The sequence below is a fragment of the Lacipirellulaceae bacterium genome (assembly GCA_040218535.1).
Taxonomy (GTDB): domain Bacteria; phylum Planctomycetota; class Planctomycetia; order Pirellulales; family Lacipirellulaceae; genus Adhaeretor.
The window spans coordinates 980,416-1,095,758 of sequence record JAVJRG010000012.1; the positions used below are offsets into that span (position 1 = coordinate 980,416).

Genomic DNA, 115,343 nt, shown 5'->3' on the forward strand with positions numbered 1-115,343 from the left:
CGCGACCGCTATGATCAGCTTCAGTCAGAAATTTCACTGCTGAGCATTCAGCTCAATGAGGCGGAAGCTCGGCTTGAGGTCGTTCAGAAAGTTGTTGAGCAACAGAACAGAGACGGTGCCAGCGACCTTGAACGACTGGTCGTCATTGACGAAAAGAACGCCGAGCGAGTCGGAATCCTGCTTGCTGTCCAGAAGGGCGAAGTCGAAACGGCTGAATTTCAATCGATGCAACCTGAGCGGATGGAAAACGCTCGCAGCGAGTATCAGTCGCTTTTGAGCCTGAAAATGAAGCAAAATGAGTTGCTTCAGGAATTCGGCCCCAAGCACCCCGCCGTCGAAGCGATTCGCGATCAAATTGCTCTGGCAGAACAGTTTCTCGGCAATAAGGACAACGCTCTGGGAATCGCCGGGACCGACTCGTCACTCGATCCCGCAGATCTTCAGGCCGCCTACGTGAAGCTGCTTGCCCGCGACCGAGATACGCTCGTGCAGCGGATGGCCGAGCTGCAACTGCTCGCGAGCAAAGAGGAAGAGCTTGCCAAAACGCTTGTCAAGTATGAACTCGAAGGCGAGACGCTTCGTGACTTGGTAGACCGCAAACAAAAGGTCTATGACGAAGTCGTGGATCGTCTTCGCGAAATTAACCTCGCTAAAGACTACGGTGGGGTGATTAACGAAGTGATCGCCTCGGCTGAAACGGGCCTCGAAGTATGGCCCAATTTGCCGATCTGCTTGGCTTTGGGAACGATGCTTGGCATTGTGTGCGGTGGTGGCGGGGCGCTGTTTGCCGAGTCACGTGATCGCTCGTTCACGACCCCCGATGATGTGAAAGACTCACTCGGCATGGCACTGCTCGCACAAGTTCCTGCCATCGATTACGAACACGAGCAGCAAGCAATTGCTGCTTCGCAAGAAAGTGGTTCAGTGATTGATGCTTCGCTGGGAGCACTGCACGTGCCACGTTCCCGTCAGGCGGAAGTCTATCGCGGTCTGCGCACGTCGTTGTTCTTCCGTGCTAAGGAAGACGACATCAAAACGCTGATGGTCACCAGCCCGCATCAGGGCGACGGAAAGACCACCGTGCTGGCCAATCTCGCTGTGAGCATTGCTCAATCGGGTCGTAGTGTCCTGCTGGTCGACGCGGATATGCGACGACCGCGAGTTGAGAAAGTCCTCGGGCTGAAAAAAGCTGCAGGCCTTTCGCAAATCGTTGGCAGCAATGAAGAGCCTTGGGACTTGATTCAAGAGACCGAAGTTCCCAAGCTGTATGCCCTGCCTTGCGGTGAAGCTCCAGAGAGTCCCGCCGAATTGTTGAGTTCGGATCGTTTCCGCGAATTCATCGCACACGCCCGCGAGCGTTATGATTTCGTGCTAGTGGATTGCCCGCCAGTGCTGGCAGTCTCTGATCCGTGCATCGTGGCTCCCGTAACTGATGCGGCAATGCTTGTGCTGCAAATGTCGAAAGATAGTCGCCCGCAGGCAGTTCATGCGAAAGAAATGCTTGACGAAGCTGGCGCCGAAATGCTTGGAGCGGTTGTGAATCGTTGTGATCCACGACGTTCTTCGACCGTCGGTAGCTATGCGTATCGATATGAAAAGAGTTACGGACAGAGTTGAGTTTGTCCCTCCGCTGCAACAACGTATGAGGCAGCGGCAACGAAATAATTATTTGAGAAGCCAACATCGACAAGGAAGTTAGGCTCCTACCTGTATTGGCCTAGTGGGCGTAGCCATGAGAGTTACGCCGCTGTCGACGCCCGTCGGCGGTTTGCGATGTTGTTAGCTGAAAGTCACTCGGACTGGCGTGATAAGCGTGCGCTTCGAGTGCTGTGTCGTTACGGAACGGGAAGAAGAGCATTTTTTGCAACTAAGGATTTGCTAGAAGAAGGGGAAATGGGCACATGGACCAAGGCCATGGCGTAGCGGAAGCTACCCAAACAACGATTGAGCAGTTGTACGACTCTGCTGTTACTGAGTCGCACCAGAGATTCGAAGAAGCTTCGCCAGCACGACCAAAATCAAAAGGTTGGCGTTATATTTCGCAAACTGCCAGCACAGCAGCACCTCTGCTTGCAGCGGACTTGCTCGCCGTGGCAGGCGCATTTCTGACGGCATTGTTGGCAGTCAGCTTTTTTCTCCCCGAATTCCCTTTGTTATTCTTGGGACGGCAAACAGCGGCTCTCTCGGCAATCGTCTTGTTAGTTTTTCCTTTGTTCGGGCTGTACCCGGGGGCTGGATTAAATCCGATCGTTGAGTTTCGACAATCGATCATGGCAGCGACGATGACCTTTGGGCTCGTTGTTGTTGCAAACTCGACGCTTGGAATGTGGCGGCCGTTTGAGTTCTGGACTTTAGGGCTCGCTTGGACATTCTCATTGGCTCTCGTTCCGCTGGCACGCATGGCGGCTCGGCGATTGGTTTGCAAGAAGAAATGGTGGCCACAGCCGTTATTGATTATCGGTGATGGTCCGGCTGCCGAAGGTGCGTTGCGTAGCTATCTGAACCAACCGACTTTGGGGCTGAAGCCCGTCGGAATTATCGGTAGCTATCAAGAGCACTGGGACGAATCCGGGGACAGCAGCAAATGGTATTTGGGTCCCCCCGACGACCTTGAGGGCCTCGTCAAAGAACATAATGTGCTGTGGGCCATCTTGGTCATGGATTTCGTCTCGCGGGGAACCATCAACGTGGTGACCTCTGCAGTGCCGAATGTCGTCGTATTGAATTCCTTTGATGGTTTACCAAGCCTTTGGAATCGTACGCAAGAATGTTTGGGGCGTCCCGGTATCCAGGTCCAGGAACGGCTGCTGCTTCCCCTTCCACGGGTACTCAAACGATCGATGGACCTAGTCCTTGGCATCGGAGGCGGGTTGTTGATCTCGCCGCTGTTGCTCACTTTTTGTGTCTTGATCAAACTCACCTCTCCAGGGCCAATTTTCTATAAGCAGCGTCGATTCGGTCGCGATGGTGAAGTTTTTTGGATGTGGAAATTCCGCAGCATGGTTTCTAATGCTGACGAGGTGCTTCAGGACTATCTCGATCGGCACCCAGAACTACGAGAAGAGTGGGATCGTGATCATAAGTTGAAGAATGATCCCCGGGTGACTTGGCTTGGTCGAATCCTGCGAAAGACGAGCCTCGACGAACTACCGCAACTTTGGAACGTGATCCGCGGGGACATGAGCTTCGTTGGTCCGCGACCGATTGTTGATAATGAAGAGGGACGCCCTTACCTGGAGGAGCATCCCGAAGGCTACCAACAGTACACGCGAGTCGTTCCTGGAATTACTGGCATGTGGCAGATATCTGGCCGAAACCTCACCACTTATGGCGAGCGTATTCGCTTGGATAGCTATTACATTCGCAACTGGTCACCTTGGCTGGACCTGTACATCCTCGTGCGAACCATTCGAGTCGTGTTGCGAGGTGAAGGGGCTTATTAGATGGCGGAGGCGCAGGCGGTTAGTGACACGAAAGTCAGCGTGCTGAAGCGAGTGGGCGGAAACACCCTCTGGGTCGCTGCTGGCCGGTTTGCAGACATGCTCGCGGTTGTGCTGACGAACATGGTTCTCGCACGATGGCTTTCTCGCGAAGACTTCAAGACGTTTTTCGTTGTCTTCAACGTTGTCTCGCTGTTAAGTATTTGCGGCACGCTTGGCCTCAATCGCTCGATCGTCAAGTTTATTTCCGAGGGGCTGGCGGCGAAAAGTCCTGAGAGGGCAGCAAGTACGCTTCGTTGGGCAATCGGTGCGACGCTGCTGGGTTCGCTCCTGTTCGCTGGTGTGATGACGGCAGTGACAATACGCTTCTTTTACGAGGAGCCCTCCGCATGGCTTGCGGTCGGACTGGCAGCGTCGGTCGTCTTTCGGGCACTTCAACGCGTCGTTACCGAAGCGTTAAGAGGTTATCACGAAATCCGTGGAGCTTCGCTCTTTGCAGGCCAAAATGCGGGACAAGCCGCCGGGCCGGTTGCTGACTTCGTGTTTCTCCTATTCGTCGTTGCAGCCTGGCTGCTGGGCTTCGTCGATCCGAGCCTGTCTGCCGTGGTCGTGCTTAATCTCATGTCGGTTGTTGCAACCCTACCGTTGAGTGTCTGGGTGCTGCATCGTGTGCGCGAATCGAGCTTCGCAGCCAACGAAACAACTGAGGGTGAGCCCAAATCTCTTGGAGCAGAACCGACTTCGTACGCTGCGAGTTCGAGTTGGAAAGACCTGCTCAGGGTCTCATTCGGGATCCTTGTGACCCAGTTCTTCATCTTCCTCATTTGGAATTCTGATGTCTGGCTTTCCGAATACCTCGACGAGAAGTCGGCGGCTGACTTTGTGGCAGCTCGTGGCTTGCTGATGATGGTGATGTTGCCATTGAGTTTGATCAACATGGCGGTGTTGTCTTCGATTCCCGAATTGTTCAGCCAAAAGAAGTTCGAGCAACTTGAGAAAGTACTACGGACTGGTTCATTCCTCGCGGGGATTCCAGCGTTGGCAGTCATTCTGTTTGTTTTCTTTTTTGCACAACCAATCCTCACGCTGTACTACGGACCGAAGTACCCCGAGGGTGGTGGCCTGCTCTCGATTCTTGTTCTGGGCCGAATCCTTAACGCTTTTGCCGGTGTTGCTAGTTTTGCGCTCATGATGACCGGCTTCCAACGTATCCATTCGGTGATCAGTGCGGTTGCATCAGCCGTACTTTGGCTTGCAGGCCCCTACGCGGCGGTACATTATGGAGCAGAAGGGCTGGCGATCGTCTCTGCGGCGGTGTTTACCCTGCACCACGCAGCGATTTGGCTTGCCGTGAAGAAATACGTAGGTGTCTGGTCGCATCTACAGATACCCGGCCGTTTGCGTCAAAGGATTGGCTTACACAAGGTTGCGAATAGCGAACCCGCATGATTCCTCATCCCGTAAAACTGATACGCTACGGGTCGATTTTTCTGCTGGTAGCTGCTCACCTGCAAGCGGTGATGCCGATGTTGGCGCCGATCTCGATGGTGCTGTTCGTCGTTGTTCACGCCCCCGCCTTGAGGTTCTACCGACAGATCCCCGCGGCAGTCCAAGTAGCAGCGATATTCGTTGTCTACACGTTCGGTTTGCTATTCCTGCACAACATGCTTGGTGACTACAGAGTGTTGGATTTTCTGCGGGCTAACGGGCGAGTTGTTTATATGCTGTGCCTGTTCCTGTTCGTCAGTCACCTGAAGCCTTCGGTCGACATCGAACGCCCCCTCTTCTATTCGCTGATTATCGTGACCGCGGGAATCGCCGCTTTGGCACTCTATAGCCGATTCGTAAGCGTGATAACCGTTGGCGAGATGCCACTGAGTACCAAACGCTCGATCACCGGGTTCTTTGAAAACCACAACACGATGTCTGGGTTGTTAGGCGCTGTACTTGCTCTAGGCGGGGCGAGCTGGCTCCATCGCTTGGAGGGCCGGACCCCGAATTTTATCAATCGATTCTCGTTGGCCATTGGCTTCTTCTTGCTGATCGCTTTTGCTTCTTCGCTCTCGCGTAGTTACACGCTGGGACTGTTGGCTACGGGATTATTGCTCATTTGGCGAGTTCCTGACCCGCGGGTTCGCAAGAACTGCCTGATCGGTGGCGGGTTTGCGGGGGTGATTCTGGCCGGCTACGTCTTAGTGAATCGAAGTGAGCAGATCGATAGCGACAACATCAGTAATCGCGGCGTGCTTTACACCCGAGCGGTCGGTCTGATACGGCAGAGTCCCATCATTGGGATCGGCCCCGGAGGGTTTGAGGAAATCCACGCCGTTAGAAAGCCAATTGTGCCGGGTCTGATTACGCTGCGACACTCGGGGACCGCTTCCGAGGAGCGTTACCATCACAGCCGCGAAGGGATCTACGGAGCACACGTTCACAACACTTACTTGCAGTTATTGTGTGACGTTGGTTTTGTGGGGGCTTTTTTACTTGCTGCCGTATTTTGGCTAGCCTTTCGCGATTATCGGAGGCTCGCTTCTATCGACTCCGAAGAACCTTATGAAGAAGTTCCTGATGAAAGTGACGACCAAGTAGAGATCCCTCCTTGGTACCAGAGCTACGAACATGCGGCCTGGAATTCGAAAGCGACTTGGTCGACTTTAGCATTCTTAGCCGTCGCGGGTGTGTTTGTTAATTGGTGCTTCAGCTCCCCTCCCTATACCATAGGACTCTACATGTGTTTGGGGCGCCTCGTCGCACAGACGGCCGCCGTGAAGGCGATGATTTATGATGAGTACGAATCTCCCGAGTCGTTTGCTGAGCTTCAGTGTTTCGAAGCAGCGACGACTTAATCAGCAATCTTTCTTAGTTCTCTAGATCAACATGAGTGTTCGAGTTGCGATTCTTGGAGCAGGCCCTGGGGGCTTGTCGCTTGCGCGGAGACTTTCCGACTACGAAGGCGTTGATGTTGACCTCTACGAGAAAGAAGCAAACGTCGGAGGCATGCATAAGAGTCCTGAGTTCGATGGCCTCTTCTACGATGTGGGGACGTTCCTTTTTCACGAAGGGCACGGCCTGATCGAAACCTTTCCTGAGACTCGCGACCTGTACGTCGAAGCGGAGTACAAGCCGCTCTCGATTACGCCCAAGGGAGGCTACGACCGCTACCCGTTGAGCGTGGGCGGGTATCTGCGAGATAATGGTCCTTTGGTCGCCGTGATGTCGGGATTTGATCTGCTAGCGTCCAAGTTGCTGCACCGACGACGCGATACCGTCCCGGCTTACGCGAAGTATTATACAGGCGGCACGATTTACCGTCGCAGTGGATTGCAAGAATACGTCAATCGCTTGCACGACGCACCGGATACGGAGCTGGACGTGAAGTTCGCCCAGCGCCGGATGCACGTGCTCAGCCGGCAATCGTTGCGGAAGCTTGCGATGAAAGCTTTCTCGCGCGGCTATCGCAAGAAGGCGGCCAAATCGTTCCAACAACGCTTGGTTCGCCCGAAAGAGGGGATGGCGTTTCTTTACGAGAAGATGCTGGAGATCGTCGAGCGACAGGGCGTGCAGGTACTCACAAACTGCCAAGTGGAATCGGTTCGCCGTGAAGGGGAAGAATTCGTCCTCGTCCACTCAGGTGGGCAAGAGGAACGTTATGACCGCATCATCTCCACGATTCCCATGCCGGTGATGTCGCGGCTGATCGGACGTGAGCCGGAGACGAACATTGAGAATCGCGATCTTATTTCGCTGTTCTACCGCGGAAAGTTCGTCAATCAGGCGGCAGCTTTCTTTAATTTCACCTATTCTGGAAAATGGAAACGGATCACGGTTTTCTCGAAGTTTTATGGAATGGAAGAAGGCCAGGATTACTTCACCGTCGAGGTGACTGCCCAAGATGCTTCCTCGGGTGCCGTTGATGAGGCTCGCCGCGACTTTGAGGAACACGCGCGGAAGTTCAACCTTTTGGAAGGCGAACCGGAATATGTTGGTAGCGAGATCACGCCACGTGCCTACCCGATTTACCGTCGCGGCCAAATGCCAGCGATCGAGCGAGAGAAGCAGGCGCTCCGCGACTTTGGGATCGACCTTGTCGGGCGCCAAGGGAACTTCGAGTATGTGATCTCAGACGTGGTTGCACAAAGAGCGCACACGTTGGTAGATAAAATGGCCGGCGAACTGGAGCTGACCGCCGCTTCCTAGTCTGCGGCTAATATTGCTATGACGACAACTACAACAAGCGCTGAGCCCATCGTGACCGTCGGCGCCAGTCCGCAACTAAAGAAGCCCAACTTCTTTCTCATCGGCGCACCAAAGTGTGGGACGACTTCTTTGGCGTTGTACTTGTCGGGACATCCGAACTTGTTCTTCTGCGACCCGAAAGAACCCTTCTACTGGAATAGTGATTATCCCGAGTTGCGTCGCAAGGAGCATCTGCACACGCTTGCGGAATACGAGGCGTTATTCTCAGAAGTGTCAGAGCAAGAAACGATTGTTGCTGAAGGGTCGACGACTTACCTAAGTTCCCAAACGGCAGTTCGCGAGATCCTGGATTACAACCCGGACGCCCTTTTCTTAGCGATGCTTCGCAATCCGGTGGAAGCGATGCGGTCGTTCCATAGCGAGTTGGTCTATACGTCGAATGAAGAGGTTGAAGATTTCGAGGAGGCTTGGAATCTTCAATCCCGTCGTGCTGCAGGCGAGTCGATTCCTAAGCTTTGCCGCGAACCGACGTGGCTGCAATATCGCAAGATGGGTAGCTATGCGAGCCAGGTTCGGCGGTTCTTTGAGCTCGTCCCCGAAGCACAGAGACGCGTATTCCTGTTTGACGACTACTCCGTGGATACGCCAGGCACTTATCGGCAGGTCTTGGAGTTTCTTGGCTTGCCGGACGACAATCGGCAGACGTTTCCGCGTCTGAAACAGTCGCGTAAGAAGCGATTCGAGTTTGTGCATCGTTTCTTTCGCGTACCTCCCAAGCCGTTGGAACCAATCGCGATTCGCGTGCGTCGCTACGTTGCTAATCAGCACTCCGGCCCGGTTGGTGCTGCGAAGAAGCTGTTTGTTAAGTCTCACAAACGACCTCCTCTACGCGAAGAGTTTGTGGAATACCTCAAGAATGAGTTTCACGACGACGTCATGGAGTTGAGTGAACTGCTGGGACGCGATCTGTCGCACTGGGTAGACTAGTCCTGCGTCAAGCCAAAATTTTCGGGTTCGGTGCGACGGAATCGATTCAGGGAAAACGGTTTATGATGCACCGAACCCGAAAACATTTGTTTGACTAGCCACTAGGGCAGTTATGGCCTCCGTTGAGTCACAAACTGAAGATAAAATCGCTACATCAAGTGGCGAAGGTGTCCGGGGTCCAGATCCGCTGCGGACGATTCAAATCATTGAGTCCGCGAATGCGGGAGTGGCACGTCATACGCTCGATCTGTGCGAAGGACTGGCCGAGCGAGGTTGCGACGTTCATCTGATCTATTCCCCAGTGCGAACCGATCGACTGTTCGAACAAGGGCTTGCCCGCATCACCGCACACCCACAAGTGACGTCAGCGGAGTGCCCGATTCGGCGTTCCGTCCACCCGAGTGATTACGTCGCCGCGAATTATGTGCGGCGTTATGCCAAAAAGCATGGTCCGTTCGATGTGATTCACGGTCATAGCAGCAAAGCAGGGGCTGTGGGACGTCTGGCGGCATGGAGGCTCAAGATCCCCGCCATCTATACGCCACACGCGATTGGGACGATGAATCCGCTGATCAGTCGCAAGGCGCGATGGTTGATCGGGACTATCGAGCGGCAGCTCTCGCGAGTGCCGGGGAGACTAATCGCTCTTTCGCCTGAAGAGCATCACCATCTGTTGGGATTAGGGATCAAGGATTGTCACATCGAGGTGATCTCCAACGGCATCGCCGATACTGCGCTACCGAGCAAGGAGGAAGCGAGAAACACCCTAGGCTTGCCAGCGGACGCCCCGATCGTCGGATTCATCGGTAGACTCTCCAAGCAGAAAGCTGTCGATGTGTTGGTTGCTGGATTTGCCCAAGTTGTTTCTGAGAATGTGGACGCTCGACTGGCCATCATCGGCACGGGAGAGTTAGAGTCGCAGCTTCGTGAGCAGGCGGAAAGCTTGGGTGTTGCTGATCGCATTGATTGGCTAGGTCATCAAGATGGTTTTGCCAGCATGCCCGCGTTTGATGTGTTCGCACTTCCTAGCCGCTACGAGGGCTTACCTTACGTTCTGATGGAAGCCGTTTTTGCAGGCCTTCCGATTGTCGCCAGCGATCTGGCGAGTTCCAGCTTGCTACTTGAATCGGGTGAGAACGGTTGGGTGGTGCCTAGCGAAGATCCGGCGTCACTTGCCGAAGCGATCACCAAATTGCTCGCAAACCCCGAACAAAGAAAAGCGTTTGGCAAGGCGTCACGGCTGAGGGCTGCGGACTTTACCATCGACAAGATGGTGGACAAAACGCTCGCGCTCTATCGCCAACTTGCTATGCAATCGAGATGAACAGCTAGTATCTTATGCAAGAATCGAAGCCAAATTTCATGTTAATCGGTGCCGCCAGGAGTGGCACGACGGCGATCGCTCGATTCTTGGAACAACACCCTGAAGTGTTTGTCTGTGATCCGAAAGAGCCACACTTCTTGGCATTGGGAAAGAGCGACACTGAGTTCAAAGGTCCCGGCGATGAACTGATGATGAATCGTGTCCTCGTTCGGGACGTTGATGAATATAGCAAGCTTTTTCTACCGGATCGTCCTTGCAAAGCGATTGGTGAGGGGTCGGTCTCAACGCTCTATTACGCCCAAGAATCCATCCCGGCGATCAAGGAGCATGCCTCGTCCGCGAAGCTGATAGCCGTCCTGCGAAACCCGATTGACCGTGCCTACTCGAGCTTCATGTACACGACTTCACGTGGGTTCGAGCCGCTGGAGGATTTTGAACAGGCCCTTGATGAGGAACCCAATCGAATCGAGCAAGATTGGCACCACATCTGGCATTACACGCAAATGGGTTTTTACACTTCGCAGCTTGAAGCGTTTTTTGAGCAGTTTGACCGCCAGCAAATCAAGATCGTTCTGTTTGACGATTTCCAAGCGAAGCCGGCAGAGGTGCTATCCGACCTGTTTCAGTTTTTGGGAGTCGATTCCGCGTTTCAACCCGACGTGAATGCCGAGGTCAACCGATCAGGTGTGCCCCGGAACCGGATCATCGGCGGGGCGATCAACTTTGTTTACCGGCAGTGGTATCTGAAAAACATGCTCAAGGCAATCATTCCGCCTAGCATGCGTGACTCGATACGCAACGCAAGCCTGTCCCGCCCCGCCATGTCTTCGCGAGCTTACGCTCGGCTGTCGGAACTCTACTCCGAGGAGATAACCTCGCTCAGCAAGCTGCTCGACCGTGACCTGACAGCTTGGCTTGAGAACGAGACTGTGGCAGGCTAGTCCAGTTGTGTAGGAACGGCGGTGAGGTTCCAGTTAAACCAGTGGGTCAGAGTGTTGGCAAGCTGCTGGCCAGGTGTGTACTGCAGCATGACAAAGTCCTCGGGCAGAATTTTGAGCCGCTCGCGAGAATCGTGCAACGCTTTTCGCAGGTCAACTTGAATACGTAGCTGCTGACCATCGGCCAGCTTACGCAGGATGATGACGCGACTTGGTGGGATCGAAGTATTGCCAGGACCGGCACCGCGTTGCAAGAAGTTCTGGCTGCCGTTTCCACCTTGCAGAGGTGAAGCGACGCCGCCAGTGGCGATCGCGATCGCCTCCATAACGTCAATATCGCGATCTCGGGGTAGCGGAATCTCACCAGGAGGAAGCATGCCGCCGGTGTAGAAGAAATCGTTCACGCGAGGTTCGAGGAAGACGACATCCCCTTCGTTGAGGACCACATCGCTAGGAGCGAAAGGCAATGCTTGGCCTGGGCAGACACGCAGGGGAATTTTTGTACGCGTGTACTCAGGACTGAAGCTCGCGAGTACGACACCCGGGTCGGCCCCGCCGTCGATTTGCATCTGAGCTTCAGTAAAGGCTGTGGGATTCGGCTTATGGTTTCGTAGAATCCAAATGCAGTTGTGAGCATCCACACCCGGCAAACCCCCGGTGGTGGAAAGAGCGTGGAGCAGATCGTTCTGGAAAGCCGGCAGGTCGACCACGGCAGCGCTTCCCTGCTTGGAAAGCACTTGCTGCCCACGGAGTTTCAGCACAGGTTGGCCTGGGGTGTCGCCACGCATCACCAGGACGCGAACAACCCGCGGCTTGATAAGGGTGATCGTGACTCGCTCACGTCCCTTCTTCAGAAGCTGCTTATCGCCGTAGGCTTTGACCACGGCTTGTGCAGTCTGCTGGATCGTCAGTCCGGTTACGGGGATCGGATCGATCAGTGGAAGGTAGAGATTTCCATCCGCGGAAACTTCCACAGGCACGCCCGTCGAAGGGGAATCCGAAAGACCATTTGGCGGATAGTAGATATTCGATTGGAACCGTTCGGGGTGAATGATGGTCTGCTCATCATTGGGGGGCAACACGCCGAAAACGTAGATGCCTAAATGATCCCCTGCCCCCACAATATGTTGATCCGGCGGAGTCTGACGTAGGGCAGCCAGATTGATGGGTACCTTAGCGGTTTCTGATTCCCCCAACAGGTTGACCGGGACCCGACCTGCTGGAACCGCTTTGTTAGCGAATGTCGTGCAACCGACATGACAAGCAGTCAAGACAGCGAGCAGAGTTCCGATAAGTTTTTGCGTCGTGGCCATCCTTGGTACGCTCTTCGAATTTGGAGAATCTTGTGGGAGACAGCATCCGTGCTGTGTTTCAAGTCGCCCGTTCACTGAGTTCAGCGGGAATTTCTAGCGGAGGCGAATCGATGATCGACCGGACGAGATGCGATAGTTTCGCTTCACTCGATCTTGTTCGACGATCACTTCCTCGCGAATCGGTTCTGTCGTCGTTTTTCGCTTGACGATTCTCAATTGTGTTGGTGAATTGCTAACGATTTTTTCCACGGGCTCGTGACCCATCAGTACGAGTTTCGAGCGTCCGGCTGAAGTCGGTTGAAAAGTGGAGTTGCTCTCACCATGCCAACGGACAGGCGTTTGAGAGCGATTAGCCAAGGGGGCTTGCATCTCTTCCTTGGCAGGGATTGATTCGAGGCGGGCGACGGGCCGAGCCTCTTCCGCCGCCTTGACCGCGTGTTGCCATGCGTTCTGCCCTTGGCGAGTGACCGCTTCGAGCGATCGCCAAGCGACCGTGACTTCACGCTTCAACCCGGCTGTTTCTAAGCGGAACGGTTTGGTCGTACGCTTCTTCGCGACGACCTTTCTGGCTTTCTGTGGCCGGTTGATCTTTAACGTTGTCTTGCTGGGGTTAGGCAAGGCCTGAGCGAAGGTATTCTTCTTGGTTTCCGTAGTTGGTGACTCTAATTTGATTTGGCGAGTCTCAACTTTAGCGACGCGTACTTCCGCAGGCTTCACTACAGGTAAGCTCTGCTCGATTTTCGTTGAGGGTGCCGTCACCGACACGCTGGCGTCGCGATATTCGATCGGAGCATATTTGACGAACGCGGCTTCCAACTGATCGTTGATTTTCTGCATCGCTTGCTTATCTGTAACGGGAGCAGCCGGTTTCTTTGCAGCGACTTCTGGCGTGGGCTGACGGGCTTGGAAATTCTTGCTTACCGCGGGAAGTCGGTAGAGAGATTCCTGGTAGGGCTCGGGGTCGACGATGCTTGGTAACTGCTCGAGCACGAGCGACTGACGGTTGGGAATCTGTTCATTGGAAACTTTGGGCGCGGCAACTGGGCTTGCAGGAAGTTGCTCGACCTCGGGTGCTTGAGGAGCGGTCGGTTCGGCGGGCTCAGCCTTTGGATTGCCTGCGGGTACGGGCTCAGTAGTCTCCTGTGGAAGGACATTCTCTGGAGCCTGAGGAACGTAGGGAGCCACGCCAGGGTTCTGAGCAGGAGGATCCTGAACAGCATGGACGGTTGGTGGTTCGTGATAGACTCCAGCGCACTCTTGGCAAGGCTGGGTTGGCAGAGCGGCATTGCAGGAAGTTGGCACGGGATTCCATGTGTTCACGCACGTTGCTTGAGCAACCACGACACCCTCCTGATACCCTCGGTACCAGGTAGCGACTTGGTCGCGACCACCGGGCGTTTGGTATCTTGCTTTCCAGTATCGTTTTGGGGGAACTGGAGGAAGCTTCCCGCATCCGCCTGTTGCAACTGAGTAGTACCCCTCTTTCCAGCCATCTTTGTAGTGTGCCGGGTGGCAAGGGCTGGTTCCTCCGCTACATTTCCAGGCGCTATGCGTCTTGAAGTGCTTTGCAACTCGGTACTGGAGGTCATGGCACGTAGCACAACCGGCAAGCTGAACGCACACCAAAGCACAGAGGATACGGAGCTTATTCATAGGAGTCATCTAGTCGTTACGAGCAGTGATGGTGCCACTTCAGCCACAAGAGCTGCATGTCATAGCTTCGTATCGAAACGCGTGCAGGGAATTTTTATGAGAACACGATTGGTCCAAACAGACGGCATAATCGTCTTCAGCCGTCTCCATACAGAGCGGCTACGCACTAGGATCGGTTTCAGCCGAGCTGAATCACCGATAAATGCCAGACAGGCGGAGCGACCTGAGTATTCAGTCGAATCCCAGAAATCGGAAAAGTTTAACAGGGAGCCCATTCAGGTAGACTCAGGCACCGAATGGTGAAGTCTCCGCAACTGTTAAGGTCACGCGAACAGCATGCGTTGGTCGTGCGGCGTTGAGAATGCCGTTGTATCATGCGAAAAACCTAGTCATTCGCTTCATTATTCGAGACCTAAGTCCTGCCCACAAAAAAACTTGCGGTGCGAAGTGGCTGCTTCTAGGATGGCAGGAGAGGCCAAGGTCGGCTTTCCCCAGAAAATCCGTCTCGACTGCCACCTTTTTATGACTTCCATTGCTGGGAATCCGAATTCTGAAGGCCCGAGAGGCTCGAAGTCGCTAGCATCGCGAGGGCCTGAAGAAGCGCTCCGCTGCCTGATCGTGCAGCCACAGTTTTCTCAGCACAATTACTGGAACTACACAACCGTCGCCGAGGCTCTGGGAGCAAAAACACCCGCCGCCCCACTGGGTTTGCTCACGGTAGCGGCTCTCTTGCCGCAACATTGGACGTTCGAGCTCGTGGACCTTAACGTCTGCGAACTAACCGATGAGCAATGGGACGCGGCCGACTTGGTTTGCGTGGGGGGGATGCTCCCGCAGCAGGCAGGAATTCTAGAAATAATCCAGCGAGCGAACGACAGCGATAAGTTTCTGGCTGTCGGAGGTCCCGACCCTACCAGCCAGCCGGAGGTTTACCAGCATGCGGACGCCCAGATTATTGGAGAGGGGGAAAATGTCATCCCGCTGTGGCTTGAGTCTTGGCGAGCCGGGCAGCCCGCGGGGCTCTTCGAACATGCGGATCGCCCGGATGTTACGACCGCACCGATTCCACGATTCGATCTGATCGATTTTAAAGACTACGTTCACATCGGTGTGCAGTATTCGCGTGGTTGTCCGTTCAATTGCGAGTTCTGCGACATCATCGAACTTTACGGTCGAGTGCCTCGAAGTAAAACAAGCGAACAGTTCCTTGCGGAGATCAACCGTCTCTACGAGCTCGGCTACCGAGGTTGGGTGGATATCGTGGACGACAATTTCGTCGGCAATAAGCGAGTCGTGAAACCGATGCTGCGCGACTTGAAAGCGTGGCTTCAGGAACGCAAGCATCCGTTCTTTTTCTCGACCGAAGCGACAATGAACTTGGCCGACGATGAAGAGATGCTCAAGCTGATGAGCGATGTCGAGTTCCGCTATGTGTTCATGGGAATTGAGACGCCCGATCCCGAACTTCTGGCGTTGACCCAGAAACGGGTCAACGCGATGACGCCGATCGTCGATCGGGTGAACAAAGTCTATGATCATGGCATCGCGATCACCGCCGGTTTTATCCTTGGATTCGATAACGAAAAGACCGGCAATGGACGCATGCTTGCCAGTTGCATCGAAGAGACCGGCATCGTTTTAGCGATGGTGGGACTGTTGGTGGCGCTGCCCAATACGCAACTTGCTCGGCGCTTACAGAACGAGAAGCGTCTTCTCACGCCCGAGGCTGAACTAGCAGAAGGAGATGAACCCTACAGGCTCGTCACCGCAGGAACGAACGCGGAGGGCACTGATCAGTCGATGGGATTGAACTTTATCACAACCCGTGATCGAGTTGAGATCTACGAAGAGTATCGAGGGGTGATCGATACGGTCTACAATGCCAACGCTTACTTGGATCGCGTTCTCTCGACGGCTCAGCGGTTGAAGCCACGGCCCCACTATCGAACGGGCCCTCGCGAGACGCTGCGTGATCTTAAGGGGCTAGCTCGGCTCGCCTGGTGGATGACTCGAAACCGAGAGACACGTCTCCGTTACTGGCGGAATTCTTTCAAGACGGCGTTTATGGGGCGAGGCCGCTTTAAGTACGCCCAGGCGGCGATGATGATGTACATGCACTTCGCTCGCCAGTCCCAGCACGTCTTGCTGCAACTTGATGCGAGCATTCACTTCGCAAAGCACGAGGCGAATTACCCACGAAAACTTGAAGCAGAGAATTCGAAGATCGAACTACCGATCGCCGAACCTGTGGAATCGGCGTCTTAACGCGAGCTTGGAACCTTGGAGTCGATCAGGTCGTCAAGCAAAAGATTCAAGTTCTTCAGCGGTCCTCCCTCCCACGCTTGGTTTTCCGCGTAAGACTCTAAGGCAGCCATCGAATACACTGCCTTATCGTTGAACTGAGAATCGCGCGTTGCGGTTTCGCTCGGGTAAAGACCTGCGTGCGAATATTCGGTCACCTGAACCATCGTCTTGATGCTGCAGTCGTCGGTGTCATTGGGTCGCTCGTCAAGATTCAAGTGATGCAGCACCGTGCGATCATTGGTGGTGGCGAAAGTGTGCAACTCGAGCTTCTCTGGATCGAGTCGATCGCGTCTAGCTCGGATAAAGACAAATTCAAATTTTTCCCTTTCTACGCCTTGGTCATCTTTCTTCTCGCCGCGATGCAAGAGAACGAGCGTACGCAAGTTACTCGGCGTTGGGCGTTCGCCTTCGGGGAGGAACAGACCCAGGCTGCGGTAGTTTCCTAAAGAGGAGGCAATGCCTTGCGTCGGCTCCTGCGTTAGCCGCGTACCTTTATACTTAGCTACGCACGCGATTGGTCGATGATGCAAGAAGAGCTCTTCCGAAACAGGTTCCTTTTGGATACGCACCTGCAGGCAGATGTAATGGTTGTCCATATAGCTAACGATCTTTCTTCCGCTGAGCGTGGGGAGATCGCGCTTGTCGAGGCTATACATGTCGAGCCCGACCGAGAAGATGGGCCGGCGCGTGCTAAGTGCGGGGACATCCTCAGCGTACTCCCGATAGTCGCGCCGTGTGAGATAGGGTTGAAAGCCGCTGACCAGAACGGCTTCTCCAACAGGCAACGCTTCGCACGCATCCTTACGGGCCTGATCGTGTGCAGTTGCAAGCTCGAAGTCCTTATCAGGCAAGCTGGAAAGCGTCTTTACCCAGCGGACCGTTTCTCGTGTGGTGCTTTCTGGGATGGCCTCTGCAGATTTTTCGTTGGCAGCGCTGTCGCGTTTCTCCAGCGCGGCCTGTGCCGCTGCCTCAACTTCCGCTTCGGTTAGTTGTGTCTGCTCTTCAGAGGACTCAATGCCGTGCAAGTCGCCGCGCAGCTTTGGCAGCCAAACGGCCATCGCGATCAACAGCAGAACGAGAGGAACTGCAACAAGAGCCACCTTTGCACGAGGGTCTTTGCCAAGGGCACTTGTTGAGCCGCTGCCGGTATTCTTCGTCGTTTCGGACATGATCCTATCGATCGTGACTCGTCGGTCGCCCCGAGTCAAGTTTTGGGGCTTGGCGGCTTCGATTGAAGCTCCTCTCTAGTTGGGAGAAGTGTGGCACGTGAACTCTTCCCCAAAATAGAACTAGAAGCAATGCCAGAGGGGTTCGAGAAGAGCTCCCTATCGGAAATCCACAACGAACTTCACATCGTTTTGCTCTTTCGCTTCAACGGTGCAGGAGAGCTCGCTGGTCTCGGGTGAGGCGTGCTTGAGCGAAACCACGTCGATCCGCCCGCCGTGGGCTGCGTGTTCCTCACCTAGCTTGCGCACGTGCTCAGCACCGCGCGGTGGTAGCACTTGAATAACCACGACACGATAGTCGCCTGCTGGAGCGCCGTCGGCGTTTTCGTAAGTGCCAAGCTTGAACTTCCCCTCTGTGTCAGTCTTACCGCGGGGTGAAGGACCGGGGGATTCTGGAATGAATTCGACACTGGCTTGGCGAACGGGCTGGCCATCTCTGTAAGCGATGGTTCCGTGGACAGGATACAGAGCCGGTCGCCCGTCACCGCAACCCGTGCTGATAGATATTAGCCAGAGAACAACACAAAAATGGTGACTGACGATCTGCACATTAGAGGGAAATCGAGCTCTCATCCGATGCATTGCTAGACCCGTCAACTACCGAGTCGATCACCTATTGTTGTCTTCGGTGGGCGTGTAATTGTACTCGATTTGATAGTCGTCATCGCGACGGCAGAGTTTCGCCAGCGTCTGGGTATCAATCTCATTGGCAACCAACCGCAGCGATCCGTCTGCCATGACAAAGGGACAAACCCCGGGATGCCAACTTCCGAAACCGATCACAGGAACGTTTAAGTCCGAAGGGCCACGGGCGATTCCGATTCCCACGCCACCGACGCGAGCGAAGGCAGTTAAGTCTTGGCCATTGTAGATGGGGCCATTCTCTGGCACTTTTGCCAAGCGGCCATCAGGAACATGCATCTCACCGACCAACACCGTGTTGCTGGCACCATCGACGAGGTCCTTGTTGCGAATCTTGTCTTTCCAGCCTGTGGGCTGGTTGTTCTTGCAGAGCGGCCGACTGGAAATAATCACTCCCGTACCATTGCCCCCCCGCCAATAGGCGTATTCGTCGTCGAACGATCCGCCAGTCAAGTCGCCATGATTGCCTGCGTAGTCACCAACGGCCCCGCCAATCATTTGAACGAGTTCCGAATAGCTACAACCACACGGGAAAGTGTACTCTTGCTCAATGAGTTCTGACTCAATAACCGCCTCATTGGGGCTTCGTCGCGTAGGGCAAACATAGGCGGAGGGAATATGCTCTCGCACCTCGGGCCGGTGCAAAGAATAGACGCTGTACAAATCCCACTGCGAGGCGAAGGTCTGTTGTTCGAGGTAAGGAAGAATTCGCACCAACCAGGAAGGTTGAGTCGTCTCGCAGGCATACATGCTGTAATCGTCGCGGGCACGTAGGCGCGCCGGGGGGAAGGCCTCGGTTGCATCATGCAGGTTGAGCGTCGCCAGACCGATCTGCCGCAAGTGACTTTCGCATTGCGCAAGACGCGCTGCTTCGCGGGCTGCCTGAACCGCGGGGAGCAGTAGGCCGATGAGCGTGCCGATGATTGCGATGACAACCAGCAACTCGACGAGCGTAAAGCCGCGAGCCGAGTGAAATCGATACGAGTTACGGGAAGTCATGTGATGCGTTGTAGTATCGGTTGTCGATTGCGATGCTCAATAATTTATTATAGCCCACAACGACGATGATCGCCTACTCGTTTGCTTTCCGATGAATCAGGCTCGAAAAGTAGCTTAGCCGCAAGCATTCTAATCTGTTCAACAACGGTAATCTCGGTGACAGCACTTCACTTTAGGAACAGTGGCTGAAGTGAGAATCAGCCAGTTCCTGTCTGGACTCATCTCCCCTCGGGATGTTTGGTGTTGCCAAGTCCCTGGCGGAAATAGACATCCGGCTTGTGCCACACTCCAGTCTTTTTGAATTGCGGTCGATTCGCGTCCAGACTCAAGTCGCAATCGAACCGCGCTATAATGGAATGGTTCTTTCTGGGAGTTCCCGCGTTGGTGAAGTGTGACAAGCCCCACGTGAATCCTCTGCCGTCATTCGAGTCCGTAAAGGCATCCGCGCAGTATGGCGCCGCGGCGATGGGCGGCAGTGATAAGCAGGACGCGATTTCGAAGTTGACGCCATCTTTCGAATACTGCGTGGTATTGCGTTCGTTCCCGTCTTTGATTGCTAGGGCAGCTACCCCGTCTTGGAACGGGAAGTACGTCGTTTCATGGCCCGAGTTTAACACAGGATTGAGCGGGTGCTTCTTGAAAGGGCCTAGAGGATCGTCCGCGATGGCCAGACCATGAGCGACGGCATACTTGTCGCGAATGTCCGGCCACTTGTTATAGGCAGCCTTGTAATAAAGATAGATCTTGCTTTTGTAGACGATGGGCTGTGGGTCGTGTGTTGCGTCCTGGTCCCACTCGCCCTTCTCGCCGAAAGGTATCACGGCATCTCCACCATGCGTCCACGGCCCATCGGGTGATTCTGCGGAAGAGACAGACACCGGGCACCAGTCGCCGCGCAAGCCGCTAGGCTCTTCGAAGGCCTGGTAGTAGAGATAGTACTTCCCTTTCCAAACCAAAATGTCTGGGGTACACACCGACCGCCAACCGGGATTGGGTTTCGCAGGCCTCGAGACAGCAACGCCTTGTTCTTCCCAAATAAAACCGTCATCGCTGGTTGCGTACCAGACATCGCACAGATCCCAATCGGTCGAGGGGATATCATCGGTGGCCTCATCCGCGCGGTTCCAACCAATGGGGGGAACTACCGTTTGCCGTTTCGTGTACCAGACATAGAACTTGCCGTTGACTTTGATCGGTCTTGAGGGATCTCTTCGAGAAACGGTGCCATCGCCGTTGCTGTCGTCGAATCCTTTCAGTCGCGTGTACTTGAATTGTGACCAAAGCTCGTTGTCTTGCACTCGTGGTGCAGGATAGTCAAACATCCGCTCAATCGCTGCGCTTAACGGCATGTCCGGCTTTTGGGTCGGCATCTTGTGCGGAAAGACAGGCTCTTTGCCTACGCAAGGTTGTGAGAGGCACAAAATGAGTAGGGCGACGACTGCTTGAAAGTGTTTCATATTTCGCTTTGGTAAGTAGGCGCTCTTGAGGATAGCTTTGGATGTTGAACTGTTCGCCTCAGTGAAATTACTACTTTACACACTCGCTGCGACAAACTGTTATAGTGAATTGGAAATCAGGATCGTTTTCTTTACCAGTAGACCCTCAGACTCTCATGTCGAAGCGTTCGGCAGATTCTGCCGTCAAAACAACATCGAAAGTTCCTTGGGTGCTGCTGGCGGTTGCCGTCATCGTGGCGGTCGGATGGTGGTTCGCTAGTTCGAATCAAGCTGACCAGGAGGAGAAGCGCGCAGCCAACGATACCGAGTTAAGCGGGGTAGACGCTTCGGAGCGAGGCGATACTGACCGATTGCCGCAAGTTTCTAACGCAACCGGTAGCGGCACCAAGCCGGTCATCATGCCGGCTACCGCACAGCAGCGAGATGACCTGCAGTCTATCCACCGAGGTCTCGATCCAACGTCGGTAGGTTGGCAATCAGAAGCTTTCAACGACTACGCCTCGAAGCAGCTCAAGCTCTTGGCCCATGCGATTGAACAGCCCGAGCAGGTCAGCGCAGACGAACTTTCCTCCCTTGTTGCTGACGACTTCCACACCACACGGTTGTGCCCTGCTAACCTTGTGGAAGCGTTTCGCGACACGACGACCTTGGTTCGGCGAGCGAGTAACTCAGACGACTTCTCACCGATGCCCGAGCAAGGGTCGAAGGCGCTCTCGCAAGCGATTCAGACTCTTCCACAGCCCAAGCCGGCCGGCGGCTTTCACGTCAAGTTCAAGGTAGTCAGTGTCGATGCTGATCGCGAAGCTGGGCGAGTAACCACACGCGTCTATGCAGAAGGAGGAGGCCCTGGGGAGGATGGCTTGACTCAGTGGCGAGCGATGTGGACTTGTCACTGGAAAACGGAGTCCGGTGGCAAACCCAAGCTGCAGGAGCTTTCTGTCGCTGATTATGAACAAGTTGATTCACTCGTGGGTGAAGGACCTTGGCTCGTCGATTGTGCACCAGCCGTCCTGAGGGCAGAGAAAAGTTACCGCGAACAGTTTTCACACGGCATGGAATACTGGTTGCGTCGCCTTGAAGGCCGTTTGGGGATGAGCCGTCTGGGGCACAATGGCATCGCCTTGGGCGACGTGAACAATGATGGTCGCGACGACCTGTACGTGTGTCAGTCGGGGGGGCTGCCGAACCGACTGTTTGTTGCTCAGCCCGACGGCACCGCTCGGGATATTGCCCGTGAGGCGGGGGTGGACATTCTGGACGATTCTACCTGCGCTCTGTTTGTCGATCTCGATAATGATGGCAACCAAGATCTGGCGCTGATGACCGAGTCTGGCGGATTCATTTTCTCAGGCGACGGTTCCGGGAAGTTCGTGCCCCGCACGATACTCGCTGAGTGTCGAAACGCCTTCTCCCTCACAGCCGCCGATTACGATAATGACAAACTTCTCGACCTCTATGTCGGTCGCTATTGGCCGACGCGCGAAAGCCGTGGGGATATTGCGATTCCTGTTCCGTATTACGACGCCCAGAATGGCGGAAAGAATCTGCTGTTCCGCAATCGAGGTTCTTTGGAGTTTGAAGACGTTACGAAGCAGACGGGATTGGACGAGGAAAACACTCGCTACACGATGGCCGCAGCTTGGAATGATTTCAACCAGGATGGACGGATTGATCTCTATGTGGCGAACGATTTCGGTCGCAATTGTCTCTATCGAAACGAAGGAGGCAAGTTTACCAACGTCGCCGCTGAGGCGGGTGTGGAAGACTCTGCTTCGGGAATGTCCGTAACCCTTTCCGACTACGATCATGATGGGCTCGAGGATATTTACGTTAGCAACATGTTCTCTTCAGCAGGCAGCCGCACGACCTACCAACGCCAGTACGAGGAACGCTTCGGGGAGGAGGGCGTCCGCAAGATGCAACGAATGGCTCGAGGGAATACTTTGTTTCGCAACTTGGGCGAAGGAAAGTACCAGGATGTCAGCTTGCCGGCAGACGTGACGATGGGACGCTGGGCCTGGGGATCTCTGTTCGCTGATTTTAACAACGATGGTTGGGACGACCTTGCCGTATTGAACGGCAACATTACGACTGAAGACACAGGCGATTTGTGAAGTTTCTTCTGGCGGCAGGTCGTGTCGCAATCACCCACCGAAGCGGCGAGCATCTCGCCTGAGCATCCGTACGCGCAAGGAGCCGCTCAGCTCAACCGTCTGGTGCGCGAAGGCCGCTCATTCAGCGGTAAGGAGCGCAACTGCGCTTATTTGAATACCCGTGGCGAGCGGTTCGCCAATGTTTCGACGGTCAGCGGACTCGATTTCCCCGACGATGGACGTGCCATTGCCGCGGGCGACTGGGATTTCGATGGGGATGTTGACTTTTGGGTAGCCAACCGCACGGGTCCTCAGCTTCGCTGGATGAGGAACGACTTACCGACCGAACACCACTTCGTTGCCCTACGTCTCATTGGCAAGCAGTCCAATCGTGACGGCATTGGCGCGACGGTGCGCCTCTACCTTCCAGGCAATAAGGTTCCGCTGACGAAGAGCTTGCGCGCCGGAGAGGGCTACTTGGCCCAGGGTTCGAAGTGGCTGCACTTCGGATTGGGAGATCAGCAGAAGGTAGAAACGCTAGAGATTCAGTGGCCATCGGGAGCCGTCGATCGAGTCGAAGGACTCAATGCTGATGGGTTCTATAAGCTTGTAGAGGGCCAGGAGAAGGCAATTGCATGGGAGCCTCCGCGTTTTGATGTTGTAGACGCGCCCAAATCAAGAGAGGGACTTCCTTCGGAAAGCTCGAGTACCCAAGTCCTGTTGAGTCTTAGCGCCCCGCTGCCACCGTTGCGGTATGATTCCCCAAACGGTGAAAGCTTGGACGCCTCGCAGACGCAGGACCGGCCACGGTTAGTGAATCTCTGGGCGACTTGGTGCCAACCTTGTTTGGTGGAACTCAAAGAATGGTCGAAGTACGAGTCTGAGTTTGAAGCGGCAGGCCTGGATATTTTGGCCCTTTCGGTGGACGCGATTGCTCAAGACCAATCGAAAAGCCAGGCCGCCCCCGCCCGAGTTCTAGAAAGACTTGGTTTTCCTTATGAATCGGGCACCGCGACGACCGAGTTATTGGACATCTTGCAGTTGGTTAACAACGCAATCTTTCGTGACGACCATCGCCGTCTGCCAGTTCCAACTAGCTTATTGATTGATGGCGAAGGCAATCTGGCTGCCGTCTACAAGGGCGGCGTCGATGTGGACCGTCTCCTTGCGGACGTGAGAATGCTCTCCATAAGCTCCAATGAGCGAGAGCGTGCCACCCTGCCCTTTGCTGGTCGTTGGATGGGCCTTCCCGGGCCGTACCGCATGGCTCAATTAGTGGATCAGATGTGGGAGAAGGAATTCGAGGACGAGGCTGTCCAACTTGCGAGTCGGATGCCCATCTCCAGGTCTGACGACCAACGGGCAACCGATGAGAAACTGAAGGTTCTCAGGTTACTTAGCCGTCGCTTCCAAGCGAAAGGGCAAACTGAAGCGGCGAGCAAACTGCTTCGCTCGGCACTCGAAATCCGCCAAACTGACGGCCAATCGGCTCTGCAGCTAGGAACCTTAGCCGCAGAGCAAGGAGAGATTCAGCAAGCGATTCGCTACTTTGAAATCGCGGTTGAGCAAATCGATCCACCCCAGGTTGCGGCTCATCTGAATCTGGCGATGGCTTACCGTAAAGTAAAGCAGCCAGAGAAGGCAGAGGAGCAATACCGCCAGTCACTTCTTATCGACTCCAAATCAGCGAGCGCTCACTCAGGTTTAGGTTTACTACTAGCGGAGCAAGCGAAGTTCTCCGAAGCGGCCCAGAGTTTCGCGAAGGCCGTAGAAGCGGAGCCTGCGAACACGCAGCATCGAATGAATCTGGCAACGGCCTACCTTCAACTTAGACAACCAGAAGCGGCACTGGAGGCATTCGACGAGTTGCTTGAGATTCAGCCAGAATCACTCCAAGCCCAATCCTACGCGGCGGAAGCATTGGCTAGCTTAGGCAAATTGGAAGAGGCAGTTGCGCGACTAGAAAAAATTGTGGCGTTGGAACCTAAGGCGACCCAGGTTTGGTATCGAATGGGTCAACTGGCGATGCAAGGTGGCAAGATGGCCGATGCCGTTGAGTTTCTGGAACGCACTCACGAGCTCGCTCCTAAGGATCCAACGATTGCTGGCAACCTTGCTTGGATTCTGGCGACCGCACCGGACGACTCAGTAAGGAATGGCAAGCGTGCTGTCGAACTGGCCTCGATGGCAGTTGAAGCTACCGGCCGTCAGTCGGCTCAACTGCTCGACGCCCTAGCCACAGCCCATGCCGAAGCGGCTGAGTTCGAAGCCGCCCAGCGATTGGCAAATGAAGCTCTTCAACGAGTGGGCAAAGACCCCGCCCAGCGCGGGCTGGCCGACGCGATTCGAGAGCGGCTTGAGCGATTCAAGCGTGGTGAGCCTTTTCGACTTGAGCTGCCGGAAGCTCCTGAGGCTTCGGCGAAATAGGGCCAGCTATCGGCACAAGGCACAAATGCTCTAAACCTAGTCAGGCATTTGATTTGCGACTTCATGGTCTGTGTCGGCTCAGCAGGTCTCCCATGCACGAAAGCGATAGAAGTCGTACTCAGGCGGGATCGTCTTATCAAGCTTTCAGCCCAAGTTTTTCGCTGTTTTTTGTATGCAATGTTTGAGTTTGGTAAGGAATACCGCTAGAATCGCGACAGTCAGAAGGCGTTCAGGTGGTAGGTTTTCCGCAGCTCATCATTTGAGGCGGAAACATTAGGTTCGTAACTGGCCACCTCATCGACCCGACGCCAAGTTTCTCGTCATCGCTTCCAACTCAGGAGGACACTCAGGGAATACTCTCTTCATTGTGAGTTCTTCGCAATGAATCATTTTGGCCAATACACTCTTCAGATTCTTTTCAATGGGAGGTTGAGAAAAATGAGTTTCCATTACACCCGTCGTATCTCTTTTGCTGCGGCGACGTTTGCGTTGGGGCTATTTGTTAGCTCGTCTTCGCAAGCTGTTGTCTTTCAAGCTGATCCAGGAGCCGGTCCTGGACAGGCATTGTATGGGGAATTTGGTTCCGACGTAGGCAACACAGGTACCTACGACAACTATCGCAAAGGTGGCGTTTCGACACCTCCTGGTTTGCCAGTTGCTGCCGATGACGGCAACAATCTTACCGCCACTTGGACCAACGCCACGCACGGTGGTCCCAACCCTTGTTGTGGCAACCCTGGCATGTTCTTTGGTCAGACCGCTTCGTCAAGCTCCTATGACGACTCGCAGCTTTTCTTGCGTAGCAACACTGAAGCGGGCAACGCCAACAATGGCGACAGCACTGGACGTCGCCAGTTTGATGTCCGTTTCGGATTCACTGAGGACCCATCAGCATGGCAAGCAGGTAAGGGCGCCAACACTGGTGAGTGGGATCTCTGGACTGCTGATCACGGCAGCGACACGATTTACTTACAGGCTCAAGTAGGAGCAACCGACACACCGGCGCTACTAGCCCCCGCTTCCACATGGCAAAACAATGCAACGCCTGATACCAACCAGTTTGTTTACATCAATCAGTCTTTGATGGGTCAATCGGGTAACACTCCAGCAAGTTCACTTAGAGACGAGCGAGATCGCGACCGTTTCTTTAAGGTGAATAGCACTACCTGGACCGAGAATCCTGAAGTTCTCGACAACGCCGACTCGACCAATTACGTCCTCACGGGCGTAGGCCCTGCTAATGCAACTTTTGATACGAACGTTGCCTATGATGGTGATGTGGCAATCAACTGGGGCATGGAACTCAACGATCCAGGCGCGACTCCTGGAACGCAAGAGGCTCGAGAAGTGAAATTCACGATTAACTTCGGCGATATTCAATTCTCCCAAGTCTTTGATCCAGGAGATGCCGGTAATGCGGTCACTCCGAATCCCACTTTTGATGGTGGTAATACTTTCCAAGATGGATTCTTCGATTGGCAGAACTCCTATCCGGTGTTCTTTGTCGCTCCGAATGGTGGAGCCACCGGTGCTACGATGATCATGGGCTTCACCAACGAAGCAACGACGCCTGGCGATGCCAATGGCGATGGCAACATCGACGGTGCTGACTTCCTGCAGTACCAGCGGGACGGTGACGCGGGCGGAATTGCCGATTGGGTAGGAAACTATGGCAATTCCTTAGCTTCTGTGGGTGCCGTGCCGGAGCCAACCAGTTGCGTCTTGTTCGCTCTGGGTGCTCTAAGCCTTGCAGCACGCCGCCGCAAATAGGCTTTCGATTATTGAACCGAAGCCGCAGGCTACCAAGGTAGCCTGCGGCGAAGTTCAATCAGTATTGCAGTGGTTCGTAATGAACTAGAACTCTGCGCGTCAAACGACTTCCGGGGCAGGAGCCTCGTCTCTATGGCGGGGCTGTGCGGTCGTCTAGGTGACATGCAGGGTTCTTTTTTTTGCTCACACATTTTTGCTATCGAGATATATTCCATGCGTTTTGTCAAAGAAATCCGACTTTGGTTGCTTGCAAGCTTGTCGCTGGTGTTTGCTCTCTGTCCAAATCTTTCCCAGGCCAATCTTCCAATCGCTGACCCGATTAGCGGCGACATCGGCACAACTTCTTGGTCGGTTGCTCTAGAAGATGTGATCACCATTCCCAACAGTTCAGGCAATAATCGCCCTCGATTGGAATTTATGACTGGTGGTGGAGCTGCTGGCCTAGCCTATGTGATCGATCAGCGAGGCAAGATCTATAGCTTCGATCCTACGGCCAGTAACCCAAGTTCTTCTCTTTTCTTTGACGTCTCAACAGCCGTGCCTAACTTTAGAGATGGTGGGCAAATGGGGGTGCGTGGCTTGGCGTTCCATCCCGATTTCAATAACCAGGGCACCGACGGGTACCGCAAGTTCTATACATCACACAGTCGTTTTTTTGGTACTGGTATTGTCGGTAATCCAACCACTTTTGCTGACCCTGGATTCAACAATCACTACTCTGTGCTCGGTGAGTGGACAACCAATGCAAATGGAACCGTGAACACCGGCTCTTACCGTGAACTCATGCGTGTCGCTCAACCGATGGGTGATCACAACATCGGTCAGATTGGCTTTAACCCTAACGCCACCAACTCCAGCCATGCTGACTATGGAAATCTCTACATCACCATGGGGGACGGCGGAAGCAATGCCTTTCCGCAGACTGCAACGGACGTAAACAACCATGGTCAGGGCCTTGATGAAGTGTTCGGATCCATTCTGAGGATCGACCCGTTGGCGTCTGGCGGTAGTCCCTATTCCGTCGTGACCGACAATGCGCTGAATGTAAACACCAGCATTACCAATCCACGCAACTTGGTTTGGGCCTACGGGCTACGGAATCCTCATCGCTTCAGTTTCGATACCGGTGGCGAGCAGGGGATGTATATCTCGGATATCGGGCAGGGGAACATCGAGGAGGTCAACTTAGGAGCCAACGGTGCGAATTTCGGCTGGGGAGTTCGCGAGGGAACATTCGTTGACACGAAGGACCCATTCATTAACAACATCAACCAACTTGATACTCTGCCTGCCAATCATACGACGGACGCCTTCACCTATCCGGTTGCCCAATACGATCACCAAAACCAAGCGGTAGGAACCAGCAACCCTGCACAACCAGGCAATGGGGCGATTGCCGGTGGCGAAGTTTACCGCGGTTCCGCTGTTCCACAGTTGAAGGGCATGTTCATCTTCGGCGACTTCGCGAATAATTCGGCCCGCTCTTTGCTGTTGACGTTGATGAACTTGTTCAGCGTGAGGACTTCACAGACCTGAGCAATCTCGACGGTGGGAACTTGGCCCCTTACGAGGAGCTGCGACTGACCTTTGGCGGCGTCGAGAAAACGATGCTTCAAGCCATTCGCGACGCTAGCGGAAACCAGGGGCTGGGTCGCACAGATATTCGGCTGAACATCGGCCCGGACGGCGAGTTCTACGTGTTGAACAAACGCGACGGGCGCATCCGCCGGCTTGTCTCCGTGACTGGGGTGCTGGACGGGGACACCGACCGCGGTGGTGAAGTCAACGGTGGCGACTTCTTGACCTGGCAGCAAGGCAACGGCGCGAGTGACGCCTGGAGCGACGGCAACTTCAATGGGGACGATGTGATCGACGGGGCCGACTTGACAATCTGGGGCAATAACTACGGAAGCACTTCAGCAGTAGCTAGTTCGTCTCAGGTGCCCGAACCGTCAACGGTTGCGCTGCTTGTCAGTGCATTGCTGATAGCTTTCTGCGCTCGACCCGGGAAATCGTAAGCTGAACGAGTGTCTAAGTTCGTCGACGGCTTGCAACTGTAAGACAGAGTGCTCCTAGCATTATCACGGCAGTGGCTGGCTCAGGGATAGGCGTGCCTATGAATCGTCGGATAGTGCCGTCCTTCTTGCTGCTGATGTAGATTTCGCCGTTTTCGTCGATTCCGAATCGCATATCGGTGCGATTCTGCCCAAAGTTCCCACTCTTCTGCCGCACAAGTTGCAAGAACGAGACGGGCTGTCCGTTGCCGTCCACCAGCTGAAGCCGCTGGATAGGTGCTAGGAATTCGTCGTGGAACGTGGCGAGATTTGTGAGATCGTCCCGAAGTTGAAGTTGATCAACATCAACAACATAGATGTCTTGAAAGGCCGTAGATGATCCAAAATTACCAAAAACATACTTCCCACGAAGCTCGGAAACTTGTGTGCCCCGATACACGAAACCGCCAGCGATTGCCGCATTGTCTTGGCCGCTGTTGTTGAAGTCGTGATCGTACTGCACGACCGGATACGTGTAGGGGTCGCTCGGATGATTCGCCGGCAACACATCGGCGGCAATCGGGTTGCCCGGGAGTTTGCCTGTCATGTCGAAGGTGCCTTCACGGACGGCCCAACCATAGTTGGCTCCCGGCACGCCGATATTTACTTCTTCGATGTTGCTTTGGCCAATGTCGGCGATCAACATCTCGCCGTTCCCGCCTGTATCCCAGCTGAATTGGTGAGGGTTTCTCAGGCCGTATGCCCAGATCTCAGGGTTGATTCCCGCCTCTCCAACGAAGGGATTATCCGCTGGCACCGTGTAAGCTCCCGCCCTAGTCGGCAACGGGTTGATTCTCAGTATCGAGCCCAAGAAGTTAGTAGTATTTTGGCCGTTGGGATTGAGCGTCGTATCGCCTCGATCGGTGCGGTAGTTCCCGCCATCGCCAAACGAGATATAGAGATTACCATAGTCAGCATCGGTAGGCGAAAGATTGGGATTGAAACCCAGCTTCCCGATATTGTGATCTCCTCGTGGCTGCGACTGCGTGAGCAGATCTCGCTTACTACCGGCTTCGACGCCAGTTCCGCCTGTGTTCAAGGTCCATTCGCTCACCACTGATCGATGGCTTTCTGTTCCGTTGGTTGCAGTAATCTCGTGAGCGGTATACATCTTGCGATACCCTGGAGCATTCGGGCTTCCAAAGGCGTTTGGGTGGAAGGCGAAGCCTCGCAAACCCGACTGTTGATTTCCGTTGGCGAAGTTCGGAATGTTCGCACCAAAGTCAAAAAACAGCGTGGGGTTGGCATCACCTGGAGTAAACGTGTAAACCCTTCCCCGCTGATCTGCTGTGATCATGCGGCCAGAACCATCCTCTAAGGGCGACGTTTGCTCGACACGGGCGAAACGATTACTGCCCCCTGCACTGTCAGGCAATTGAATTACTTCCTCAAGTTGCAGGGTGAAAGTGGTCGCTGGAATAGTCCCCGAGATAGGATTTGCAGGTGTCAGTGTCTGAGCGGTTGCCATACTGCAACCAAGCACCAAAGTCAGAAAAACGATCGCTCCGAAAAATCGCGTCTCGATGAAGTGATGGCATTGTTTCGCTACTTGAGTTGAAAGCATAGGTGGTTCTCTGAGTTGAAGAGTTCGGGATTTACAGAAGAGGTTATGTGAGAAGGGTTAAGCGAGTCGTTTCATCATCGAACGACGGCTCCTGGATGAGAGAAACAGCCCGGCGGTGAGGATCAGTGTGATTGACGCGGGCTCTGGAATCGCACCAAACGTGTAAGTACGAGACCAAGCGATCGTATTGCCTGGGTCGAGCGAGAGCAGAACAAATTGTTCAGGAGAAAACTGAATCCCGCTGTTGTCGTTCCAAGTGGAGATTACTAAAGGACTTGCCTCGGCACCCGGGATCGAGTCTGGAAGCTCAGCCGAGGCGATGTATTGCTCGTTAAGGTTCGTCTGTCGCACGGTGAACTCGTACGGTGAGTCCCCGAGGTTATCAACAGGAATCGTCGGTTTCCGCCCTCGCGGATTGTTCACGTAGACAAGTTTGTTGCCTTGCTGGGTAAGAGCCCCAGATAAGTTGCCTTGGGCTGTGAACGACCAAGGGACCTCAATCTCGGAACTGGTGCTGGGTTGCTCGCCACCGATGGCTGTGAAATTGTGCAGGTATTGCGCTGTTTGAAATGACTTCGATCCGTTGTTCGTTAGCTCGTAGTCAAAGAGAAGTCGGTTGCCGTGAACTCGCATTTTGGTTTCGAGCTCGTAACGGTATCCGGTATCTGACTCTCGCGGCAGAGACTGAGTAAAAGTGGCGCGGTCTGTTTCCCAGCTGACATGCGTTTCTGCCCCAACAAACGCATAAGCGTTGCTTTGGTGGTAGTTTCCGCTGACGGTCTTGCGGAGGATGCCAACTCCGATCTTGATGAACTCTTGTTCGACTCCACCATTGGCGATTTCGTCGAAGCCTGGGGGCCTCACATCGAAATCTCCCAAATCAAATTCCATCGGTGAGCCGGCGGGATAACGATTGGGATCACTGTTCCAGGGAGGAGCAGTCGGATTCGTTGGAGCGTAGAAGTAATCAACATCATTCACGTTGGCCTGAATCACCCACGCCATCGGCGAGAATCGGACGAAGCGGTCTTGGCGATCCGGGGCAACAGGGTCCATCACCTCCACGCTGAGCGTACTGCTACGAAGCACGTGGGTATTGCCAAACACAGGGGTAAAAGAATAGGCCACCCGAGAGGGGAAAGTGGCTAGGATCAGAATGGCTAGTGCTAGGAGATTTCGAATGAAGCCATGCATACGTTTTTCGCTTAACTGATAACTGGAATAATGGAGAGAGAAAAGTACATCAACCTTGTTAAGGCTGGACGCGAGATAATCGCCCGATGAAGAGGGCGACGTTGGCCAGAAAGAAGAACCTGTTATCGCATTAAGCGATTTAGGTAAGGGCCGTTCTCTTTGAAGAAATCAGTAGATCAGTACCGTACGCGAGGAGACACTCTTTTTGCGTCTATTTGACGCTAGGTGTTCATCAACATAATGTCCTCTGAAGCCTAAGCAACCAATAAAAATCCAGAAAACCAAGAGTCAAAGGTTCGAGAACCATTTGCATACGCTTGCAGCGGAACCTGACACTGAGAGATTGGAATAGATGCCGAGTCCCTAATGTATTATCGGGTAACGATTTACGGCGCAACTTTCGTGCTCTCTGCAGTCTCTAAGGGAAGCCTTCGCTGCTGTTGGGGAGCGGCAGCGAACACTTTGCTGTACTTTCGCCAATTCCAGCACGAAAGCGTTATCAGGAATCACTAGCGATCCTAAACAGGACGGGCACGCGAATCTTCATCGCTTGCCCTTTGATCGCTTCAACGATAAGAAGCAATTGGAACACCGAGGCCGCTTTTCCGAATGTCAATTCGACACTCAACTCTCATCTTTTTGATCGGAGGGCGTCATGCGTTGCTTTTCTGGCATTGCTGCACCTTCTTAGTGCAGCGTGAGTCGTTGACAGCATTTCATGTTTCTATGGCGTAGTGTTCCGACAGCTCGGAGCCATGCTTTCCGCATTATGCGCTCAACTCAAGAGAGGAGGCAGGGATGATGCCTACCCATCAACAAACAACGAAGTGGTGGTGGAGATTCCTAGCGACTCATAATCCCTTTTACGTGATAAGTGCGTTGCTGACACTCTACGGTCTGCACATTTCCTTTCGCGACAACATCGATCCCACTCAAGGTTGGCTGCAACTGCAATTATTCATCGGCTACATGTCGTTGCTTGCTCTCACCGGCATACTTGTCGTGCGATTCGGCCAAGTTTGGGAAGATGCACGAACACTATTCTTATTGTTGCTGCTTTTGATGGTTGCTCTCTCGGTCAGCTTCGACCGAGTTTGCCTCGATGACGAGTACCTCGGTCTTCGATTCCTTTCGGTTGGGCTCGCAGCGAGTGTGGCACTGTGCGAAGTGTTGCTGAGAGTCGTCAAGGTAAGTCTGCCGTGGCGATATCGAGCCGTGTTGTACCTCCAGCTTGCAATTCTTTTCAGTTATCCGGCGTGGCTAGGGCACCTTTCGTTGACGGATCAGTTGACTCCCTTGGCTTGGTGGACGATGGCATTTCCTACCGTGGTAGCTGGAAGCCTTGTCTTGTTGATTCCGGCGGCTCTGAGTGGTGCAACCAAAGTCAAGGAGAACGGAACGCCATGGAGCTGGCCACTATACCCTTGGACCCTCTTCGTGATCTTGGGGATCGGCTTGGCGATCCGCTCCGTATCCCTAACGTTCTCCTTCGATCCAACGAAAGGCTTCACCAGCGGGTTCCAGGCGTATTTCCTAGTGCCGATGTTGCTTGCTGTGATGTTACTGCTTGCTGTCAGTACCGTTCGTCGTGGCGATGGTAGATCGTGGTGGCGATTCGTCGTGGCTCCCTTGGTTTTGATAGCTTTAGCACTGCCAGGAGCTCCTCAGTCTGTTTCGCAGGCAAGGTACTTGGAGCTGTTGCAAGAGGCTCTTGGGTCGCCCGTGCAAATAACGGCAACGCTGTTGCTCGCCTACTTTGTCTTCTTGCTAGTTCTCGGCTTGCGGAATGCGGAATGGGGAATCTTGGCGAGTCTCGCCGTGTTCTCGGTCGTTGACCGTCAGACGCTCGGCCTAAATATGCTAGCAGAGATTCAACTTGCGCCGGCGACGCTTGCGCTCTTGCTGCTTGCCATCAGTGCCGTAGCCAGACGTAGCACAGCAAGGCTTGCACTGGCGACAGTTGGTTTGGTAGGAGCTGCTACCTACGCCCTGTCGGAAACCGAGTTTGTCGCCGATCAATACTATGTCCCCATCCACCTAACAACGATTTCCCTCGCATTGGTGGGATTCATTTACGACGACCCTCTTGGCCAGTGGATCCGACGAAATATTTCCATGTTCCTAGGCTCGGTCACTGTCCTAAGTATTTTGGCATATCGTTTTCTATTTCCCTCTCACCTCATTGCTTGGCATGCATTGGTTGCATTGCTCTTTTCTGGAGTCATTGTCATCGCTTGGAAAAAGAACCACAGTTTGCGAGATTTTCTTTTGCTCGTACTCTGCGTTAGCATCTCGGGATGCCATTTGGCGGAATACTACTTTGGTTCGCACACCATCTTGGGCTACCTGCCGGGAAGAAGTTGGATCCTTTGGGGAACCGGATTCCTGATGCTGGGCCTCCTCGTAAGCTTTGCGAAAGGAGGGCAGATTCGGCGCTGGTATCGAGCGATTCAACAGTGGCATTTGGCGATCGAGCAACCACCGAACGGGCCGTAGCTGCGTAGGAGAGGCAGCTAGCCGGCGCTCGTTGCAAACGCTAGCTTTGCCACTATGGCACGAGGAAGACCGAGCCGGTTACGAACATCGACTCGTAAACGAGCCCTCGTGTGCTGACTTCGGGGATAAATCGAGTCCGCGGGGTGCAGTTCCCTGGGCGCCAGTGCCCGAGAGTGTAGTCGCAGGACAGTGGCGGGTGGGCCCCGATCTTGTAAGGCAACAGAGGAATACTCCCGAAGAAGTGTGCAGCTGAGAGCACCGACTGGACACAGTTGCCGTGAACGTAATGTCCATGACGTTCCAGCATCGGCTGTTCAAAGTACAGCGGCTGATGATGGAATTGCGGAGCCGCCCACAGCATGACGTTACCGTTGCAGTAGCGGCGACAGCCGGTGCCCAGTTGCGGGCCGTTGTCTAGTGAACCGCGAGCGGCAAGGGCACGATCTTTGGGCAACCTTCCGGAGTAGGGACCTTCGATGATCGAATCGTTGCTCTTGCTGCGTGTCTGCGGTCTTAAGTCGACATCGATGTCGTTCATGAGAGTCGCATCTACCGACTGCATGAAAGCATGCGGACAGTTGAGCGAACAAGAGGTCTGTTGAATGGAGCCGCCTTCATCACTCTCATTGCCAGTTGGCCGGCCAAGGGACTCTGCTGGTGCCGCAAGTACCAGTTCTTCACCCTCGATGAGTGTGGAGGGGGCAAACGACAGTTCGACTTCACCGATGGATGTGTCTGTTTGGGTTTCTTCCTGGGCCTCATCGATTGCGTTGTATGGAGTAGAGTTCTCTTGAATAGGTGTCGGTTGAAATGTTCCGACAAAACGATTGGCCGTCTCGTCCATCGACACTGCCAACTCGCTGATGTCAATCGACGGTGTTTCCGATTCGCCTGCTTCGGGGTCTGCGAGAGAGTGGGCACTTGTTTCAGACGCGATTTGCCGCTCTGCAGGTTGCGCCCCATCCATCTGGTCGACCTTTTTGCCGGAATTGAACCATTCAGCCAAATCATACTCTTTGGGAGGCACAGAAGTCACTTTGTCAGGTGCGGAAACCGGTGTCGGAGAATTCGCCACGAACGGATTGATCACGGCAGTCAAAGGTTCCGCAATCGAAATCGTCGACGAAGGTGGGGAGCCCCCATTTTGCAAGTATGAATTCTCAACCACGAGAGCTGAAGTTGATCCAGCCGGCTTCTCAGTCCCTTCAGGAATCCTCAGGTCGATGCCAATGTCTGCGCTGCGATTATCACCCACTAGGACTGTGCTCGAAGCGACTTCCGGCAGAAACTTGAGCTTCGTGCTTGTTCGGAACGGGTTCTCTACCAGTGGAGCCTCTGGCGTTTTTAACTTGATTGAAGAACGCTGGTTTAATGGGGCTTTGTTCACCCAACCTGCCGAACTTGTTTGCGTTCTTGCCTGAGTTGCTACCGGCGCATTCACAAGAAGAATGCTATTTTGAGAAGCAGAACTTGCTTTGACGAATTCGGCTTCACCCGCTGCAACCACCTGACAGCATGAAAACGCTGTTCCAAGTGTAAGCAGCGCTGCGTAGGCAATTCGTTTTTCACACCTAGATTTAGTGAGTGCTATTTCTAACAACTGTCGTGATTTCGAGCCAAGCAATTTCATCGATGAACCGTTTCGAAAAGAAGAGCGCAGGCGTCTCGGAGCTGCAGATACCGATCTCTCCTGGTGGCAAGAGGCAGCGATCGTTGCGATTAATCGGGCAGTGCTGAGCTTCAATCGTTACATCGGCAGTTAGAACCTAACTTGTGCAACGATGACGGTGCAGAAAAGAGATCGACAGCTAGCAGTGCTGTCAGTCGGTCGAGGCTTTCTAGCTCCCTCGGTACGTCGAGTATCCAAATGGCGACAGCAATAGGGGCACGTGATAGTGCGCTTCTCCCTCCGTGACCTCGAAGGTGATGTCGACGAACGGATAGAAGGCGGCCGTCGAACTTTTCGCGAGATACTCAGCCACTTCGAAACGAATCCGGTAGGTTCCCGGATTCATATCGCCCTCAGGCAGCAAGTCGGTGACACGACCATCGGAGTTCGTCTCGCCTCGGCCAATTTCAGTTTCTCCCGAATAGAGAATCACCGAGATGCCAGCAGCTGGCTTTCCGAGAGCCGTATCGAGTATATGGGTAGTGATTGGGCTCATGATGTTTTCTTGATCAGAGGTTCATTTTTTGTAGTCTTAGTTGGGTGATCTTCTTCTGCTCACCGCTGGCGATGGCAAGTTCGGTGTCAGGGTCATTCTGGAGGCGGTCTTCCAGCATAGCCAGCATCTCCGCCGCTGACTTGCCCGTTGCACACACAATGAAAATGTAACCAAATCGTTTTTCGTATTCCTCATTCGCTTGCGCAAACCTCAGGAGTGTGTCCTCTTCCACTCCCGCCATTCCTGCTTGTTCGCCTGAAGACCATTGGCGGTTTCCGGCGAACTTCATTTTCAAGGACTCCAGATCGCCGATCTTCGGGTGGCAGGCGAACGCTTCGAGCCAAGCCTCTCGAGGCATTGCTGCGAAGCCTTGCTCGACGGCTGTTTGAAGTTTTGATTCGTTTTCAAAGGGTCGCGCGGCAGCGACTTCCTGACACCACCACTTTGAGCTGCAGCATTGCCGGAGTAAGCCCTGCGCTTCTTCGGATGAAACGCTGTTGAGGTTTGCAAGAACTTGTTCGTTCACAGTGCTCGCCCCTTTCCTTGACTGGCTAGCTGGCCACGTAAGTAGGTTCGCAGGACGGCACCACTTAGCGTTCGATCTTCATAAGGCGTGATTGGATGACGGTGCTTCAGTTCTGCACCACATACTTTGAATTCCTTGTTCGGATCGAACACGACAAGATCAGCTTCATTTCCTTCGGCGATTCCGTTTTCTAATCCTACAAGAGCCGCTGGTTTTCGACTAAGCCAGTTGACGACGGTTGTCAGATCATGTCCTCGCTTGCTCGTCTCCGTCCAAGTGATGGGCAAAGTAAGTTGTAACGAGCTGATGCCGCCCCAAGCCAGGTCGAAGCGTCCTTCTTCTAGCTTCTTCATCTCCGGCGGACAGGGTGAATGATCCGAGGCGATGAAATCAATCACGCCCGCAGCTAGCCCTTCCCAGAGCGCTTCACGGTTCGCGGCATCTCGAATTGGTGGGGCACATTTGTATTGGGTAGCCCCGTCGGGAATCTCTTCGGCAGCAAAGGTGAGATAATGCGGGCACGTTTCGACCGTCAGAGGCAGGCCTTCGTTGCGTGCTTCTTCGAGCATCGGCAAACACTCTGCGTCCGCAAGATGAACGATATGCGTGCGACAGCCGGTTTCTCGACAGAGGCGGATCATCAGTTCAATCGCGTCGCGCTCGAACTTGCGAGGTCGGGTCGCCAAGTAGTTGGCGTAGTGAGTCGGGTTGGCCATCGGAGAGACGTCACTGACGATTTCTGCATGAACGAGTAGCGGAATGTCGTGTTCTGCCAAGAGCGGCATCACGGCTCGCAGTTCTTTCTCGGTTGCCGCTGGGAAATCGTCGATTCCGCTGTGACAGAGAAATGCTTTCACCCCGAGTACGTCGGCTTCAACCAAACCTTCGATCTCACTTTCGTTGCCAGGAACCAGCCCGCCGTGAAAGCCGACGTCGACTGCCAGCTTGCCCCCAGCGGCAGCCCGCTTTGCCTGCAAAGCCTCCGCGTTGGTTGTGACCGGCGTGCTATTGAGCGGCATGTCCACTAGCGTCGTCACGCCACCGGCAGCAGCAGCGGCGGTTCCTGTGAGAAAACCTTCCCAATCGGTCCTGCCGGGTTCGTTTAGATGAACGTGCGGGTCAACGAGCCCCGGCAAGATGGCCAGGTTTCCCAGGTCTTCCGTGGGGTCGTCGGTTGGCGGTGCGTCGTAGTCAGCGATTTCGTGAATCAAGCCATTTCGTACCACGAGCGAGGCAGGCCGTTCGCCCTCAGGCGTCACCACGCGGCGGCTGCGGAGGGAAAAGTCGGAAGAGTTCTTTGAATGATCGGCTGTCACGGCGAGCGGTTTCCATTATCTTGGTCGATACCATCAAGTTATCAGGAAATTTCCCCAAAGAAACAATCCCGAGAGACGGTTGAGCCCGAATATGGCTGTCAAGTTGAAGAGTCAAACCTACGGAAAACACAGTGTTCGCGTCAGCAAGGTACGTCGTCCTCGCCAAGCGGCACCCAACGAAGAGCTTCATGAATTCGTTGAGGCTTCTGTGAACATCGAACTCGAAGGCGACTTTGAAGCGGCATATACTGAGGCCGATAATCGCTCAGTCATAGCGACCGACACCTGTAAGAATACCGTCTACGCGATTGCGAAAAATCATCCGCTCGACTCACTGGAGTCGTTCGGAGTGGCAATCGGAGAGCACTTTCTGGAGACTTATCCACAAGTCAGCCGTTGTCGCATCAGTCTATCCGGTCGAATTTGGCAGCGGTTGCTTGATTCGCCACACTGTTTCTCCGGGTGCGACAACCTCAAACCGACAGCGGAAGTTGTGTTGCGGCGAGATGCTCAGCCGACGGTGAGTGCTGGATTCGAGCATCTCATGATCGCAAAAACTACTGAGAGTGGGTTTACCGATTTTCAAGAAGGCGGATTCCGAACGCTTGCCGATACGGAGGATCGCATCCTGGCGAGCGAAGTTTCTGCTTCGTGGCGCTACGCTGGATCCTCACTCGACTACACTGAATGCCGCGGGAAAGTCCTCGCTGCGCTGTTGAACCGCTTCACGGATCATTACAGCCGTAGCGTGCAGGAAACGCTCTACAAAATGGCAGAAGCCGCGTTGGACGTCTGTGGTGAAGCGACAGAGATTACTCTCACGATGCCGAATAAGCATCATCTGTTGGTCGATCTTTCTCCGTTTGATTTAGAGAATGAGAACGAGGTGTTCTGCGTGACGGACGAACCTTTCGGGTACATCTCGGCGACAATCGAACGAGGGTAGAGAGTAAAGCCGCCATGCATGTCATTCCGACGGGAGGCTAGCCGACCGAGGAATCCGGCATGCACAAGAGTTCGGACTCGATTCCTCGGTCGCTGGAAGCTCGGTCGGAATGACACAAAGAGCAAGTCAGCTAGCCAACTCAGCCATTGTCAAAGCCAAAGTTTCCACCCCCGCTTTGATCTGCTCCGGCGAGCTGTATTCGTCACCACGGTGGGACACACCGCCTCGACAAGGAATGAAAATCATTCCCATCGGCGCGATACGAGCCATGAACAGCGAGTCGTGATAGGCACGGCTAATCATTTTTTGGTACTCATACCCCAGTGATTCAGTCGCCTTCACCGCAGCCTGCACAACCGGCCCGCCAGCTTCAGCGGGCGGGTCGGCATTTAAGATCGTACTATTCACCGAAACCCCGCGTCGCTCCGCGATTTCCGCAACGGACCGATCGATCGCACGAAGCACCGCATCACGATTCGCCCCATCAATGTCCCGCAGATCGAGCGTGAACCGAATTCGACTGGGGATCGAATTGATCGCTCCTGGATGCACATCCAGGCAACCGACCGTTGCCACGATATGAGGGCTTTCATTCGTTAGTGCTTGCGATTCAATCTCTTGAACCAACTCGGCTGCTGCGGCCAAAGCATCGCGGCGTTTCGGCATCAGAACGGCCCCCGCGTGTCCTCCTTCGCCAGTGACGATGAACTCGGCTGTAGCGGGGGCCGCAATCGCGGTCACAACACCGATGGGCAGATTGGCGGCTTCCAGCTCGGGACCTTGCTCGATGTGTAGTTCGACGAATGCGCTGTAGTAGTCATCGGAAAGTCTGACGCTCTGAAGCTTGCCCGAGAAACCGGCTCGCTGGCGCACGACATCGTAATTGTCGCCTTGCTCGTCAGTGAGCGAACACAAGTCGGCAGGCGTCATGGCCCCACTCATCATGCGGCTTCCTGTGCAGCCGACGCCGAAGCGGGTCGGCTCTTCGGAAGTGAACATCACCACTTCCAGTGAACGTCGCGGCTGGAAGCCAGCACGCTGCAGGCTGCGAATCGCTTCTAACCCGCCAAGCACGCCAACAGTTCCGTCATACATGCCTGCGTGGGGAATGGCATCGGTATGCGAGCCGGTTCCCACCGCAGGCAGGTCGGGCTCGGAACCTTCCCAGCGAGCATACGTGTTACCAATGGCATCAACGCGAACGGTCAGCCCTGCCGCCTCGTAGAGCGATTTCAGATATTCTCGCGCACGAAGGTCAGTTTCGGTGAAAACAACACGAGTGACGGTTGGCGGTGGTTCCGGACAATCGCTAATCGCCGCTAGCGACTCGAGTTCGCCAACGAGCTTTTCGATATCGACTTCGACAGACGGAGCGCTCACGCCAGCTCACCCTGACTCGCAATCAGCGGATCGCGATGGATGTCCTTGTAGTAAACGTACTGGGCAGGCTCTTTGCCCATCGCGACGAACCATTGCGGACAGTACGAAGCCATCCAGATCGAATCCCCTTTTGCCACGGGATACCAAGAATCGCCCAAACGGTACACGCCTTGCCCGGCACACATGTAGAGTCCGTGCTCCATGATGTGAGTTTCGACGAAGGGCAAGGCTGCTCCCGGCTGGTAGGTAAACACGTTGACCGCCATGTCAAAATTTGGCTCGATAGGCAATAGCGTGGCGAGCATCGCATCCGGGTCCCCCATGAAAGGTTCCGTCGGTGCGTCGCTCAGGCGACCGACGATTCGCTTGGGAGTATCAAGGCCTGCGAGTGATTCGTAGGGTTTTTCAAAGACCAGGAGTTGGGAATCTTCTTCAGAAATGAGTTCGTAGGTCTCCTCTGGCGGAAGCCAAGCGAATTCTTCGGGGCCAAGCGCAGAACCGTCCAATGAGGCTTTTCCAGAGAGAACATAGATCAATCGTTGCACGCCGGGGGCTGCTCCGGAAGACTTGCCTTTGCCATTGATCAGATACTGTGTGAACCTCGGTCCTCCAGCACCGGTGCCCATGACGGGGCTGATGAGTACCACACCCTCGGCCTCTTCCCATCCGAAGATCGGTGAAGTGACATGACCGTCAGGAGCAATCAAAGCGTGATTCAGTTCAACTCGTGTGCGTGTTTCGCCGAAGACTTGATTCATTTCGTAATGCTCGGTGGTCACAGAACGCCACGGAGAGCGTTCCCTACAGTTGGTTACTCAGCGCAACGGGCAAGGCGTTTGACGAAGTGGCTCAAGACATCCAAGGCGACCGCCACATCGTCACGCTCGACGCGTTCATCAGGATGATGACTAATGCCTCCAGGATGCCGTAAGAACAGCATAGCAATCGGAAAGCACTTTGCCATCATCACGGCATCGTGACCGGCTCCGCTGGGCAACTCGGTAACGGCATATCCCGTCTCGGCTACCGCTTTGCCTAGCAGGTCACTCAATTGCGAATCCATTGCAACAGCAGCTTCAGGCGTGTGTTCAAGGACTTCGAACTCGACCCCATCAGCGCTGGCAATACGCTCTCCAAGGGTCAACAACTCGGTGACGGTCTGTTCGCGCACTTCGTCTTCCGCGTGACGAACGTCAAGCGATAGCTCCACTCGGCCTGGAATGACATTGGGTGCGTTGGGCATGACCTTCAGGCGGCCAACCGTCGCTCTCAGACCTTCGACTCGCGTGCCAAGTTCTCGGACGGCGCGGATGAACTCAGCACTACTCACCAGAGCGTCGTGCCTGCCTTGCATGGGGGTCGTCCCGGCGTGGCCCATCTGTCCGGTGAACGCCAACCGGAGTCGGCTTTGTCCAGCGATAGCGGTTACCAGTCCTACCGGTGAGCCACACGACTCTAACAGGGGGCCCTGTTCCAGATGCGGTTCGATGAACCCGATCACCTCTTCAGTGCTGTAAGCCGCGTCACCTAAACAATCGGGTGCGAGGCCAAACTCAACAATCGCCTCGCGTAGCGTGGTTCCCTCAGCATCAACACGCTCCAGCCACTCAGTCTCAAAGCGTCCGGCTACCGCGCTACTGCCAAGGTACGGCTTGCTGAACCGCACCCCCTCTTCTTCGCTGAATCCAATGATGTCGAGATGGAAGGGGAGATTCACACCTTCGAGCGCTTCAATCAATGCTAAGCCGAGCAGCACGCCCAACACGCCGTCGTAGCGACCACCCCCGGGCACTGAATCGAGATGCGATCCGAGCAGCAAAGTCCTTGGAGACTCGCCAGCAGTGATTGATTGGCCCTCAAGACGCCCGATGAGGTTCCCCGCATTATCGATGCGCGTCGACAGACCAGCGGACCGCATCCAAGCGGCGAGTCGATCATGCACATCATGCATGGGCTTAGAGAGAAATCGTCGTGTGATCTGGCCCGGCTCTTCCGAACAGTGCCCAAGTTCATCGCACCGCGCCATGACAAGATCGGCTAAGGCAACGGTCTGCGGGCTCATGGGTGGTTCTCAGAGTTTCAGTGCAGGGAATAGATACCCGGCAGTGATTCCCCTCTGCCAAAGTTTTCATTCTTCTAGGATATGGTTATAGTGGTGAATGTAGAGGATTTCGTGTCCTCTACCAGGGCCTGCGGATGGTATCCGGGAGCTGAGGCGGTCATTGCAAAGAAACTATTGTGCTTGAAGCCTGAAGGCGTTCGGCCCTAACAGTTGGATTTACCACTGTCATGCGAGACCATCTCGTTTTTTTCATCAATGGCACGCGACACGAAGTTCGTGGTCAGGCTGCGGCTTTAACGCTTTCGGATTACCTTCGCGACGATCTGCGGCTAACCGGTACGAAAATCGTTTGCGCCGAGGGTGACTGCGGCGCTTGCTCAGTTCTTGTGGGCTCGCCGGACGAATCGCATGAGCGGTTTGACTACCAGTCGATTGATGCTTGCATTGCCTTCATCTACCAGATGGACCGCAAGCACATTGTTACCGCTGAAGGTTTGCAGCGTGATGACCAACTGACGGAAGTTCAATCGGCCATGGTTGATTGCCACGGCAGCCAGTGCGGATTCTGCACGCCGGGGTTCGTCGTGACGATGCATGGCCTCTGCGAAGAACAACGCAATGTGACTGGACAACTCACCGAAGATGAGCTTCGGCTTGGTCTCTCGGGCAACCTCTGCCGTTGTACGGGGTACTCACAAATCATCAACGCGGGACAGGCCTTTGATCCCTCCACGGTAGAGAGTATTGCTGATCGTTACGACACGGCATCAATGCTGTCAGAATTCAAGTCGCTGGGGGCGGAGATAGTCCACGTTAATCCGCCGACGTCGGTCGAAGCCAACGGTCATGCAATCCGACAGGCTCCTCCTGAAATCTACTTGCCAACAACGCTTGAGGAGCTTCTCACTCGCCGCGCGGATCGACCTGAGGCAACGCTCGTGAGCGGCGCGACGGACTTGGGCGTGCAGCACAACCATGGCAAGATTTCGCCTCGCGATATTCTGTTTACCAAGAGCGTCGCCGAGCTGAACCAGTTGGAAGTCATCGACGGCAACCTCGTGATCGGTGCTGCGGTGACTTGGGCGGAGATTGAAGCCTTCTCACGGGAAGAACTCCCCGAGTACTACGACATCATCACGCGCTTTGGCAGCCCGCAGATTCGCCACGCGGGCACGCTGGTCGGCAATTTGGCCAATGCTTCGCCGATTGCTGACTCGATACCGTTCCACTATGTCGCCGAGTCAACGCTCCGTTTGGCGAGCGTTCGTGGCGAACGGGAAGTTCCAATCCAGCAATTCTACTTAGGTTACAAACAGCTCGATCTTCAGCCAGACGAAGTGATTGTGAGCGTCAGTACCCCTTTGCCAAAGGAAACGATACGGCTGAAGCTTTACAAAATCTCAAAACGTCGTGACATGGACATCAGCACGGTCACCTTGGCATTTTGGTTGGAGATGGACGGCGATACGGTCCGCGAAGCCTGCCTTGCAACGGGTGGCGTTGGTCCGACAGTCGTCCGATTGCCGCTGGCCGAAGAACTCATCGAAGGAAAGCCGCTGGACCTTGAGGCGATGCGTTCGGCAGGACGAAAAGCACGGGAAGAAATCTCGCCGATCTCCGACGTGCGTGGGAGTGCGGACTATCGATTGCAACTGGTCGAGAACCTGTTCGCGAAATGCTACTACGATCTTTCGCCTTCGACTCGTGTGGAGGTTGCCTAGGATGCCATCCGTCGGAAAAGCTCTGCCGCACGATTCTGCTACTGGTCACGTTACTGGTGGGGCTCGTTACATTGACGATTTGCCGCGGCTAGCTGGAGAGTTGTGCATTGAGCTGGTTGGCGCCCCTGTGTCAGCAGGCAAGCTCGGTAGCATCGATTTCGCGAAGGCACGCGAGCTTCCCGGCGTCGTTTGTATTCTGACGCATGAAGACCTTAAGGTACCAAACCACTTTGGACCGATTTTTCCTGATGAGCCCTTCTTAGTTGATGACGAGATCGCTTACTTGGGCCAGCCCGTAGCGATTGTCGCTGCGGAGAATCCGCGGGCTGCCAAACAAGCCCGAGATGCTGTCGAGATCGAATGTCAAGCGACGACTCCCATTCTCACGATTGAGCAAGCTCGCGATGCGGATTCTCTCATCGGTCCCGAATTGAAGATCGCAACCGTCAGTCAAGAAGAGATTGAGGATACATTCGAATCAGCACCACATACCCTCAGCGGCCAATTTCACTCTCAAGGGCAAGAGCAGTTCTACTTCGAGACCCAAGCTGCTATCGCTCAGCCGGGCGAAGCCGAGGATGTGAAAGTCATTTCCTCGACGCAGAACCCCACCGAGACGCAAGCGGTGGTTGCCGAGGCGCTTGGGCTGAAGTTCCACCAAGTGGTCTGCGAGTGCATTCGCATGGGAGGCGGCTTCGGAGGTAAGGAGACGCAGTCCGCGCTCACGGCTGTCGCCGTTGCTTTGGTCGCTCAGCAAACAGGTCGCCCAGCCCGGCTTGTCCTAGAACGCAGTGTCGATATGCAGATCACTGGTAAAAGGCACGAGTACCTCTCCGATTATCGCGTTGCTTTCAACAAGCAGGGTCGACTGCTGGCTGCGGAGTTTCAGTTCTACTCGAATGGGGGAGCGTTTGCCGATCTTTCAACGGCCGTGCTGGAGCGAACGATGCTTCACGCGGAAAACGCTTATCACATTCCGCAGATGCGCGTGACCGGCCAAGTTTGCCGAACGAACCTACCGCCGAACACCGCCTTCCGTGGCTTTGGCGGACCGCAGGGAATCGCAGTGATTGAAAGTTGCCTGCAAGATATCGCTCGTGTCGTCGAACGCGATGCCTTGGAAGTGCGAAGAGAAAATCTCTATCGCGACGGGGACCCCGAGCGAAGTGTGACCCATTACGGTCAGATTGTTCGGGACCATGTTCTGGAGGAAACGTTTGACCAACTCGCCGCAAGTTCCGATTATCAACGGCGGCTTGACGCGGTGAACAAATTTAACGAGACGAGTCCGACGCATCTGAAGGGAATCGCCATTTCAGCGGTAAAGTTTGGCATCTCGTTCACGTCGAAGTTTCTCAATCAGGCGAATGCCCTGGTCAACGTCTACACCGACGGTACCGTTCAAGTCTCCACTGGCGGCACGGAGATGGGGCAAGGCTTGAACACCAAGATTCGCCAAGTTGTCGCCGATGAGTTTGGCTTGCCACCAGACGACGTACGACTGATGGTGACCTCGACCGAGAAAAACAACAACACGTCGCCCACTGCTGCCAGCGCGGGAACGGATCTCAATGGTGCCGCGGCAGTAGATGCTTGTCAGAAGATCAAGGCGAACATGGTGGCGTTTGCCGCGGAGTTGCTGGCAAATGTCGAGCTGGGTTACTCGCCTTCGCCAGCACACATTCGCATTGATGGCGGCTATGTTTTCGATACGCGTAATCCCGATCCGACTTGTCGGATCGCATTCCCTGACTTCTGCGCACGTGCCCGTCGCGAGCGTGTCGATCTCGGTGCCCGTGGCTTCTACGCAACGCCTGGTGTGGATTACAACCGTGAGACAGGCCGTGGCAACCCGTTCTTCTATTACACCACGGGGGCAGCAATCGCTGAGGTCACGATTGACCGCTTCACGGGCGAACTCGTTTTTGACCGGGCCGATCTGCTGATGGATGTCGGCAAGATGATTAATCCAGGCATTGATCGCGGACAAGTGATCGGCGGCTTCATTCAAGGCGTCGGCTGGGTGACTAACGAAGACCTGCGTTACGAGGAAGACGGACGGCTACTTTCCACCGGCCCGACCACCTATAAAATCCCCAACGTGACTGACCTGCCTCGTGAGTTCAACGTGAACTTCATTGAAAACGCGAAACACACGAAGAACATTCGTCGCAGCAAGGCAGTAGGTGAACCGCCGTTGATGCTTGGTGTCTGTGTTTGGATGGCAGCGAAGCACGCCCTCTCATTTCTTAGTAATGAGGAGCCGGTGAAGCTCTCAATTCCTGCAACGGGTGAAGAACTTCTCATGCGCATGACGGAGATGACTTCCTCGGTTGCTCAAGAGCCCTCTCCTGCGTGAGTGCCTTGGAATGCGAGATCAAGATTTCCTCAGTCGCTGTGAAGAGCTTACTGCCGCAGGAACGCCCTACGTTCAAGTCACGCTGGTGGAAGCCACAGGCTCAACGCCACAGGACGTCGGCGCACGCATGCTCGTCACGGCAGAAGGGCTGGCAGGCGGAACCGTCGGCGGGGGACGCATCGAGGCAAAGGCCATCGAGCAAGCTCAAACCGCCTTGCGAGAGAAGGCCGAGCCGACTCTCGTCGATTGGAGCCTCAAAGCCGACGTGGGAATGACCTGTGGCGGTCGAGTGAAGCTCTTCTTCCAGAGCTTTGCCGTGGCGAGCTGGGAGGTTGTCGTTTTTGGCGCGGGTCATGTTGCCCAGGCACTAACGCGGTTGCTCATCACCTTGCCGGCCTGTCGCGTCACGTGCATCGATCCTCGGAGTGAATGGCTAGCGAAACTGCCAGAAGGTGTACTTACCAAAGAAACTGAGAATCCTGCTGACGAAGTCGGTACACTTCCCGAGGAGACCTTCGTTCTCTGCATGACGCGCGGTCACAGCAGCGACCTGCCCGTCTTGAAAGCGATCTTCGAGACGAATCGACAGTTTCCATTCCTAGGAGTTATCGGCAGCAAGGCGAAAGCTACCGTCCTTCGCAAAGAACTTCTTGAGGCGGGCATCTCCGCCGAGCGAGTACAATTCCACTGCCCAGTCGGATTGCCCATTGGTTCCAACCACCCGGCGGAAATCGCGGTGAGTATTGTGGCGCAACTCCTTGAGGTTCGCGATCAATTGAACCACGAATTGCACGAATAATTATCGATTGATTTTTTATCGACGAATTCTCAACCCATTCGTGTAATTCGTGAGTATTCGTGGTTAAAAAACTATCGCGCGAATGATAGCAATTGCTGCTTGTTCCCTACCGGTAGACCTTTGTGTTGGGCGTGCTTTAACATGTTCGGTAGGCACGTAACAGCGAAGGCAGTGATTGGTGAGTGAGCAATCCCCTCAACCCGCGGTGGAACTTCAGCCCGTCTTGGACGAGGTGGTGGGTTATCTGAACTTTTCGTCAGGAAACAGCGACCCTCACTTCTTGGAGAATCTGAGCCGGCTTGCTGAAGCGATTGAAGGTTCAGAGACGATCGCTGCCGGTGATGCTCAGTGGACGGAAATACTTAAGGTTTGGCTCACTGGTGCGATCCAGCGACTGCAAGCTGAGGGCAAGGCATTTCGCGATGCCTCACAAGCGACTGCATTAGTCGAGCTGATGTTCAAGGAGTTCTTGCCCGCCTATCGAGAATTCCACCGCGATCTGCTCCACCATCAGACAGAACAAGACCTGTGGCGGCCTTACTTTTTAGGCCGTGCTTGGGAAACACTGCTGCGGCAGGGTGGGTCTTGGGATGAGTCGGACAGGATCGTTACCGTGGCTCTTTCCCAGCTGAACGACTACGTCGGCTATCGTCCGACACCGGCGCTGACCTCGGGGAATCGTTCTGACCCCTACCCGAACGAATTCGTTCGTCCTATTCCCCTCTATGTCCGTGGTGCCGGCGTGGCAGCCGGACGATATGACCGTTTGCTTTCGCGTACACTGGAGATTCTCCGTGAAACCGATCCAGAGATCCTGCAACGGGCTTGGTTCGACCTAGATCGCCTTGAGGAGATTGCTCTCGACCCGCGAGCATACGACTTCGACCATCCCGTCAATCGTCGTCCCAACCATCATTTCGGTCAGTGGGATCCTCGCCACATTGATGGAGCGGGCTACTACACTCGTTTTGTTATGCAGGAAGTGACGCTTGCCGCACTGCTCGCGCGCGTGGAAGCCGCGAACGAAGATCCGCAAGAACAGGAGCACCGACTTTACGAAGCGGCAGCGGTGCTCGCCGGTACGATTCTCATGGCGTCGGGCACCAGCGGCGATGCCCCTGGGTGCCACGACTCAACGGTTACACTCTCGACACTTCTGCCGCATATCGCTGCTTATCGCGACGATTTCTATCAACAATTGTTGACCAGTGCCGTGGGGGCATTGGGGGAACGACTCCTTGAGGATGCGCAAAAGCGGAGGCAGCCGTTTGGTGCGGCAAGACAGCACCTGAATCACGAACTTTCGCGGCGACGTGCCTTGCAGTTACAAAGGGTTCACCTCGCGCTACTGTTCGCTCGCATGGGTTACCAAGACTCAGCCTTGAAGCAGGCGGGTTCAGTGCGCGTCGCTTCAGCACGGATGTTGACGGCTCTCTATTGTCGACTCACCTCGGGGCATGATTCGATTGATGCGGGCAAGCTCGACTTGGTTTCCGATGATCTCTTGCAGATTGAAGACCTATTGCATCGTGCGATCGAATGCGGAGCGCTCGTCGACCCCTGGAGCGTCGTGGGTTTTGCCGCCAACTTTAGTTTGTTTCCAGCGCTTGAGAACACTGTCCATGACTGGCGTGTTGATGAGCTGATCGAGCTTGTCCGACAAATCCTCGACCTAGCGGCCCGCGCTTGGAGCGAAGCTGCGGCCGTCGACGACTCGAAACATGAACGTCTATTCGAATCAATCTTGCAAAGACTCACACGGTGGTGGGACCAGCATGCTACGGCAACGGTTGAAGGCGTCGACCGACTCGTTGCCAAAGAGATCGAAGTCTCGGCCAACCTCGTCTCTGGCGCTCTCAACGCCTGGCACAAAGCGGGGGCTGCTTCGGGGGATATCGCCTTTTGGCAGATGTTTGTCGAAGAGTTTGATTCATCCAAAGCTTTTCAGATGGTGATCGAAGCGCTGCTCGATCACGGTGACACGGTTGCCTCGCGTGCTTTGATGATGCAGTGGGTCAATCAGAGAGATCGAACACCTTTGGACGATGGAGACGCGGACCTGGGACCTTTGGCGTTCCGTTGGCTGGCAACCGTTGAGGCGCAGCAACATGCGGCTCCCGAAGAGAGTTCAGAGAAGGATCGGTGGCCTCAAGTCGCCAAGTTTTTCGCTTACTTGGAAGCAAATGCCGAGGAGTATTGGCAGCCACCCGAACTCACGATGGATGGTTCGACTTCGGCCCGGCGAATCTCCGATGATGAAATTCCTTTTGGCGATCCCGATGGCGAGGATGACGACTACGGCGAGGACTTCGATACCGACGGCTTGGAAGAATCACTGGCGGACGAATTCGATGACGCGCTCGACGATGCTCTCGACAGAGAATTGGGCGATGGCGAGTACGACTACCCCTATGACGAGGAGAGCTCCGACAGCGAATACGATTACGATGAGGAAGAAAGTGAAGTCTTCGGGGCTGCCTATGAGGAGATGGTCTACCGAGACAGCACCGACGATGGCAACGAGGGAGATCTCGCTGATGATGGAGCCGACCCGCTTTACACCGAGTGGGAATATGAAGCCGACCGCATCGATCAGCGGCTGAGCTTCCTCAACACGGTTGCTCGATTATGGAAGCACACGGCGATCACTTGGGGTGGCAACGGTGAGGATCGCCGCGAGACCTTCGATAGTTGGTTGCACCAAGCTGCGGATAATTATCGACGCCTGATTGAACTGTTGGAGTCGGTCCACGAGTATCGTTTCGCAAAGCCCTCTCCCTCGCACGAATCGCTCGTCGAATACGATCGTTTGCGAATGATCAAGGAACAACTTGTTCAAGCGATTATCGGTACTTGTGTCGAAACCGCGGTCGCCGCCCGCTTGCTAATGGCCTCTCGCGGAAAAGACGTGCAGCAAGAGTCAGCACCGAAACAGACGTTTGATGCAGAAATTGATCAGGTAGCGATACCCCTGCTGCGATCTGTCTTGGCGGGAGATACCGCAGGCGTTCGCGAAGTGTGGCCTTTCTTTCTGGAGGTGCTCTCGAAGCGGCCGCTGCTGTACGTGCCTCACTCACGGGGAGGGAAGCCTCGTAAAATTGTCGCGACACGCGGACTGCAACGATTACTTCACGACTTGCTCGGGTGGCTTCCCAAGCTAGGGATGGTGCGAGAGACTTGCCAGTTGCTCGATTTAGCCCAGCAACTAGAGAAAGACTTTCCCATGGAAAGCGCGGTCACGGAGTTCGATCGCCTGTTTGAGAACGGTTATCAGGCGATCGTCCGCTCGATGGTCGCTTCGGCAGAGGCGTGGGACAACCGCATTCCACCTGAACGAGCTCGCCAAGCGGACCACATGCTCGTCGATGCGTTGCAGATGCTTACCGAACGGCAGCTTGACCGTTGGTTGGATCATAGCCATACCCTACGTCTGAGTGTCGTCGAGCGACTTGGGGATGAGGAAGATTGGGAAAAGTTCAAAGCGTTTGTTGAAGCCTATGGAGAGCAACTCTTCACGCAGAAGTTCCTGGGCAGCCTTGGCAATCTCAGGGGGATTTTGCACCAGGGGGTCGACGCCTGGCTCGCGCAACTCGAGGAGAACCCTGACGCCATCGAGCAGATCAAGCTACTGACCGACCTCGCCGACGGTGCTCCTCGACAGGCTGTTGTCGAAATGCTGACGCTGACACTAGAAATCGTTGTCGAGAACTATCGCGCCTATCGGGATTACAACACGACGACAACGCAAAGCGATCACGGCGAGCTGCTGTATAACTTTGTCGATTTCATTCGTTTGCGGGCTGAGTATGACCGGGTTGCCTGGAAATTAAGGCCCGTCGTCTGGGCTCACGAGATCCTTGTGAGGCATGGTCGCACATTAGCCGCTGAGATGTGGCGGCAGGCCTTCGTCGAACGGACCAATGACGTCGCTGAAGATCACCTCCAACGGCTGATTCAACTTGGCGAACAATATGGGATGCAGTTGCCGACGATTTCCGATCGCTTAGAAGAACGGTTTATCCGTCCGCTGGTGATCGACCAAGTTCGCGCCTTGGTCGGTCCTGCGATGAGTGCAGATGCTGAGGAGAAACGCTTGGCGTTTGCAGCCCTAGAGCAAGAAATCGCCGGACTTGCCAGCCAACCTCACGGCGCCGGATTCGAGGCACCAGATTGGCTGACTGCCCTCGAAGAAGAAGTCACCGAGGCCCGTTCTCGCATGAGTCACGTTTCTTCTTCGGACCGATTGGCTCGAAGAATTGGACAAGTGCAACTCTCTTGGAGCGAGTTGTTAGAGCAGTTGTCGGGGAAAGAAAGCTAATTGCATGAAACACACTATTGTTTAGTAATGAAACTGCCGTTTAGATCAAACGCTACTTCGCTCCTGGAGAGTGAGCTTATTGTTCTCGATGCGTTATTTGATAGTGCATGCGAGTTTCAAACTTTGCGAAACACGGGCTTTAGAGTCCGATGGAACTTACCTTACTCCCACGATTTAAGTGATGAGAATCTGCAATGCACCCTTGATTCCTTGCTTGATCGAGAGATTCTAACAACTAAAACATGCGAACATCGCAAATATTTTCTCTTCACCAGCAATGGTGGCAAAGAGTGGTCTTTGGAGCGAAGGCCAGATTGGAATCGATATTGTACAGAGCGTTATAAAACAACATCGCAGAATCGCACCTTAATGTCGGTCGCATGCGTTTCCGAAGACATTCGTAATGACTTCATGCGATTGTGGACTCCACAAACAGCGAACAAGCGATCAGCAATCATCTCTGATTGCGACCTTATCTACTGGCATCCTTTCGAGGCCCTCTACGTGGGGTTGGCAACCTACCGTGAGAAGTATGAATGGTCTCCAAAGGAGTTCGAAGTGCACGTCAAAGAAGAAGAGCAACGTTGGGCCTCGATACGCAAACACCGTACTTGGTGGAGAAACGTATCCGAGCTCCAACGTTTCATAAATGACCAATCCGGTTAATGCGTGAATTCAGAATCAGACTAACGAACTTACTGAGGAAATTAACTCTCATGGGAAGAGCTTTCGAAGTCCGCAAATCCTCAATGGCCAAGACGGCCGCGGCAAAAACCAAGGTCTACTCGAAGTACGGCAAGCAACTCTACGTGGCGGCCAAGAGCGGCGGGCCGGACCCTGAGAACAACCTGACGCTGCGCAATTTGATTGATAAAGCCAAACGCGATCAGGTTCCGGCGCATGTCATCGACAAGGCCATTGAAAAGGCGAAAGGCGTGGGCGGCGAGGACTACTCCGCCTCGCGGTACGAAGGCTTTGGCCCTGGGGGGTGCTCAGTAATCGTTGATTGCCTCACGGACAATGCCAACCGGACGATCACGGATGTACGGAACTGCTTCACGAAGGCTAAATGTAAGATTGGCGCTCAGGGGTCGGTTGCCCATGTGTTCGAGCATCTGGCAGTGTTCTCATTCCCAGGCGACGATGGCGACGCGGTTCTTGAAGTTTTGCTGAACGCCGACGTCGACGTGAACGATGTCGAGTGCGAAGAAGGAAAGGTGACCGCCTTCGCCCCAGCAACTGAGTTCGACAAGGCACGCCAGGCACTCACGGACGCAATGCCCGAAGCGGAGTTTGAAGTCGCCGAAATCACCTACGTTTCATTGAACACTGTTGATATCCCCGCCGACGAGGTGCCCACGTTCGAAAAGTTCATGGCAATGCTGGAAGAGTGCGAGGATGTGCAGGATGTGTATCACAATGGCGTCCTGCCTAGCTAACGCGTCAGCTTGTTGCGACATGCAGCTGCTGTCAGCTCATTTCTGCTAATTTCGGGGCAGTACCGCAAGACGTAGTTGTTATCCACCGTCTTGCCTTAGGGCATAAACCCACTCGGTTTCGTGCGTGTTCCAGATGCGCGGGAGATAGCGATTAGGCCCTGAAAAACTCGCTCTCGCTGCTTGCTTCCGCCAGGGGGTAACGCATATTTCTCTGGGTTTCACCGTGTTACGCGTAGGGGCAGACGATGAGCGTACATATCCTTAATTCTTTAGCCATGCGCCGGTCACTTAGCCGTCGATTCGTGGTCGCGCTTCTGATTGTGGTTGCGACCACTGTCGGCTCGTTTCTGGCGGTGCACTGGCAGTTGCACAAGAGTGATCACGATGGGTATCTGATCAATATCAGCGGTCGTCAGCGGATGCTGTCACAGCGAATCGCCCTGCTTGCCTCCCGCTTAGATGCGTCGGGTGAAGGTACTGAAGCCCAGAGCACACTGATCGATTTGCACAGCGCTATCAAACGGATGAGCGCAGCACACGAGCGTCTGCGGGAGAGTGCGACAGCGGCTCCAGAACTCCAATCGCTGTTCGCTGGAAGTGACGGAATCGATGAGTCCGTGCTGGGCTACTTGGACCTTGCTCGTTCGTTAATCAACAAGACAGCAGCAGAGCCATCTCTGGTGATCGAAGATCTCGTAGAAACGGCCGCCGATGGCAATCTGTTGGCGAAACTCGATGCCTACGTTGAAGCACTGGAAGACCTCTACGATTCGAAGCTCTCGACGTTTCAAATCGTTTTACTCGTTCTTGCACTCCTGTCGATCGCTGCACTGCTGGTCATGGCCTTTGCAATCTTCAAGCCGACCATCGAGCTTGTCACCGAGAACCAGAAGCGTCTCGAACAGTCAAACACAGAGCTGATGGAGTTCTCGTATCGAATCTCTCATGATCTCCGAGCGCCGGTAGTAGCAGCTACTGGCGTCGTTGAGATCGCGAGAGATTCGCTTGATTTGGGAGACCACGAGACGACTACTGGGTGCCTCGAACGGGTCTCCGATTCTCTCGCTAAGGTTGCAGGGACGATTGAAGACATTGTAAGCCTTATTAAAAACCAGATGACCGATGCTGAGCCCGAAGTATTCTTCGTTTCCAAATTACTTGAGCAATCCATGGAAACGGTACGAAACATGGATGGATTCGAAGAAGTTGATTTCGAGATCTACTGCCCGAAAGACTTAGCGGTACGGAACAAACGAGTTTATCTCAAACAATCCTTAGATAATCTTATCTCAAACGCATTAAAGTACCGTGACCCGGATGAGAAGCAATCAAGGGTCAGTATCGACGCTGCCAAAGTGGGGGCAGAGGTGAAAATTTCCATTGCGGATAACGGCCTGGGAATCGACGAGGCTTTCCACGATAAGCTCTTCGGCATGTTTCAGCGATTCCATCCCCGGGCTGCGTTTGGAACGGGCTTAGGCTTGTATCTGGTATCGAAGAATGCTGCTGCCATGGATGGTGACGTTTCGTTCAAGGCGTTAGAAAAGGGTTCTCAATTCGACATTTCATTTCCATCATTAGGGGCATAAGATGAAGACTGTTCTTGTAGTTGATGATGATGAGGTATTCCACTACCTTTGCGAGCGTGTCTTCGCGAAAACGAGATGTGACTATGAGCTACTTAGTGCCTTTGATGGTGTTGAGGCTCTAGAGGTTCTAGAGAAAGCTGAAACCCCTCCCGACGTCATTCTGCTGGACATCAACATGCCACGTATGAATGGCCATGAGTTCTTGAAGGAATACTCCAAGTTCTGCCCATCAGAAATTCCCGTCGTGGCGATGCTGACGAGCTCCGATCAAAAAGAAGACCGCGTCAACGCGATGAGCTATCAGTTCGTCAAGGATTATCTCCTCAAGCCTATCCGTGAGGAAGACATCGAGCGACTGAAGGTGGCCTACGACGACCTCCAGGCTATGCGATTTGAGGGAGAGCAGTGCGCAATCTGAGGGCGACTTGCGATAAATGGCAAAGCGTGACATATTGATGGGTAGACGCCTGTTCATCATCAGGAAGGATCCCCCGAATGTCGCGAGTATTGCAAGACGCTGAGTCTTATTCTGCCGAAGCCCAGCACGAAGAACCGACGCTGCCGTTCGCCGTTCATCTCGACTTGAAGGTGATCGATCCCGACACGATTCGCGAGCTGACTCAGCATCGCGAAGGCGCGGACCGCGACGAATTTGCTTTGGAAGCATTGAAAATCGGGGTACTCGCTCTGCGACGTGCCTCGAGCGCTTTCGACGCAGATTACATCAAGCGCGAAACCGATCGCCTGCTGGATACGATGCGTCGTCAGTTGGAGGACCATAGTCGGGGGGCTCAAGAGAAGCTCGCCGGAGCGCTGAAACACTATTTCGACCCAGAGAGCGGCCAGTTCAATCGGCGCGTGCAACAGCTCACCAGCAAAGATGGAGAACTCTCGACACTGTTGGCGAGTTCGCTTGACGGGGAAGATTCGCAGTTGTCGAAGACACTGTTCTCGCACTTCGGCGAGCAGAGCCCCTTGATGAAACTGCTCAGCCCCGACCAATCACAAGGGCTGCTTGCTACCCTTCGCAATAACGTCGAAACCGAACTCGGCAAACAACGTGAGCGCATTCTTCAAGAATTCTCGCTCGACAATCCGCAGAGCGCGTTGACACGCCTGATCGAGCAACTCACCAATAAACACGGCAGCCTGTCGAAGGATCTGCAGGGCAAAATCGACGAGGTGATCAAAGAGTTTTCGTTGGATAAAGAGGATTCGGCTCTCAATCGGCTCGTGCAACGGGTTAGCAAAGCTCAGGAGACGATCACGCGTGAGTTCTCACTCGATAACGATCAGTCGGCACTCAAGCGGATGAAGGGCGAGCTAACGACAATCCTAGAAGCTCACGTCAAGACAAACGCGGAGTTTCAAGAAGAAGTGAAAATCGCCCTTGAGAAACTCAGCACGAAACGAGAGGAAGAACAGCGGAGCACGATTCACGGGCACACGTTCGAGGATGCTGTGTTTACGTTCGTCCAGAACGAGGCTCAAAAACGCGGCGATACGGCAGAGGCAACTGGAAATAGCACAGGGCTCAAAAAGAACTGCAAGAAGGGGGACGCGGTCATTCAACTTGGCCCCGAACACGCCGCTGCTGGGGCAAGAATTGTCGTCGAAGCAAAAGAAGATGCTAGTTATGCTCTCCGCAAAGCACTCGACGAATTAGCCGAAGCCCGCCCCAACCGCGATGCCCAGCAAGGGGTATTCGTTTTCTCCTCGCGTACTGCGCCTGAGGGATTGGAGCCGGTTGCCAGGTACGGCAACGATGTCTGCGTGGTGTGGGACGCTGAGAATCCACAAACCGATGCCTACTTCAAGGCGGCATTGGAAATCAGCCGCGCCATGTGCTTGCGGGCCAATGCCAGCCCGAAGCGGGACTTGATCGATTGGACACCCATCGATAAGGCCATTCCCGATATTCAGAAACGGGCTGAGAACCTCGATAAGATTCGCACGTCCGCTGAGACCATTCTCTCGTCAAGTAACAATATCATCAAACGTGTCGATATCGATCAGAAAGCACTCGAGAAACAGATTGATGTTCTCAGCGAGGCCATGCGTGACATCAAAGACCTGCTCGGCGAGGACGAGGGCGAAGCAGTTGCTCAGCCTTAGTGTCCATCTTAAGTCCGCTCTCCTGCTTGCGGGAGAGGGCTAGGGTGAGGGTAGGAGAACGCTTCTAGGCACTTAGTTGGCGGCAACGAAGCTCAGTGACGCGAAAGCAGCTTCAATCGTTTCCACCCGAACTTGTTCCGCTTGCTCCGCGGCACCAGCAATCAGAGCTTGTTCGGCAAGGCGATTCACGCGGCGGGGGATTCCTTCAGCCAAAGCATGAAGGGCTCCCAAAGCCTCTTGATCAAACGCGGGACGGTCGCAGCCGGCCTCGAAGAGGGCCATCTGTAGGTAGCCGATCGTTTCTTCCTCGGTCCAGTTCTCAAGATCGATCTGCAGGTCCACTGCCTCTAACAGCGAAGCCTGAAGTCGGCCAGCCGCCTGAGTCTCAGAGACCAGTACCAACGCCAACCAATTGGCTGGAGCAGGTAGCCGCATAAGCCGGATGAGCTGCGTTTGGAGATCGGGTCCGGCTTGGTCGGCATTATCGACGATCAAGATCGTCGGCGGGTTCGTACCATGCGTGAACGCAAAGTCGGCGAGTTGACGAAAGAGAGCGACCTGAGTTTCGTGTTTTCCAGGCCCGATGGCCAATGCTGAGGACGTTTGCCAGAGCAGCTCAGTCGGCGAAAGCCCTGCTGCGTCAACCACGGCGACCGAGCGATTCTGACCCCGTGAAGTCTGCGCGAAGCGGTTCACCAGGAGCGTTTTCCCAGACCCCCTCTCGCCCAACAGCAAAGCTGCTTGCCTGGTGCCGCTTGCTAAGAACCTCAGTCGAGCTTCAGCCTCAGCGAGTCCGGCGGTCTCGTGATGAAACGCCGGCTGGAGCCCGCTCGCGAAGGGCGGCCTTTCAAGTCCCCAGAAACTCCAATAGTTGGGAGAATGGATGGCCGATTCGACGGACATTGAAGACCTACAGAGAAAGGCTTAGGTTGAAGGGTAAATTCTATCGAGTCCCTCTACCAGCATCGTCGTTTCTGCCAGCGGAACTTTCGCTTGCTCCGTGCTAGCAGTCTCAAAAAAAGCGCTCTTTCCGGATCTATGCCAACACTACTTCGCCGCTGCTACTCCTCACGACCCGTCGTCGACCGGGCGGTGACCATCGAGGGGCAAGAGGCCCATCACTTGCTACACGTCTTGCGAGTGCAGACAGGTGACTCACTAACGGTTTTCGATGGGAGCGGTCAGGAATTCCAGTGCGAAGTTGCCGAATGCCGTCGTGCGGAGGTAGTCCTGGAGGTCCTTTCGCTTGATGAAGTGAACCGGGAGTTGCCTTTTCTGCTTGAACTCGGCGTGGCGATGCCCAAAGGGGACCGCTCTCGTTGGTTGGTCGAAAAGTGCGTTGAGCTAGGTGTCAGTCGGTTGGTGCCGCTATCCACCAAATTCTGGGACGTCAAAGCAAAGCGAGATTCGCACAAGAAACTGCATCGCTATGTGATTGAAGCGAGTAAGCAGTGCGGGCGGAATCAATTGATGGAGATCGAAAACCTCACCTCGTTCGAGGTTTGGATCCAAAGCTCTCAAGAAGAGAAAACGACCCAACTAATCGCGCACCCGGGCGGTGAACTCATCGAGAACGCAATTGTAGTACAGGGAGGTCCTATCCGGCTAACGATTGGCCCCGAGGGTGGTTTCTCCGAGGCAGAAATCGAGATTGCTCAGCGATCCGGCTGGCGAGTTGTTGACCTCGGGCCGCGGATTCTTCGTGTCGAGACAGCTGCGTTGAAACTCATCTCAGCGATTACTGGCTGACAGCCGGTTTTGGATTTGCTGCCGGCTTCACCTTTTCAGGAGCAGCGGCTTCCGCCTTTCGTTCACGGACGACTTTCCCGAACAAGTGGCCACCGTGGTCTCCTCCACTCCAGTAGCCAGCGTAGTGATCGCGAAAGATCATCACCCGGGCGTCAAACTGCCCCAGACCAATCACGGGAGCCTTGTCCACCGTAATCACGGGCGTATCGCCCGCCCAGAGAATTGGGAGCGTAAGCGGCACGGTGACGTCGTGCTCGCCGTATCGGATTCGTGCTTTGAACAGCCACTGATTGTTGCCCAAGTGTTTCACTGCGGCCAGTTCATAACGTTCAGGGGTCGGCAATCCGTCAGCTTTGCTGCTGTCGGTAAATCGCCCGACGAGTGCGGCACCGCTCAAGGTCTTTTCCAACTCTTCAAGCCGCGCACCTTGCGGGTCGACGATCTCTGCACACACTTTTTCAGAGCCATCCGCTGCGGTTGAAATGGTATCTTGCTTCTGATCTTGGGCGTCAGATGTGGGGTTGAGTACAACAAGAATCACTGCAGCGAGAAGATAACTCACTGCGGCAGAAAGTCGCTTAGTCAGCATGGTGTTCATTCACAAGATCTGGGCAAGATGAGTGCGAGACAGAACTGCTCGGCGTCAATGATTCATCTATTCTAACCCAAGCCAATAGGGGATACCAAGTTTTGGCCCCGAGGGACTAGGCAGCGGATCAGCGGCGTTGCGGCTGCGAGTAATAGCCGCCTACGTTCATGAACTGAGTGCTATGGCCCGTCGTGGGCACCCCATTCGTAGCTGCGGGAGCACCGGGAAGGTTGACTGCAGAGACTTGCGACTGGAGTCGCTGGATTTGGGCATTCTGCTTTTGCTGCTGGTGGCTCTGCTCAAGTTGTGGTCGCACGTAAGCATGATAGTTGGGAATCGCGTTGGGTGAGGCCAGCAGATCGAGCGACAAGTACGGGCTGAGATTTGACTGCGGAGTCACATTCTCGAAGGGCTTTCTAATGGTTCGTGTCGTTGGTCGCGTAACCGGTGGCTGACGGAAAGCCGGTCTGCGCGGCGTCTGCGGTGTTGCTACGGCACCACTGGTGCCGAAATACCTCTGCGCGGGATTACTGTGGCCCGTCGTTGAGCCGAAAGTCGCTTCACCAAAGGATCTGCCCCCGAAGGTCGCCCCTTGCTGCGCATGAGCAATAGTCGCCAGAAAGCAAACAGCGACAGTCAAGGCACCAGCAACAATACGCATTGGAAAGCTCCTTCTCGAAAGTGAACGCAGACCTACTGCCTGCACTTCTTGACCAATCGGCAAAGTCGACCTGCAAGCTAGAGTCGAATTCGCAGCGGCTGGTGCGTGCTAGCATGGATGCCTGCTGATGAGCATTCCGCAGGATGCTACTCGGTGCAAGCAAAGGCCGGCAATCAGTTCTCAGATTAGAGCTATCTTACGCAGCTTGGCGGGTGAGATACCCTAGTATGTCGCGAATCGAAATCACTCCGGTGAGCTTCTCCCCCTCCATGACCGGCAGGTGTCGGAAGCCGCCGAGGTTCATGTGATGCAGGGCGAAGGCGATTTTGTCTTCCGCTTGGAGCGTGACTGGGTTGGTGGTCATGACGGTGCTAATGGGGCGCTTGCCCTGCGTGCCAGCATCCGCACCGAGTTTCGTGAGGGCGTCGCGTTCGGTGAAAATTCCGGCGAGTTTGTCCCCTTCGGTGATCATCACGCAGCCAATGCGCTTCTCAAGCATGGTTGCCAGCACCTCGGCAATCGTTGCTTGTGGTGAAACCGCCAGCGGTGTGTTGGGCTCCAGCGAGGCGATGCGGTCCTTAACGAGCCCTTTTTCAACTTCGTTTAAGGGTTCAGCAATGCCGACGTCGGTCAGCGAGTGCTGACAGTCGTCACACAGGTCGGCACCTTCGGTATTTTCTTTTCCACAGAACGGGCAAGTGATCATGCGACGTCCCAGGTTTCGCCAGAGTTGAAGAGTTTATCGAGGTCGCCCTTGCCGTGTTGCTTCTGGGCTTCTTCGATTTGATCGTTGATCATGTCGTCGTATCGAGGTGCTTTCACAGAACGGAACACGCCGATCGGCTCTGGGAAGCCATCCTCGTAACGCATTCGGCTGAGTAGGTAAGCGAGGCTTGGCTCGGGGCTCTTCTCGTCGTGGAAGAGGAGATCGTCTTCCTTGATGCCTTTGCCGAGTTCAACCACTTCGGGATCGAGACCATTGAGCCGGATCCCTTTATCACGATCTTTTCCAAAGATCAGCGGCTTACCATGTTGCAGCTCCAGGGTCGTTTCCGTCTTGCTCTGACGATCCGTCGCATACTGCCAAGCACCGTCATTGAAGACGTTGCAGTTCTGGTAGACCTCAAGGAAAGCGGTGCCACGATGTTCGGCCGCTCGGCTAAGCATCGCGCCAAGGTGCTTGATATTCGTGTCGATAGAGCGGGCGACAAAGGTCGCTTCAGCACCGATGGCAATCGAAAGCGGATGTAGCGGGTTGTCGATCGCTCCCATCGGCGTGCTCTTTGTTTTCTTCCCCAAGGGTGAAGTCGGCGAGTACTGCCCTTTGGTGAGGCCATAGATGCGGTTGTTGAACAGAACAATGTTTAAGTCCATGTTCCGTCGGATGGCGTGCATGAGGTGGTTGCCGCCGATCGAAAGGCCATCGCCATCGCCTGTAATGACCCAGCATTGCAGATCGGGACGAACCGACTTTAAGCCCGTTGCGACGGCAGGGGCACGTCCGTGGATGGAGTGCATGCCGTAGGTGTTCATGTAGTAAGGGAACCGACTCGAGCAACCGATGCCGCTGATGAAGACGATTTTCTCTCGCGGCAAGCCGAGCGTCGGCATTACCTTCTTCATCTGAGCAAGGATCGAATAATCGCCGCAGCCGGGGCACCAACGGACATCTTGATCGCTGGCAAAGTCAGCCGGCTTGAGAACGGGAAGTGGTGTTTCGATGGACATGATAATTAGCTATTAGCTTTTAGCTGTTCGTAGATAGGGATAATTCGTCGTTGTCTCGTGACTGAAAACTGAACACTGACTAATGAAAACTTTTACACCATTTCGTTAATCTTCTCTGAAATCTCTGCAACACTGAATGGCTTTCCTTGCACCTTGTTCAAGCCTTTTGCGTCGATCAAGTAGCGGTCGCGGATGATGCTCCGTAGCTGCCCCATATTGAGCTCGGGGATCAGCACTTGCTTGAAGCCGCGGAGGATTCCTTCCAGATCTTTTGGGAACGGATTGATGTAGCGGAGGTGGCAGTGGCTGACCTTTTTGCCCGCCTTCTGCGCGTGACGGACTGCCGTAGTACAGCTACCGTAGGTGCCGCCCCAGCTTAGTACGAGGAGATCGCCCTCTTTTTCACCGAAGACTTTTTGCTCAGGAATATCATCGGCGACAAGATCGACTTTCTTCTGTCGCACGTCGGTCATGTGTTGGTGGTTAGCTGGGTCGTAGCTCACATTGCCGGTGCCGTCGGCTTTTTCCAAGCCGCCGAGGCGATGCTCCAGCCCTGGCGTGCCTGGAATTGCCCACGGTCGGGCCAAGAGATCATCACGGGTGTAGGGTTGGAACTGCTCGAAGTCGTCAGCCGCAGAGTCACGGGATTCAGGATGCTTGATTTCGATCTTAGGCAGGTCGGCCATCTTGGGAATTCGCCAAGGCTCAGAGCCGTTGGCGATATAGCCGTCGGTCAGGAAGAAGACCGGCATCATGTACTTCGAGGAGATTCGCCACGCTTCCTGGACTGCGTAGAAGCAATCGGCAGGACCGCTGGCGGCAATCACGCACATGGGGCACTCGCCATTGCGACCATACATAGCTTGCCACAGGTCAGACTGCTCAGTCTTGGTGGGAAGGCCCGTGGACGGGCCGCCACGCTGAACGTTGATAATGACCATCGGCAGTTCGGTGATTACTGCCAAGCCCAGCGCTTCACCCTTGAGCGCGATTCCTGGGCCGCTACTAGCGGTGACGGCCATCGCCCCAGCGAAGGAGGCGCCGATCGTGGAGGTCACCGCGGCAATTTCGTCTTCCGCTTGGAAAGTCAAAACATCGTAGTGCTTGTGCTTGGAAAGCTCGTGAAGTATGTCGCTCGCCGGGGTGATCGGGTATGCACCAAGGAACAGTCGCTTCTCCGATAACTGAGCTGCCGCCAACAGGCCCCAAGCCAGTGCCGTGTTGCCCATAATGTTGCGGTACTTGCCGGGGGGAAGCACTGCAGGATCAACATGGTACTGGGTATTGATCGCTTCGACGGTCTCGCCGTAGTTGAAACCGGCTTTCAGAGCCGCTGTGTTTGCCTGAGCGATCTCCGGCTTTTTGCCGAATTTGGTCTCAATGAACCGTAGTGTTGGGTCGAGCGAACGGTCGTACAGCCAGAACACGAGGCCCATCGCGAAGAAGTTGCGGCAGCGGTCCGCTTCTTTCTGACTCAGTCCGAGCCCCTCAACGGCGAGCCGAACGAGCTTGGTCATTTCGACCGAGTGCAGTTTGTATTTCTCAAGGCTGCCATCTTCCAGCGGATTGGTCTCGTAACCGGCTTGCTCGAGACCCTTCTTATCAAAGGCGTCTTTGTTGACTAGCAAGATGCCGCCGTCGCGGAGGTCCTGTAGATTCGTGGCAAGGGCCGCCGGGTTCATGGCGACGAGCGAATCAACGGTATCGCCTGGCGTGTAAATCTCGTTGCTGGAGAAATGGATCTGGAAACCCGAGACACCGGCCTTGGTGCCACGAGGGGCGCGAATCTCGGCGGGGAAGTCCGGGAAGGTTGCGACGTCGTTGCCCGCGAGCGCTGACGTATTGGTGAACTGGGTACCAGCGAGCTGCATACCGTCGCCGGAGTCTCCACAGAATCGAACGGTGGCCTCTTCAACGTTGGCGAGCTGCTTTTCAGGCGTAGCGGTAGACATCAGTAGTTTTTCAGTTGCCAGTGTTCAGTGTTCAGTAATTTCGCCGCGGCGCTTGTGCCGCGATAGGTAGTTTCGTGCCTAGGCACCTTCGCGCTCAGCAGGCGAACGACCAGGCTGAGGCGGAAGGTTGTAAATGGTATTTGGGAAGTGATCGACCAGATAGTGAACGATGCCACGCACCGCGATCACCCCCTCGGGTTGGTTGGTCTCAGAGAGGACGGGCAAATTGCGATAGCCCCCTTCGCTCATTTTGGTAATTGCCTCTTCGACAGTGGTTTTGGTGCTAACCGAAACGGGGCTTGCCGTCATCACCTCGGTAACACTGCGATCAAGCTTGCTATCTTCCTGACCGTTGGCAGCCGCGGAAATCGAGGCGAGCGCGTCACGTTCCGTGTAGATTCCGATCACGCCCGAGTCGTCGCAGACCAACACGCTACCGCCTCGCTGGGTACGCATTAACTGCAGGACCTCGCGAATGGTTGTTTCGGGAGAGACCAGCAGGGGCTCGTCAGGGTACGCCGCGGTAACCGTATCGGCGCTGAGGCTAAGATGAAAGCTCACGGCTTTGGTGCTACGATCCCAGTCTTGGGATGCCTATTTCGGGGGATGCTTCTTCAGACACCCGGGTCGATCAACTTGCTGAAGAGATTCACACAATGGAGTCTCTTAACGCATTAATTTATCAGGTAGTTCCAGCCGTTAAAACAGGAAAAGTGCCGGTTTCCTGTCGGGTTTGCGCAATCTAGAGTTTTGTTGATGAACCGTTCATGGTTGTTCATCCGGCACCGTGGAGCCCGTACCTGACGGCTTGGCGTAGAACTTCTCCAGATCGATGCCGCCCCGTTGTTCCTCTTCGACCAACTTGAGGCGGGCTTCGAGTTGCTCAACACGTCGAGCGAGCGTCGGCAGCAGCCTCTCCTCGGGGTCGAGTTCTGCCGGACGGGGTACCTCGGGATAACCCAGGTGCCGGTGTAAGGCGGCGAACAGGAGCAGCGGGTCTTTCCGTCGGTTTGCCCAAGCAATGCGACCCTCTTGGACTCCGAATAACAGTGGGACCGGCGAGCCCTGGTCCCGAATGTTCTGGTTCCGTTCCAATGCGAATTCACTTCGCACGTAGAGCAGATCTGCGAGATCAACGAGGCCAATTTGCCGTTGAACGGTGAAGATCCATTCCGACCAATCCGAGCCATAACTCGGGTCAGCAGCCACGGCATCGAGGCCTTTGTCGTACCCCAAACGGTTCCGGCACAAGACTTCCAGTTGATAAATAAACAGGCCCTGTCGCGTTGCCCGATCGTGTCCTTCCTGGGCCCGGTAGGCGGCTTCTTTTGCGAGAATGTCGAGCGCTACTCGAAAATCGAAACGGCGACGATCGTTCTCCGCTTCGCTCATCACGTAGCATTGAAACGGTGTGAAGTAGTGTCCCAGTCGGCTCATCCCTGACGCGAAGGAACCCGCGTGCTTCAGTTCGCTCAGTAGGAAGTCGATCGCCAAGGGAAGTTTGGTCGTAGCTAGGACTTCCTCGCGCACGGCAGCTAGCACTTCTTGCGCTGGCATATTCTCACGCATTCGTTCGCCAAGGACGCTGAAGAGATGATGCTGCTCGACGTACTCTTCGCGATCCAACGGCGAAAGTGGATCTGCGGTCGAATCGCTCATGGGCTGGCCCCGGCGGTCGCTTGGACGTGTTGAAGCTCAGACTTTAAGAATTCGACCGACTTATCGATGGCTGTGCGATCAAAAGCAGTGACGCTGTGTCCGCATTCGGGCGCAACGTAAAGCTCAGCTGGCACACCGACTTTGGTTAGCGAATCGACCAGATGCTTCGAACTATCCAAGGGAACGAGCCGATCCTTCTCGCCGTGGAATAAGAACATTGGCGGGTCGTCTTCGCTCGCGTAAACTACGGGAGAAGCGCGACGGTATTGTTCCGGCTTTTCGCGTCGGGTCCCTCCAAGCCAGAAAGAGAGCCAACGCTCGTCGGGCGGAATCACCCGGAAATCTGAGGGAGTACCCCCTCCGGCGACGGCTTGCAGCCGGGTGCTCGCCTTGCTGTTAGACACGGGATCTTCGAGCCCGTCCTGCTCATCGCTTGTGCCCAGTAGCGCGACCAAGTGTGCCCCGGCTGAATAGCCAAAGCCGCCAATTCGCGTTGGGTCGATCTTCCACTCCTGGGCTTGCCTCCGCATCCACTCGACGGCTGCCTTGCAGTCTTCGATTTGAGCAGGAAATTTATGTTGCGGGGCAAGGCGGTAACTGATTGCCACGGCGGTGAATCCTTCGCGAGCGAGTCTTTGGGCGATTCCGCTGAGCTGAGCTCGACTCCCCATCCGCCACGCTCCGCCATGAACGACGAGAACTGCCGGGTGAGGGCCTTCGCCGGCAGGCATGTAGACATCGGCCTTGAGCGGGCCCGACTCGCGTTTGGTGTAGGTCTGCCCGTACTTGACGACAATCTCGGGTTTCGCAGCTTTGGGTGCTTCGCCGTGCTCAGCTCTTGCCGTCGAGTGGAGCGTCCCAAAGACCACAAGCCCAAAAACCACAAGCGTTAATAAGCTTCTCATGTTTATCGGTTCCTAAGTCGAATTATCTGCCGCGTGGTTCGTTTGAACTCTCCCAGGTATAATCGTGCGGGTAGACGATCCTGTGAACGTCAATCTGAGAAGCTAGCATAGGCTTATTCTACGAAATGAACGGGAGTTAGAAGATGTTTTTAATTCCTCGCCAATTTCGCAAACAGAAAGTGATTTCCTCTTGAGTATCGAATTCTCCACGATTGAAGAAGCTGTCGAGGCGATTGGCCAAGGTCGCGTGATCATCGTCGCTGATGCGGAGGACCGCGAAAACGAGGGGGATTTCATCTGCGCGGCCGAAAAAGTGACTCCTGAGAGTGTCAACTTCATGATCACGCACGGGCGGGGGCAGCTTTGCATGCCGATTCTGCCTGACGTGAGCGAGCGGCTCCAGTTGGCTCCGATGGTCGAAGCAAATACGGCTCCGCTTGGCACCAATTATACCGTGCCGGTGGATCATCGGACCTCTCGGACGGGCATTACCGCGGGGGAACGAGCAAAAACGATCCAAGCGATCTGCGACCCGGCGAGCATCCCGAGCGATTTCCACCGACCAGGACACTTGTTCCCCCTCGTTGCAAAAGAAGGTGGCGTTTTGCGGAGGGCTGGTCATACCGAAGCGGCGGTTGATCTGGCACGCATGGCGGGGCTGATGCCCGCGGGGGCTCTCTGTGAAATTCTCGATGAGCAAGGTGACCGTGCGAGCCGACCGCGATTGTTGGAACTTTCCCGCGAATTCGATTTGCCGATTATCTCGATCGAGCAACTCATTGCGTATCGCCGCGTCCGAGAAAAGTTGGTCTACCGCCAGGCGGAGGCGAAGCTGCCAACCAAGTATGGCAAGGGAACGATCATCGCCTACGGCGTGAAGTACGAGACCCAAGAGCCAGTCGTTTATGTAATTGGCGACCCTACCAGCGTGGCGGCTCCACTGGTGCGATTGCATAGTTCGTGTTTCACCGGAGATCTCTTGGAATCGCTCCGCTGTGATTGTGGCGATCAACTGCACATGGCGCTTGACATGATCGGTCGTGAGGGTTGCGGTGTTCTGGTTTATCTTCCCCAGGAAGGTCGCGGGATCGGCCTTGTCGAGAAGATCAAGGCTTACGCGCTTCAAGATGAGGGACTCGACACCGTTGAAGCAAACCATGCCCTGGGCTTCAAGGCGGACCCAAGAGACTATGGCGTGGGCATCCAGCTTCTGAAAGATTTGGGCCTCTCAAAAGTTCGCTTGCTGACGAACAACCCAAAGAAAACCGACGCATTCATCTACGGAGGCTTTAACCTCCAAGTGGTTGATCAAGTGCCGATCGTTCCGCCGATCAACGAACACAATGCTGCTTACATGGCCACGAAGCGAGACAAAATGGGGCACGAATTGCCCGACGAGTCGTAGAGCTATCAACGATACGCCATGAATGCCGAATCATGTTGAACTTTCGAACCAGCCTTTATGCTCGCCCCGAATCACTGATCGCGGGAGAGTTCACCAGCCTTCGTGGCTTTCAACTAAAGACTCTTTGCGGCCCCGGCCCTCAAACGATTTTCGACGCTTACTTGCCGGTGACGTTTGAGGAAGCTTTGAAGAAGCTCCAGGAGCTCCCCCGCATGGATGCTGAGCCCGATGGTTTTTTTGTTTACTCAGGCGATTCTGAGGGAAAACGCTGGCAGATCGATGGGCACCTTTACGATTTCAACAACCAACTCCATCGAGTTGAGTTGAGCGGAAGTTGTCCCAAGAGCGTATTCAACCAACTGCTTGCCATCTTCGCCGCTGACGAGACCCCCGCCGCTTTTGAGTTGATCCGGGAGGGCGTGGTTCTTGATAAAGAGAATTTCGATCGTTGGGCCGGGGCTACAGAGGCTTAGTCTCGAGTCTTCCAATCAATTCCAGAAACATCGGCAAGGGCATGGATCAGCGCTTGCGTCCCATTCTTGCCGTGGCCCGCAGCGGAGGCTTTTTCGTAGAGCTGGTGAGCCAGCTCGACCCCGGGCAGCTTCAGTTCGAGTCCCTTCGCCTCGGAGAGGACGATCCCCAGGTCCTTGATAAAGTGCTCGATGAAAAAGCCGGGGGCGTCATCACCGTCGATGATTCTGGGGGCGAGATTGGAAAACGCCCAACTCCCAGCCGCTCCTGAGGAGACGGACTCGTAGGCGGTATTCAGGTCGAGCCCCGCCTTGTAGGCATAAAGTAACGCTTCGCAAATACCAATCATCCCCGCGGCAACGAGTGTTTGGTTGACCATCTTCGTGTGTTGCCCGGCACCAGCTTCCCCTTGCCAGACCCATTTGGAACCCATCGCATCCCAGCAAGGCTGGAGTGCTTCGACGGTCTCCTTATCGCCTCCAATCATGATCGAGAGTGCACCGTTGCGTGCGCCCACATCGCCCCCCGAAACTGGCGCATCGATGGCGATGACGTTTTGCTTTGAGGCCTTCTCGGCGATTTCTTCAGCTAGCGACGGCAGGCTGGTAGTCATGTCGACGAGGACATTGCGATCTGAACAGCCCGCGAGTGCGCCCTGCTCGCCGAGTATCACTTCGCGGACATCCGCAGGGTGACCAACGATCGAAAAGACAACGCGAGATTTTTCCGCCACTTCACGCGGTGTGTCTGCCCACTGCGCTCCAGCAGACAGCAGTGGCTCCGCCTTCTCACGAGTACGCGTCGTGAGCGTCATCGAATAGCCTGCGTCCATCAAATGACGGCACATGCTTGCCCCCATGACGCCTGTGCCGATCCATCCCAGTGGTGTCGTGCTTGGTGGAAAACTGATCGGGGACATGATCGGATAAGCCTCGAACTTGAACCTAAGGGACGCATTCTATTCGGAATTCTGAACACCCGAATCCAAGAGACCAGTATTGCTACAGATGCGTAGCTGAGAAGAGCCACGGGTATCCCCAAAGCAACTCACCGCAAGATCTGCCGGTCTAAGAATTGCCCTGCCTCAAGAGATGAATTCCGCTCGAACTTGTGCTTCTAGCGGAGTTCCTGCCCCAGTGTTCTATTGAGGCAGGGCGAATTCCTTAGGGTGTACGGTAAGACTTTTCCGTGAGACTTGCTCGTGTGAGTGCTTACTGGAAGGGTTGTGCTTGTACGGAAAAATCCTACAAGCCGTTCCGCGAGTAGGTCTTATCGGCTGTTAGAAGGCAGCTTCATGAGCAGATAAACACCCAAGGTATACGGCAACCCACCGTGCCGAAACAGGCAGTGCTGGCCTGCGGTTTCCTGTCGGCTTGGGCGTTGGCATGAAGTGCCAAGACGAATCGAGATGAGGCGAATGGCAGCCCTAGGTTTCCTTGAAGAACTGGGGTAGCGAGTTCGGTTGCGAAACCGAATTCGATCCTTTCGCTGCGCTCTCGCTTCCATCAAAACGAAGCACTAGCGTTACGAGTTCTGCCACCGAATTCACCTCGAGTTTTGTGAAAATGCTTCGTCGACGGTTTTCGATGGTTCGTAGGCTGACCTCTAACTCGCTTGCCATCGCCTTGTTCGCCTTCCCTTCGAGAACCCTTTCAAGGACGAGCCTTTCCTTCTGCGTGAGACTAGCCAAGCGATGGGCAACTTCTGCATGGCGAGCTACCTCTTCGCGTTGGCGCTTGTCTTCAGCAAGAGCAAAGCGTATCGCCTGCCACATTTCGTCATCACTATAGGGTTTGTCGAGGACCGTAATGGCACCGGACTTCACAGCCTGCACGGTCATCGCCGTGCGTGCGAAGGCAGTCACGATAATGATGGGAATGTTGTAGCCCTTTTCAAGCAACTGCGCTTGGAGCTCAAGGCCGGTGTATCCAACCAATCGATGATCTGTGACGATACACCCTGGCTGGTCATCGTAGAAACTTAGAAACGACTCCGCGGAGTCAAAGCTCCGGGTCGGCACATTCATTGACTGGACTAATCGAGTCACAGCCTCGACACCGACAGGGTCGTCATCCACGATGTGGATCGTGGGAGGTGGGCTGGCTACGGTATTGCTGGCCAAAATAAACTCCTCAGCTATCTGAGAAGTCGCTATGAGCTGACTTCTTTCTTTAGTGACGCCCCAAAGTTTTTCGAGAGCGTGGTCCTGTATCTCACAGTCGCTTATGAGTTGAGTGATTCGAGGAAGCCCAAATCCTGAAACAACTTAGCTCACTAGCTAACGTCACTTCTCTGTTACATTAGCGTAATCAATCAGCCGTGAAAATCAAAACGATTACGTCTTATCTGCATCGAGATACTGAGAAACAATCAAGCGAAGGTCTGTTGATGGTGATAACTTCGACGTGAATTGAAGGTCTAAGTTCATGGACGTTGTGTTAGCTGCTGGAGAAGGTGTCACAAAAGCCCAGCAAGGAATAGCCTAACGGTTAGCCGTCATCTAGCGCTCCTTTTAACACACTTCAGCTCTTGATTCCAAGGAAATCCCGTCATGTATAAACATGCAAGCGATTTCAGCCCGATTTGGCGTGACGAATATGATTGTGAACAATACTTCCGCACCTGGTCGAACCCGTGCGATTGGTCATCCGAGATTTAACGCACTTTGAAACGAGAGAAGGAAAACAGCAGCATGCAATGGATGAGAGAACTTAGCCAGGTTACCCAGTCCGTAATTGCTCAGGCAAACCGTAGCGCACAGTTGTTGGCTGAGGATCTGCCCTTGTTGGCAGACCTTTCGCAAATGAATCGCAGGACGCGCAGAGCGCTGCGAAGCGGCCGCATTACGCGGGCCACTTACCTTTTGATGAAGCACCAGCGACGTCGTTACATGCGACGTCAAGAGATTCGAGCGCTTGTGGGAGAGTAGCCTACAGCCAACCAGCGAGAGTCCGCCGCGGGTATTTTATTCCTGCTCAGGCACGTCGAAGACATACCGATCAATCACTGCGAGTACACCTAGCGCGATCGCGGACAAGATAAACCCGATGGCCGCTTTGGCTGCTGTGATCAGTAAGCCTTGTTGGAAAGCTAACTGCTGTGTGAACGTAACCCCTTCTTCAGGAACTAGGCCTACTGCCCACATCACGACATTCCAAACTGCCCCGCCAAAGAAAACAAAGCCTAGAATGAAAGCACACCAAGCCGCCAACTCGATCGTTCGCTCGAATAGCCATTCCATCTCGTGTGCCCTATGTTAGAAGAGAATATTGCGATTGCATGATGCTATGCCGCGATAGCATAAACTTCTAGCAGCCATTATACCAGATACGCATTCCAAGACACGACGGCTAAGCGGGCGAGCCCTCCGAGTCGTCGCACTTGGCAAGCAGGCCCTCTTTGCCAATGCGGTGGCAGAAATCTCCGAACGACTCTTCACCTTGACGCTCGTCACGGAAAAAACGGAACACCTTGGCTAGTTCGGCGACAACTTCCTCGTCGGGAACCAGGTCCTTGTAGATGAAGTTCAGGCGATCACCTTCAATGCGGCCACCGAGAAATACCGTGTACTTGCCAGCCGTCTTACCAACGAGGCCAATGTCGGAGTTGTAAGGCCGGGCACAACCGTTCGGGCAGCCGGTCATCCGAGTGGTAAACTCTTCTTCGGCGAGGCCAAGCTTGGAAAGCTCTTCCTCAAGCTCATCCATCATGCTGGGAAGTCGCCGCTCGCTCTCAGTAATGGCTAAACCACAGGTAGGAAGCGCGGGGCAAGCCATCGACCAACGTCGGACGGCACTTGTTTCCTCAGTAAGTGGCACGCCGTTGCGTCGCAGAATCTCTGTGAGGGTCGCATGGGCCGATTCTTCAAGATCACAAAAGATGATTCCCTGATGCGGCGTGAGTCGAAGTGGCGGATTGAGTGCCTTGGCGATCTCACGGAGTGCAGTTTTCAGCTTGTAGGGGCCTTCATCCTTGATGCGGCCGTTCTCGACGTTTAGTCCGTAAAAGAACCTGCCATCTCCCTGAGCATGCCAGCCCATCCCGTCGTTGTGGGCATTGATGTGAATCGCCCGCGGCGGTTGGAGTTCTTGGCCGTAGTATTCTTCGACTTTTTCCTTGAAGCGGTCGAGCCCCCAATTGCGGATGAGGTACTTCATCCGGGCGACTTTGCGGTCGCTCCGATTGCCAAAGTCACGCTGAACTTTGATGATTGCCGTGGCAACGTCGATTGCTTGTGTTGGTGAGACGAAGCACATGGGCATCGCAATCGCAGGGAAGGTCTTCGCGGCGCTTGGCGTGGTGCCAAAGCCGCCCCCTACGAGTACGTTGTACCCAACGACATTCCAGTCCTCAGCAATGGCCATCAGACCCAGGTCTTGTGAGTAAATGTCAGCCGCATTGTCTCCAGGAAGCCCAATGCCGGTCTTGAACTTCCGTGGCAGATAGGTCGGCCCGTACAGCGGTTCGATCACTTCGTTGGGGTCGAGGCCACCACCAGCTAACGTCTTTTCGCCAGTGTCTTCGTCTTTCAGCCACAACTCGTGGTAAGCAGGAGTGCGTGGTTGTAAGTGCTTGGCTAGCCGATCTGCGAGGTCCTGCATCTGATCGTAAACAGGGTCGCCCTTGTAGGGTGCAGGAGAACACATCACGTTGCGTTCGACATCGCCGCAGGCGGCAAGTGTTGTGAGCTGGCTTTGGTTGATCTTCGCAATAACGGTCTTGAGATCGCCCTTGAGGACGCCGTGAAGCTGTAGCCCCTGCCGGGTTGTGATTCGCAGCGTCTGGTTGCCGACCTCGTCACAGAGGTCAAGTTGAGCCACCAACTGATCGCTTGTGAGCTTTCCCCCGGGAATGGCCGAACGAACCATAAAACTGAACTTCTTGCCATCCTTACCCCGCTCATCACGATTGTCCTGCTGGTAGGTCCCGTGGTGTTTGAGGAGCTGGATGCTCGCCTTGCCGAATTTGTCGGTCCCGTCGACAAGTTCCTCGGGGATGGGACCCAGAAGGTAATTGCTCTCCGTCTTGAAGCCCTCAACGGCACTCGGTTTGGCCTCTTTGTCCTTCGATTTGGAGGCTGAGGACTTGGCTTGCAAGGATTTGAGGACGTCAGACATAGTGCTTCTCAAACGGGCAGGAGGGATCTTGGCCCTCTTTGCCCAAAAGGGATATTTTGACAACGAACCCTAATCATAGCTCGCAGAGGCTTGAGCGACCATATCGAAGCCTCACCCACCCTCCGAGCCGCGAGGCGTAAGCCCGCAGGTGAATCGGTGTGAGGCTCAACCCGCGGGCTGACGCCTCGCGGCTCAGGCCCTCGTGTCAGGACGCGTCTCGCGGTACTATGCCAACCATGACACACGGTGGCACGAAAAAGTTCCAGGATCGCCTCGCATTATGGCTTGCCACGGGTTTAGGCGTGGGGCTCGCTTCGCCGGCTCCGGGTACCTTTGGCAGCCTATGGGGTTTGCCCTTGGCTCTCGCTCTAGGCTCGTTCCAGCAGCCGATGTCACAACTCGTATTTGCACTGGGGCTAGTCCTCTTGGCAATTGTTATCGCCGATCGAGCGGCATCAGTTTTGGGTGGGACGAAAGATCCCCAAGCAATTGTGATCGACGAATTCGCGGCTCTGCCGATCGCCTTTTTGGGGGTTGGACCCTTGGGCTGGAATAAGTTGCTTCTGGGCTGGCTCTTGTTTCGCGTTTTCGACATTGCCAAGCCCCCGCCTTGTCAGAGGGCTGAGCAACTGTCTGGCGGGATCGGTATTGTTGCAGATGACGTTGTCGCTGCCGTGTACGCCTGCCTAAGTTTGCACGCCATAATTTGGCTCGATTCGACGCTTTCACTTGAGTACCTACAGTAAAGGCTTCGCGCAGAGACACGGAGCCGCAGAGGCACGTAAGGCTAGGCGATAACATGTTGCAAACGTAGTTCTTGGCCGCTATCTCAACAATCTAGAACCCTAAAACTGTTCCCCTCCGCGTCTTTGCGACTCTGCGCGAGACTACAAATATCGCCTAAAAGCCATGCCCGCCAAACTCCTCGACGGTAAAGCCCTTGCCAAGACCATTCGCGAAGAACTCGCCGTGGAAGTGGTCGAGTTCATTCAACAGACGGAAGTCGTCCCCTCTCTGGCCGCTGTGCTCGTTGGCGACGATCCGGCGAGTGAAGTCTATGTGCGAATGAAACGTAAAGATTGCGAACAGGTGGGCATCCATAGCGTGATGCATCGGCTGCCGGAAGCAACCAGCGAGACGGAGTTATTGACGCTCGTCGACGAGTTGAATGCCGATTCGTCAATCCACGGCATCCTCGTTCAGCTTCCCTTGCCGAAGCAGATCAACGAGCAGGCGATTCTCGATGCGATCTCACCCGATAAGGATGTCGACGCGTTTCACCCCTCGAACGTCGGTCTGATGGTCCAGGGCCGACCGCGTTTTCTACCGTGTACCCCCAGCGGCGTGCAGCAGTTGCTCATTCGTGAAGGGATTGAAACCGCCGGCAAGCACGTTGTGGTGGTAGGGCGTAGTGAGATTGTTGGTAAGCCACTCTCGGTGATGATGGCCCTGCGTGGTCCCGGAGGCGATGCGACCGTGACGATTTGCCACAGTCGGACTAAAGACCTAGCGGCGGTCACAAAGGAGGCAGACATTCTGATCGTCGCGATTGGAAAGCCCGAATTCGTCACGGGCGACATGGTGAAACCGGGCGCGGTGGTGATCGACGTTGGTGTGAATCGCACCGAGGCAGGACTTGTCGGCGATGTCGATTTCAAGGCTGTTGGTGAAGTTGCTAGTTGCCTGACACCCGTTCCTGGCGGTGTGGGGCCCCTGACGCGGGTGATGCTCCTGGTGAACACACTCACGGCGGCTCGGCAAGCAAGCAGCTAGTTGCTCTCTAGGGCTTTTTCGCGGTTTGAAAAAACTTCGGCAAACAACTTGTGTTCAACTACAAATGTAGCTATAAATTCGATTGTGGGCCAAGAGGTTTCTGCTGGTAAGCGTTTTCTGGGACCGCCCTTCCACGACTTGCCAGCTTTCCTTTCAGGTCAGGAGAAGTGCTCGCCATGAAATTATCAATTCGCACAACGATCGCAGGCATGGTAGCAGCAGCTTGTGTCTCGGCTTGGACTCCTGCCGCACAAGCTCAGGACCTGCCCGAAGAGCTTGTAGCTCTTTTCGAGCAGTTGGGGATTCCTTACGGCGATGCAGCAACTCCAGCTGCTGACGTCCCAGAGACACCGAGTTCGCAGCCAACGCCCACGGACCAACCTGTAAACGAGCCAATCGATATTTTTGAAATCTTGGGATTGGACCCTGCAGACTATCCTCCCACGAGCAACCCGGTCGAGCCCGATCCGCAGCCCAAGGTCGACCCTGAAGTCGTCGAGCCTGTGGGACTTTCGGAAGATGAGATCGAGTTCTTCCGAATGATAGGAATCGAAATTACGGCATCTGGAGAAGTCATCCCACCGCAGAATCCCGGCCCTGCTGAGCCTGTGGAGATTATCGATACAGAAGAGGAATTGCAGGACTTCTTTACGAGCGTAGGAATCACGATTGATGAAAACGGCTCGCCGGTAACTTCTACGCCAACCGAGTTGCCACCTGCAACCCCCTCCGACATTAACGAGCTACTCAGTTCATTGGGGATTCCTTACGGCAGTCCCGCATTCGCCCAGGCAGTTGCGGCCAATTCCAGCTTGGCAGTTCCCGAACCCAGCTCGCTGCTCCTTGCAGGGATGTTGGCCAATTTTGCACTGCTACGAAGAAAGCGGACCTAACGCCATGGGAGTTATCTTGGGCAATGCTGTTGCTCAAGATGAACGATCCCACTGCCTTCGAGCCTCATAGAAGAGAACTGCTGCAGTAGCTGAAACGTTGAGACTATCGGCGATTCCATGCATTGGTAGACCAATCGCAGTGACGCCTGCCCCGTACCATGTGTCAGTGAGCCCCTCGGCCTCGCTGCCGAGAACGATGGCCGCACCGTGTTGGTAAATCACACTGTCGTAGCGATGATTCGCCTCAGGACGAGCGGCATAGGCGGGAAGTTCGTGTGAACGTAACCAGCTTATCGCTTCCTCGCTGGTAGCAGTGGCAATGTTGCCCCCGAATACCGTACCTAGACTTGCGCGGACGGTGTTCGGGTTGAAGAGATCGGTTCCCGGATTTGCCACAATCACGGCATCAAGTCCCGCGCCGTCAGCGCTACGCAACGCCGCACCAATGTTGCCCGGTTTTTCTAAGCCTTCGAGCACGGCAATTAGTGGCCGCTCGGGCAGCTCAATGTCTTCGAGTGTGTGTTTAGGCGTCGCGGCAACGGCTAGCACGCCGTCGGTCCGTTCGCCGAAGCAGAGCTTCTCAAACACATCCGGTGTGACCGTAAAGTATTCTTTGGCTTGCTTTTCTAGCCGCTTCGCCAGAGTTTGAGCTTCATCCGCGGTGCAAAGCGATTCGCAGACGAACGCCTCTACGATGGCGAGCCCCGCATTAAGTGCCCGGTCAATTTCACGAACGCCATCAATAAAGAATCGCCCTTGCCGCTCACGCTGCCGTCGCTGCTTGAGCTTGACGGCGTCTTTGACTCTCGGGTTGTTGCGGCTGGTGAGGTGTTCGGGCATCTTCTTCGATTCGTGATCAGCGTATTGGGTGTTTTCGGTCAGACTTTTTAATCGTAACACCTGCGATAAAGCTTACCTACGCTTATATCCGAACGTAACGTTTTGGAGTGAGCGATCCATTACTGGCGGTTCGAAAGAAAAGCCTTAGAATTAGGCTTCAGCAACAGCTTCTGAACGTGCTCATTTCAACATTCTTGTCTTGCATTGCGAGTTTGCCGTGTCTCTTGAAACCCTCAAGCACGAAACCATAAACGGTCGTGAAGTCAGCCTCCGCATCGGCGTCGATATGGGCGGCAGTGACATCAAGTTTGGTGCTACCGATCTCGACGCGGGGATGATCTTGCTACCAGAGTTGGTGAAGCTTCCCAGCCTTTCCCAGCAAGGTCCTGAGAAGACCATCAGCCAGATCATCACCGGTATCAATGCCGTACTGGAGGAGTTGGGAGCTGCGTGGTCGCAGGTCGCGACCGTTGCTGTGACGGTGCCCTGCCCTTGCTCGCCCGACGGGGTGATTCTGGAAGTGACGAATCTTGGCACGCCGGAGACGAAGCACCTCTGGGAAGTGCCCTTCGGAGATCTGCTCGCTGAAGCAGTCAAGGCAGAGGCGAGCTGCGCGATTCCCGTATTCGCCTGCAACGATGCCAACGCTGCTGGGCAGGACGACGACTTTGTACGCTACGGCTTGAGTGCAGACCCGCGTACAAGTTTGTTCATCACGACCGGTACCGGTATGGGCGGTTGCGTCATCGTAAACGGCAGCGTGCATTACGGCATCGGTCAGGCGGGTGAGCTGGGACACATGAAAATTGCCGTGCCGTACGCCTACGCGAATCGCTTCTCGGCGGAGCCGAACCCACCGTGTGGTTGCGGTGGAAGTCAATGTGTGGAAACCAGGGCATCGCTTACGGGGTTGATTCGCCGGGTGACTTGGGCGCTCTCAGACGAGGGAGTCGCGTTGATCCGAGACGAACTCGAAACCGAGGGTCGAGAATTCAACCCGGACACGGTCGCGAAGCTGAAAGAACTTTATGAGGTTACGCCCAAGCGTGCCGCTTATGAGGTACGCACCTTCGCCGACGCCCATGAGGACGCCTTTTGCCGCTGGCTTCTTGAAGACTGGGCGATCATGATCGGGGCGTTGTTCGCCAGTCTGGCACCCGCGTTTCACCCCGATCTGATGGTCATCGGCGGCGGGATGACGGAGATCTCCGACCAAGCGAAGGAGTGGTTCCTTCGTGTTGTGCATCAGTCTTACGACCAGACGAATGCCCAGCGGAGCTTTGATCGTGGCGAGGGGAATTGCGAAATCGTTTGGAGTGTCAGCACCGATCAAGGTTGGCGTGGGGCGATTCTCATGGGGATTCGCGCGGGGCAGGTTTAGAGCCTTTCAATCACAGCCGCAGTCTAACAGACTGCCGGAAAAATGCTCACGAGTTAACCGTTTCGATGATTCTCCGGCAGCCTGTTAGGCTGCGGCTGCCGTGTTCTTCGCACGCTTTGGTGTTTACCCCGGCCAGCGTGCGTAGACTCCGCTCTCCAACTTCTTCCCCGTCGCTGCTTCAAGAAACAGCTTCCCCGTCTTTCCCCCTTGGCCACATTGCCCGAAGATGCCCTCGGCAAGCATCGCTTCTAATTCCGCGGGGCCGATACTCGGCGTGTGGCACGTGGTGAGAATGAAGGCCCGTCGTTTGCTCGTCAGTTGGCGGACGAGTTTTAACAATGGCAGCAGATCGCGACCGATGGACCATGACTCACCCTTTGGGCCGTGGCCATAGCTGGGCGGGTCAAGGATCACGGCGTCGTAGTGGTTCCCTCGCTTTACTTCGCGCTGGCAGAACTTGGTGGCGTCTTCGACGATCCAGCGCACGGGGTGCGCGGTTAAGCCACAAGCGGTGGCGTTTTGGCGGGCGCGGGTGACCATGCTTTTGGCGGCGTCAACGTGCGTGACTTCCGCACCGGCAACCGCGGCAGCGAGTGTGCTGCCGCCGGTGTAAGCGAAAAGGTTGAGAACTTTCAGAGGTTCATCGGTTTGTTGCTTGAGTGCCCGACAGATCTGATCGACGATCCATTGCCAGTTCGTAAATTGCTCAGGGAAGATCCCCACCTGACCAGACGGCAATGCGGTAAGCAACATTTTGAAGCTTGCCGACTTGTCCAACTCGACTTGCAATTCGACGTCGTGGTGTGCCCATTTCTGCGGCGAGGGCTTCCAAGTGCCGTCCGCCGCACGGTTTCCCTCGAAGCGCGCAGTCGATTGCTTCCAAAGTTGCGGGTTCTGTCGTGGCTGGTCGGCAGCGGGACAGGGGCGGTCGAGCTTCCAGGGCCCGAATTGCTCTAGCTTTCGCCCCTCGCCGAAATCGAGCAATTCGTAGTCGTGAATGGAAAGTTCGAACATGTGTGTTTGTAGTATCACAATCTCGGCTTGTTTAAGGCGGGTAGCCGCGACCTAACAGGTCGCCGGAGAGTCTTCGAAAAGGGATCATTTTCGAGAGGTTCCCGGCAGGCTGTTAGCCTGCGGCTGCGTCACTTAATGCACGTATTTCTTCGGTTGGTCTCTCGCCCTGAAGGACTATAATGGGTGGTTCGCTTCATCGCACGACCAACCCCGCTTAGAGCCCCCGCACGGACGCAATGCCCGCCTCAGACATCATTATCAAACGAGCGCGTGAGCACAACTTACGCGATGTCGATCTTGTTCTGCCGCGCAATAAGCTCATCTGCCTCACCGGGGTTTCCGGCAGTGGCAAGAGCTCGCTCGCGTTCGACACACTCTACGCGGAAGGCCAACGAAGGTATGTCGAGAGTCTTTCGACGTTCGCTCGGCAATTCCTAGGGCAAATGCCCAAGCCGGATGTCGACCACATTAGTGGTCTGAGTCCGTCGATCTCGATTTCCCAGAAGTCTTCGGGGAACAATCCGCGCTCGACGGTGGGGACGATTACCGAGATCTACGATTTCCTTCGCGTGCTCTACGCGAGAGTTGGCCAGGGACATTGCCCCAAGTGCCAGCAGCCAATCACGGCTCAATCGCGCGAGCAGATCATCGCGCGGATTCTCGATCAGCCAGCCAAGACGAAGTTTATGCTCCTTGCGCCCGTGGTGCGACGGCAGAAGGGCGAGTTCCGCGATCTCTTCGAAGACTTGCTAAAGAAAGGCTTCGTCCGTGCCCGTGTCGATGGCGAAGTGGTCATGCTCACCGATGCTCCGTCGCTCGATCGGCAGATGCGGCACGACATCGAAGTGGTGATCGACCGACTCGCAATTAACGCTAATGTGCGCAGTCGCCTAGCTGAAGCGGTCGAGTTGGGCTTGAAGCTGGGCGAAGGGAATCTCATTGTTGCACCGGAAGTTTCTGCTAAGGACGCCCCTGTCGAGGGGGAAGTTGACGGAGAAGTAAATCGATCAAGCAAAAAGAAAAAATCGACCGATCTGTTTCTCTCCGCGGACTACGCATGCAACTCTTGCGGGTTGAGTTTCCAATCGCCCACGCCCCAACTGTTCAGCTTTAACAGCCCCCAAGGGATGTGCTACGAGTGCGACGGTTTGGGCGACATGTTCTCGTTCGACCCGGACAAACTGGTACCGGATGAATCGCTCTCCTTTGCCAAAGGTGCGATTGAGCTGATCGGCACCTGGAAAGACCTCGGGCGTTGGAAACGGCACATCTACGCCGGTGTTGCCGAAACAATGGAGCGTAAGCTCGGACTGGAAGAAGGCTACCTGCTGGAAACTCCCTGGGGCGAGTTGAGCAAAGAGCAGCAATCCCTCTGGCTGTGGGGCACCGGGAACGAACACATCACGTTTACTTGGCGTGCCGGCAAGAGCGGACAGAAGTACGGTGGCGAGTTCGACGGTGTCATTCCCGAGCTGCTCGACAAGTATCGCGGCGCGAAACGCAAGTCGCTGATCGCGAGGCTCGAGACCTTCATGAACGTCATCCGTTGCCCTGATTGCGAGGGTGAGCGGCTGAACCCGCAGGCCCGCGCGGTACGCCTGACAACATCCGATCCGGCTTTTGAAGGCCGGGCGAGCCTAACACTTCCCGAGGTAAATCGCTTGCCGCTAAGCGAAGCGGCGGACTTTTTCTCAGGGTTGGTACTCGACAAGACACAGCAGACCATTGCGGTGGAAGTGCTGAAAGAAATCCGCGGACGGCTCGGTTTTCTCACAAATGTCGGCTTGGAGTATCTCTCACTGGGACGAACCGCCCCGACGCTTTCGGGCGGCGAAACGCAACGGATTCGGCTGGCTGGCCAGATCGGCTGTGGATTGGTCGGCGTTCTCTACATTCTGGACGAGCCATCGATTGGATTACACCCACGTGATAACGATCGACTGATTTCGACGCTTGAACGACTGCGCGATCAAGGCAACACCGTGGTCGTCGTCGAACATGACGAAGACACCATGCGTGCCGCTGACCACGTCATCGACTTCGGCCCAGGACCGGGCGTACGCGGTGGCGAAGTGGTTGGTGAAGGGACCGCCGATCAAGTCGCCAAGAAAAAGAAAAGCGTCACCGGGGCGTACCTGTCCGGCCGACGCAAGATCGAGGTGCCGAAGAAGAGACGAATCGATGTCCGCTCAAACGGTTCTAGTGAGCAAACCGAACTCGTCATCCGCGGTGCCCGACACAACAACCTCAAGAACATCGATGTTCATATCCCCTTGGGAGCCTTCGTCTGCGTGACGGGTGTTTCAGGGAGCGGGAAGAGTTCACTCGTCAACGACATTCTCGTTGAGGCGTTGCGACGCGATTTGAACAACGGCAAGGGAACGCCCGGCGAACATGATTCGATTGAGGGGCTGGAGCACCTCGACAAGCTGATCGCGATCGACCAATCACCCATCGGTCGCACACCGCGTTCCAACCCAGCCACTTACATCAAGGTGTTCGACGAGATTCGCAAGCTCTACACGCAACTGCCTGAGTCGAAACGTCGCGGCTATCCGCCGGGGCGTTTTAGCTTCAATGTGGTCGGCGGACGCTGCGAGGCCTGCAGCGGCAACGGCTCGAACAAGCTGGAGATGGACTTCCTGGCCGATGTTTGGATCGAGTGCAACGTCTGCAACGGGCACCGCTTCAATCACGAAACGCTGCTGGTGAAGTATCGCGACAAGTCAATCGCCGACGTGTTGGAGATGGACATCCAAGAAGCGATCAAACACTTCGAGAACATCCCCAAGATTTATGAGAAGCTGGAAACGCTCCACGCGGTTGGTCTCGACTACATGAAGCTCGGACAGCCTTCGCCGACGCTCTCGGGTGGCGAAGCACAGCGGATCAAGCTCGCTCGTGAGTTAGTAAAAAAATCGACCGGCAAAACGCTCTACTTGCTCGACGAACCAACCACCGGCCTGCACTTTGCCGACATCGAGCTGCTCTTAAAGGTGCTGCACGATTTCGTTGATGCCGGAAATACAGTTTTGGTTGTTGAGCATAACTTGGACGTGATCAAGACGGCCGACTGGATCATCGATATCGGCCCCGAAGGAGGGAAGAACGGCGGACGGGTCGTCACGGCTGGCACGCCAGAAGAGGTAGTGGCTTTTGCGAAGCAGCCAAAGGCGGAAGGCGGAAGGGGAAAGGCGGAAGCTCTGGACCAAACCTCCAACCAGGATTCCCCCCTCCCCCTTCCGCCTTCCCCCTTGGTCTCCCACACTGGACACTCCCTGGCACCCTACCTCAACAGTACCGTTGCACAGAACGGCGCGGCAAAGGCGACACGCCGGAAACAGATCGAGCAGGCGACGCACATTACCGTGCAAGGTGCCCAGCAGCACAACTTACGCAATGTCGATGTGAAAATTCCACGCGAGGAGTTCACCGTTTTTTGTGGGCCAAGTGGTTCGGGCAAGACGTCTCTGGCGATGGATACGATTTATGCCGAGGGCCAACGGCGGTATGTCGAAAGCCTGAGCTCCTACGCACGGCAGTTCGTTGGACAGATGCAGAAGCCGGCCCTGGAACACATCGAAGGGCTTTCCCCGGCGATCGCCATCGAACAACGCAGCGCTGGCCACACGCCTCGCTCCACTGTGGGGACCGTCACGGAAATTTACGACTACTTCCGTATTTTGCTCTCGCGCCTGGGCCAAATGCACTGTCCCGATTGCGATTGCGAAGTCGGCACGCAATCCTCGGACGAAGTCATCGACGCAGTCCTCTCCGAGCCGGAAGGAACCAAGGCGTACCTGATGGCACCCGTGTCACTTGCTCAAGGCGACAAGTACGAAGACCTCTGGGAGAAACTGCGAGCCGATGGTTACCAGCGGGTTCGTGTTGATCGTGAGACACATCAACTGGACGCGATGCCCTCGATTGATCGTCGTAAGAAGCATGAAGTCGAGGTGATTGTTGATCGCGTGACGATCAAGAAAGCCAGTCGCGGGCGTTTAGCCGACAGTATCGAGAATACCTTGGCACTGGGGAAAGGAATTCTCCACTTGGCAATCGTTCAAGAAGACACGCCTGAGAAACGCTGGCCGGTACGCATTCACAGCCAGCATCTCGTTTGTGGCGAGTGCGGACGCAGTTTCGAGCCCCTCTCGCCCCATCATTTTTCATTCAACAGTACGCTCGGCTGGTGTCACGCCTGTGAGGGGTTGGGTACGGATTTGGGTGCGAACCCGGCGGTGCTATTCCGCAGTATGAGCATGACACTTGCCGAAGGAGCGGTACTGGTCTGGCCGAAGATGGAGCAACCGCTGTTTCGGGCTATGCTGGAAGCCCTCTCGGAACAGACCGGCGTACCGCTGGATGTGCCCTTTGATCAACTCCCGCCCAAGCATCGTCGTACTGTGATGTACGGAACCGGGGACGATTGGATCGAAGTGAAGGTAGCTGGCAAGCAAACATCGAAGAAGACGAAAGCGGCGAAGGCATCGGCTTCGGTCACTTTTCATTTCCAATACAAGGGGCTGTATCCCGCACTTGAAGAAGCCTCACGCATGTCGCCGCGTTTGCGAGGTCGGTTGGAACATCTCACCGGCGAGATCGAATGTAGTGAATGCGGCGGCAGCCGGTTGCGTGAGGATGCTTCCGCGGTGAAATTCCAAGGCCGCACGATTGCCGAGTATTGTCGCACACCGCTCGCTCAACTGCTGTCGGTTGTGAAGAAATGGAAGCTGCCGGCGAACCAGAAAAAGATCGCGGGCGAACTCGTTCGCGAAATCAACAATCGGCTGACATTCTTAGTGGATGTGGGACTCGATTATTTGACGATTGGCCGCTCCGCTCCGACGCTTTCCGGTGGTGAGTCGCAACGAATTCGCCTAGCGAGCCAGGTCGGCAGTGGCTTAGTTGGAGTGCTGTACGTGCTCGATGAGCCAACGATTGGCCTGCACCCGCGCGATAACGCCCGACTGGTCGCGGCGCTGCACAAGCTTCGTGATTTGGGCAACACGTTGCTTGTCGTCGAACACGACCGTGAGGTGATCGATGGGGCGGACAACTTGCTCGACTTCGGCCCTGCGGCCGGACGTCTCGGTGGCGAGATCGTCGCACGAGGTACGCCCGACGAAGTCGCCAAGCGGCGGAAAAGCGTCACCGGGCCCTACTTGAGCGGCAAGAAGGGAATCGCCGTTCCAACGAATCGCCGAGATGCGGACCTGATGGACGGGAAGCTCACGGTCAAAGGGGCGAGGCATCACAACCTGAAGAACATCGATGTTGATTTCCCGCTTGGCACGCTCACAGCCGTGACGGGCGTTTCGGGGAGCGGGAAGAGTTCCCTGGTCGAGGACGTGCTACACGCTCAACTTGCGAGAACCTTGCATCGTGCCAAGACGATCCCTGGGGCTCATGATCGGCTGGTGGGAATTGAAAGAATCGACAAAGTGATCCGCGTCGATCAGCGTCCGTTGGGGAACACGCCTTCGTCCAATCCGGCAACCTATACCGGATTGTTCGATCACATCCGGGAACTCTTTTCTCAACTTCCCGATGCGAAGCTGCGAGGGTACTCAGCAAGGCGATTCAGCTTCAACGTGCCGGGGGGGCGCTGTGATGCGTGCGACGGAGCCGGGCAGAATTGCATCGAGATGCATTTTCTTCCCGACGTGTGGGTGCCTTGCGATACTTGCAATGGAAAACGCTACAACCCGGAGACGTTGGAAGTTGAATATCGAGGTCGTTCGATTTCCGACGTGCTGGAGATGTCCTGCGGCGAGGCGGTCGAGCTGTTCGAGAACATTCCCAAGATTCGCAAGATTCTACAAACGCTGGTTGACGTGGGGCTCGACTACGTTGCCCTCGGCCAGAGTGCGGCAACCTTGTCGGGTGGTGAAGCGCAGCGGGTAAAACTGGCTGCCGAGCTTTCCCGGCCCGATACGGGGCGGACGCTTTACTTGCTCGACGAACCAACCACCGGTTTGCACTTCGACGACATCCGTAAGCTGCTCGACGTGCTGCATCGTCTGGTCGATCTGGGCAACACGGTTGTCGTGATCGAGCATAACCTGGATGTGATCAAGCAATGCGACTGGATCATTGACATCGGCCCCGAGGCCGGTGCTGAAGGGGGCCAAGTCGTTGCTTACGGCACACCAGAAGATATTGCGAAGCTCGCGAAACCACCCAAGGGCAAGAAGTCGAAAGCAGTATCTCACACCGCTCGCGTCTTAGCCCCGACTCTCAATGAAGGCCCCCACGAGAAACGCGAAATCTTCGACTTCGAAGCCGCCATGGCACCCAAGCAGGGCGATATGGACATCGCCGAGCTCGGCGCGGAGATCGACATGCCTTGGGAGGTCGATGGCCGTCGTTGGCACACCAAAGACCGCATTACCCGCGCCGGCGAGCTTTGCCACTGGGACGGCAAGATCCTCGACACGCTTGAAGAGCGGATCCAAGAGCTTGGAGAGTTTAGCGCCACCGACTGGAGCAAACGGACCGTCGTAGAAATCGCGGCAGAGAAAAAGTCCGACGGTTGGTTCTTCCATGCCATTACCGGCGAGCCCTGGCTGCTGAAGCTGAAGTTCCGCACCGCCAAAAAGACTTTCCAGCGAGACGAGCTCGTGGTCGATCTCGGCCTGAAGCCGCTCAACGACATTCCCGAAATCGAGGCCTACGGACGCGACCCACGCGTGAAGTGCAAGAACCTCCGTGGTCCCTTCCAGGAAGTACAAATCGCCGCTCACAGTTGGGAGGAGATCGACACGCCCGCGTTCTGGGCATTTGTGGAGAAGGCGGTTGAGGGGTTCAAGAAGTTCACGGACCGCGTTGAGCAAAAGCCCGAGGATGTGATGCCGTGGAAGAAGCTCGGCAAGAAGTGGCACCTCGCCCGGAAAGGATTCCCGCCGGGGAAGAAGATCGAGTGGCCGACCGAGCTGCTTGAAGAACTGCTGGAACTGCTCTCAGAAACTGCCACTGAGGCAGCCGACGAAACGACCGACGAAACGATAGGTACCGGCGAGCCGCAATTCCTCTGGAACAACCAGCAAGTGATCCACCTGATGGTCCCTGGCAACAGCGAACCGTGGGCGAGTGTCTACACGAAGCGGCTCGCCGGCGTCGACCTCGCGCTGAACGGCCCCAACGGTGCCTTCGCGACAGGGCGGATCGCCGAGATCGGCTCCCAGCGAATCATCAAAACGGAAGCCGACGACCGTGACCAAGTGAAGTTCCGCTTCACTTCAATCGAAGATCTACAACAAGGAGACTTACCGGAGTTCCTGGCTGAGCATCTCGACGCGGTGCGTGGCGCGATGGCATAAAGTAACACCACGCTCCGCGTGGTGAGCGCATCGAATTCGTGATGTCTTCTGTGAACGCAGTGTTCCTGGGTTGGTATTCGTTTAATCAGTTACTAACCACACGGAGTGTGGTTTTACTGTTTCAGCATCAACTGAATTTCCGTGAGATACTTCTGCGGGTTTCCTTTGAAGATCATTCCCGGGCCTTTCAAGTAGACCTCGCGAGTGGGGCTACTGAATTCAAGCCCTTGGTCTTTCGCGTGCTGAATAATCTTTTCGTAAGAACGACCAAGTTGGTCGTAGGGTCCCTTATGCAGCAGTGTCAGCGCTTGTCCGCCTGGTAGTTCGCGTACGACGATCTCTTCCTTGCTCTCCCCCTTGTGAACAGGCATGCACGGTTCAAAGTCGGCGTCTTCGGCCTTGTACTCGCTGTCGTAGCAGAGCAACATTGGTTTGCCGTTGATGTGACGGCCATATTTGCGTCCAATCTTTGCAAAGCCTTGGCCGCAATCACTATATTTGCCCTTCATGCGGACTCCAGCAACAAGCATGGGTTGAATCTGCTTCTTTTCAATTTCAAAGGCTGAAGACTGCATGGCGGTGATCGCCTCCGTTTCTTTGTTGACGATGGTGGTCAAGGATTGCACGATGCGTCGGTCGCTCCGCATACGCTCTTGGATGACTTCCTTTTGCTGATTCAGGTATTCGAGGATTTCTGATTCGTCTTCGCAGGAAGAAAGAATTTCGGAGATGTCGCTGAGTGGGAAGTCAAATTCCCTCAGTGCGGAGATGACGCGGGCCAGTTCGACCCTCTCAGCGTTGTAGTAGCGGTAGTTGGTCTGGGGATCGACGTGTGAGGGCGTAAGCAGCCCCGCTTCGTGATAAAAACGAAGCGTCTTCACCGAAAGGCCGGTAATCTTCGAAAACTCGCCGATGCTGAACATGCTGGACCGGACTGTCTGAGGAGCTATCTTGTGTGACAAGCACCAGTCTACAGCCTCCAGCAACGGGAGGGTCAAGCGACTCAATCAGATAATTCGCGAAGACCCGTCTCCAGGCGTTCGCTACGCTGGAGCAGCGATCTCGGTCGGCGGTACGCCTCGCCCACTATTGCGAGCCCGCTTCCAGAGCAGCCAAAGTGCCCCGGTCAAGGTCCGCGCTTCGCAGCGTCGATAAGGTGAATCTGCAGGCAGTTCCGCCATCAGACGCTTGTGAGCCGTGGCGAGGGCGTGATAGGGCATCGTCGGAAAGATGTGATGCAACGCATGAAACCTCAATCCCACGGGAGCCCACAACGCACCGAGGATGGGGTTGTACGGATAGTTCACCGAGTCGAGCATCTGATCGACGAAGTTCATCTCTTCGCCGTTGTTCGTCCAACGATGTGCGCCCAATGTTCTTAATGCATTGAGTGTGAGGATGAATATCGCCGTGAGATAAATCTGAACGAGCAACATCTTGGGGAGCGGCTCGGTCGCCAGCAAACCGAAGCTGGTGAAGAACCTGATTCCTATGAACCAAATGAACAGAAAGCAACCGACTTCTTGTATGCGGATGATACGCAGGACGCGCTTCGTTGGTAGCGGGCGGATGTACATCGGGTCCATAATCATCGACGAAGCGCGCCGATGGACCAAATCACGAATCGGCCTACTGATCCAAGTCAGGGGCGTGAGCAGCCCAAACCGAATCACGGCTAGAATCGGTACGAGGGGGATCTGGGCCAGGTAAACGAACAACTGCCAGATGGGCAATCGCGCTAGCGGAATGTATTCCCCGTCTTCGCTCGTTCCGTAGTGCTTCCGGCGATGATGATCGAGATGCGTGTAGTAGAGAAACGTCGGAACAAGAAAAGGAATTCCACAGAGCAGATTCCAAACGATCCGAAAGGCTGTGAACTCTCCCGCACGGATATGGACCAACTCGTGAATGAACAACACACTCCGGTAATAGAGCAACCCGGAAACGGTAAAAAAGAGAATCGAAAGCGGCCAGTGGAGTGCTACGTTGTCGGTGACTTTCTCGGGTTGAAGCACCAGACCAAAACAGATCAGACCGACTGTCCAACTAATCAGAAAATCGGGCCAGAAGATCCACGGATTCGGTTTGAAAAATTCGCCGACGATGCTTCTCGCTTGCGACAGCGAGAACTCACCATTGGGGCTTGTCTCAAGGGTTTGGGAAGTCTCACTCACAGTCTCTTCATACCTTCAATCGTGGGTCATCCAGGGCTCGTGCCCTGAGTGTCAAAGCGTACAACCAGTCTCAGCGTTACTACACGCAAGTCTATCCTGCCCGTAACCGGCTGGCCAGCGAGCGCAGGGCCTGGTCTGGTTGTGAGCCGCCCCAGGCGTGGATAAACTGACCTGCTCTGCTGATGTTGCTAATTACGCTTTTTGCTGGGAATTCTCGAGCCTTTCGATCAAGTGAACGAAGTCGTCATCACCGCCGTGGGAATCGTCTCGCCAATCGGCGTGGGCAACGACGAGGTTTGGTCCTCGATCGAGAATCGTACCAGCGGCGTCCGTCATGTTCCTGAATTGGTCGAGGCGGAGTTGCCAGTCCCCATCTGCGGCACGGTGGTCGATTTTGAGGCAAAACGCTTCGTCAAGCCGCGGAAGAGCCTCAAAGTGATGTCGCGCGAAACGCAGCTTGGGTTTGCTGCCGCCGAGATCGCCTGGCATGAATCGGGGCTCGACGACGCCAGCATCGACCCAGAACGCTTTGGCGCGATCAACGGCGCTAATATGTTTGCCCCAGAAACCTTAGAGCTAGCCGCGGCAATCCATGCTTGCGACACCGGCGGCAAGTTCGACTTTTCTCGCTGGGGCCCCGAGGGCATGCCAGAGATTCAGCCGCTTTGGCTGCTGAAGTTCCTGCCCAATATGACCCCCTGCCACATCGGGATTTTCCACGATGCTCGCGGCCCGACAAATTCAATCGTCGCGGGCGAGGTCTCTGGGCTTTCGGCAATCATCGAGGCCACGAACGTCATCGAGCGTGGCCATGCAGACCTCATGATTGCTGGCGGGAACAGTTCACGCCTGAATTGGATGGACCTCATGTGGCACGGCTCGTTGGGGCTGACAGAACGGCTTGAAGATCCAGGCTCAATCGTTCGTCCCTTTGATGCCGATCGCGATGGTACGGTGAGCGGTGAAGGTGCGGCGATGTTCATCTTGGAGAGTCGCCAACATGCCGAAGCACGCGGCGCGAAGATTCTTGGCAAAGTCAGCGGCTACGGTCGTCGCAGCGAAGCGACCGCGTTCTCTCAAAAGCCAAGCGGCAAGGCGATACATCAGGCAATCGAAACAGCGATCGAGCGCTCAGGCCTCGCCAAAGTGGATATCGGTCACGTCAACGCGCATGGTTTAAGTACCCAATACGATGACCAGATCGAAGCGCAAGCGATTCGCGAAACTCTTGGAGATGTTCCAGTGACAGCGCCGAAGAGCTATTTCGGCCACCTCGGTGCAGGCAGCGGTGCGATTGAACTGGCGATTAGCCTTCTAGCGATGCAACGCGGCAAGATTCCGCCCACACTGAACTACGACACACCCGATGCGACCTGCCCAGTAAACGTCGTGAGTGAGATGCCGGCGAGTGAAAAGAATACAGTAATCGCACTCAACCATCGCTCAACGGGGCAGGCGGTGGCGTTGGTGATTGAGGCTTCGTAATTGAAACAGGCACGAAGAGCCAATGACGACGCTCACCGCCCCCGCATCGCCCGATCAATATCCCGCTGCATGTCCTTCTTCTTGAGCGACTCCCGCTTGTCGAACGTCTTCTTCCCGCGGCAGATTCCCAGCAAGACTTTCACGCGGCCACGTTTGAAGTAGAGCTTCAGGGGCACCAGAGTCAGATTCTTCTCGTAGGCACTACTGGCGAACTTGGCGATCTCGTGGCGGTGCATCAGTAATTTGCGTTGGCGGCGGGGCTGGTGGTTCTGAGTATTGCTGTATTTGTACTCGGCAATGTCGCACTGGATGAGGTAGACCTCGCCTTTGATGACTCGCGCGTAGGCCTCCTCAATGGAAACCTCCCCTGCGCGCAGGCTTTTCACTTCGCTGCCGACTAGCTTGATCCCGCACTCGAGCGTGTCGAGCACTTCGTAGTTGTGCCTAGCCTTGCGATTGTTGGCGATGGCCTTCTCATTCTTATTTTCTTCCTTGGCCGCCTTCTTTTTATTCTTCTTGCCCGTTGGACTGTCCTCGACTTGATGGTGCTTGGAATGAATACAATAACTTACCAGAGCGGAGCTCATTAACACAGCGTAGCGGTAAACACAGCCACAGCGCATGAAAAAACACAGCAGCCGCACGTTCAGTGAACGACGGCTGCTGTGTTGCTGCCCCAAATGGTCACCGACGATGCTAGTCGGTAACCGGTGGGTTGATCCCGGGTGTTGGCATGTGCTCAGCAATCAGTTTGCTGATAATCCCACTGCCATCCGGCTCAGGCACATTTGTTGAGGATGTCGGGGCAAAATGCTCTTTCAGATCGACATGCAACTGTGTGCACTCGATGTAACGTTGCCGGACAGCTTCGTTATCCGCAAGCATTGTCTCCAGCTTCTTGACATCCTGCTCAGCGATTTCATCATCGAGCAAGGCCCAAATCATTTGTTCAGCTTCGTCCAGGAGGGCGCTGCTGTTGGCTTCAAGGCCATCAGTTGGTGGCGATGGCTCTGAGGCCGGTTTCTTTTCACTCATCTTTCTCACTCCAAAGAAGGCGAAGTCGGTAGGTTGTACGACCTCGCACGTTAGGCGGGTGCCTAAAGGCGGGCTGGTCAGAACCTGGATCGGTTCCTCCCAGTGTTGGGGAAGGACGCCATATTTGACGCACTGCCAAAGTAGATCGAAACAACCAACTTTTGATGAAGCTCATGTGAGAGTTCTTTGAAGGAACTCCACAACAGTCTCATCGGCTAGCCTGCTGCCTCGCCTCTCGGCAAATCCTTTAGGACAGAAGCAGCAAGTTGTATGCCGATCTACGATAATGAGCGGTTTGACGCAACATGAGTTCGCTCCCGTGCCAGCACTTCACCAGCGCCGGAAAGCGGTGTCTTTGGTCAAACTGCCTAATAATAGATGTTTTCCTCGCCAGAACGTGAGCCTATGGATTCCGAGAAATCCGAAGTTTTTGCGAGGATTCGAAGCGGCTGCTTCACAGAGCGACAATCTGTGCCTGCAATTCCGGCAGGTCGACAATCGCCAACGAGTGCGGATTCGCCCGATAGAGAGCCCCGGGGTTTAGGGCGACGGTTGGCCCATGCTGGTCAATCGAGGCGACGTGGGAGTGTCCGTAGCAGACGAGGTCCCACTGCCCGCTTTCCAGCGTCTCACGAAAGCGGACCCGATCGTGGCTATGAAGAAGCGCGATCCGCTTGCCTTCGATTTCCAACTCTCCGAAGAGCTGATGGCAGGTCAGTCCGGCAGCAGCAATCGCCTGGGTGAGCTCTCCCTGATTGCTGTCGCAATTTCCAAAGACAAAGTCCGTGGGCCAAGGCTTGAACAGTTCGACAACTTCCGGCGAGCCGATGTCGCCGCAGTGCAACACACGATCAACTTCCAGAGACTCGAGCATGCGGATCGCCGGAATGACGAATTCCGTGTGACCGTGGGAGTCGCTGACGATGCCTAGTCGCATAGTGTTAGATCCAATTGCAGAGAAACCGAGCAATTAAGCGTGTGTTGGATCGCTCAGCTTGTCTAGGACAGCATTCGTCTTTTCCCGTAATTGATTCACGACGGTCTCGCGATCTACGCCTGAGGCAAATACCGTGCAGACAGGATTTCCCTGCTCAAGACTTGTTCCGAAGTTGGGAATGTCAGCAAGCTCTGGGGAATCGAGGGAGCCACGCTGTGCGAGGCAATCTGAAGTGAACTTCTTACTTGCCGTTGCGGGCTGACTGGCGAAAACGATGGCTTTGCCAAGTATTCTGCCGAAACTCTCGATGGCTGGCGGCTTTGGTAGCTTTCCCTCCAGACAGGCTGCTAAGTGATATTCAATCGCATTGAAGCGGTAAGTCTGTTCAATCAGTTCCACAGAGGCCGTCCAGCGTGGATTGACCTCAAGAACCCAAACCTGCGTGTCATCGATCATGAAGTCGATGCCGAAGAGTCCCTGTAGCTGAAATCGTGCGGTCAGCTTTTGACCGATTTGCTTGATCGCACGCCTCACTGCCTCTGGCAAGTTGATGCCTGCAATCGAGCCGCAATAGTCAAAGGGCGAGGCCCCTGTCCACGCCTCGCCCACAAGCTGTTCAGAGATTCCTAGCAAGACGGTCTGCTCGCCGTCGCCGACGAATACCGCAGACGCTGGCAGGCCCTCCACTCGGCGCTGATAGTACCGCTTGGGGCTCTTGGCAGTGCTGTCGAGCTCACTCTCGGTTAAAGAGCGCACTCCTGAACCGCCCGCACCACGGTAACTTTTCACCAGCCAGCTTCCATCGGTGGGTAGGCCTTTTGGAGTGGTCTGAGTTTCTGGAAAGTGGTCGCCCAGCCAGCGCGAAAGTTTCAACGGCGAACGGACTTCCCGCAGGATCTTGCCCGACATTCCCAAAAGATCGCACTGAGATGCCATTCTCTCTACAAGCGTGGGATAGTTCTCGAGCCCTCCGGTGTAGAGCCACCCCTGAAACCGCTCGCGGCTAAGCCACCCCAAGAACCCCTCGGGATAGCTTTCCACCTGATGAGCTTCCACGCCGCAAGCCCGTAAATCCGCATCTGCAAACAGATCACAAGTGACGACTTCGTAGCCCGCACGCATGGCTGAGAAAGCTGCGGCTCTCGCACTCGCCCCAAGGATGGCCAGGCGACGCATCACTTTTCACGACCGTGATCGTGGGCCGGCAACGTATCGCGGAATTCCTCAACCGGGTACTTCTCGACATTCTTCGCCATTTTCGCCCGGAGGGTATTGGAGAGGTCGATTTCCAGCTCGTTGGCAAGTGCTAATGCGTAGGCGATCACGTCCGCCAGTTCCTCGCCAACCTCAGCGAGCTTTTCCTTATCGGCGGGGACATCGCGGGAGTCGTTGACGCCAATCCACTGGAAGTGCTCCATCAGTTCAGCCGCCTCAATTGCCAGCGCCATCGAGAGATTCTTCGGCGCGTGAAATTGTCGCCAATCACGTTCTTCAATGAAGTTACCAACAAGTTGGCGTAGTTCCTGGACGGTGGTAGAGGAATCGCTCATCAGAGAGGCGAGGGGTTTGGGGCCAGATGATAGTGGTGAAGCATCATAGCGCTATAGCAGGCGTTCTCCTAGCCCCCGGCGCAAGCCGCGGGCATTACGCAGCTACGTCCTGGCAGGTAGATTAGTTCGTAGTTCCGCCTTTATGCGGCTAAACAAAATTGCGAAATGTTTGATTGTGAAACCGCATAAAGGCGGAACTACGAACCGCACGAACCTTGAATCAACTCGCGAAGAATAGATAGATGAGAATTGCCTACTTGGATTGCGCCAGCGGAGTCAGCGGCGATATGATGCTTGGTGCCCTGGTCGATGCCGGTGTGAAGCTCGCCACGGTGCAAACGGGGATCGACTCTCTCGGACTGCCCAGTTGTTCGCTCAAAACCGAAGAAGTAAAGAAGCAAGCCTTTCGCGCGTTGCAACTCACGGTCGAACACGAGCCCGAGCACGCCCATCGGCATTTGCACCATATCGAAGCGATGATCGAAGGGAGCGGGCTCTCGCCCCGGCAGCGCGAGTTAGCGCTTAAGATTTTCCACAAGCTCGCCCAAGCGGAAGCCAAGGTCCACGGTTCGACGATCGAGAAAGTGCATTTCCACGAAGTCGGTGCGGTCGATTCAATCGCGGACATTGTGGGCTCCGCGATCGCTTGGGATCTGCTGGGCGTCGATCGAATTGTCTGTGCCCCAGTTCCCACAGGGACGGGTTTCGTGGAGATTGCTCACGGCAGGTGCTCGATTCCAGCGCCGGCAACGGCTGAACTACTCCAACGAGTGCCTCTAGCAGCAAGCAACATTGAAGGTGAGCTGACCACGCCAACCGGGGCTGCGATCGTGGCAGCGATGGTCGACGAGTTCGGCCCCATACCGGCAATGAAGATCGAAACGATCGGATACGGCGCCGGTCAGAAGGATTTCTCCCATCCGAATTTGCTGCGGCTCCTGGTTGGCGAAGCCGCGGCTGAAGAACCAGCCGCTTCTCCAGATACCGATTCCGTTGTCCTCTTGGAGACCAATCTCGATGATCTGACGGGAGAGTCGCTCAGCTATTGTGTCGAGCAACTTTGGCAGGCTGGAGCGCTCGACGTGGCGCTTTCGCCGTTGCAGATGAAAAAGGGCCGTCCTGGGACACTGCTAGCAGTTCAGTGCCGCGGCGAGATTGCTGAGAAACTGGCGGAGATCATTTTCCGCGAAACGAGTACGCTAGGGCTGAGAAGAACGATCGTCGAACGACTTGTTCTGCCGCGACGGGCGGTGACGGTCGATACTAGGTATGGGCCACTTCGTGGAATGGTGGCTCAGTTGCCCGATGGAAGCGAAAAGTTCTCCCCCGAGCATGATGATGCGGCGGCGGCGGCTGAATCACACAAAGTGCCACTCGCCAAAGTTCAACAGGAAGCGCGAGAAGCGTACTAGAAATAAACCTCCTGAGCCGAGCAGCGTAAGCTCTCGGGTTGTACTTGGGAGAGCTCCGACCCGAGAGCTAACGCTTCACGGCTCAGAGAAGATGAAGACAACACCGTCGGTTTGAATCATGGATGTTCCCCTGCCAGTCGCCTTACTCGACAACCTCAGCCCCGAGCTTCGTGGTTCGTTGATGTTTCTCGCCGGGGTGGCGTTGATCACCATTATGTTGGTTCGCAAGACTTACCGGCGCATAGGCCGCGGTCGAGCAAAACTCACCGGGGGCCGTGGCCCCGCCATCGAATCACAACCCCGCCCCGCCGACGCCTGGGATGGCGCGTATCGAGACGCTAGCGCCCACATTCAGCGTGAGAAAGTTGAACTGCACGAAATGGCCCGCGACGCCAACGGTCAACTCACGTCAAAGATCGTCATGCTCGAACAACTGATCGAGACGAGCAGCGGGCAAATCGAGCGGATGGAGCAACTCTTGGCGGAGTTGCGCGAGGCCCAAGAGGAAAGCAAGCGATTCGCTTAGCAAAACCTACTGAAGAATCGTATCGGTTCGCCCTAACTTCTCAAGCGCATCTCGAATTCCCTGAAGGCCCTTTACGGGTGCGCGGCACATGAAATCCTCGCAGACATAAAGCGTCGGATCTTGCCCCTCCTCAGGTTCTTTTCCAGCCAGCAAACTCTCAAGTGGCCGGGGTGCTTCAGCACCCACGGCACCAGCCAGAACAACGTGAGGCAAGAACCGCTCTCGAATTTCTCCGAGCGATTCGCTCGTTCTTTGGTCCTCAGGCAAACCTGAGAGAACCAACTCAAACGTAGGCCCCATGTGCAGATCCAAGGCGATCAGCATTTGCCCCGCAGCACTGGGATACTTTTCCATGATCCCTGCTGCGGCGCGGAGCGTCGATTCCGCGGCGTCGCTGAATTTGCTATCCCCGGTGAGCTTTGCCAGCCGCACCAGCAGCGTGGCTGCTAGCGAGTTGCCACACGGCGTGGCGTTGTCCATGAAGTCTTTGTTGCGAGTAATCAGCTGCTCGTGATCATCCGCTGTGTAGAAGTAACCACCGGCATCGGGATCGGAGAAGTGCTCTTCCATCATGCCGGTTAGTTCAACCGCCGACTCCAGGTACTTTCCCTCGAACGTGGTCTCGTAAAGCGTGACCAAAGAATTGGCTAGCGCAGAATAATCGTCGAGGTAAGCATCAAGCTTCGCCTTGCCATGCCGCCAAGTGTGAAGCAGGCGACCATCTTCGCGCCGGAGATTTTCTAATAGGAAGTCTGCACACTTTCTCGCGGCATCGACGTACCGCGGTTCATCAAGAGCCACCCCCGCACGGGCCATCGCGTCAATCATTAGGCCATTCCAGGCGACGATCACTTTGTCATCCTTGCCAGGGTGGACACGTTTTTCGCGAGCGGCAAACAGCTTGGCACGACTGGTATCGAGTTCTTTTCTCAGTTCCGTTTCATCGCGTCCCAACACGTTGGCTGCTTGGGTGATGGTCTTGGGTAGGTTGAGAATACTCGTCTTTTCAGCGTCTGCTGGCTTGGGATGATGCGGATCTTCAAAGTTGCCCTGCTCAGTAACGTCATAGACGCGGGCGAAAGTTTCGGCCGCTTCAGCTCCAAGGACTTCCTCAAGCTGCGAAAGCGTCCAAATGTAAAACTTTCCTTCCTCTCCCTCGCTATCAGCATCTTCGGTGCTGTAAAAGGCACCCGCCTCATCGGTCATGTCGCGGAGGATGTAGTCAAGCGTTTCTTGAATAACTAGCTTGTAATTAACATCGCCAGTGACCAAAAACGCATCAAGATAGATCAATGTCAGCAGGGCGTTGTCGTAGAGCATCTTCTCAAAGTGCGGCACGAGCCAACGTGCGTCGACTGAGTAGCGCGCGAAACCACCCCCCAAATGATCATAGATACCACCAGCGGCCATACGGTCGAGCGTCGTCTGGACCGCGGCGAGCGAAGCATTGTCTCCGGTGCGGAACCAATGACGCAGCAGCAATTGCAGATCCATCGTGTGAGGGAACTTCGGTGCCTGGCCAAAGCCGCCCCAGGTTGGGTCGTGAGAATGCTGTAGGCTCTTCGCGGCTTCGTGAATCAAATCTCGGGACAATTCGCCCGAAGCGGTATCTTGCGATTGCAACTGCTCCGTGATCTTGTCGGCTCCCTCAACGACTTGCTCTTGCCGGTTGGTCCAAGCGTCGTTGACGGCACGGAGGACCTCGTCGAAGCCAGCGTGCTGGCCTCTTCGTTTGGGAGGGAAATAGGTGCCCGCGAAAAACGGCTTGAGATCGGGAGTGAGAAATACGGTCATCGGCCAGCCGCCGCGACCAGTCATCATCTGCACGGCATTCATGTAGATCTGGTCGATGTCCGGCCGTTCTTCGCGATCAACCTTTACGGCGATGAAATGCTCGTTGACGTACTTGGCAATCTCCTCGTCCTCAAACGATTCGTGCTCCATTACGTGGCACCAGTGGCACGCTGAGTACCCGATCGAGAGAAAGATCGGCTTGTTTTCCTCTTTCGATTTGGCCAACGCCTCCTCACCCCACGGATACCAATCCACAGGGTTGTTCTTGTGTTGGAGAAGATAGGGAGAGGATTCGTCGGCGAGGTGGTTGGGCATAACTAGCTTGAGGCAAAGGGGGCTCCCTGCTTTCGCAGGGCATCGGACAGTTTGACCGACCATCCTAGCAGAAGGAGCCTTACTTCGCCTGAGCTACTTGCTTCGCCCTTCCAGCGAGCGCCCGTGGAAAACCAGGTTGCGCCTGAGCGGTTGCTCCCACAGGGGTTCCGTCATGGGTCAGCAGTCCTTGGCTCCCAATAAACAGCGTGTGGAAATCTGCGACGACGATGTTGTAGGCGTCCATAGCGTAGGTTTCTTCGGAAGACTGAAAAGTCACTGCCTTTGTGAGCCCGTGCAATTCGGAATCGCTCGTGAGGTCGCTCATGCGTCGCCAGCCTTGTCCGGCTCGGAAGAAAACCTGCCCTTCACCGCTCACGATTTCTTGTGGAATGGCGTCGTCGGCTTTCTGGTTGGTTCGTAACTGCACGCGTTGCATCTCCATTTCGGGATAGGCGTTCATAGCGAGGATCGGCTTGTAGGCAAGCTCCCCGGTGCGCACGTCTTGAGAAAGCACAAAGTCGCCAATCCGTAGTTTCTCTACTGGTCGTTGTCCTTGAAGGGTCCAGACCGCGACGCCACGCGCTAAGGCCCGCGGCTGTTGTTCCAGGATGGCCTGCTCAAGCCGATGCTGTCCGCCACCGAGAGCCATTTCTGGGTGCGCTTCGACATGATCGCGCCACCAATTCCACCAGGAGCGTGGATAAGCCTTCAGCGTTTGGCCGGTGACTTCATGAAGCAGCCCGGTGAGATGCTCGTTGTGCTCATGGATGCGAGCATTCACGTGGTCAACTTGTCTCGCCACTTGGTCGGCCTGAACATTCGCGCGCTGTTTGGCGTTTTGCCGTTGCTGATTGAAGCCGGGAAGCTCACCACCAACAAGATATCGACTGCCAATGTATTCATACTGTGCAGGTACCACTTCTGGGGGCACGTCGACATCGACGTAGGTGGTTTCGTAGATACGACTCTGCGCACTACTGCAGTAAAGGACATTGAGTGGCAGTTGGACGTTTCCTCGGAGCTTTCTCTGTGCAACACGTTTCGTATAGCCTGGTCGGGTGTAGCTGTCGGCTGTTTTCCGTCCATAGTTGACTGTTGCATGGCTATACTTCTGCGCTGCGATACGCTGGGATGTGCGATAGTTTTTCTCGAGCGTCTTGCCACCGGGTGCTTCCTGCTCCAGACGGTAGTTGCTCACAAGGTAGTTCCCTTGCTCGGTCAGGCTCATTGAGCCAGTCACTGGCAACTGCATGTGTGAGAGAATCTCTGGCACATACTGCTCCAGCGGTCGATCTTTCAAAGCCGTGGTCGCCGCGTAGCGGATCGAGTCCCAGGGGGAGTGAAGCGCTATCTGCACCAACTCATAGCTTGCCCGGGGGTCGTCAACTTTGGCCATCACGTCGACTAATGCCTCCTGGCGACGTCGAGTTTGCTGTTCGTTGTCTCCTGGTTCGGCCAACTCCTTTACCATCACAGCAGCGGCGGCCGGGTCATTCAGATTTCGAAGCTCACGCGCCGCTTCGCGACGTTGTTTGAGATCGGGGCCGTCAAGCTCGCGACGCAGCCGTTTGATTTTAGGTCGGAACGTTTCCGCTCGCTCTCGCTCAATCTCTTCTTGAATCTGAAAGCGAGCCTGCTCATCTCGGTCCATCAGAATTCCGCGGTGCCAGACAAGATCTAACGCTTCAAGTGCGTGTTTATGCTTTGCGTCGAAGCGCAGCACGTGTAACCAATGGACTTTGGCATGTTCCGCGAGTTCTGAGCGTTCGCACCAGCGGGCGATACGCTGATGACTACGACCATCGTCTACCATCGCCCCGCGTAGTTCGCGGTACTCCCTAAGTCGTTCGTCACTTGCGGCAGTAGCCTCTGCCTTAGTGGGTTTAACCCATTTCCCTTGAAAGTTGAGTTCGCCGGTATACCACTTCAAGAGTTCGTCCTTGCCCTCTTCTTTCGCATAGTCGAGCGCCGCTTCGCGAAGATGGCTTTCACGGGAAGCAGCCAACACTTGCGGGGGATTGGCCGCTTTCCCCTGAAGTGCAGCAAGATTGTATACAACAAGAACTAGCGACAGATCGCGGAGACCTATTTTCCACGCAGATGTCTGATGCATTGCGAGACTCCCTGTTCCGAAAAAGTGAGGCTCTTGTCCTAAAAAAGACGACTTTCATCGCTCCGTACTGTTATATGCGAATAGTGGAAAGTAGTGCAAACTTTAGTGAGAAGGAACGTGGCCTGGAGGGTTTGACGGACTGTGGGAAGCTGTTTGCTTAAAATGTGGACAGGGTGACTCGACGACCAGGTTTTTTACGACTCTTGGTTCCCATGACTTCAACCCGTACCTATACTAAAATGATTGATTCGCCCTTAGAAAGCCGCAGCCTATGAGCAACAAGCCGTTAGCTAGGACACTCCGTGAGCAGATTGCGGACCGGATTCGTTCGGATGTGCTTTCGGGGCGGCTCGAAAAGGGCTCCAACTTGCGCGAACAATCGTTGGCCAAGCAGTACGGCGTGAGCCGTGCCCCCATTCGCGACGCACTTTTGCAACTCACGCAAGAGGGGCTTCTGGAAGCGAAGCCGAACTGCGGCGTGCGCGTTGGTTCAGCAGCCGCTGAAGAATTGCAGCCGCTGATCGTGGGCCTACGGCGCGAGACAGAGATTTTCGCTCTCGAGTTGGTCTTCGACCGGCTTACCGACGAAGACTGCGACAAGCTGGATGCAACGGTCGAAGGCCTACGAAAAGCGTGCGAAACTCAAGACCTCTCGCAAGTCGTGCATTACGACATGGCCCTGCATCGCTACATTCTTGAGACTGCCGGCAGTAGCGATTTGATTGCAATCTGGCTGCCCATCGTCAGCCGCATGATGCTCCACTACAGTCGCCACGTTGACATGATGGAGTCGTATCGCGAGCACGAAGAGATCGTCAAAGCGATCCGTGCTAAAGATCGCGAAGCTGCCATTGCTGCATTGACGGCAAATATCCAATAAGTGCGGCTCGAGTTATTGGTCTCGAAGCGGGGCTGCTCGCTTCAACTTTCATGCAAATCCGCCTGTAAGAGCCACGTGGCTGTTCGTTAGTCCGAATAGCCCTATAGGACTTTCATGGAGATCCGCGAATCCGGCGTCGACCTGGACCGCTACTAACTTGGCTGAATCCACCCGAGAGGAACGCCTTGGCACCCGCTTGATCTCTTGAGAGCCTCAACCCACCTGCCGGGTAGGCGTCGCTGGCCCCTATCTTCTAGCCGCGGTAGGAACGCCAAAAAGCCGCCTTGCACTCATATTCTCAATGTCTGTGGGCTTGTGGAGATGGGTTCAATCGACGCTTTCCCACGCTTTTCGAGAGGGTTGGAGTATCTGCGCTCCCTCGCCTCAAAAAAAACCAGGATATTGTAGACAATTATGTTTCGGCAAGTTAGGATAACTTTCCGATGCGGAGCTAATTGGGGCCAGCGCCCTCTTTTCACTTTTGAACGAACTTTTCGATGAGGCCAGTCAGGGAGTTGTCTCGACTGCTTGGCTGCAACAACCCTTTTGCGTTTCTAGTTTTCTTTCTTGGGAGGAGATCTAATGAGTACGAGATTAGTATCGCTTCAGCGACGTGCACTTGCCGTTGTCGCTGTTGCGGCCGCTTTCGCGGTAACTTCAACTGCTGCACAAGCAGCCACCGTTTTTCTTGACGAGAATCCGCCAGCGGGCGGGAGCTTGGCAAACAGCCTAACACTTACCAACGTTGCCGATCCCGTTTTGCCGGGTACGGCTGGTGAGGTTACCGATCTTGCAGCCAAGTTCAGCAGCGTTGCCACGCCGACTGTCCCCGTTCCTGCTGTTGCGATTGGCAAGCCTTTCTCCATCACTGTTGATTATCTGATTCCTTCAAACACTGAGTTAAACCAAGGCGACCTTCTGTATCTTCAGGTCAACCTTAACGGAGGGAATCGAGGATCCGTTGGTTTCATCGATCCAAGCGGTGCCCCAAAAGATGTTTGGAGTACCTTTACTCTCACGAATCTGAACTTCCCCGGTGGTGACCCAACGAATGGCCCACTCATTCCCGCTGGAACTAATGACATCTCAGCATTCCTGATCCTTGCTGACAATGGATTTGGTCCGGGTAACGATTTCCCTGGCGGCCTTGCCTACTATGTGGACAATTTCCGCATCGACCTGGTACCAGAGCCCACCTCGCTAGCCCTGTTTGGCCTTGGTGCTTTGGGACTAGTAGCACGTCGCCGACGCTAGTCAAAGAGACCCTCACTGCGCACCGCCAGCCGACATCAAACGGTGTTCGGCTGGCGGAGGCAGTTGTTCGCGAAGTGCCTAGAGAATTGATTGGCAGAGAGTACAGCAGCTTGAACTACGGTTTTCTCGGGGCAGAGACAACCACAGCACATTCAGAATCGACAACGAAAGTAGCCCGCCCTAATTTTTCCGAACAGATTGACTGCCATCTGGTGGGCGAGTTTAGCAGGCAGCCAAAAATAGTTTTTTACCACAATTTCGCAATCGGAAACTGGTAAGCACCAGTTTCAAAGCTGAGGAGCTTATTCAATGAAGTATTCAACCCTTATCAATCGCATCTGCTTTGCTGTCGCCTTTATGGCCGCTGCTACGCTGGCGAGTACAGGCTTCGCTCAAACTGTCATCTGGCAAGATGATGACCCCGGTTACATGGACGACGGCATGGGTACCCGTACGAACGGCGAATTCACCGTCCCTTCGGATGTTTCGCTGCCTGACTTTGGTCTGACGATTACTGAATTCGACGGGAATACTGTGACAGGAGATGCCTCGCGTGCCATCGTCGGTGGGGTAACGATGCCCGACAACACTGGCGCAACTGCCCAGTTGTTCCAAAACTTCAACTCGACAACCCTGCCGCTCGATCCTTCTCTGCAAGGTTCTAACTTCACGTATTCGATAGACTATTTCGTTCCCAACGATACCACTTTGGATAATCCTACCGGCGAAAGCGCTGACCTGTTCTATATCCAAATCAATTTCGACGGTGTGAACTCAGGTTCAGCTGGTTTTGTCGGAGAAGGGGCTGCCGGAACAGGTTGGCAGACTGCCACGGTTTCAGGCACAATCCCCGCAACTGCTACTGAGTTTTTAGCTTTCGGATTGATTGTCGATGGTGGCTTTGGAGGCAGTCCCGCTAATGCCGACGGCACAGGGGTCGCGCTCTACGTCGATAACATCCTCATCACAGCGGGCGAGGAGAGCATCGGCGACTTTAACTCCGATGAAAATGTCGACGGCACCGACTTCATTCTGTGGCAACAGCGCTTCATGAACCCACCACCATTCAATCCGATTCTCGAGACCGACGCTCAGGACTTGGTTGATTGGAATGACAACTACGGCACCATGGCGCCTGCGATTTCAGCAGTTCCCGAGCCAACCTCTTTGGTGCTCTGCCTATTGGGCGGAGTCGCCGCATTGGCAAGCTCACGCCGTCGTTCCTGCTAAGGGTTTCAATCGCGAGTTCATCGACGACACCCGCCGGTTCGTGGGGCAGCGACCGGTGGGTGTTTTTCATGCGCGGTTACTCCGCGAGCAGTTTTACAGCTCCCCATCCAGACCGCGCTGATAGTATTTATGGGTGATCTCTTCCTGGTGCTCTAGCAGCCAGTCGATCGAGGGCTCGTTGTGCATGGCTTTGTGGATCGCTCCGGCCATGGCTTTGCGATGAATTTCGAATAGCGCTTTGTGGTCGAGGTTCTCATCGGTAGCCGCACCAGGGTTGAGCCACACGGAGCAGATGATCCCGAGGTCGTTGGCTTTTTCTTTAGGGAGGTCCCCTGCCCTGACCGCATCCAGCACGCCGTTGGCAATCGCCGCTTGAACGGTGCCCATCAGGATGTTCGTGTAGGCGTTGCTCTTCACCGTGACTTTGCTGACCATCAGCGTGACCGGTCTGACCTGAACGTCAGTGTTGAGGATGGCAAACACCTTGGAGTGTCCAGCCGATTGATCCCCCGTGAGCGTGGCAATCGCGGTTCCCACCGGACCGTCTAGCTCGCCAATCACAACTTCCGGCTCAGCCGCGGTAAAAGGAGGTCCACCGCCCACTAAGCATTCGCCGGTCCGCATGATGATTCGTTCACTCATAATTCTTGGTCCTATTCTGTGGCTCGTCAGGGTAGCAGATGATTTGCTTTCTAGTTGTGGTGGAGGAGCAGGTATTTTGCAATGCACAAAACCCTCGCCAAGCGAGAGTTTTTGTCTGGATCGGGCAAACCAGGTAAAATACTGTCGATAGAGACTAGCCATGATCTTCACGTAGCGAATTCCCTTCTTGAAGGATGGTCAAATGGTGCGATCTTCAGTCCTTGGAATATCTGTCTTGGGGCTTCTCACAGTGAGCCCGGCGTTTGGCATTCCCCCCGATCAAGTGAGGAGTTCACCGATTCCTTCACTGGAAAAACCCAGACAGATCAATACGGGACGTACTCAGCAGGCGACGCGTCCTAGCCGGGGCATAGGTAACGACGCTGCATTGCCTCCCTGGCCAGAAGAAGCAAGCATGCCTGTCGAGGAAGGGTCGGTTGAAACAAGGGAAGCCAAGCGAGTTGAGCTTTGGAATAGCGACCGCATGAAAGCAGCTCGGCAAGCCGTGATGCAGTTTTGCCGGTTCTCAGCCAAGACCAGCCCGAAAGAAGGCGAGCAGTTCCTAAATCGCTTATCGAAGTTACCTCTCATCGAGATGAAAGATTGGCTCGAGCGGTACGAGGCGGGGCAGCAGGCCCGCCAGCGCGGGCGAGAGGTTTCGGCAGGAGCTCGTCAGCAGGCGATTGATCGCTCGCTGGTTCGTATTGTCGGACAACAGCAGCCGGGTCTCACGGCAGCAACTTTGAAAGCGAATCACGCCCTGCAAGCTCGCTTCGAAGCGGAGGAGCGCGCGCGTCAAGACGCATCAGCCTGCCGGGATTGCCCAACGTCCGATCAGCTTCTTTACTGGGACCTTACGCGACGGCGTTATGACCCCTTTGAGGTAGTGATCGACCCTTCGACGCCCCGGGGCTATGCTCGCCGTGTTGGGGCGGCGTTGAGTCTGCCGGGCGACCTGTCGCGGAGCGATCCTCGGAATTTCATCCGCGGGGAAAGGGGACAGACGTTTCTCGATCCGGCGGATGCACCACCGGGTGAGCGTTTGGGACGGTAGGATCGACGACGCTGTCGATCGCGGGCTGTCGATAGTGGCCAATCGATAGTAACTTAGCGTTGTGCAAGCACCGCGGAGAAGCCACGAGGTTCAACCAGCCCACGTCTTCCCCAGCCACCAGCCGGCAAATACGGCTGCCAAGCCTAACACGACATTAAGTGCGACATTTGTGAGCGCTAAGTGATGCTCGGCGTCGCGCATATGACTGGCTGTCTCGAACCCAAAGGTGCTGAAGGTTGTCAGTGCTCCTAGGAAGCCGATAGTTAGTGCGGAGTGCATCGTTGAGCTCCAACGCTGGGCTCCTTCAGCAGTCGTCGCTGTACCTAACGTTATGAACAACCCTAGGAGAAAACAGCCGAGGACGTTGACGATCAGCGTCCCGTAAGCGAAGCCCGCACCGAGCCACAATCGGCAGAGGACGTTCACCCCGTGGCGACAAACAGCACCGAGAGCGCCTCCGAGGGCGATGGCGATAAGGTTCATGACTTGGCTCAGGGGCGACGCGAAATTTAGGCCACGGATCGCACGGATGGCACAGACTTATGTTAAGGATTTTAGTGGCTAGAGCTTGGCTGGAAAGCATGAATTTCCGATCCGTATCTCTCTGTGATCTGTGGCTAGTATATTTCGACCGCAGTGCTCGTTAAACTATTGCCTTACAGATAAGCTTTTGACCAGCGAATAGCATGATTCAAATCATCGACAACTACGATTCCTTCACCTACAACCTTGTCCAGCGACTGGGGGAGATTGATGGCTCGTTGGAAATCCGAGTCGATCGCAACGATGAGATCACCGTTGAAGAGATTCTCGCTCGTCGGCCAGAGAGACTAATTATTTCTCCAGGACCTTGCACACCCAATGAAGCGGGGATTTCGGTACCGTGCGTGACTCAGCTTGCTGGCAAGCTGCCGCTATTGGGGGTTTGCCTCGGACACCAGTCCATCGGCCAAGCCTTTGGTGGAACGATTGTGAGAGCAGACCGTCTGATGCACGGCAAAACGGATCGGATACATCACACAGGTGATGGCCTGTTTGCCGGGCTGGAGAATCCCATGCAGGCGACGCGCTACCACTCGCTGGTGATTCAGCCTGAGACCCTCTCGGACGAATTCGAAGTCACCGCTTGGAGTGACAACCCCGAAACCGGCAGTCGTGAGATCATGGCCATCGCGCACAAAGAACTGCCTGTTTACGGATTGCAATTTCACCCCGAAAGTTTCCTGACGTACGACGGGACCGACTTGTTGCGAAACTTCCTGGCGGTGGAAACCGTGGGGGTTTGAGATGATTTCGGTTGACGAGGCGCATCAATTACTGGCTCAGGAAGTCGCGTCGCTCGCACCACGGACTATAGAACTTGGTAATCTGCTGAATCTTCGCTTGGCCGAATCCATAGTGAGCGATGTTGATTCGCCACCCTTCGCGAAGTCGTTGTTCGACGGCTACGCGATCAATGTGAGCGATGCGACGACCCAAAGACGCGTCGTCGAGGAAGTTACCGCTGGCAACGTGCCGAAGTCTACGATCGGCACTGGCGAAGTCATCCGTGTTATGACCGGGACACAATTGCCGGTCGGTGCCAACGCGGTTGTCAAGCGAGAAGAATGCAAGAACGACGGAGCTGCGGTCGGCGAATCGGTCGTTCTGCCCGATCAACTCCCCGAAGCTGGCAGTGGCGTCATGCAGCGGGGCGCTTCATTTGCGCGTGATGAGGAAGTTCTTGCAGCGGGCAAAGTGCTTGGCCCGCTCGATATTGCCCTGTTAGCGGAAATCGGGCGCACCTCAGCGAGCGCTGTTCCCACGCCAAAGGTCACGGTGTTACCAACAGGTAATGAGCTGGTTGAACCAGGCGAGCCGCTCGATGCCGGACAGATCCGCAATAGCAATGGCCCGATGCTGTTGGCTTCGCTCGAGCGGGCCGGTTTTGCGGGCGATCAACTCAGCATCGGACGCGACGATCCGGCTGACCTGGAAGCGAAGTTCACCGCAGGAATGCAGGCCGACGTACTGCTGGTGACTGGGGGTGTGTCCGCTGGTGTGCTTGACCTCGCTCCTGGGTTATTGAAGGGCATGGGCGTTCGCGAAGTCTTCCACAAAGTGCGAATGAAGCCCGGCAAGCCGGTGTGGTTCGGCGTTACCGAAGGCGGCGAGAGCAGGACTTACGTTTTTGGACTCCCGGGAAACCCTGTGAGCGCACTGGTGGCGTTTCATCTATTTGCTCTGCCCTTGCTGCGGACTTTGAGCGGCGAGCCCTTTGCTCCACCACAGCAACATCGGGGCGCTCTGACTGATGCTTTTACACACAAAGGAAAAAGGCAGACGTATTTTCCGTCACGGGTTGAAGCAAAGGGTGAAAGAGAGTTGCCATTGGTGACGCCGCTTGATTGGCGCGGCTCAGCCGATCTTGCGACGCTTACGCGAGCCCAGGGACTGGCTGTTTTCGAGCCAGGGGATTACGTCACAGAAGCTGGCGCTGAAGTTGAGTTATTAACTTTGTAGAAGTTGTCAGCTTTATTTAGACAGGTAGCGGGATTGTCAGGATCAACAGGATGAATCTTTTGTTATCCTGTCGATCTCGCCGATCCAGTTATCCGGTCTTATGTTCGCCTTACAAACCACGCTCGATCAGCCCAAAGTCGAGCGACAAAACATAAGCCATCAGCGAGATAATCGCGACGAAGCCAGCGGTATGCATGGCAACGACGAACTTCTCACCCGCCGGGCGACCACGCAAGCCTTCGTAGCCGAGAAACACCATGTGCCCGCCATCCAACAACGGAATCGGTAGGAAGTTGATTACGGCCAGGTTCGCGCTAAGCATCGTCAGGAACACTAGCAGTTTTCCGATACCATCGGCGGCCGAGTAACCGGCTGCCTTGGCAATCGTGACGGGGCCGCCGAGGGCTCCCATCGGGACTTGCCCACTGATGAGCTTGTTGAGAAAACGGTAGACCATGCCCAACGCGCCAATGGTTTCATCCCAGCCACGACGGACTTGTTCGCCGAAGGTTTCTGCTTTGCGAATGCGTTGGACGGTCTCAAAGATGATGCCCCGTGACGGATTGAAATGAGTCTCCGAAGGCACCGGTTCGAGAGTCTTGGTGAGCTCCTGGTCCCCACGTTTGAAAGTCAGCTTGACCTTGGTCCCCTCAGGTTGCAATTGCAGAGTGTTGAGGAGGGCGGGCCAGTTGTGCCCATCTTTGTCATTGAACTTCAGCGGATCGAGTTCGGGTCGCTCCTCTTTCGGAAGCGATTCAGGGTAGACGAACTCAGCGGCTAGGATGGTGTCGCCCTCTTGAAGTTCAGCGGCTTCCGCGGGACTGCCTGGGCGAACCACGGCGACCCGATTGAGCACCCGGTAAGCGATTCCTAAGGAAGGAACGGCGACAGGATCGTTCGCGCTATTGGCTTCTTCTAGCCAAGAGGCAGATCGCAGTGAGACGATCTTCGACTCGGTCGGTTGACGGCCTTCGCTCTCGGCGGCATCGCGGCGGATTTTCAGCCCGACTTCGACCTGACCTGCCGCTGCTAACTGTCGCAAAGTTTCTGGCAGCGTGACCGGGTCCCACTCACCAGTGTTCGCTTCTGACACCGTGGAAAGAGCATTCCCCGAGGCGTCGGTGACATCGGCCAGAAAATCACCCGGCTCGATCCCTTTCTTAGCGGCAGGCGAGTCTTGCTGCACGGCGACGATGCGGCCCATTTCCATGACGAGCCCCAGCTCGCGCATGGGATTGGCGTCTATTTCGATTTTGACTTCTTCACCGCCGGTGAGGTCACCCTTGGGATCGTCCTCGGGAGGCTTGCCGCCTCGCATGACAGTTACCGTGATGGTTTTCTCGGGTCGTTCCGACAGCAGGGAAACGTACTGGGAATAAGAGTCGACCGATTCGCCGTCGACGGCAATGACTTTATCGCCTGCTTCAAAGGCAGGCTCGGCGTTGGCAGCGGGGAATCCACTTCTCGCGACGGGAATCCCCGAGACATCGTTCACCCTAACGGAAAACGGAGGTCCCACGCCGATCTTTGCCAATTTGCCATCGATCTGGCGTGGCTTGAGATTTAATGAGCGGACTTCGCCATCTCGGCGGATTTGCATGTCGATCCCCTGCTCAAGATCAGCAAGCGTGACCGCGCTGCGGAGCTCATCGAACGAAGGATTCTTGACCTCACCGATCTGCATAATCTCATCGCCTGGGCGAATACCGGCTTCCCAAGCGGGCGAGCCCGGGGCGGTGAACGAGACGATGCTCGGTTCGTAAGGCACTCCCAAGCCGAAAGCAATCACCGCGAAGATGAACGCAAAGATGACATTCATGATGACGCCGGCGGAAATAATGGCCATCCGCTGAGGCACGCTCTTCGCCAGATAGCTGCGACTATCGACTTCGTACTTTTCGCCGTCTGGCCCCGTGATCGTTGTCGTGGGAACCTGCTCCGCGCTTGCGGATTCTTGCGACTCTTTTACTTGCTCGGCAATGTTTGCAGGGTTGTCGTCTTGACCGAGCATCTTGACGTACCCACCTAGCGGAAGAATGCCGATGCCGTAGGTGGTTTCGCCCCACTGTTTGCTAAGTTTGTAGCCACCGATGTCGAAGCCGACCATAAACTTCTCACACTTCACGCCACAGGCCTTCGCCACGGCAAAGTGGCCGAGCTCGTGCACGAAGATGACAAAGCCGAGGCCGAGTGCCACATAAACGGCAGCGAGAAGCCAGTCGCTCCACTGGTTGAGGTCGAGTCGAGCCAGCAGCATCAGGCCTGCGTCGAGGTGTCCCAGGAGTGAGGAACCCGACAGCGAGATTTCAGGCCAAGAACTTGTTAAAAAACTCTCAATCATGCACATACCCAACGGCTAACTTCTTCGCGGGCCCAACGGTCGAGTTCGACGAGGCGTTCCAACGAAGGATTTGGTTCAAAATGGTGGGCCCCCAGGATGCTTCGGCAGGCGGGGACGATTTCCGTAAAGTGTAGCTCACCGTCAAGGAAGCCCCCAACAGCAGCTTCGTTGGCTGCACTCAGCACCGCTCCGCTGGTTCCGCCCCTTTTAGCACACTCGGCCCCCAGCAAAAGTGCCGGGAATCGCTCAGGGTTGGGGGGCTCGAACTCCAGGTGAAACGCCTGCGTCCAATCCAAGCGTTCAGCCACAGCGGGCTGTCGATCCGGGTAGTTCAGAGCGTACTGGATAGGCATCTTCATGTCGGGGGGGCTCATCTGAGCCAGGATCGATCCGTCAATGAACTCGACCAGCGAATGCACAATCGACTGCGGATGAATCGCTACCGAAATTTTCTCCGCCGGAATATCGAACAACCAGCGTGCTTCAATGATCTCTAGCGCCTTGTTCATCAACGTCGCTGAATCAATCGTATTCTTGGGACCCATGTTCCAGGTGGGATGATCGAGCGCCTCGGCAACGGTCACTTGTTGAAGTTCGACAGGGGTCGCATGCCGAAACGGACCGCCACTGCCGGTGATGATCAGCTTGTCGACTTCGCTGGTCTTTCCCGCCTGCAATGCCTGGAACAGGGCGCTGTGCTCGCTGTCGACCGGAACAAGCTGGCCGTCGTTCTCGCGAGCGAGCTCCATCATCAGGCGGCCGGCCATGACGAGCGTCTCTTTGTTGGCGAGGGCGACGGTTTTGCCATTTTCCAACGCCGTCCAGGTGCTTTGTAAGCCCGCGCTGCCCACAATGGCCGCCAGCACGACATCAACGTCGGGTTCGGACGCGATTCGATTGAGTGATTCGGGGCCAATCAGCAGCTCGCAATCGACGGGCAGATACTTCCAGTCGAACTGCCGGGCTGCTTCGCTGTCGGTGACGATCACCCACCGCGGGCGAAGCTGCTGGGCTTGTTCGAGCAGTAACTCGCACTTCGAGTGAGCCGATAACGCTACCGCAGACAACTGTCCGCCACTGCTAGCAATCACTTCGAGAGCGTTTTTGCCAATGCTGCCTGTCGAGCCGAAAACGGCGATGGATTTGGCGACAGGCATGGCAGATCAACGGGCCTAAAGAGGCGACTCTTGAACAAGATGTGGGAAAACTCGGATGAATTGGCCAACCGAACCTGCGGCCAGAACTTGCCAAGACTGTTTAAGCGTCGCACCAGGATGCGGTGAGCTTCGTAGTGATGGTATTCGACAACCGAGGACGAATATCGCCTAAACGACGCTACTCGATTCCTCATGAGGCGTTAGAATTACCCACACGGAAGAATTGGGCAGCGTTACAACCGGTATTCTAGGTTTCGTCGGAATCATCGACAACCGCTACCCGAGTTGTGCGGGGTGACGCACCAAGAAGCGTTGAGGCCCCAAGAGTGCTAATCTACCCTAGATAGGTAGCATGTTTTGCCGGAAGTTTAGCCGCCGAGCTTGCTCGGCGCTCGCTTGAGTTTTGAGTGCGGGCCGAGGCCCGCAGCGAAACTTCAGTGACAGTGATAGAGATCATTCGAGAAGAGAATCGAGCCATTTATGGAACCCTCCAGCGACGAGAAAAAGCAATCGGCTGACAAGCGTGGCGAGAAGAAGCCAGCCCCCCAGGGAGGCAACCTCGTTTGGTACTTCCTCGGCATTTTCATCATCCTGCTGCTGCTGGGTACGATCTTCAACAGCAACAATGCGCTCACGCTCAAGATGAGTGAGCTGGAGCAGTTGCTTGTCGCCAGCAACCCCGAGAATACCGATTCGCCTCAATTCATCCTGATCGATCGAAAAGATCTTAAGAAACCAGTCCAACTCAAGCTAAGCGATCCTCAGGATATTGTCGTTGGAGCGACCTCGGTGACGGGGCGGGTTCGCCAGTTCACACGCGAACTAGCTGGTGGTGAGACAGAGTCAGTCTTAGGCGACCCAGGCAAGGCGAACAGCGCGTTCAACGAAGACAAAGACCCCGTCAAGTTCCGCGTCGATCGCTTGCCGACCGAAACCCGCATCGTCGATATCCTGGCTGAGAACAACATTGAGGGATGGAAATACGAACAGACGCCTAGCCAGTGGTTGGGCCTGCTGCCGGTCCTGATGCTGACCGGCATGTTCGTCCTGTTGATGATCATCATGCTGCGACGGATGGGCGGTGCCGGTTCGCCCATGGCATTTGGCCGCAGCAAAGGGAAGTTGATGGCGCAGGACGATCTCGACGTTTCGTTCGACGATGTGGCTGGCATTGAAGAGGCCGTCGATGAGCTTCGCGAAGTGGTTGACTTCTTAAAGAACCCCGAGCGTTACCATCGTCTTGGTGGCCGCATTCCCAAGGGTGTCCTACTCGTTGGACCTCCAGGTACCGGAAAGACACTACTGGCTAAGGCTGTCGCAGGCGAAGCGGAAGTGCCGTTTTACAGTCTCTCAGGTAGCGACTTCGTCGAAATGTTTGTCGGCGTCGGTGCGGCCCGGGTTCGCGACATGTTCGGCCAAGCGGAACAGCGCTCTCCTTGCATTATCTTTATTGATGAGCTTGATGCCCTCGGCAAAACCCGTGGCAGTGGTCAAATGGGTGGGCACGATGAGCGTGAGCAAACACTCAATGCTTTGTTGGTAGAAATGGACGGCTTCGGAACCAACAGCGGTGTGATCGTCATGGGCGCCACCAACCGCCCCGAAACGCTCGACCCCGCCCTGCTCCGCCCCGGTCGTTTCGATCGCCATGTGTTGGTCGATCGTCCCGACGTTGCCGGGCGCGAAGAGATCCTCGAAGTGCATCTTCAAAACATCAAGGTCGATGAAAAAGTTGACGTGAAGCGGATCGCCGCGATCACAAGCGGATTCGTCGGTGCGGATCTCGCGAATCTTGTCAACGAAGCGGCTCTGCTGGCTGCCCGCAATGGCAAGAAAGCGGTCGGCATGGATGAGCTTAACGAGGCGGTCGAACGCTCCGCTGCTGGCTTGGAAAAGAAAAGCCGCATCATGCAGGAGGACGAGAAGCAACGTCTCGCTTACCACGAAGCGGGGCACGCACTTGTCGCTTACGCCTTGCCGAATACGGATCCCGTGCACAAGGTTTCGATCATTCCTCGAGGATTTGGTGCCTTGGGCTACATGATGCAGCGTCCCGAGCACGACCGGTTCATGATGACGCGAGACCAGCTCAAGAGTCAGATCCAAGTCTGTCTCGGCGGTACCGTCGCTGAAGAGATCGTCTACGACGGCGACATCGGCAATGGTGCCACCAGCGACTTGGAGCGTGCCACCAACATTGCCCGTAGTATGGTGATGGATTTTGGTATGAGTCCGCTGGGTCGCGTGAAATTCCGCGAGAACCAACGGAACCAATTCCTCGGCGGAGGAGAGTTTGGCGGCTCGCAAGGCCACAGTGAACAGACCGCCCGTGAGATCGACGAGGAAGTCAATAAGTACATTGAGGAAGGCCTCGAGAAAGTACGACGCATTCTCGAGGAACGCCGAGGCACGCTCGACGCAATCACCAACATCCTGATCGAGCAGGAAACGATCGAAGGGGACGAGTTCCGCGAGATCATGGAAGAACACGGCGGCGGACCCAGGGTGGTCCCTGGAACCGATGCCGAGCCGAAACGCGCCAAGGCTGACGAAGAGCAAAGTGCCGGCGAGAGCGAAGCGTCAGGCTCGTAGCCCACGGCTCTGCCGTGGGATGGTTTTCCGCTGGTGGTCGTGTTCCGTCGTTTTAGGGTCGGCCCTGAGCCAAGTCGTTGCGCGTATTGTCACGGGGAACCAGTCCGCCGACCCATCCCACGCCAGAGGCGTGGGCTACGTGATTGGTTTTCGTGGGATTAGCTGGACGTTGATCATGCGGACTCCGTTGTGGCGACCGATATAATTGCGTGCTGCGTAGAGTTCCGCATCGTCGTCGAGCGTGCGGAAGTGGAAGCCCTTCGTCCAGATTCTTCCTCGACCTATCGCTTGTCTCATCCGATTCTTGAGCCTTCCGACCATTGCCCTCACGCCATCGTTGTGAGTGACAATCCAGTGCAAGTGCCATGATTCAACACTCACATCGGTGAGGTCGTAGTTGAATTCCTGAGCGGCCTGACACAGCGATTCAAATAACTGACATTGCTCTTCGGTGTTGAAGGTTATTGGTGGGGAACTCAATCGTTCCGAGAGAAACTTTTCCAACTTGGGTGCGGGAGGTAGGAGTTGCCCTTTTTGCACATAGCCACGTGCATCGCCAGGGAGCCATGTTCCAAAGCTGGTTGTCGTAATGAACGAGCATTGCTTCATACAACCATCATAACCCGTAGCCCACGGCTCTGCCGTGGGCTACGTGGCACGTTGAAAACATGGTAGCTCCAATCATACTGGAGCGATGGCCAATGCTCAGAAAACAAAAGCTCCTGTTGCCTCGACCGAAGACTTCCTTCCACGCGCCGCCCCCAAGTTGATGCTTCTCGGCGTGAGCATCGTGATGATTGCTTTCGCGCTCAAGGGAGTGCCCATCGCAGCGGCGATTGCATTGATCGCGCTTGGCGGTGTCGTTGTCGTGAAGCGGGTGCCGAGCCTGGTTCTGGCTCTCGTCCTCTACACGCCGTTGGGCGTCCTCGCTGTGGCAGCGCAAATGCAGATTTCACTGCGGACGGCCTCGCTACCTTGGCGGTTGGCTCTGACCGCGGATGCGGCACTAGCGATTTTGCTAATGCTGGTGATGCTCCGCCATGCGGGCGAGCGGTTGGTGCGAGATGCGTAGCCACGCTCGCCAGAGCGTGGATGCGCCCCGTTTCGTCCACCGTCTGGCGACGGTGGCTACGATCGCTAGAAACCCATCTCTACCGCACGATGCGACCCTCTGGCTGAATCTGATCGGCAACCCGCGTGCTACGAACTTCACGAGTTCGCCACGCCACCCGTTGCGGATGAAAGGGCCCCATCGCAAGGGCGATCCAGCCATCCTCGATCACCAACTGCGTGACCATCAACCCCTCGAAGCGCGAGTCCGTCTCAAGCCGCTCTGCCAGCAGTGGCACTTCCTGGGCGTTTTGTAGCAAACGACCGAAAACGCTGTGCAGAATCACCCGTGGGCCGGTGCGCAGACGAGGTCCTGAGAATTGCAAGGTCCCATCGCGGACGAGTTTCACTTGCAAGCCTTCGAGCTTTGGTTTGAAGAAGGTATGAACCTCGAAGTTGCGAATCCGGTCGCGACCACGTGCTAGTTCCGCCAAGGCGAGGCAAACCTCTAGGCGATCTCCCTCGCAGCGGACTCGTACCGCGTCACTCTTTGCAAACTCGATCTTTGCGCGAGCGGGTAAATCCTCAGGCAGTTCGCCAACCGAGCCGGTCAGTTTTAAGGAAAGCAACGCGTGGAGTTCCCCTGCGGTCATTCGTCGCCCATCAAGTCCTAGCCCACGGACGGCATTGTTGAGTGCCGACTCGTGGAGCTGCAGGCTCGCCAAACTATCCGAGGGTGCCGAAGGCCGCGGGGTGTAAGCACCAAGCTGTGTTTCATTAGCCATGCGTAGACGCATTACGGCCCGTTTCTCCGTGGTGTAAAGATCAACCGGCTCAGCCGCCAGGGCCAGCGTCTCGATGGGGCCCAGCACGTACTTTTCAAAACCTTGCTCGATTTCCTTCATTCGCGAGTCCGCGACGCGATCGATCCGCGTTTCGGCCTCGCGAACGACTTTTCGTTTCACGCGCGACATGGCCGAGCGACTTGAGCGGCTATGCTTCTGTCGGGCGATCCCTTCAACCAG

91 protein-coding genes (2 of these 91 only partly in view) are annotated in these 115,343 nt (G+C 55.3%); 45 read left to right on the forward strand and 46 right to left on the reverse strand.

What is annotated here, in order from left to right; all coding sequences use genetic code 11:
- Positions 1–1,617 carry the 3' portion of a polysaccharide biosynthesis tyrosine autokinase gene (locus RIB44_18010; protein MEQ8618470.1) on the forward strand. Its footprint begins 747 nt before the window's first position, so the window shows 1,617 of its 2,364 coding nt (coding positions 748–2,364); the start codon falls outside the window, past its left edge; its stop codon occupies positions 1,615–1,617.
- A gap of 100 nt (positions 1,618–1,717) precedes the next feature.
- On the opposite strand, the gene RIB44_18015 is transcribed toward RIB44_18010, so the two are convergent.
- A complete protein-coding gene (locus tag RIB44_18015) occupies positions 1,718–1,858 on the reverse strand; it encodes a hypothetical protein (GenBank protein ID MEQ8618471.1) in 141 nt (46 codons plus the stop codon).
- A gap of 43 nt (positions 1,859–1,901) precedes the next feature.
- Here RIB44_18015 and wbaP point away from each other — a divergent pair, with 43 nt between their 5' ends.
- The 7 genes from wbaP to RIB44_18050 all read left to right on the forward strand — a co-directional run bounded on the left by wbaP (position 1,902) and on the right by RIB44_18050 (position 10,892).
- The gene (wbaP, locus tag RIB44_18020; GenBank protein MEQ8618472.1) at positions 1,902–3,443 is read left to right on the forward strand and encodes an undecaprenyl-phosphate galactose phosphotransferase WbaP; all 1,542 of its coding nucleotides are present in this window, start codon (positions 1,902–1,904) and stop codon (positions 3,441–3,443) included.
- Positions 3,444–4,889: an oligosaccharide flippase family protein gene (locus RIB44_18025; protein MEQ8618473.1), complete on the forward strand. Its 1,446-nt coding sequence runs from the start codon at positions 3,444–3,446 to the stop codon at positions 4,887–4,889. It abuts the gene before it with no gap.
- The gene (locus tag RIB44_18030; protein ID MEQ8618474.1) at positions 4,886–6,289 is read left to right on the forward strand and encodes an O-antigen ligase family protein; all 1,404 of its coding nucleotides are present in this window, start codon (positions 4,886–4,888) and stop codon (positions 6,287–6,289) included. Before RIB44_18025 ends, RIB44_18030 begins: the two co-directional genes overlap by 4 nt.
- Positions 6,290–6,320: 31 nt before the next feature.
- Positions 6,321–7,640, forward strand: a complete 1,320-nt coding sequence (locus RIB44_18035; protein ID MEQ8618475.1) for an FAD-dependent oxidoreductase — start codon at positions 6,321–6,323, stop codon at positions 7,638–7,640.
- A 51-nt stretch (positions 7,641–7,691) separates the two neighbouring features.
- A complete protein-coding gene (locus tag RIB44_18040; protein MEQ8618476.1) occupies positions 7,692–8,627 on the forward strand; it encodes a sulfotransferase domain-containing protein in 936 nt (311 codons plus the stop codon).
- A 112-nt stretch (positions 8,628–8,739) separates the two neighbouring features.
- On the forward strand, positions 8,740–9,951 hold the full coding sequence (locus RIB44_18045) for a glycosyltransferase (protein ID MEQ8618477.1): 1,212 nt from the start codon (positions 8,740–8,742) through the stop codon (positions 9,949–9,951).
- Between the two features lie 14 nt (positions 9,952–9,965).
- Entirely contained in the window at positions 9,966–10,892 is a 927-nt protein-coding gene (locus RIB44_18050) for a sulfotransferase (GenBank protein ID MEQ8618478.1), read from the forward strand.
- On the opposite strand, the gene RIB44_18055 is transcribed toward RIB44_18050, so the two are convergent.
- The gene (locus RIB44_18055) at positions 10,889–12,202 is read right to left on the reverse strand and encodes a polysaccharide biosynthesis/export family protein (protein MEQ8618479.1); all 1,314 of its coding nucleotides are present in this window, start codon (positions 12,200–12,202) and stop codon (positions 10,889–10,891) included. The genes RIB44_18050 and RIB44_18055 overlap by 4 nt on opposite strands.
- Before the next feature lie 93 nt (positions 12,203–12,295).
- The gene (locus tag RIB44_18060; protein ID MEQ8618480.1) at positions 12,296–13,855 is read right to left on the reverse strand and encodes a hypothetical protein; all 1,560 of its coding nucleotides are present in this window, start codon (positions 13,853–13,855) and stop codon (positions 12,296–12,298) included.
- A 522-nt stretch (positions 13,856–14,377) separates the two neighbouring features.
- Here RIB44_18060 and RIB44_18065 point away from each other — a divergent pair.
- The gene (locus RIB44_18065; protein MEQ8618481.1) at positions 14,378–16,120 is read left to right on the forward strand and encodes a B12-binding domain-containing radical SAM protein; all 1,743 of its coding nucleotides are present in this window, start codon (positions 14,378–14,380) and stop codon (positions 16,118–16,120) included.
- Here the strand turns inward: RIB44_18065 and RIB44_18070 are convergent.
- The 4 genes from RIB44_18070 to RIB44_18085 form a co-directional block, all read right to left on the reverse strand.
- Entirely contained in the window at positions 16,117–17,328 is a 1,212-nt protein-coding gene (locus tag RIB44_18070; GenBank protein ID MEQ8618482.1) for a hypothetical protein, read from the reverse strand. The genes RIB44_18065 and RIB44_18070 overlap by 4 nt on opposite strands.
- A gap of 156 nt (positions 17,329–17,484) precedes the next feature.
- Entirely contained in the window at positions 17,485–17,958 is a 474-nt protein-coding gene (locus RIB44_18075) for a carboxypeptidase-like regulatory domain-containing protein (GenBank protein MEQ8618483.1), read from the reverse strand.
- A 36-nt stretch (positions 17,959–17,994) separates the two neighbouring features.
- Positions 17,995–19,026, reverse strand: coding sequence for a DUF1559 domain-containing protein (locus RIB44_18080; protein MEQ8618484.1), 1,032 nt, complete (start codon positions 19,024–19,026; stop codon positions 17,995–17,997).
- 218 nt (positions 19,027–19,244) lie between these two features.
- Positions 19,245–20,483, reverse strand: a complete 1,239-nt coding sequence (locus tag RIB44_18085) for a glycoside hydrolase (GenBank protein MEQ8618485.1) — start codon at positions 20,481–20,483, stop codon at positions 19,245–19,247.
- Between the two features lie 155 nt (positions 20,484–20,638).
- Between RIB44_18085 and RIB44_18090 the strand changes: the two genes are divergently transcribed.
- The 5 genes from RIB44_18090 to RIB44_18110 all read left to right on the forward strand — a co-directional run bounded on the left by RIB44_18090 (position 20,639) and on the right by RIB44_18110 (position 28,791).
- Positions 20,639–22,597: a VCBS repeat-containing protein gene (locus tag RIB44_18090; protein MEQ8618486.1), complete on the forward strand. Its 1,959-nt coding sequence runs from the start codon at positions 20,639–20,641 to the stop codon at positions 22,595–22,597.
- Positions 22,598–22,618: 21 nt separating this feature from the next.
- Entirely contained in the window at positions 22,619–25,003 is a 2,385-nt protein-coding gene (locus RIB44_18095; GenBank protein MEQ8618487.1) for a tetratricopeptide repeat protein, read from the forward strand.
- 438 nt (positions 25,004–25,441) lie between these two features.
- Complete coding sequence (locus RIB44_18100; GenBank protein ID MEQ8618488.1) at positions 25,442–26,773, forward strand: PEP-CTERM sorting domain-containing protein; 1,332 nt, start codon at positions 25,442–25,444, stop codon at positions 26,771–26,773.
- Between the two features lie 213 nt (positions 26,774–26,986).
- On the forward strand, positions 26,987–28,309 hold the full coding sequence (locus tag RIB44_18105) for a PQQ-dependent sugar dehydrogenase (protein ID MEQ8618489.1): 1,323 nt from the start codon (positions 26,987–26,989) through the stop codon (positions 28,307–28,309).
- 20 nt (positions 28,310–28,329) lie between these two features.
- Positions 28,330–28,791 (forward strand): PEP-CTERM sorting domain-containing protein, encoded by a 462-nt coding sequence (locus RIB44_18110; protein MEQ8618490.1) that lies wholly within the window; start codon positions 28,330–28,332, stop codon positions 28,789–28,791.
- Between the two features lie 13 nt (positions 28,792–28,804).
- On the opposite strand, the gene RIB44_18115 is transcribed toward RIB44_18110, so the two are convergent.
- Both RIB44_18115 and RIB44_18120 read right to left on the reverse strand, forming a co-directional pair.
- Positions 28,805–30,391: a PQQ-dependent sugar dehydrogenase gene (locus RIB44_18115; protein MEQ8618491.1), complete on the reverse strand. Its 1,587-nt coding sequence runs from the start codon at positions 30,389–30,391 to the stop codon at positions 28,805–28,807.
- Between the two features lie 57 nt (positions 30,392–30,448).
- Positions 30,449–31,585: a hypothetical protein gene (locus RIB44_18120; protein MEQ8618492.1), complete on the reverse strand. Its 1,137-nt coding sequence runs from the start codon at positions 31,583–31,585 to the stop codon at positions 30,449–30,451.
- An 801-nt stretch (positions 31,586–32,386) separates the two neighbouring features.
- Between RIB44_18120 and RIB44_18125 the strand changes: the two genes are divergently transcribed.
- The gene (locus tag RIB44_18125; GenBank protein MEQ8618493.1) at positions 32,387–34,081 is read left to right on the forward strand and encodes a hypothetical protein; all 1,695 of its coding nucleotides are present in this window, start codon (positions 32,387–32,389) and stop codon (positions 34,079–34,081) included.
- 52 nt (positions 34,082–34,133) lie between these two features.
- Here the strand turns inward: RIB44_18125 and RIB44_18130 are convergent, their stop codons facing one another.
- Entirely contained in the window at positions 34,134–35,468 is a 1,335-nt protein-coding gene (locus tag RIB44_18130) for a hypothetical protein (protein MEQ8618494.1), read from the reverse strand.
- A 193-nt stretch (positions 35,469–35,661) separates the two neighbouring features.
- On the opposite strand from RIB44_18130, the gene RIB44_18135 reads away from it, so the two are divergent.
- A complete protein-coding gene (locus RIB44_18135) occupies positions 35,662–35,844 on the forward strand; it encodes a hypothetical protein (GenBank protein ID MEQ8618495.1) in 183 nt (60 codons plus the stop codon).
- Between the two features lie 75 nt (positions 35,845–35,919).
- Here the strand turns inward: RIB44_18135 and uraH are convergent, their stop codons facing one another.
- Genes uraH through allB form a run of 3 tightly spaced genes read right to left on the reverse strand, consistent with a single transcriptional unit; the run spans position 35,920 to position 38,088 of the window.
- Entirely contained in the window at positions 35,920–36,246 is a 327-nt protein-coding gene (gene uraH, locus RIB44_18140; protein MEQ8618496.1) for a hydroxyisourate hydrolase, read from the reverse strand.
- Positions 36,247–36,259: 13 nt separating this feature from the next.
- Complete coding sequence (gene uraD / locus RIB44_18145) at positions 36,260–36,772, reverse strand: 2-oxo-4-hydroxy-4-carboxy-5-ureidoimidazoline decarboxylase (GenBank protein ID MEQ8618497.1); 513 nt, start codon at positions 36,770–36,772, stop codon at positions 36,260–36,262.
- Positions 36,769–38,088 carry an allantoinase AllB gene (gene allB, locus RIB44_18150; GenBank protein ID MEQ8618498.1) on the reverse strand — a complete coding sequence of 440 codons (1,320 nt, stop codon included), beginning with the start codon at positions 38,086–38,088 and terminating at the stop codon, positions 36,769–36,771. Before allB ends, uraD begins: the two co-directional genes overlap by 4 nt.
- A gap of 91 nt (positions 38,089–38,179) precedes the next feature.
- Here allB and pucL point away from each other — a divergent pair, with 91 nt between their 5' ends.
- Positions 38,180–39,034, forward strand: a complete 855-nt coding sequence (gene pucL / locus RIB44_18155) for a urate oxidase (protein ID MEQ8618499.1) — start codon at positions 38,180–38,182, stop codon at positions 39,032–39,034.
- A 126-nt stretch (positions 39,035–39,160) separates the two neighbouring features.
- Here the strand turns inward: pucL and RIB44_18160 are convergent, their stop codons facing one another.
- From RIB44_18160 to RIB44_18170, 3 genes are read right to left on the reverse strand one after another with little or no spacing between them, the layout of a single operon-like run.
- Entirely contained in the window at positions 39,161–40,414 is a 1,254-nt protein-coding gene (locus RIB44_18160) for a M20 family metallo-hydrolase (protein ID MEQ8618500.1), read from the reverse strand.
- On the reverse strand, positions 40,411–41,172 hold the full coding sequence (gene allE / locus RIB44_18165) for a (S)-ureidoglycine aminohydrolase (protein MEQ8618501.1): 762 nt from the start codon (positions 41,170–41,172) through the stop codon (positions 40,411–40,413). Before allE ends, RIB44_18160 begins: the two co-directional genes overlap by 4 nt.
- Positions 41,173–41,225: 53 nt before the next feature.
- Positions 41,226–42,476 (reverse strand): allantoate amidohydrolase, encoded by a 1,251-nt coding sequence (locus tag RIB44_18170; GenBank protein MEQ8618502.1) that lies wholly within the window; start codon positions 42,474–42,476, stop codon positions 41,226–41,228.
- A gap of 227 nt (positions 42,477–42,703) precedes the next feature.
- Here RIB44_18170 and RIB44_18175 point away from each other — a divergent pair, with 227 nt between their 5' ends.
- The 9 genes from RIB44_18175 to RIB44_18215 all read left to right on the forward strand — a co-directional run bounded on the left by RIB44_18175 (position 42,704) and on the right by RIB44_18215 (position 56,816).
- Positions 42,704–44,197 (forward strand): FAD binding domain-containing protein, encoded by a 1,494-nt coding sequence (locus RIB44_18175; GenBank protein ID MEQ8618503.1) that lies wholly within the window; start codon positions 42,704–42,706, stop codon positions 44,195–44,197.
- 1 nt (position 44,198) lies between these two features.
- Entirely contained in the window at positions 44,199–46,556 is a 2,358-nt protein-coding gene (xdhB, locus tag RIB44_18180; protein ID MEQ8618504.1) for a xanthine dehydrogenase molybdopterin binding subunit, read from the forward strand.
- A gap of 10 nt (positions 46,557–46,566) precedes the next feature.
- Positions 46,567–47,355 (forward strand): xanthine dehydrogenase accessory protein XdhC, encoded by a 789-nt coding sequence (gene xdhC / locus RIB44_18185; GenBank protein ID MEQ8618505.1) that lies wholly within the window; start codon positions 46,567–46,569, stop codon positions 47,353–47,355.
- 178 nt (positions 47,356–47,533) lie between these two features.
- Entirely contained in the window at positions 47,534–51,673 is a 4,140-nt protein-coding gene (locus RIB44_18190; protein MEQ8618506.1) for a hypothetical protein, read from the forward strand.
- A 27-nt stretch (positions 51,674–51,700) separates the two neighbouring features.
- Positions 51,701–52,339, forward strand: coding sequence for a hypothetical protein (locus RIB44_18195; GenBank protein ID MEQ8618507.1), 639 nt, complete (start codon positions 51,701–51,703; stop codon positions 52,337–52,339).
- A 50-nt stretch (positions 52,340–52,389) separates the two neighbouring features.
- Positions 52,390–53,112 carry a YebC/PmpR family DNA-binding transcriptional regulator gene (locus tag RIB44_18200; protein MEQ8618508.1) on the forward strand — a complete coding sequence of 241 codons (723 nt, stop codon included), beginning with the start codon at positions 52,390–52,392 and terminating at the stop codon, positions 53,110–53,112.
- A 245-nt stretch (positions 53,113–53,357) separates the two neighbouring features.
- Positions 53,358–54,701, forward strand: coding sequence for an ATP-binding protein (locus tag RIB44_18205; protein ID MEQ8618509.1), 1,344 nt, complete (start codon positions 53,358–53,360; stop codon positions 54,699–54,701).
- Position 54,702: 1 nt separating this feature from the next.
- A complete protein-coding gene (locus RIB44_18210; GenBank protein ID MEQ8618510.1) occupies positions 54,703–55,119 on the forward strand; it encodes a response regulator in 417 nt (138 codons plus the stop codon).
- Between the two features lie 77 nt (positions 55,120–55,196).
- Positions 55,197–56,816, forward strand: coding sequence for a hypothetical protein (locus RIB44_18215; protein MEQ8618511.1), 1,620 nt, complete (start codon positions 55,197–55,199; stop codon positions 56,814–56,816).
- Positions 56,817–56,888: 72 nt separating this feature from the next.
- On the opposite strand, the gene RIB44_18220 is transcribed toward RIB44_18215, so the two are convergent.
- Complete coding sequence (locus RIB44_18220; GenBank protein ID MEQ8618512.1) at positions 56,889–57,719, reverse strand: AAA family ATPase; 831 nt, start codon at positions 57,717–57,719, stop codon at positions 56,889–56,891.
- A 135-nt stretch (positions 57,720–57,854) separates the two neighbouring features.
- On the opposite strand from RIB44_18220, the gene RIB44_18225 reads away from it, so the two are divergent.
- The gene (locus RIB44_18225) at positions 57,855–58,565 is read left to right on the forward strand and encodes a 16S rRNA (uracil(1498)-N(3))-methyltransferase (protein MEQ8618513.1); all 711 of its coding nucleotides are present in this window, start codon (positions 57,855–57,857) and stop codon (positions 58,563–58,565) included.
- On the opposite strand, the gene RIB44_18230 is transcribed toward RIB44_18225, so the two are convergent.
- From RIB44_18230 to RIB44_18265, 8 genes are all read right to left on the reverse strand, one after another.
- Positions 58,555–59,154, reverse strand: coding sequence for a hypothetical protein (locus RIB44_18230; protein ID MEQ8618514.1), 600 nt, complete (start codon positions 59,152–59,154; stop codon positions 58,555–58,557). The two genes, RIB44_18225 and RIB44_18230, sit on opposite strands and share 11 nt — an antisense overlap.
- Before the next feature lie 127 nt (positions 59,155–59,281).
- Entirely contained in the window at positions 59,282–59,815 is a 534-nt protein-coding gene (locus RIB44_18235) for a hypothetical protein (protein ID MEQ8618515.1), read from the reverse strand.
- A gap of 196 nt (positions 59,816–60,011) precedes the next feature.
- Positions 60,012–60,521 carry a CBS domain-containing protein gene (locus RIB44_18240; GenBank protein ID MEQ8618516.1) on the reverse strand — a complete coding sequence of 170 codons (510 nt, stop codon included), beginning with the start codon at positions 60,519–60,521 and terminating at the stop codon, positions 60,012–60,014.
- The gene (locus RIB44_18245; GenBank protein MEQ8618517.1) at positions 60,518–61,543 is read right to left on the reverse strand and encodes a 2-oxoacid:ferredoxin oxidoreductase subunit beta; all 1,026 of its coding nucleotides are present in this window, start codon (positions 61,541–61,543) and stop codon (positions 60,518–60,520) included. The genes RIB44_18240 and RIB44_18245 overlap by 4 nt, the downstream gene beginning before the upstream one ends.
- Before the next feature lie 92 nt (positions 61,544–61,635).
- Positions 61,636–63,495 (reverse strand): 2-oxoacid:acceptor oxidoreductase subunit alpha, encoded by a 1,860-nt coding sequence (locus RIB44_18250; protein MEQ8618518.1) that lies wholly within the window; start codon positions 63,493–63,495, stop codon positions 61,636–61,638.
- 78 nt (positions 63,496–63,573) lie between these two features.
- The gene (locus tag RIB44_18255) at positions 63,574–64,056 is read right to left on the reverse strand and encodes a CBS domain-containing protein (protein MEQ8618519.1); all 483 of its coding nucleotides are present in this window, start codon (positions 64,054–64,056) and stop codon (positions 63,574–63,576) included.
- A gap of 204 nt (positions 64,057–64,260) precedes the next feature.
- Positions 64,261–65,154, reverse strand: coding sequence for a hypothetical protein (locus RIB44_18260; GenBank protein ID MEQ8618520.1), 894 nt, complete (start codon positions 65,152–65,154; stop codon positions 64,261–64,263).
- Positions 65,151–66,059 (reverse strand): alpha/beta hydrolase, encoded by a 909-nt coding sequence (locus RIB44_18265; GenBank protein ID MEQ8618521.1) that lies wholly within the window; start codon positions 66,057–66,059, stop codon positions 65,151–65,153. Before RIB44_18265 ends, RIB44_18260 begins: the two co-directional genes overlap by 4 nt.
- A 190-nt stretch (positions 66,060–66,249) precedes the next feature.
- Here RIB44_18265 and ribB point away from each other — a divergent pair, with 190 nt between their 5' ends.
- Positions 66,250–67,464, forward strand: a complete 1,215-nt coding sequence (gene ribB / locus RIB44_18270; GenBank protein ID MEQ8618522.1) for a 3,4-dihydroxy-2-butanone-4-phosphate synthase — start codon at positions 66,250–66,252, stop codon at positions 67,462–67,464.
- A gap of 32 nt (positions 67,465–67,496) precedes the next feature.
- The gene (locus RIB44_18275) at positions 67,497–67,937 is read left to right on the forward strand and encodes a hypothetical protein (GenBank protein MEQ8618523.1); all 441 of its coding nucleotides are present in this window, start codon (positions 67,497–67,499) and stop codon (positions 67,935–67,937) included.
- Here the strand turns inward: RIB44_18275 and RIB44_18280 are convergent.
- From RIB44_18280 to RIB44_18295, 4 genes are all read right to left on the reverse strand, one after another.
- Positions 67,934–68,854 (reverse strand): NAD(P)-dependent oxidoreductase, encoded by a 921-nt coding sequence (locus RIB44_18280; protein MEQ8618524.1) that lies wholly within the window; start codon positions 68,852–68,854, stop codon positions 67,934–67,936. The two genes, RIB44_18275 and RIB44_18280, sit on opposite strands and share 4 nt — an antisense overlap.
- Before the next feature lie 507 nt (positions 68,855–69,361).
- A complete protein-coding gene (locus RIB44_18285) occupies positions 69,362–70,057 on the reverse strand; it encodes a response regulator (protein MEQ8618525.1) in 696 nt (231 codons plus the stop codon).
- A gap of 843 nt (positions 70,058–70,900) precedes the next feature.
- Positions 70,901–71,176: a hypothetical protein gene (locus RIB44_18290; protein ID MEQ8618526.1), complete on the reverse strand. Its 276-nt coding sequence runs from the start codon at positions 71,174–71,176 to the stop codon at positions 70,901–70,903.
- A gap of 109 nt (positions 71,177–71,285) precedes the next feature.
- On the reverse strand, positions 71,286–73,052 hold the full coding sequence (locus RIB44_18295; protein ID MEQ8618527.1) for an NADPH-dependent assimilatory sulfite reductase hemoprotein subunit: 1,767 nt from the start codon (positions 73,050–73,052) through the stop codon (positions 71,286–71,288).
- Between the two features lie 227 nt (positions 73,053–73,279).
- Here RIB44_18295 and RIB44_18300 point away from each other — a divergent pair, with 227 nt between their 5' ends.
- The 3 genes from RIB44_18300 to RIB44_18310 all read left to right on the forward strand — a co-directional run bounded on the left by RIB44_18300 (position 73,280) and on the right by RIB44_18310 (position 75,718).
- Positions 73,280–73,798, forward strand: coding sequence for a phosphatidylglycerophosphatase A (locus RIB44_18300; GenBank protein MEQ8618528.1), 519 nt, complete (start codon positions 73,280–73,282; stop codon positions 73,796–73,798).
- Positions 73,799–73,961: 163 nt separating this feature from the next.
- Positions 73,962–74,825, forward strand: a complete 864-nt coding sequence (folD, locus tag RIB44_18305; protein ID MEQ8618529.1) for a bifunctional methylenetetrahydrofolate dehydrogenase/methenyltetrahydrofolate cyclohydrolase FolD — start codon at positions 73,962–73,964, stop codon at positions 74,823–74,825.
- A gap of 176 nt (positions 74,826–75,001) precedes the next feature.
- A complete protein-coding gene (locus RIB44_18310) occupies positions 75,002–75,718 on the forward strand; it encodes a PEP-CTERM sorting domain-containing protein (protein MEQ8618530.1) in 717 nt (238 codons plus the stop codon).
- 33 nt (positions 75,719–75,751) lie between these two features.
- Here the strand turns inward: RIB44_18310 and RIB44_18315 are convergent, their stop codons facing one another.
- Positions 75,752–76,558: an RNA methyltransferase gene (locus tag RIB44_18315; protein ID MEQ8618531.1), complete on the reverse strand. Its 807-nt coding sequence runs from the start codon at positions 76,556–76,558 to the stop codon at positions 75,752–75,754.
- A 217-nt stretch (positions 76,559–76,775) separates the two neighbouring features.
- On the opposite strand from RIB44_18315, the gene RIB44_18320 reads away from it, so the two are divergent.
- Positions 76,776–77,939 carry an ROK family protein gene (locus RIB44_18320; protein ID MEQ8618532.1) on the forward strand — a complete coding sequence of 388 codons (1,164 nt, stop codon included), beginning with the start codon at positions 76,776–76,778 and terminating at the stop codon, positions 77,937–77,939.
- 123 nt (positions 77,940–78,062) lie between these two features.
- Here RIB44_18320 and RIB44_18325 read toward each other — a convergent pair whose 3' ends face one another.
- Complete coding sequence (locus RIB44_18325; GenBank protein ID MEQ8618533.1) at positions 78,063–78,953, reverse strand: class I SAM-dependent methyltransferase; 891 nt, start codon at positions 78,951–78,953, stop codon at positions 78,063–78,065.
- Between the two features lie 236 nt (positions 78,954–79,189).
- Between RIB44_18325 and uvrA the strand changes: the two genes are divergently transcribed.
- On the forward strand, positions 79,190–86,275 hold the full coding sequence (gene uvrA, locus RIB44_18330) for an excinuclease ABC subunit UvrA (GenBank protein MEQ8618534.1): 7,086 nt from the start codon (positions 79,190–79,192) through the stop codon (positions 86,273–86,275).
- 113 nt (positions 86,276–86,388) lie between these two features.
- Here the strand turns inward: uvrA and RIB44_18335 are convergent, their stop codons facing one another.
- Positions 86,389–87,198: a MerR family transcriptional regulator gene (locus RIB44_18335; protein ID MEQ8618535.1), complete on the reverse strand. Its 810-nt coding sequence runs from the start codon at positions 87,196–87,198 to the stop codon at positions 86,389–86,391.
- Positions 87,199–87,318: 120 nt separating this feature from the next.
- A complete protein-coding gene (locus tag RIB44_18340) occupies positions 87,319–88,449 on the reverse strand; it encodes a fatty acid desaturase (protein ID MEQ8618536.1) in 1,131 nt (376 codons plus the stop codon).
- 231 nt (positions 88,450–88,680) lie between these two features.
- Here RIB44_18340 and RIB44_18345 point away from each other — a divergent pair, with 231 nt between their 5' ends.
- A complete protein-coding gene (locus RIB44_18345; GenBank protein MEQ8618537.1) occupies positions 88,681–89,934 on the forward strand; it encodes a beta-ketoacyl-[acyl-carrier-protein] synthase family protein in 1,254 nt (417 codons plus the stop codon).
- Positions 89,935–89,966: 32 nt separating this feature from the next.
- On the opposite strand, the gene smpB is transcribed toward RIB44_18345, so the two are convergent.
- The 5 genes from smpB to RIB44_18370 form a co-directional block, all read right to left on the reverse strand.
- On the reverse strand, positions 89,967–90,521 hold the full coding sequence (gene smpB / locus RIB44_18350; protein MEQ8618538.1) for an SsrA-binding protein SmpB: 555 nt from the start codon (positions 90,519–90,521) through the stop codon (positions 89,967–89,969).
- A 109-nt stretch (positions 90,522–90,630) separates the two neighbouring features.
- Positions 90,631–90,969, reverse strand: a complete 339-nt coding sequence (locus tag RIB44_18355) for a hypothetical protein (protein MEQ8618539.1) — start codon at positions 90,967–90,969, stop codon at positions 90,631–90,633.
- 454 nt (positions 90,970–91,423) lie between these two features.
- Positions 91,424–91,906 carry a YfcE family phosphodiesterase gene (locus RIB44_18360; protein ID MEQ8618540.1) on the reverse strand — a complete coding sequence of 161 codons (483 nt, stop codon included), beginning with the start codon at positions 91,904–91,906 and terminating at the stop codon, positions 91,424–91,426.
- A 33-nt stretch (positions 91,907–91,939) separates the two neighbouring features.
- Entirely contained in the window at positions 91,940–93,082 is a 1,143-nt protein-coding gene (locus RIB44_18365; protein MEQ8618541.1) for an ATP-grasp domain-containing protein, read from the reverse strand.
- A complete protein-coding gene (locus tag RIB44_18370; GenBank protein MEQ8618542.1) occupies positions 93,082–93,456 on the reverse strand; it encodes a nucleotide pyrophosphohydrolase in 375 nt (124 codons plus the stop codon). Before RIB44_18370 ends, RIB44_18365 begins: the two co-directional genes overlap by 1 nt.
- A gap of 242 nt (positions 93,457–93,698) precedes the next feature.
- Here RIB44_18370 and larC point away from each other — a divergent pair, with 242 nt between their 5' ends.
- The gene (gene larC / locus RIB44_18375; protein ID MEQ8618543.1) at positions 93,699–94,868 is read left to right on the forward strand and encodes a nickel pincer cofactor biosynthesis protein LarC; all 1,170 of its coding nucleotides are present in this window, start codon (positions 93,699–93,701) and stop codon (positions 94,866–94,868) included.
- A gap of 118 nt (positions 94,869–94,986) precedes the next feature.
- Positions 94,987–95,394, forward strand: a complete 408-nt coding sequence (locus RIB44_18380; GenBank protein MEQ8618544.1) for a hypothetical protein — start codon at positions 94,987–94,989, stop codon at positions 95,392–95,394.
- Positions 95,395–95,400: 6 nt separating this feature from the next.
- Here the strand turns inward: RIB44_18380 and RIB44_18385 are convergent, their stop codons facing one another.
- A complete protein-coding gene (locus RIB44_18385) occupies positions 95,401–97,503 on the reverse strand; it encodes a thioredoxin domain-containing protein (GenBank protein ID MEQ8618545.1) in 2,103 nt (700 codons plus the stop codon).
- A 79-nt stretch (positions 97,504–97,582) separates the two neighbouring features.
- Entirely contained in the window at positions 97,583–99,616 is a 2,034-nt protein-coding gene (locus tag RIB44_18390) for a polymorphic toxin-type HINT domain-containing protein (GenBank protein ID MEQ8618546.1), read from the reverse strand.
- Positions 99,617–99,887: 271 nt separating this feature from the next.
- Between RIB44_18390 and RIB44_18395 the strand changes: the two genes are divergently transcribed.
- The 3 genes from RIB44_18395 (at position 99,888) to RIB44_18405 (ending at position 102,980) form a co-directional block, all read left to right on the forward strand.
- Complete coding sequence (locus RIB44_18395; GenBank protein MEQ8618547.1) at positions 99,888–100,496, forward strand: GntR family transcriptional regulator; 609 nt, start codon at positions 99,888–99,890, stop codon at positions 100,494–100,496.
- 582 nt (positions 100,497–101,078) lie between these two features.
- Positions 101,079–101,750, forward strand: a complete 672-nt coding sequence (locus RIB44_18400; GenBank protein ID MEQ8618548.1) for a PEP-CTERM sorting domain-containing protein — start codon at positions 101,079–101,081, stop codon at positions 101,748–101,750.
- Between the two features lie 309 nt (positions 101,751–102,059).
- On the forward strand, positions 102,060–102,980 hold the full coding sequence (locus tag RIB44_18405; GenBank protein ID MEQ8618549.1) for a PEP-CTERM sorting domain-containing protein: 921 nt from the start codon (positions 102,060–102,062) through the stop codon (positions 102,978–102,980).
- 93 nt (positions 102,981–103,073) lie between these two features.
- Here RIB44_18405 and fae read toward each other — a convergent pair whose 3' ends face one another.
- A complete protein-coding gene (gene fae, locus RIB44_18410; protein ID MEQ8618550.1) occupies positions 103,074–103,622 on the reverse strand; it encodes a formaldehyde-activating enzyme in 549 nt (182 codons plus the stop codon).
- A gap of 202 nt (positions 103,623–103,824) precedes the next feature.
- On the opposite strand from fae, the gene RIB44_18415 reads away from it, so the two are divergent.
- Entirely contained in the window at positions 103,825–104,676 is an 852-nt protein-coding gene (locus tag RIB44_18415) for a hypothetical protein (GenBank protein ID MEQ8618551.1), read from the forward strand.
- A gap of 90 nt (positions 104,677–104,766) precedes the next feature.
- Here the strand turns inward: RIB44_18415 and RIB44_18420 are convergent, their stop codons facing one another.
- The gene (locus RIB44_18420; protein ID MEQ8618552.1) at positions 104,767–105,159 is read right to left on the reverse strand and encodes a CrcB family protein; all 393 of its coding nucleotides are present in this window, start codon (positions 105,157–105,159) and stop codon (positions 104,767–104,769) included.
- Between the two features lie 203 nt (positions 105,160–105,362).
- Here RIB44_18420 and RIB44_18425 point away from each other — a divergent pair, with 203 nt between their 5' ends.
- Positions 105,363–105,962: an aminodeoxychorismate/anthranilate synthase component II gene (locus RIB44_18425; protein ID MEQ8618553.1), complete on the forward strand. Its 600-nt coding sequence runs from the start codon at positions 105,363–105,365 to the stop codon at positions 105,960–105,962.
- A gap of 1 nt (position 105,963) precedes the next feature.
- The gene (locus tag RIB44_18430) at positions 105,964–107,178 is read left to right on the forward strand and encodes a molybdopterin molybdotransferase MoeA (GenBank protein ID MEQ8618554.1); all 1,215 of its coding nucleotides are present in this window, start codon (positions 105,964–105,966) and stop codon (positions 107,176–107,178) included.
- Between the two features lie 109 nt (positions 107,179–107,287).
- Here RIB44_18430 and RIB44_18435 read toward each other — a convergent pair whose 3' ends face one another.
- Both RIB44_18435 and dxr read right to left on the reverse strand, forming a co-directional pair.
- On the reverse strand, positions 107,288–109,519 hold the full coding sequence (locus tag RIB44_18435) for a site-2 protease family protein (GenBank protein ID MEQ8618555.1): 2,232 nt from the start codon (positions 109,517–109,519) through the stop codon (positions 107,288–107,290).
- Positions 109,516–110,676, reverse strand: coding sequence for a 1-deoxy-D-xylulose-5-phosphate reductoisomerase (gene dxr, locus RIB44_18440; protein ID MEQ8618556.1), 1,161 nt, complete (start codon positions 110,674–110,676; stop codon positions 109,516–109,518). The genes RIB44_18435 and dxr overlap by 4 nt, the downstream gene beginning before the upstream one ends.
- 480 nt (positions 110,677–111,156) lie before the next feature.
- On the opposite strand from dxr, the gene ftsH reads away from it, so the two are divergent.
- On the forward strand, positions 111,157–113,268 hold the full coding sequence (gene ftsH, locus RIB44_18445) for an ATP-dependent zinc metalloprotease FtsH (protein MEQ8618557.1): 2,112 nt from the start codon (positions 111,157–111,159) through the stop codon (positions 113,266–113,268).
- Positions 113,269–113,403: 135 nt separating this feature from the next.
- Here ftsH and RIB44_18450 read toward each other — a convergent pair whose 3' ends face one another.
- Positions 113,404–113,877, reverse strand: a complete 474-nt coding sequence (locus tag RIB44_18450) for a hypothetical protein (GenBank protein MEQ8618558.1) — start codon at positions 113,875–113,877, stop codon at positions 113,404–113,406.
- An 85-nt stretch (positions 113,878–113,962) separates the two neighbouring features.
- Between RIB44_18450 and RIB44_18455 the strand changes: the two genes are divergently transcribed.
- Entirely contained in the window at positions 113,963–114,340 is a 378-nt protein-coding gene (locus tag RIB44_18455; GenBank protein ID MEQ8618559.1) for a hypothetical protein, read from the forward strand.
- A gap of 79 nt (positions 114,341–114,419) precedes the next feature.
- Here the strand turns inward: RIB44_18455 and RIB44_18460 are convergent, their stop codons facing one another.
- On the reverse strand, positions 114,420–115,343 hold the final stretch of the coding sequence (locus RIB44_18460) for a hypothetical protein (GenBank protein MEQ8618560.1). Its footprint extends 2,124 nt past the window's final position; only the last 924 of its 3,048 coding nucleotides appear in the window; its start codon lies off the right edge, out of view; it ends in the stop codon at positions 114,420–114,422.

Coding starts and splice junctions, on each gene's coding strand:
- RIB44_18015 (MEQ8618471.1), bottom strand. CDS start 1,858: ATGCTCTTCTTCCCGTTCCGTAACGACACAGCACTCGAAGCGCACGCT.
- wbaP (MEQ8618472.1), top strand. CDS start 1,902: ATGGACCAAGGCCATGGCGTAGCGGAAGCTACCCAAACAACGATTGAG.
- RIB44_18025 (MEQ8618473.1), top strand. CDS start 3,444: ATGGCGGAGGCGCAGGCGGTTAGTGACACGAAAGTCAGCGTGCTGAAG.
- RIB44_18030 (MEQ8618474.1), top strand. CDS start 4,886: ATGATTCCTCATCCCGTAAAACTGATACGCTACGGGTCGATTTTTCTG.
- RIB44_18035 (MEQ8618475.1), top strand. CDS start 6,321: ATGAGTGTTCGAGTTGCGATTCTTGGAGCAGGCCCTGGGGGCTTGTCG.
- RIB44_18045 (MEQ8618477.1), top strand. CDS start 8,740: ATGGCCTCCGTTGAGTCACAAACTGAAGATAAAATCGCTACATCAAGT.
- RIB44_18050 (MEQ8618478.1), top strand. CDS start 9,966: ATGCAAGAATCGAAGCCAAATTTCATGTTAATCGGTGCCGCCAGGAGT.
- RIB44_18055 (MEQ8618479.1), bottom strand. CDS start 12,202: ATGGCCACGACGCAAAAACTTATCGGAACTCTGCTCGCTGTCTTGACT.
- RIB44_18060 (MEQ8618480.1), bottom strand. CDS start 13,855: ATGAATAAGCTCCGTATCCTCTGTGCTTTGGTGTGCGTTCAGCTTGCC.
- RIB44_18065 (MEQ8618481.1), top strand. CDS start 14,378: ATGACTTCCATTGCTGGGAATCCGAATTCTGAAGGCCCGAGAGGCTCG.
- RIB44_18070 (MEQ8618482.1), bottom strand. CDS start 17,328: ATGTCCGAAACGACGAAGAATACCGGCAGCGGCTCAACAAGTGCCCTT.
- RIB44_18075 (MEQ8618483.1), bottom strand. CDS start 17,958: ATGAGAGCTCGATTTCCCTCTAATGTGCAGATCGTCAGTCACCATTTT.
- RIB44_18080 (MEQ8618484.1), bottom strand. CDS start 19,026: ATGACTTCCCGTAACTCGTATCGATTTCACTCGGCTCGCGGCTTTACG.
- RIB44_18085 (MEQ8618485.1), bottom strand. CDS start 20,483: ATGAAACACTTTCAAGCAGTCGTCGCCCTACTCATTTTGTGCCTCTCA.
- RIB44_18090 (MEQ8618486.1), top strand. CDS start 20,639: ATGTCGAAGCGTTCGGCAGATTCTGCCGTCAAAACAACATCGAAAGTT.
- RIB44_18100 (MEQ8618488.1), top strand. CDS start 25,442: ATGAGTTTCCATTACACCCGTCGTATCTCTTTTGCTGCGGCGACGTTT.
- RIB44_18105 (MEQ8618489.1), top strand. CDS start 26,987: ATGCGTTTTGTCAAAGAAATCCGACTTTGGTTGCTTGCAAGCTTGTCG.
- RIB44_18115 (MEQ8618491.1), bottom strand. CDS start 30,391: ATGCTTTCAACTCAAGTAGCGAAACAATGCCATCACTTCATCGAGACG.
- RIB44_18120 (MEQ8618492.1), bottom strand. CDS start 31,585: ATGCATGGCTTCATTCGAAATCTCCTAGCACTAGCCATTCTGATCCTA.
- RIB44_18125 (MEQ8618493.1), top strand. CDS start 32,387: ATGCCTACCCATCAACAAACAACGAAGTGGTGGTGGAGATTCCTAGCG.
- uraH (MEQ8618496.1), bottom strand. CDS start 36,246: ATGAGCCCAATCACTACCCATATACTCGATACGGCTCTCGGAAAGCCA.
- pucL (MEQ8618499.1), top strand. CDS start 38,180: ATGGCTGTCAAGTTGAAGAGTCAAACCTACGGAAAACACAGTGTTCGC.
- allE (MEQ8618501.1), bottom strand. CDS start 41,172: ATGAATCAAGTCTTCGGCGAAACACGCACACGAGTTGAACTGAATCAC.
- RIB44_18170 (MEQ8618502.1), bottom strand. CDS start 42,476: ATGAGCCCGCAGACCGTTGCCTTAGCCGATCTTGTCATGGCGCGGTGC.
- RIB44_18175 (MEQ8618503.1), top strand. CDS start 42,704: ATGCGAGACCATCTCGTTTTTTTCATCAATGGCACGCGACACGAAGTT.
- xdhB (MEQ8618504.1), top strand. CDS start 44,199: ATGCCATCCGTCGGAAAAGCTCTGCCGCACGATTCTGCTACTGGTCAC.
- xdhC (MEQ8618505.1), top strand. CDS start 46,567: ATGCGAGATCAAGATTTCCTCAGTCGCTGTGAAGAGCTTACTGCCGCA.
- RIB44_18195 (MEQ8618507.1), top strand. CDS start 51,701: ATGAAACTGCCGTTTAGATCAAACGCTACTTCGCTCCTGGAGAGTGAG.
- RIB44_18200 (MEQ8618508.1), top strand. CDS start 52,390: ATGGGAAGAGCTTTCGAAGTCCGCAAATCCTCAATGGCCAAGACGGCC.
- RIB44_18205 (MEQ8618509.1), top strand. CDS start 53,358: ATGAGCGTACATATCCTTAATTCTTTAGCCATGCGCCGGTCACTTAGC.
- RIB44_18210 (MEQ8618510.1), top strand. CDS start 54,703: ATGAAGACTGTTCTTGTAGTTGATGATGATGAGGTATTCCACTACCTT.
- RIB44_18215 (MEQ8618511.1), top strand. CDS start 55,197: ATGTCGCGAGTATTGCAAGACGCTGAGTCTTATTCTGCCGAAGCCCAG.
- RIB44_18220 (MEQ8618512.1), bottom strand. CDS start 57,719: ATGTCCGTCGAATCGGCCATCCATTCTCCCAACTATTGGAGTTTCTGG.
- RIB44_18225 (MEQ8618513.1), top strand. CDS start 57,855: ATGCCAACACTACTTCGCCGCTGCTACTCCTCACGACCCGTCGTCGAC.
- RIB44_18230 (MEQ8618514.1), bottom strand. CDS start 59,154: ATGCTGACTAAGCGACTTTCTGCCGCAGTGAGTTATCTTCTCGCTGCA.
- RIB44_18235 (MEQ8618515.1), bottom strand. CDS start 59,815: ATGCGTATTGTTGCTGGTGCCTTGACTGTCGCTGTTTGCTTTCTGGCG.
- RIB44_18240 (MEQ8618516.1), bottom strand. CDS start 60,521: ATGATCACTTGCCCGTTCTGTGGAAAAGAAAATACCGAAGGTGCCGAC.
- RIB44_18245 (MEQ8618517.1), bottom strand. CDS start 61,543: ATGTCCATCGAAACACCACTTCCCGTTCTCAAGCCGGCTGACTTTGCC.
- RIB44_18250 (MEQ8618518.1), bottom strand. CDS start 63,495: ATGTCTACCGCTACGCCTGAAAAGCAGCTCGCCAACGTTGAAGAGGCC.
- RIB44_18260 (MEQ8618520.1), bottom strand. CDS start 65,154: ATGAGCGATTCGACCGCAGATCCACTTTCGCCGTTGGATCGCGAAGAG.
- RIB44_18265 (MEQ8618521.1), bottom strand. CDS start 66,059: ATGAGAAGCTTATTAACGCTTGTGGTTTTTGGGCTTGTGGTCTTTGGG.
- RIB44_18275 (MEQ8618523.1), top strand. CDS start 67,497: ATGTTGAACTTTCGAACCAGCCTTTATGCTCGCCCCGAATCACTGATC.
- RIB44_18280 (MEQ8618524.1), bottom strand. CDS start 68,854: ATGTCCCCGATCAGTTTTCCACCAAGCACGACACCACTGGGATGGATC.
- RIB44_18290 (MEQ8618526.1), bottom strand. CDS start 71,176: ATGGAATGGCTATTCGAGCGAACGATCGAGTTGGCGGCTTGGTGTGCT.
- RIB44_18295 (MEQ8618527.1), bottom strand. CDS start 73,052: ATGTCTGACGTCCTCAAATCCTTGCAAGCCAAGTCCTCAGCCTCCAAA.
- RIB44_18300 (MEQ8618528.1), top strand. CDS start 73,280: ATGCCAACCATGACACACGGTGGCACGAAAAAGTTCCAGGATCGCCTC.
- folD (MEQ8618529.1), top strand. CDS start 73,962: ATGCCCGCCAAACTCCTCGACGGTAAAGCCCTTGCCAAGACCATTCGC.
- RIB44_18310 (MEQ8618530.1), top strand. CDS start 75,002: ATGAAATTATCAATTCGCACAACGATCGCAGGCATGGTAGCAGCAGCT.
- RIB44_18315 (MEQ8618531.1), bottom strand. CDS start 76,558: ATGCCCGAACACCTCACCAGCCGCAACAACCCGAGAGTCAAAGACGCC.
- RIB44_18325 (MEQ8618533.1), bottom strand. CDS start 78,953: ATGTTCGAACTTTCCATTCACGACTACGAATTGCTCGATTTCGGCGAG.
- uvrA (MEQ8618534.1), top strand. CDS start 79,190: ATGCCCGCCTCAGACATCATTATCAAACGAGCGCGTGAGCACAACTTA.
- RIB44_18335 (MEQ8618535.1), bottom strand. CDS start 87,198: ATGTTCAGCATCGGCGAGTTTTCGAAGATTACCGGCCTTTCGGTGAAG.
- smpB (MEQ8618538.1), bottom strand. CDS start 90,521: ATGAGCTCCGCTCTGGTAAGTTATTGTATTCATTCCAAGCACCATCAA.
- RIB44_18355 (MEQ8618539.1), bottom strand. CDS start 90,969: ATGAGTGAAAAGAAACCGGCCTCAGAGCCATCGCCACCAACTGATGGC.
- RIB44_18360 (MEQ8618540.1), bottom strand. CDS start 91,906: ATGCGACTAGGCATCGTCAGCGACTCCCACGGTCACACGGAATTCGTC.
- RIB44_18365 (MEQ8618541.1), bottom strand. CDS start 93,082: ATGCGTCGCCTGGCCATCCTTGGGGCGAGTGCGAGAGCCGCAGCTTTC.
- RIB44_18370 (MEQ8618542.1), bottom strand. CDS start 93,456: ATGAGCGATTCCTCTACCACCGTCCAGGAACTACGCCAACTTGTTGGT.
- larC (MEQ8618543.1), top strand. CDS start 93,699: ATGAGAATTGCCTACTTGGATTGCGCCAGCGGAGTCAGCGGCGATATG.
- RIB44_18380 (MEQ8618544.1), top strand. CDS start 94,987: ATGGATGTTCCCCTGCCAGTCGCCTTACTCGACAACCTCAGCCCCGAG.
- RIB44_18385 (MEQ8618545.1), bottom strand. CDS start 97,503: ATGCCCAACCACCTCGCCGACGAATCCTCTCCCTATCTTCTCCAACAC.
- RIB44_18390 (MEQ8618546.1), bottom strand. CDS start 99,616: ATGCATCAGACATCTGCGTGGAAAATAGGTCTCCGCGATCTGTCGCTA.
- RIB44_18395 (MEQ8618547.1), top strand. CDS start 99,888: ATGAGCAACAAGCCGTTAGCTAGGACACTCCGTGAGCAGATTGCGGAC.
- RIB44_18400 (MEQ8618548.1), top strand. CDS start 101,079: ATGAGTACGAGATTAGTATCGCTTCAGCGACGTGCACTTGCCGTTGTC.
- RIB44_18405 (MEQ8618549.1), top strand. CDS start 102,060: ATGAAGTATTCAACCCTTATCAATCGCATCTGCTTTGCTGTCGCCTTT.
- fae (MEQ8618550.1), bottom strand. CDS start 103,622: ATGAGTGAACGAATCATCATGCGGACCGGCGAATGCTTAGTGGGCGGT.
- RIB44_18415 (MEQ8618551.1), top strand. CDS start 103,825: ATGGTGCGATCTTCAGTCCTTGGAATATCTGTCTTGGGGCTTCTCACA.
- RIB44_18420 (MEQ8618552.1), bottom strand. CDS start 105,159: ATGAACCTTATCGCCATCGCCCTCGGAGGCGCTCTCGGTGCTGTTTGT.
- RIB44_18425 (MEQ8618553.1), top strand. CDS start 105,363: ATGATTCAAATCATCGACAACTACGATTCCTTCACCTACAACCTTGTC.
- RIB44_18430 (MEQ8618554.1), top strand. CDS start 105,964: ATGATTTCGGTTGACGAGGCGCATCAATTACTGGCTCAGGAAGTCGCG.
- RIB44_18435 (MEQ8618555.1), bottom strand. CDS start 109,519: ATGATTGAGAGTTTTTTAACAAGTTCTTGGCCTGAAATCTCGCTGTCG.
- dxr (MEQ8618556.1), bottom strand. CDS start 110,676: ATGCCTGTCGCCAAATCCATCGCCGTTTTCGGCTCGACAGGCAGCATT.
- ftsH (MEQ8618557.1), top strand. CDS start 111,157: ATGGAACCCTCCAGCGACGAGAAAAAGCAATCGGCTGACAAGCGTGGC.
- RIB44_18450 (MEQ8618558.1), bottom strand. CDS start 113,877: ATGAAGCAATGCTCGTTCATTACGACAACCAGCTTTGGAACATGGCTC.
- RIB44_18455 (MEQ8618559.1), top strand. CDS start 113,963: ATGGCCAATGCTCAGAAAACAAAAGCTCCTGTTGCCTCGACCGAAGAC.